72 protein-coding genes are annotated in these 90,491 nt (G+C 42.3%); 31 read left to right on the top strand and 41 right to left on the bottom strand.

Going from position 1 to position 90,491, the window contains the following annotated elements:
* The 5 genes from HWE15_RS04350 to HWE15_RS04330 form a co-directional block, all read right to left on the bottom strand.
* Positions 1-630: putative Ig domain-containing protein (locus HWE15_RS04350; RefSeq protein ID WP_290506282.1), on the bottom strand; the 630-nt coding region annotated here is incomplete at its 3' end.
* Positions 631-1,052: 422 nt separating this feature from the next.
* A complete protein-coding gene (gene rho, locus HWE15_RS04345; protein WP_290506281.1) occupies positions 1,053-2,801 on the bottom strand; it encodes a transcription termination factor Rho in 1,749 nt (582 codons plus the stop codon).
* 181 nt (positions 2,802-2,982) lie between these two features.
* Positions 2,983-3,675, bottom strand: a complete 693-nt coding sequence (recO, locus tag HWE15_RS04340) for a DNA repair protein RecO (RefSeq protein ID WP_290506280.1) — start codon at positions 3,673-3,675, stop codon at positions 2,983-2,985.
* Positions 3,672-4,259, bottom strand: a complete 588-nt coding sequence (locus tag HWE15_RS04335) for a thymidine kinase (protein WP_290506279.1) — start codon at positions 4,257-4,259, stop codon at positions 3,672-3,674. Before HWE15_RS04335 ends, recO begins: the two co-directional genes overlap by 4 nt.
* A 3-nt stretch (positions 4,260-4,262) precedes the next feature.
* Entirely contained in the window at positions 4,263-4,589 is a 327-nt protein-coding gene (locus HWE15_RS04330) for a 2Fe-2S iron-sulfur cluster-binding protein (protein ID WP_290506278.1), read from the bottom strand.
* A 31-nt stretch (positions 4,590-4,620) separates the two neighbouring features.
* On the opposite strand from HWE15_RS04330, the gene HWE15_RS04325 reads away from it, so the two are divergent.
* Positions 4,621-5,712 carry a hypothetical protein gene (locus HWE15_RS04325; RefSeq protein WP_290506277.1) on the top strand — a complete coding sequence of 364 codons (1,092 nt, stop codon included), beginning with the start codon at positions 4,621-4,623 and terminating at the stop codon, positions 5,710-5,712.
* On the opposite strand, the gene rodA is transcribed toward HWE15_RS04325, so the two are convergent.
* The 5 genes from rodA to HWE15_RS04300 are packed head-to-tail and all read right to left on the bottom strand — an operon-like array spanning position 5,709 to position 11,169.
* Entirely contained in the window at positions 5,709-6,983 is a 1,275-nt protein-coding gene (gene rodA / locus HWE15_RS04320; RefSeq protein ID WP_290506276.1) for a rod shape-determining protein RodA, read from the bottom strand. The two genes, HWE15_RS04325 and rodA, sit on opposite strands and share 4 nt — an antisense overlap.
* Complete coding sequence (mrdA, locus tag HWE15_RS04315; RefSeq protein ID WP_290506275.1) at positions 6,984-8,786, bottom strand: penicillin-binding protein 2; 1,803 nt, start codon at positions 8,784-8,786, stop codon at positions 6,984-6,986. It lies immediately after the preceding gene.
* A complete protein-coding gene (locus HWE15_RS04310; RefSeq protein ID WP_290506274.1) occupies positions 8,783-9,307 on the bottom strand; it encodes a rod shape-determining protein MreD in 525 nt (174 codons plus the stop codon). Before HWE15_RS04310 ends, mrdA begins: the two co-directional genes overlap by 4 nt.
* On the bottom strand, positions 9,297-10,133 hold the full coding sequence (gene mreC / locus HWE15_RS04305) for a rod shape-determining protein MreC (RefSeq protein WP_290506273.1): 837 nt from the start codon (positions 10,131-10,133) through the stop codon (positions 9,297-9,299). The genes HWE15_RS04310 and mreC overlap by 11 nt, the downstream gene beginning before the upstream one ends.
* A 7-nt stretch (positions 10,134-10,140) precedes the next feature.
* A complete protein-coding gene (locus HWE15_RS04300) occupies positions 10,141-11,169 on the bottom strand; it encodes a rod shape-determining protein (RefSeq protein WP_135076406.1) in 1,029 nt (342 codons plus the stop codon).
* A 329-nt stretch (positions 11,170-11,498) separates the two neighbouring features.
* Here HWE15_RS04300 and rimP point away from each other — a divergent pair, with 329 nt between their 5' ends.
* The 3 genes from rimP to infB all read left to right on the top strand — a co-directional run bounded on the left by rimP (position 11,499) and on the right by infB (position 16,043).
* Positions 11,499-11,972 (top strand): ribosome maturation factor RimP, encoded by a 474-nt coding sequence (rimP, locus tag HWE15_RS04295; RefSeq protein WP_290506272.1) that lies wholly within the window; start codon positions 11,499-11,501, stop codon positions 11,970-11,972.
* 5 nt (positions 11,973-11,977) lie between these two features.
* Entirely contained in the window at positions 11,978-13,222 is a 1,245-nt protein-coding gene (gene nusA / locus HWE15_RS04290) for a transcription termination factor NusA (protein WP_290506271.1), read from the top strand.
* Between the two features lie 61 nt (positions 13,223-13,283).
* Positions 13,284-16,043 carry a translation initiation factor IF-2 gene (gene infB, locus HWE15_RS04285; RefSeq protein ID WP_290506270.1) on the top strand — a complete coding sequence of 920 codons (2,760 nt, stop codon included), beginning with the start codon at positions 13,284-13,286 and terminating at the stop codon, positions 16,041-16,043.
* A 255-nt stretch (positions 16,044-16,298) separates the two neighbouring features.
* Here the strand turns inward: infB and HWE15_RS04280 are convergent, their stop codons facing one another.
* Positions 16,299-17,930, bottom strand: a complete 1,632-nt coding sequence (locus HWE15_RS04280) for a carbon starvation protein A (protein ID WP_290506269.1) — start codon at positions 17,928-17,930, stop codon at positions 16,299-16,301.
* A gap of 204 nt (positions 17,931-18,134) precedes the next feature.
* Here HWE15_RS04280 and accD point away from each other — a divergent pair, with 204 nt between their 5' ends.
* From accD to HWE15_RS04245, 7 genes are all read left to right on the top strand, one after another.
* On the top strand, positions 18,135-18,977 hold the full coding sequence (accD, locus tag HWE15_RS04275) for an acetyl-CoA carboxylase, carboxyltransferase subunit beta (RefSeq protein ID WP_290506268.1): 843 nt from the start codon (positions 18,135-18,137) through the stop codon (positions 18,975-18,977).
* A 139-nt stretch (positions 18,978-19,116) separates the two neighbouring features.
* Complete coding sequence (gene nqrF, locus HWE15_RS04270; protein ID WP_290506267.1) at positions 19,117-20,418, top strand: NADH:ubiquinone reductase (Na(+)-transporting) subunit F; 1,302 nt, start codon at positions 19,117-19,119, stop codon at positions 20,416-20,418.
* A 126-nt stretch (positions 20,419-20,544) separates the two neighbouring features.
* Complete coding sequence (locus HWE15_RS04265) at positions 20,545-21,699, top strand: formimidoylglutamase (protein WP_290506266.1); 1,155 nt, start codon at positions 20,545-20,547, stop codon at positions 21,697-21,699.
* Positions 21,699-21,926, top strand: coding sequence for a cytochrome b5 domain-containing protein (locus HWE15_RS04260; protein WP_290506265.1), 228 nt, complete (start codon positions 21,699-21,701; stop codon positions 21,924-21,926). Before HWE15_RS04265 ends, HWE15_RS04260 begins: the two co-directional genes overlap by 1 nt.
* 1 nt (position 21,927) lies before the next feature.
* Positions 21,928-22,770: an N-acetylglucosamine kinase gene (locus HWE15_RS04255; protein ID WP_290506264.1), complete on the top strand. Its 843-nt coding sequence runs from the start codon at positions 21,928-21,930 to the stop codon at positions 22,768-22,770.
* Between the two features lie 78 nt (positions 22,771-22,848).
* Positions 22,849-23,661, top strand: a complete 813-nt coding sequence (gene murQ / locus HWE15_RS04250) for an N-acetylmuramic acid 6-phosphate etherase (protein ID WP_290506263.1) — start codon at positions 22,849-22,851, stop codon at positions 23,659-23,661.
* 109 nt (positions 23,662-23,770) lie between these two features.
* On the top strand, positions 23,771-24,976 hold the full coding sequence (locus tag HWE15_RS04245; RefSeq protein ID WP_290506262.1) for a pseudouridine synthase: 1,206 nt from the start codon (positions 23,771-23,773) through the stop codon (positions 24,974-24,976).
* 69 nt (positions 24,977-25,045) lie between these two features.
* Here HWE15_RS04245 and trxA read toward each other — a convergent pair whose 3' ends face one another.
* From trxA to HWE15_RS04195, 10 genes are all read right to left on the bottom strand, one after another.
* A complete protein-coding gene (trxA, locus tag HWE15_RS04240; protein ID WP_290506261.1) occupies positions 25,046-25,351 on the bottom strand; it encodes a thioredoxin in 306 nt (101 codons plus the stop codon).
* A gap of 63 nt (positions 25,352-25,414) precedes the next feature.
* Positions 25,415-25,960 carry an OmpH family outer membrane protein gene (locus tag HWE15_RS04235; RefSeq protein ID WP_290506260.1) on the bottom strand — a complete coding sequence of 182 codons (546 nt, stop codon included), beginning with the start codon at positions 25,958-25,960 and terminating at the stop codon, positions 25,415-25,417.
* 11 nt (positions 25,961-25,971) lie between these two features.
* Entirely contained in the window at positions 25,972-26,502 is a 531-nt protein-coding gene (locus HWE15_RS04230; RefSeq protein WP_290506259.1) for an OmpH family outer membrane protein, read from the bottom strand.
* An 89-nt stretch (positions 26,503-26,591) separates the two neighbouring features.
* Positions 26,592-29,288, bottom strand: a complete 2,697-nt coding sequence (locus HWE15_RS04225) for a POTRA domain-containing protein (protein ID WP_290506258.1) — start codon at positions 29,286-29,288, stop codon at positions 26,592-26,594.
* Between the two features lie 6 nt (positions 29,289-29,294).
* Positions 29,295-30,032: an isoprenyl transferase gene (locus HWE15_RS04220; protein WP_290506257.1), complete on the bottom strand. Its 738-nt coding sequence runs from the start codon at positions 30,030-30,032 to the stop codon at positions 29,295-29,297.
* Between the two features lie 82 nt (positions 30,033-30,114).
* Complete coding sequence (locus HWE15_RS04215; RefSeq protein WP_290506256.1) at positions 30,115-30,864, bottom strand: DUF6089 family protein; 750 nt, start codon at positions 30,862-30,864, stop codon at positions 30,115-30,117.
* Between the two features lie 102 nt (positions 30,865-30,966).
* Positions 30,967-31,842 carry an NAD kinase gene (locus tag HWE15_RS04210; protein WP_290506255.1) on the bottom strand — a complete coding sequence of 292 codons (876 nt, stop codon included), beginning with the start codon at positions 31,840-31,842 and terminating at the stop codon, positions 30,967-30,969.
* Between the two features lie 3 nt (positions 31,843-31,845).
* Entirely contained in the window at positions 31,846-32,511 is a 666-nt protein-coding gene (locus HWE15_RS04205; protein WP_290506254.1) for a CBS domain-containing protein, read from the bottom strand.
* 81 nt (positions 32,512-32,592) lie between these two features.
* Positions 32,593-33,789: a chromate efflux transporter gene (chrA, locus tag HWE15_RS04200; RefSeq protein WP_290506253.1), complete on the bottom strand. Its 1,197-nt coding sequence runs from the start codon at positions 33,787-33,789 to the stop codon at positions 32,593-32,595.
* A 3-nt stretch (positions 33,790-33,792) separates the two neighbouring features.
* On the bottom strand, positions 33,793-34,770 hold the full coding sequence (locus HWE15_RS04195) for a 2-oxoglutarate and iron-dependent oxygenase domain-containing protein (protein ID WP_290506252.1): 978 nt from the start codon (positions 34,768-34,770) through the stop codon (positions 33,793-33,795).
* A gap of 75 nt (positions 34,771-34,845) precedes the next feature.
* On the opposite strand from HWE15_RS04195, the gene HWE15_RS04190 reads away from it, so the two are divergent.
* From HWE15_RS04190 to HWE15_RS04180, 3 genes are read left to right on the top strand one after another with little or no spacing between them, the layout of a single operon-like run.
* Positions 34,846-35,619: a hypothetical protein gene (locus HWE15_RS04190; RefSeq protein WP_290506251.1), complete on the top strand. Its 774-nt coding sequence runs from the start codon at positions 34,846-34,848 to the stop codon at positions 35,617-35,619.
* 38 nt (positions 35,620-35,657) lie between these two features.
* On the top strand, positions 35,658-36,929 hold the full coding sequence (gene serS / locus HWE15_RS04185; RefSeq protein WP_290506250.1) for a serine--tRNA ligase: 1,272 nt from the start codon (positions 35,658-35,660) through the stop codon (positions 36,927-36,929).
* Positions 36,930-36,984: 55 nt separating this feature from the next.
* Positions 36,985-37,407 carry a nuclear transport factor 2 family protein gene (locus tag HWE15_RS04180; RefSeq protein ID WP_290506249.1) on the top strand — a complete coding sequence of 141 codons (423 nt, stop codon included), beginning with the start codon at positions 36,985-36,987 and terminating at the stop codon, positions 37,405-37,407.
* Positions 37,408-37,426: 19 nt separating this feature from the next.
* Here the strand turns inward: HWE15_RS04180 and uvrA are convergent, their stop codons facing one another.
* On the bottom strand, positions 37,427-40,243 hold the full coding sequence (gene uvrA / locus HWE15_RS04175; RefSeq protein ID WP_290506248.1) for an excinuclease ABC subunit UvrA: 2,817 nt from the start codon (positions 40,241-40,243) through the stop codon (positions 37,427-37,429).
* 166 nt (positions 40,244-40,409) lie between these two features.
* Between uvrA and pnuC the strand changes: the two genes are divergently transcribed.
* From pnuC to HWE15_RS04160, 3 genes are read left to right on the top strand one after another with little or no spacing between them, the layout of a single operon-like run.
* Complete coding sequence (gene pnuC, locus HWE15_RS04170; RefSeq protein WP_290506247.1) at positions 40,410-41,027, top strand: nicotinamide riboside transporter PnuC; 618 nt, start codon at positions 40,410-40,412, stop codon at positions 41,025-41,027.
* Complete coding sequence (locus HWE15_RS04165) at positions 41,014-41,544, top strand: ATP-binding protein (RefSeq protein ID WP_290506246.1); 531 nt, start codon at positions 41,014-41,016, stop codon at positions 41,542-41,544. Before pnuC ends, HWE15_RS04165 begins: the two co-directional genes overlap by 14 nt.
* Positions 41,545-41,550: 6 nt before the next feature.
* A complete protein-coding gene (locus HWE15_RS04160; protein WP_290506245.1) occupies positions 41,551-43,098 on the top strand; it encodes an arylsulfatase in 1,548 nt (515 codons plus the stop codon).
* A 16-nt stretch (positions 43,099-43,114) separates the two neighbouring features.
* On the opposite strand, the gene HWE15_RS04155 is transcribed toward HWE15_RS04160, so the two are convergent.
* The 3 genes from HWE15_RS04155 to HWE15_RS04145 form a co-directional block, all read right to left on the bottom strand.
* On the bottom strand, positions 43,115-44,149 hold the full coding sequence (locus HWE15_RS04155) for a metallophosphoesterase (RefSeq protein WP_290506244.1): 1,035 nt from the start codon (positions 44,147-44,149) through the stop codon (positions 43,115-43,117).
* A gap of 40 nt (positions 44,150-44,189) precedes the next feature.
* Positions 44,190-45,269 (bottom strand): serine hydrolase, encoded by a 1,080-nt coding sequence (locus tag HWE15_RS04150; RefSeq protein ID WP_290506243.1) that lies wholly within the window; start codon positions 45,267-45,269, stop codon positions 44,190-44,192.
* 97 nt (positions 45,270-45,366) lie between these two features.
* Complete coding sequence (locus tag HWE15_RS04145; protein ID WP_290506242.1) at positions 45,367-47,433, bottom strand: prolyl oligopeptidase family serine peptidase; 2,067 nt, start codon at positions 47,431-47,433, stop codon at positions 45,367-45,369.
* Positions 47,434-47,570: 137 nt separating this feature from the next.
* Here HWE15_RS04145 and HWE15_RS04140 point away from each other — a divergent pair, with 137 nt between their 5' ends.
* Positions 47,571-48,908 (top strand): acetylxylan esterase, encoded by a 1,338-nt coding sequence (locus tag HWE15_RS04140; protein WP_290506241.1) that lies wholly within the window; start codon positions 47,571-47,573, stop codon positions 48,906-48,908.
* Between the two features lie 111 nt (positions 48,909-49,019).
* Complete coding sequence (locus HWE15_RS04135; protein WP_290506240.1) at positions 49,020-49,982, top strand: alkaline phosphatase family protein; 963 nt, start codon at positions 49,020-49,022, stop codon at positions 49,980-49,982.
* A 37-nt stretch (positions 49,983-50,019) separates the two neighbouring features.
* Here HWE15_RS04135 and HWE15_RS04130 read toward each other — a convergent pair whose 3' ends face one another.
* Complete coding sequence (locus HWE15_RS04130) at positions 50,020-51,564, bottom strand: M20/M25/M40 family metallo-hydrolase (protein WP_290506239.1); 1,545 nt, start codon at positions 51,562-51,564, stop codon at positions 50,020-50,022.
* A 193-nt stretch (positions 51,565-51,757) separates the two neighbouring features.
* On the opposite strand from HWE15_RS04130, the gene HWE15_RS04125 reads away from it, so the two are divergent.
* The 6 genes from HWE15_RS04125 to HWE15_RS04100 are packed head-to-tail and all read left to right on the top strand — an operon-like array spanning position 51,758 to position 58,288.
* Complete coding sequence (locus HWE15_RS04125) at positions 51,758-52,645, top strand: EboA domain-containing protein (RefSeq protein WP_290506238.1); 888 nt, start codon at positions 51,758-51,760, stop codon at positions 52,643-52,645.
* Positions 52,646-52,689: 44 nt separating this feature from the next.
* Positions 52,690-53,601 carry a TatD family hydrolase gene (locus HWE15_RS04120; RefSeq protein WP_290506237.1) on the top strand — a complete coding sequence of 304 codons (912 nt, stop codon included), beginning with the start codon at positions 52,690-52,692 and terminating at the stop codon, positions 53,599-53,601.
* Positions 53,602-53,604: 3 nt separating this feature from the next.
* A complete protein-coding gene (gene eboC / locus HWE15_RS04115) occupies positions 53,605-54,513 on the top strand; it encodes a UbiA-like protein EboC (protein WP_290506236.1) in 909 nt (302 codons plus the stop codon).
* A 49-nt stretch (positions 54,514-54,562) separates the two neighbouring features.
* Positions 54,563-55,711, top strand: a complete 1,149-nt coding sequence (locus HWE15_RS04110; RefSeq protein WP_290506235.1) for a 3-dehydroquinate synthase — start codon at positions 54,563-54,565, stop codon at positions 55,709-55,711.
* 2 nt (positions 55,712-55,713) lie between these two features.
* Entirely contained in the window at positions 55,714-56,916 is a 1,203-nt protein-coding gene (gene eboE / locus HWE15_RS04105; protein ID WP_290506234.1) for a metabolite traffic protein EboE, read from the top strand.
* A gap of 1 nt (position 56,917) precedes the next feature.
* Positions 56,918-58,288, top strand: a complete 1,371-nt coding sequence (locus HWE15_RS04100) for an alkaline phosphatase family protein (protein WP_290506233.1) — start codon at positions 56,918-56,920, stop codon at positions 58,286-58,288.
* On the opposite strand, the gene HWE15_RS04095 is transcribed toward HWE15_RS04100, so the two are convergent.
* The 7 genes from HWE15_RS04095 to HWE15_RS04065 all read right to left on the bottom strand — a co-directional run bounded on the left by HWE15_RS04095 (position 58,285) and on the right by HWE15_RS04065 (position 70,069).
* The gene (locus HWE15_RS04095; protein ID WP_290506232.1) at positions 58,285-58,869 is read right to left on the bottom strand and encodes an HD domain-containing protein; all 585 of its coding nucleotides are present in this window, start codon (positions 58,867-58,869) and stop codon (positions 58,285-58,287) included. The genes HWE15_RS04100 and HWE15_RS04095 overlap by 4 nt on opposite strands.
* Positions 58,866-59,762 (bottom strand): YitT family protein, encoded by an 897-nt coding sequence (locus tag HWE15_RS04090; protein ID WP_290506231.1) that lies wholly within the window; start codon positions 59,760-59,762, stop codon positions 58,866-58,868. Before HWE15_RS04090 ends, HWE15_RS04095 begins: the two co-directional genes overlap by 4 nt.
* A gap of 195 nt (positions 59,763-59,957) precedes the next feature.
* A complete protein-coding gene (locus HWE15_RS04085) occupies positions 59,958-63,572 on the bottom strand; it encodes an amidohydrolase family protein (RefSeq protein ID WP_290506230.1) in 3,615 nt (1,204 codons plus the stop codon).
* 22 nt (positions 63,573-63,594) lie between these two features.
* Positions 63,595-64,644 carry an adenylate/guanylate cyclase domain-containing protein gene (locus HWE15_RS04080; RefSeq protein WP_290506229.1) on the bottom strand — a complete coding sequence of 350 codons (1,050 nt, stop codon included), beginning with the start codon at positions 64,642-64,644 and terminating at the stop codon, positions 63,595-63,597.
* A 9-nt stretch (positions 64,645-64,653) separates the two neighbouring features.
* Positions 64,654-65,037, bottom strand: coding sequence for a response regulator (locus tag HWE15_RS04075; RefSeq protein ID WP_290506228.1), 384 nt, complete (start codon positions 65,035-65,037; stop codon positions 64,654-64,656).
* Positions 65,034-66,404, bottom strand: coding sequence for an ATP-binding protein (locus tag HWE15_RS04070; RefSeq protein WP_290506227.1), 1,371 nt, complete (start codon positions 66,402-66,404; stop codon positions 65,034-65,036). Before HWE15_RS04070 ends, HWE15_RS04075 begins: the two co-directional genes overlap by 4 nt.
* Positions 66,401-70,069 (bottom strand): two-component regulator propeller domain-containing protein, encoded by a 3,669-nt coding sequence (locus HWE15_RS04065; protein ID WP_290506226.1) that lies wholly within the window; start codon positions 70,067-70,069, stop codon positions 66,401-66,403. The genes HWE15_RS04070 and HWE15_RS04065 overlap by 4 nt, the downstream gene beginning before the upstream one ends.
* Before the next feature lie 369 nt (positions 70,070-70,438).
* On the opposite strand from HWE15_RS04065, the gene HWE15_RS04060 reads away from it, so the two are divergent.
* The 4 genes from HWE15_RS04060 to HWE15_RS04045 all read left to right on the top strand — a co-directional run bounded on the left by HWE15_RS04060 (position 70,439) and on the right by HWE15_RS04045 (position 76,751).
* Positions 70,439-71,641 carry an FIST signal transduction protein gene (locus tag HWE15_RS04060; RefSeq protein ID WP_290506225.1) on the top strand — a complete coding sequence of 401 codons (1,203 nt, stop codon included), beginning with the start codon at positions 70,439-70,441 and terminating at the stop codon, positions 71,639-71,641.
* A gap of 10 nt (positions 71,642-71,651) precedes the next feature.
* On the top strand, positions 71,652-72,992 hold the full coding sequence (locus HWE15_RS04055; RefSeq protein WP_290506224.1) for an adenylate/guanylate cyclase domain-containing protein: 1,341 nt from the start codon (positions 71,652-71,654) through the stop codon (positions 72,990-72,992).
* 86 nt (positions 72,993-73,078) lie between these two features.
* Entirely contained in the window at positions 73,079-75,262 is a 2,184-nt protein-coding gene (locus tag HWE15_RS04050; protein WP_290506223.1) for a hypothetical protein, read from the top strand.
* Between the two features lie 16 nt (positions 75,263-75,278).
* Positions 75,279-76,751, top strand: a complete 1,473-nt coding sequence (locus tag HWE15_RS04045) for a hypothetical protein (RefSeq protein WP_290506222.1) — start codon at positions 75,279-75,281, stop codon at positions 76,749-76,751.
* Between the two features lie 3 nt (positions 76,752-76,754).
* Here HWE15_RS04045 and HWE15_RS04040 read toward each other — a convergent pair whose 3' ends face one another.
* Positions 76,755-76,919 carry a hypothetical protein gene (locus HWE15_RS04040; RefSeq protein ID WP_290506221.1) on the bottom strand — a complete coding sequence of 55 codons (165 nt, stop codon included), beginning with the start codon at positions 76,917-76,919 and terminating at the stop codon, positions 76,755-76,757.
* A 199-nt stretch (positions 76,920-77,118) separates the two neighbouring features.
* Here HWE15_RS04040 and HWE15_RS04035 point away from each other — a divergent pair, with 199 nt between their 5' ends.
* Together HWE15_RS04035 and HWE15_RS04030 are read left to right on the top strand one after the other, a co-directional pair.
* Positions 77,119-78,045 carry a bile acid:sodium symporter family protein gene (locus tag HWE15_RS04035; protein ID WP_290506220.1) on the top strand — a complete coding sequence of 309 codons (927 nt, stop codon included), beginning with the start codon at positions 77,119-77,121 and terminating at the stop codon, positions 78,043-78,045.
* 73 nt (positions 78,046-78,118) lie between these two features.
* On the top strand, positions 78,119-81,385 hold the full coding sequence (locus tag HWE15_RS04030; RefSeq protein WP_290506219.1) for a S41 family peptidase: 3,267 nt from the start codon (positions 78,119-78,121) through the stop codon (positions 81,383-81,385).
* A gap of 106 nt (positions 81,386-81,491) precedes the next feature.
* Here the strand turns inward: HWE15_RS04030 and HWE15_RS04025 are convergent, their stop codons facing one another.
* The 7 genes from HWE15_RS04025 to HWE15_RS03995 all read right to left on the bottom strand — a co-directional run.
* Entirely contained in the window at positions 81,492-83,948 is a 2,457-nt protein-coding gene (locus HWE15_RS04025) for a CehA/McbA family metallohydrolase (RefSeq protein WP_290506218.1), read from the bottom strand.
* A 63-nt stretch (positions 83,949-84,011) separates the two neighbouring features.
* On the bottom strand, positions 84,012-84,764 hold the full coding sequence (locus HWE15_RS04020; RefSeq protein ID WP_290506217.1) for an SDR family NAD(P)-dependent oxidoreductase: 753 nt from the start codon (positions 84,762-84,764) through the stop codon (positions 84,012-84,014).
* Positions 84,765-84,775: 11 nt separating this feature from the next.
* A complete protein-coding gene (locus tag HWE15_RS04015) occupies positions 84,776-84,967 on the bottom strand; it encodes a hypothetical protein (protein WP_290506216.1) in 192 nt (63 codons plus the stop codon).
* 96 nt (positions 84,968-85,063) lie between these two features.
* Positions 85,064-85,594, bottom strand: a complete 531-nt coding sequence (locus HWE15_RS04010) for a VOC family protein (RefSeq protein WP_290506215.1) — start codon at positions 85,592-85,594, stop codon at positions 85,064-85,066.
* A gap of 159 nt (positions 85,595-85,753) precedes the next feature.
* A complete protein-coding gene (locus HWE15_RS04005) occupies positions 85,754-86,557 on the bottom strand; it encodes a DUF6090 family protein (RefSeq protein ID WP_290506214.1) in 804 nt (267 codons plus the stop codon).
* Between the two features lie 4 nt (positions 86,558-86,561).
* On the bottom strand, positions 86,562-90,233 hold the full coding sequence (locus HWE15_RS04000; RefSeq protein ID WP_290506213.1) for an ATP-binding protein: 3,672 nt from the start codon (positions 90,231-90,233) through the stop codon (positions 86,562-86,564).
* Positions 90,234-90,244: 11 nt separating this feature from the next.
* A partial coding sequence (locus tag HWE15_RS03995) for a sensor histidine kinase (protein ID WP_290506212.1) occupies positions 90,245-90,491 on the bottom strand: 247 nt, incomplete at its 5' end.

Raw genomic sequence — 90,491 nt, 5'->3', positions numbered from 1 at the left:
GTTAATGATGTTGTAGTCGGTTCCAGGTGTTCCGGAGAAGGTCCACTGGTAGTTTGAGAATCCGCCTTGGGTTTCATAGGTTACCTGTTCGAGTTCACAGGTTGAGGCATCGGGCTGTGCGGTGAACGTCGGAGTTGGGAGTGAGTTTACATTAATGTTGCCTGTTTCCGTTTGCGTTCCTACGCAACTTCCATTGGTGGCTTCAATCAAGTATGAATAATTCCCATTGCTACCACTACCTGGTGTACCGCTGATTGTAAGGGTATTTCCTGACATTGAAAAGGAAATACCAGATGGTAAATTAGTAACGTCTACGTCTGGCGCACCAGTTATTTCATAAGTTATTGGTATAATTCCTACTCCTTCACATACTGTTTGATTATCTGTTCCACCAGGGGAGGTCAGGCTAATGGTACACGCAAAAACCTCCTCAATCCTAAAATTCTCTTGATTTTCAATTTCTTTTTGGGGTTCCGCGACCGGTGTAATTTCTTCCTCTTCTTCCGGTTCGAAAAGCCGAACAAAAGGTTGGAGTTCACTTAGTTTGATGCCTTTGGTTTGGGCATAGAAATTCCAGCTGAGAAAAATCAGTCCTATAAAAAGTAATACGCTGAGTAATGATCTACTCATAGGCCCTTGTTAAGCATTTAAATGCATTTTATCGGGTAAAAAATGCATTACAAATATAAGATATTTCTTTCGTAAGCCCTAATTTATTCGCTTGATTTTTTAGGTCTTACTACTTGATTATCAGTTAGCTTATAAAATATATCCCCTTTATATATATTTTATAAAACATGACTATATACTTTTTGAAATTCAATTAATATATAATCAAGTACATTATTTTGTTAACACACAAATTATATTTTAAATTTTACAGACAAAGGGATTCAAATCTATTGAAAATTTTGTTTTCTCCAAAAAATCAAGAAAATATTTGTAGCTGTATAGAAAAAGCAATATGGATGAGGGTATTCAAATTCAAAAGAAATGAAAAGACCCTGAAAGGAATACCAATCAGGGTCTAGTTCAATTTATTATTAATAGAATTATCCGTTCATGCTGATCAAGAACTCTGCATTGTCGCGGGTTCCTTTCATACGTTGAAGCAAGAATTCCATGGATTCTTGAGAAGTCATGTCGCTCATCAATTTTCGAAGGATCCAAACACGCTGCATCTCTTCCTTGTCCATCAACAAGTCCTCTCGTCGAGTACCTGAACTCAAGACATCGATGGCAGGGTAGATTCGGCGGTTGGCTAACTTTCTGTCCAAGGCCAATTCCATGTTACCGGTTCCCTTGAATTCTTCAAAGATCACCTCGTCCATTTTGGAACCTGTTTCCACCAAAGCGGTAGCAATGATGGTCAAGGAGCCTCCATTTTCTACATTTCGAGCGGCACCGAAGAATCGTTTTGGCTTATGCAATGCATTCGCATCCACACCACCGGAAAGGATTTTTCCAGAGCTAGGCACAACGGTATTGTGTGCACGGGCAAGTCTAGTGATAGAGTCCAATAGAATCACCACATCATGGCCTACCTCTACCATTCGCTTGGCTTTTTCCAAAACGATATTGGCCACCTTGACGTGGCGTTCGGCTTGCTCATCAAAAGTTGATGAAATCACCTCGCCTCGTACAGATCGCGCCATATCGGTTACTTCTTCTGGACGTTCGTCGATCAGCAAAATCATCAAATGAACTTCCGGATGATTTTGGGCAATGGCATTGGCAATTTGCTGCAAAAGGACCGTTTTACCTGTTTTTGGCTGGGCTACGATCATCCCACGCTGCCCTTTTCCGATAGGGGAGAAGAGATCCAAAATCCGTGTGGAATATCCATCAGGCTTAGTGGAAAGATTTAATCGCTCTTCAGGGAATAAAGGCGTTAGGTATTCGAATGGAACCCGATCCCGGATTTCATCGGTAGTTTTTCCGTTGACTGTTCCGATTTTTAGGAGGGCAAAGTATTTTTCTCCTTCTTTAGGTGGTCGGATAGACCCCTTAATATGATCTCCGGTTTTCAATCCAAAAAGTTTGATTTGACTTGGAGATACATAAATATCGTCCGGAGAGGCTAGGTAGTTGTAATCTAAGGACCGAAGGAACCCATATCCTTCTTGCATAATTTCCAAGACGCCCTCATTTTCGATGACTCCGTCAAATTCCCGCGGACTTACATAAGGTTTCTTTTTGTTGCCGGGAACAGTTTCTGCAGCAGGTGCTAAAACCTCATCTTGGGATTTGAAATTCTTTCGCTTCGGAAGTTCTACTTCTGGCTCAGCCTTTTGCTCAGCCGTTGGTTCCGGTTTGGTAGTTTCTTCTTCTTGTGAAGCCTTTTCTACATTGACCTCTTCAAATACTCGCTTTCGAGGACGGAATGTTTTTGGAGCATCCTCTGCTGCTTCAGCTGGTTTCTTTTCAGCTTTGTGTTTCGGCTTCTCAGCCTTTTCCTCGCGTTTAGGGCTCGGTTTTTCCTCGGAAGAAGGAGCCTCTGAAGGAGCTTCGGTCACATTTTGACGCTTGAATTTTGGTTTGTATTCAGCTTCCTCTTGAGGTTTTTCAGCCGACTTTTGGGCTGGTTTGGATTCTGGTTCTGGAGCTGGTTTTTCTTGGATCTCAGCTAAAGCGGGCTTTTTCTTGGGAAGGGCTTTCTCGGGGGTGATGGCTTGCTGGTCGAGAATAGCATAAACGAGTTCGTCTTTTTTCAAGGATTTGAAGTTTTTGACGCCCAACTCCTCAGCGATTTCCTTCAGCTCAGATAATAATCTGATTCTGAGTTCTTCTATGTTGTACATAAAGAGATGATGATAAATAAATAATGTGTGCTAAAATGCTAATTAGGAATCGTAAATGTTTTCGAAGCAAAAAAGAACTGCTGGAAAGTTTCAGACCAAAGTGGGCTGGCCTGTTCATTTACGGTATTGATGCAATATTACAGTTATATCATTGATTTAACAAATATTTATTTTTTACTTTTTATTCCTCCATAATTTGCCGTAAGACAGGAATAGATTTCCAGGGATGGTTCTGGTCCAATTGCTCCGAAAAGAAATCCAATAGGTAGTCTAGGAGTTTTCTCCGAATCACATGCGGTACTTTTGTCTTACATGTGAAGGCCTGTTCCATCAAATCATGCAGATAATCTGAAACCAGGGGGATTTCTTCGTGTGAAAATGGTAATGTCTTACTCTCTTCCAGAAAAATCGAAACCTCCTCTGGCCCAAAGCCCAAAAATTTTGCCAATTGAATCAAAAAAGCATGAGGATAATGCCGGAGCTCTATATCCGGTAAGTCTAAATAAAGCAAGGACTGCTTGATCCAATCAAACAACCATTCATTTTGGTAATTTTCATAAATGGATTTTCCGATACCTTCTGCTAAAAAAAGCGCAATGCCTGTTTTTCGAAAATCAAAAGGAATGTGCTGGTAGGGATTGCTGATTTTTGCTTCTGAAATGCGTTGTAATCCGGCTCCTTCTTTTTCGTAGACCACCAGATCTAAAAGCGTCATGGGTTGATAGAGGCCTATTTTTGATTTGTTTCCGGCTTTTCGAACCCCGTTGATGATATAGGATTTGAGGCCTAATTCGCGAGTGAAAATTTTTACGATCACGCTGGTTTCCCTATAACGGATGCAGCTGATGACGATTCCTTCGGTCTTTCGAATCATGGGCGCTTATCTTCCAAAAAGCATCTTCTGCATCGGGCTTCGTAGGTTTCTTTTTCACCCAGGACCACCTTTTGTCTAGAATCTGAAAGACGGAGGGAAAATGCTGCCAAATCCCCGCATTTCACGCAAATGGCGTGTACCTTGGTTACGTATTCTGCAGTTGCCATCAATTTGGGCATAGGTTCAAAAGGCTGCCCTTCGAAATCCATATCCAATCCAGCTAGAATCACCCGCTTACCCTGATTGGCCAATTGATTGACCACGTTGACGATACGGTCATCGAAAAATTGCACCTCATCAATCCCAACCACATCACAATCCCCAGCCAATAGCAAAATATCTTCGGCAAAATTGACAGGGGTTGATCGAATGGAGGTTTCATTGTGGGAGACGACTTCTTCCTCATGATAGCGGGTATCAATTTTCGGTTTGAAAATCTCCACTTTCAATTTGGCGATCTTTGCACGGTTTAATCGACGAATTAGTTCCTCTGTTTTTCCGGAAAACATGGATCCACAGATGACTTCAATCTGTCCTTTTCGCTCCGTATTTTTTGCTCCTCTGGGGGATCGTTCTACAAACATACCTCAGTCACTATACGCTAAATGGGGAAATTTATTGATTTCTGCCACCCGGATATGTAATTCTCCAGCTGGGAGTTCAGCCTGACAACAAAGGCGTTCATTGACTTTCAAGCGACCTTGATTTCTGAAAAAAAGCTCCCGGTCATTTGGAGGACTCAGGTTTTCCATTCCAGAAACTACAATCATTTTGCAACTGGTACAACGCCCTTTTTTACCGCAAGCATGCATCCAATCAATACCATTTTCATGAATTAATTCAATAACTTTACCCGAAGATTTCTCCGAATCTATGGTACGATTGTAGAGGTTTTCTATCACAATTCGGGGCATTTGTTCGTTGACTTTTGTAAATCACCAGCTAATGACAACTCAAATTAACAGCAATTATTTAGAAAAATACGCCAAAGATTACGCAGAGATCGTTTGTGATCGGTTTTATCAAAACCGCCAATTCAGTACAGGCCAGGATATCATTGGCTTAACTGCCTCAGTTCAAGTTAATTTTTTTGTGATCAAACGCTTGTTTGAACTCTGGCAGCAAGAGCTTCAGAAATTAAAAAGCAATCCCTATTTCGATTATCGGGATGTGGCCGTACATGAAGCGCTTACTCAATTTATGAATGTCCTTTCTCGCCGGATTAAAGTTGAGCGAACCCACCTACAGCCTTTGTTGGAATTTGCCGTTAAAAAATCCATCGAATTAGCGACCAATCCAGTGGCTTTTTACCAAGGAGAAATCGATCAGGCTCCTTCGCAAAAAATCAATGAGTTTTTGGTTGAAAATAAAAAGTATTACAAATGGCATCCTCAAGTCATTACTTTTTTGATTGATAAGACAGGTTTTGGACAAGATCCGCTTGCTTACAAAAAGGCGATAGCTGCTAATTACCAGGTGATCAAAGATCAATTAGAGTCGGTAAATCTTCTTTTGGCTACTCTGGGTGAAATCAAAGCCTTTAATTTGGATGCCTATCTCGAAGTAGCAAATGAACCTACTGCAGATTCCGAGAAAAAAGAGGAAGAAACCGAAAGTAATTCGTTTTTTGACGAAGTAGCTGAAGAGACAGCGCCAACTGAAACTGAGGTAGAAAAAGAGGAAGTACAATCTTCACCAATTCTGGAGACACCTCCAGTTGCACATTCTGGCGGGAAGTTGGATGCTGGAAGAATCAAATCCCGTTTTGCTGCAGAGAGCTATAAGGGAATGAAAGGACTGATCGGAGAATTGTCTGAAAGTCTTGCGATAAATCAGCGTTTCATGTTCCGTAAAGAACTTTTTGAAGGTAATGATGATCTTCTGACCCATGCATTGAAAACCCTAGATACTTGTCAATCTTTCGATGAAGCAATTGAGGTCATCAATGTTCGCTATTTAACTGAACTAGGCTGGGATGAAAATTCAGAACCTGTTGAGGAATTCCTTCACGTGGTGTATCGGCGTTTTACCGATTAATTGATCCGGCCGAGTTGCTGTGATCTGGAAGCATCCAGTTTGACAAAGATGAAAAGCAACATGGTGAATGACCAAAGAGAGGAACCTCCATAGCTAAAAAAGGGAAGGGGAATTCCAACTACTGGGAAAAGACCAATGGTCATGGAAATATTAATCATGAAGTGAAAAAAGAGAATTGAAATTACGGAATACCCATAAATCCGGGAAAAGCGGGTTTTCTGTCGCTCTGCCATGATGACCAATCGGTAAAGCAAGGCCACAAATAAGCCAATCACAATAAAGCTCCCTAACCAACCAAATTCTTCACCTAGGGTACAGAAAATAAAGTCAGTGTGCTGTTCCGGCACAAAGTCAAATTTGGTTTGCGTGCCTTGCAAATATCCTTTCCCCAAGAATCCTCCCGAGCCAATGGCTATTTTGGATTGGGTCACATTCCAGCCCACACCCAGGGGATCGATATCTGGGTTAAAAAGCACCATGATCCGGTTTTGCTGGTGTGGAGGTAATTTCGAAACCACCCAATCTATACTATAGGTATACCCGATCATCATCAGGGCAATTGCTCCAAATGCAAGACTCCGCTTCCAAGAACGCTTTCCTATAGACATCAGGATCAGGGCTAGAATTGCAATTGCAGCGACGAGGTATAAGTTGTTTTCAAAGCCCAAGGCCAAAAGAGTCAAGGCAATAAAACCTATGCCCAACACATAATACCATTGTGGTAATCCCTCCCGATAAAACATGATCAAAAGGGAAAAGTAAACCATGGCCGTCCCGGTATCAGGCTGAAGTAAAATAAGAAGTACGGGGAGCAACAAGACCCCAAAAGCAATCATTTGGTTCTTGCTTTTGGTCAAATCGAAGGTCGGCCTTTCCATGACTTTTGCCAGGGCAAGTGCCGTGGCAAATTTTGCGAATTCCCCAGGTTGAATTCGAAACGAACCTACTCCGATGGATAAAACCTGCCCGTTAACTTCTTTTCCAAAAACAGGGGTCAGAATTAATATCCCTAAAAAAACCAGATAGATGGGTAATGCGAGATTTTCAAATAACCGATGGTCTGCAGCCAGGATCAAGATGATCAAAACCACGGAGATCCCAATTCGCACAAGCTGTTGTCCGGAATTGATGGACATGTCAAACATGCTTTGAGGGGCTTGACTGTCATAGACCGCGGCATAAATATTAAACCAGCCGATAATCACCAAGGCAAAATAGATGACTACTACCAGCCAGTCTACGCGATTAATAGGGATATCGGGTTCTCTCATTTAATATATAAAGTTTCCTGCCAACACATATTCTTCCAAGGCTGGTCGGGTGATTTGTCCTTTGATATATTTTTCGATCATCAAAGAAGCTGTACTTGCGGCCGCTCTTCCTCCCCATCCTGCGTTCTCCACATATACTGCAATGGCGATTTTAGGATCATCTTTTGGCGCAAAAGCCACAAATACAGAATGGTCCTCTCCATGTGGGTTTTGAGCAGTACCTGTCTTTCCTGCGATCACCAAATCTTCAATAATGGCTCGGTTGGCTGTTCCGTAAAGGGCTTCTGCCATCGCATCCTGAATTAGATCGAAGTGCCTTGCATCTACGCCCACTTCGTGTTTGGTTGTGAATTTAGCCGGGATACGAGTGGCGTCTCCATCTACCGCTTTGATTAGATGAGGTGTGTAATAATAACCTTTGTTGGCAAAAATGGCAGCTAGGTTTGCCATTTGAAGAGGGGTAACCAATAATTCGCCTTGGCCAATCGATAAGGAATAAATCGTGGAATATTTCCATCGCCCTTCGCCGTAAACTCTGTCATAAAGTTTACTTGAGGGGACATCGCCTCCATATTCACCAAGCATGTCTACCCCAAGTCTTCCTCCCAATCCAAATTTCAATACTTTTTCCCGCCAAGCGTCAAGACCAATTTCGGTATCCTTGAATGTATTGGTAGATATCTCACGATTGATCATTCTGCGGAACGCCTGATGGTAATAGGGGTTGCAGGAGTTTCGGATTGCTCCAAACAAATTGACAGGAGAAGGGTGATTATGGCAAGCCACCAAGGATTTATTGCAAGCATAGGTGGTTTCTGGCGTAAGAATACCTTCCTGTAGTCCAATTAAACTCTGAACTATTTTGAACGTAGAGCCTGGAGGATAACGAGCCATGATCGGACGATTCAGAAAAGGCTTGCTATTCAAAGAATTTAAGATAGAGTAATTTTTACCGAAATCTGCTCCAGTTAGTTCATTGGGATCATAATAAGGCGCAGAAATAAAAGCCAGAATTTCCCCGGTTTTTGGTTCTATGGCCACCACGGATCCTGTTTTTCCCTGCATCAGGTATTCTCCATATAATTGAAGATCCCGATCAAGGGTACTGGTCAAGTTTATCCCTGCCACGGAAGCTGTATCATAGGCCCCGTTTTTAAAAGGTCCTTTGTCTACACCACGAACATTGACCATTTTGTATTTCACTCCTTTTTTCCCGCGAAGCTCGTCTTCATAGAAACGCTCCATCCCGCTGAGCCCTACATAATCGCCTTGCTCATAGTAATCGGTTGTGTCTCTTTCAAGTTGTTGAGCATTGATTTCGCCAATGTATCCCAAGGCATGTGCAGCAATTGGGGTGGGATAGGAACGGACTGATCGGGTGGTGATAAACAAGCCAGGATAATCGATTAGAAAATCCTGAATTTTTGCAAAATCAGTCGTGGAAATCTGCTTAATCAAAGGGGAAGGTTTTACCCAAGAATATTTTCTAGCCGCATTGTAAGCAGTAATCAATTGCTCTTTTTCGATTCCGAAAATATTCAGAAATCGAGCCGTGTCTTTTACGGTAAACTCTTTCGGGACGACCATTAAATCAAAAATCGGATTGTTGTAAACCAACAATTCTCCATTTCGATCATAGATAAGACCCCTGTAGGGATGATCGATTACACGTTGAATCGCATTTCGCTCTGCTTTTCGCGAAAAACTATCATCGACAACCTGAATCATAAAGAGTTTGGTTAAGAGTACCAAACCCACCAAGAAAATGATAATAATAATGACAAACGGCCTTTGGTCGTTCATAGAATTCCCCTCCTTCTTTTAAAGAACAACGCCTGTACAAGTATAGCCAAAAGCGCCGTCAAAATCGAAGAAAAGAAGCTTTTGTTTAGAATATTAAACAAGCCCATTGTGCCCCATTGATCAACGGTGAAAAAAAGAAGAGAAAACAAAAAGGTCATCGGTAGAATATAGGTCAGGTACCATCCTGTTCCCATTTCTTGTAGTGTAGGTTCCGTACCCTCATCATAACCACCCGTTGGGCTGATGGCCCGCAGCCATAAGGGGCGAATAAAGCCTATCAAGGTCGTTCCCGCTGCATGAATGCCTCCCGTATCATAAAAGATATCCACAACTAAACCCAATCCAAAACTAAGTAGGATTAAGGAAATAGGGGGCATATTTACAGGCATGTGGAGAATGAGGATTAGGTAAAGGAAACATAATCCTACGCCAAAAAGTGCAAGGTTTTTGAAAAAGAAAACTTGAAGTACCAAAAGAACAATTCCCCAAGCCAAGTAAGAAAATAACTTTCTAATATTCATCGCTGATTTCGGCTTTTTGGTACAAAGAATCCAGTTCGCTTAGTTGGGTGTTTTCAACCAGATATACATGATTGAGTTTACTAAAATCAGCACTTAATCGTACACTAATGTCGAGATAGTTTTGATCGTCGGCAGGGGAAACATTACTGATTGTTCCGATTAAAATTCCTTCTGGGAAGATGGCATTATAGCCGGAGGTGACGACTGTATCTCCGGGGCTGGCTGATACATGGCGTGGCACGTAAAGCATTTTGGCCTCTTGAGGATTGGCTCCATCCCAATTAATCGAAGCAAAAACGTCACTGGATTTTATTTTTGAAGAAACTAAAAGTCCAGTATTCAATAAGGAAATTCCTACCGAATAATTTTTAGAAACGGCTTTTACTCTGCCTACGACTCCTTCATTACTAAAAATCCCCATTCCCTCTTTGACGCCTTGATTGCTTCCTTTATTGATAGTTAGGTGATTTTGGGTAAGACGAAGTGTTTGGCCTACAATACGAGCGCTTTGAACTGTGTAAGTAGCACGAAATGCAGAATCCAAGCCTTCCTCCGAAATAGAGTCAGCAGGAGTCAAAAAAGCAATTTTCTCGAGTAACTCTGCATTTTGTGAAGCCAAGTCCTGATTTTCATCTGCCAAATTGAAAAAGCCAACCAGGTCGGATTGCGTCTTCAATAAGCTTCCGGTAATTGCCATGGAACTATTAAAAAATGCTGCCCCTTGAGGCGAGTTGTTGCGGACAACCATCCAAATGGCAATGATCTCCAAAAAAACAAACAATAAAAAGGCCCTTAATCGATAAAGGAATTCTAAAATGCGTAGCATTCAGGCTTTAAGTCATCAATACAGTTCGGAAATTTTGTAGGTTTTTCAAGGCAGTACCTGTTCCTCTAACCACTGCGCGAAGTGGGTCTTCAGCAATGTGGATAGGAAGTTTGGTTTTTTGATGAAGTCGCTTATCAAGTCCTTTTAAAAGTGCTCCCCCACCTGTAAGGTGAATGCCATTGTCATAGATGTCTGCCGACAATTCAGGTGGAGCAATTTCCAAGGCTTTCAATACTGCTTCCTCAATTTTGGATACAGATTTATCCAATGCAAAAGCAATCTCAGAATAGGAGACCTTGATGACTTTCGGAATACCTGTCATCAAGTCTCTACCTCGAATTTCATAATCTTCAGGAGCTTCGTCCAATTCAGTCAAGGCAGAACCAATGGCGATTTTGACTTTTTCAGCAGATCGCTCACCAATCAATAAATTATGCTGTCTGCGCATGTAGTCAAGAATGTCCTTGGTGAAGGTGTCACCTGCTACGCGAATGGATTGATCAGCAACAATTCCTGACAGAGCGATCAAGGCAATTTCAGTAGTACCCCCACCGATATCCACGATCATGGATCCCATCGGTTTTTCAATATCGATCCCGATACCAATCGCAGCGGCGATTGGTTCAAAAATCATATAAACTTCCTTTGCACCTGCATGCTCGGCAGAGTCGCGCACAGCTCTTTTTTCCACTTCTGTAATACCGGAAGGAATGCAGATTACCATTCGGTGTGATTGTGGAAACATTCCTTTTTTCTGACCAGGGATCATTTTGATTAACCCACGAATCATTTGTTCTGCAGCATAAAAGTCTGCAATCACACCGTCCTTTAGCGGACGAATTGTTTTGATGTTTTCGTGTGTTTTTTCATGCATGTTCATCGCCTCCCTACCTACGGCAAGAACCCGGTTATTGGTCTTATCAATAGCAATGATGGAAGGTTCGTCGACCACGATTTTATCCTTATGGATGATCAGCGTATTGGCTGTTCCGAGATCTATGGCGATGTCACTTGAAAAAAAATCAAATAATCCCATGTTTAAGCTTGGTGTTTTTTAATGGTATGCAGTTTGGAAAGTCTAACAACGGTAACAAGTTACGCATTTATTAAACGGAGGTCGGCAAAATTATTATCTTCTTGCCATAAAATTGAATCATTGGGGATATTTTTTGACTGAAAATAAAGAATAAGGGAGCTTGCTACCATAAATCCTGAAAATTGACCTTAAATCTTTCAAAATCATTCTTCTTTACAATTTTCATACGGGGTAGAAAATTGTTTTTCGATTAAAATTATTTTACCTTTGTGCCGTATTCGAAAGTTTCTAGAGGGGACCACATGTCCCCTCTTTCATTATCGATTCTTATGGAGGATTTAAAAAGAAAATTGACAGAGCTAGTTGAGCGGAATCTCCCCGACGAGGAGCATTTTCTGGTAGATCTTCAATTGACCCCCAAAAAGGATCAATTAAACTTGAATATTTTGATCGATGCAGATCAGGGCTTGACTATCGATTCCTGTGCCAAGGTAAGTCGATTGGTTTCCCAGGAAATCGAGGCTTTGGATTTGATCGATTCCGCTTACCGAATTGAGGTTTCCTCTCCAGGTGTGGATTTTCCGCTGTCAAGCCTCCGACAGTATCGAAAAAATGTTGGGAGGGAGTTAAAGGTGCTGACCACAGACGGAAAAGAGCAAAAGGGGAAGTTGCTAGAAGCGAATGAGGATGGCATTTTGCTTGCTGTCAAAGTAAAAGAAAAAGGGAAGAAGGCAGTGGAACAAGAACTGCCAATTGCCTATGGTGATATAAAAAAATCAGTTGTACAAGTGTCTTTTAAATAAATCAAATGGATGCCAAAGTTTTAATCGAATCCTTCGCGGAATTTGCGAGATCTAAAAATGTGGATCGCCCTACGATGATCCGTATTCTTGAGGATGTGTTCAGAGCCATGATCCGGAAAAAATTTGAAACGGATGAAAACTTTGACGTAACCATCAATGCTGATAAGGGGGATTTGGAGATTTTCCGGATTCGGGAGATTGTAGATGACAACTCAGAAGATATTTGGGATTTTGATAAAATCAGCTTTTCCGAAGCTCGAAAAATCGAACCGGATTTTGAAATCGGAGAAGAGGTTTATGAAAAAATTGAACTTGAAGAATTTGGAAGAAGAGCTGTACAGATGGCTCGTCAGACTTTGATCCAAAAGATTAAAGATTTAGAGAAAGATATCCTGTTCAACAAGTATGAAGAACTCGTAGGGGAAATAGTCACTGCGGAAGTCTATCAGATTTTGAGCAGGGAGGTGTTGTTGATTGATGGTGAAGGCAACGAATTGATTTTACCTAAAGGAGAGCAAATTCCTAAAGATAGATTTAGAAAAGGGGACACCGTGAAGGCGATTGTGCATAAGGTGGACATGATGAACGGGAACCCTAAGATCATTTTATCCAGAACTTCCCCGGTCTTTTTGGAAAGACTCTTTGAAAATGAAGTTCCTGAAGTATATGATGGATTGATTACCATTGTGAAAATCGTGAGAGAGCCAGGAGAGCGAGCTAAGGTAGCAGTGGAATCCTATGATGATCGAATTGATCCTGTAGGAGCTTGCGTAGGGATGAAAGGATCTCGAATTCATGCGATTGTGCGTGAATTGCAGAACGAAAATATTGATGTGATCAATTATACAGAAAACTTGGAGCTGTATGTATCCAGAGCTTTGAGTCCTGCTAAAGTTTCTTCAATTTCTGTAAACGAGGAGACCAAGCGAATTTCTGTGTTTTTGAAGCCAGACCAAGTGTCCCTTGCTATTGGAAAGGGTGGTTACAATATCAAATTGGCCAGCAAATTGGTAGGATATGAAATTGACGTCTTCAGAGAACTTAATGAGAATGAAGAAGAAGATGTGGATTTGGTTGAATTTGCAGATGAAATTGATGCTTGGATCATCGATGAATTGAAAAAGACTGGTTTGGATACAGCTAAATCGGTATTGGCATTGACCAAAGAAGATTTGGTACGTCGTACGGAATTGGAAGAAGAAACTATTGAGGAAATCTTCCGAATCCTACGTCAAGAGTTTGAACAATAAAAGACTGAAAGTCTACCTATTACCCAATATTTAAAATAGATTTCGAAAGCGGTTTTTGCGTATGTCAGAAGAAAAAATGATGAGATTAGGCGCTTTAGCTAGGAAGCTCAATGTGGGTACTGCTACCCTTGTTGAGACATTGGCAAAAAAGGGCCATGAGGTGCAGGATAATCCCAATTCCAAAATCAGCATGGAGCAAGTGGAGTTGCTGAATAAGGAATTTAGATCCTCAGCTCAAGAAAAAGAGGAAGCTTCACATTTATCCATTGGGAAGCGTCACGAGACAGTTACGCTCGAACCAGAACCTCAACCGGAACCTGCTCCCGCTCCAGCTCCAGCACCTGCTCCAAAAGAAGAGCCAACTCCACCTGCGCCTCCGGTTCAAGAGCAACCAAAAGTAGAACAGCCTGCACCGAAAGAAGTAGAATCTGAAAAAGTATCTACAGATGCTCCAAAATTAGAGGGCATCAAGGTATTGGGTAAGATTGATCTCCCTCCTAAAGGGGAGCCCAAAAAACATAGAAAAGATCAGCGCTTTGAGAAGAAGTCTGAGGCTAAACAAGCTCCAGCGGCTCCTAAAGAACAGGAAAAGCCAAAGGCTGCCGAAAAACCGGTCCAAAAGCCAACTCCACCTGCTTCTGAAAAACCAGTTGAAAAAGCTCCGAAGCAACCTGAGCCGAAAGAGGAAGTAATTGCAGCGAAAGCTGATAACCTCAAGGGCTTGACAGTTTTGGGTAAAATCGAATTGCCTGCCGAGAAAAAGAAGAAGGGTGGCCCAGTCGCTTCATCGGATGAACGTGCTCGTGATAAAAAGCGACCTCGAAAGCGTATTGACAAAGGCAATAAGAATAGAGGCCAAGGTCAACAAGGCCAAGGAGATGGTCAGAAGGGTGGCAGAAAGGGACAGCCTACCAGAAACCAAAAGGTAGAGCCTACCCAAAAGGAAATCCAAGACCAAATCAAACAAACCCTTGCTAGACTTCAGGGTGGAAAATCCGGGGGTAAGAAAAGTCGACGTGATAAAAAAGCTGAACGGGAGAAGGATACTTCCGAAATGGCACAGGAAGGAAGCAAGATCTTAAAGGTTACCGAATTTATTTCGGCGAATGATTTGGCATCACTTCTTGATGTTTCAGTGAATGAAATTATTTCCACCTGTATGTCTTTGGGAATGTTTGTTTCCATCAACCAACGTCTCGATGCGGAAGCAATAACCATTATCGCAGACGAATTTGGATACGAAGTGGAATTCACCAAGGATATTGAAGAGGAAATCGTAGAAGAGGAGGAGGATAAGCCAGAAGATATGGTGGAACGAGCGCCTATCGTTACCATCATGGGTCACGTTGACCATGGTAAAACATCCCTTTTGGACTACATCAGACGATCAAAAGTTACAGCAGCTGAAGCGGGTGGGATTACCCAGCACATTGGTGCATACGATGTGCGTACCAAGGATGGACACAAGATTGCCTTCTTGGATACGCCGGGTCACGAAGCCTTTACCGCGATGCGTGCACGGGGTGCCAAAATTACGGACGTGGCAATTATTGTGATTGCTGCCGATGATAGCATCATGCCTCAAACAAAAGAAGCGATCAACCACGCACAGGTTGCAGGTGTTCCGATGATCTTTGCGATCAATAAAGTGGATAAGCCAAATGCAAATCCTAATAAGATCAAGGAGGAATTGGCGAATATGAACCTCTTGGTAGAAGAATGGGGTGGTAAATACCAGTCTCAAGATATTTCTGCGAAGACTGGTCAAGGTGTAGATGAGCTATTGGAAAAAGTCCTTTTGGAAGCTGAAATTCTTGAATTGAAAGCCAATCCAAATAAGAATGCTGTAGGTACCGTAATCGAAGCTTCTTTGGATAAAGGACGAGGATACGTTGCAACTGTGATGATCCAAGCCGGAACCTTGCATGTTGGGGATGTAATGGTAGCAGGCTCTCACTACGGGCGTGTGAAGGCCATGTTTGATCATACTGGTAAAAAACTGAAAGAGGCAGGACCTTCTACTCCAATACAGATATTAGGATTAAGTGGAGCACCTCAAGCCGGTGATTCCTTGAAGGTTTATGATAATGAGCGAGAAGCTCGTGAAATTGCCAATTCCAGAGAGCAAATTCAACGAGAGCAAAGTCTTCGTACCAAGAAGCATATTACTTTGGATGAAATCGGAAGACGATTGGCGATCGGGAACTTCAAAGAACTTAACATCATCATCAAGGGTGATGTGGATGGTTCTGTGGAAGCTCTCTCTGATTCCTTGCTGAAACTTTCTACAGATGAGGTAAAGGTGAGTATCATTCACAAAGGTGTAGGCCAGATTTCAGAATCCGATGTATTGCTTGCCTCTGCATCTGACGCGATTATTTTAGGATTCCAGGTTCGACCTTCTGCTAATGCAAAAAGACTTGCCGAGCAAGAAGAGATTGAAATCCGTCACTACTCCATCATCTATGATGCGATCAATCAAATCAAGGATGCGATCGAAGGGATGTTGGAGCCGGAATTCGAAGAAGTTATCACCGGAAATATCCAAGTTCGGGAAGTCTTCAAAATTTCCAAAGTGGGAACAGTCGCTGGTTCTTATGTGACCGATGGATACATTACCAGAAAGAACAAAATCCGTGTTATCCGTGATGGTATCGTAATCCATGATGGAGAAATCGATCAATTGAAGCGATTCAAGGATGATGTAGCGGAAGTGAAAGCTGGATACGAATGTGGTATTTCCATCAAAAACTTCAACAACATCCAAGTGGATGATACGATTGAAGGATATGAAATGCGAGAAATAAAGCGCAAGCTTTAATCAACATAAATTCAATTGAAAAGGAGTGGGGAGACCTGCTCCTTTTTTTCGTTAATCAAAATGCTGTTTGCACTTCAATTTTTATTCAAGGCGCTTTCTATTCTGAGTTTGCTATGCCTTTTATTGGGATTGATTCGTCCGGTATGGGTGCTTTGGTTTTTGGATCGGATGAATAGGTTGAAAGTCATCCAAGTTTATGGACTCTCTTTTCTTTTATTCAGTTTACTTTTTGCTATTCTAAGGATGATTTAATCCTTATGCCTTTGCAGGTTCTTTGACCTTACTTTTAATACTTTTTGTAGCTAATATCATCAGTGATATCGCCAATACAAATAGTAAGGCAGCCATAATGGAAAGCACATACACTTGATCTTGGAAGTTTTTCCAAGCAAATAATCCCAAAGAGGCTAATGTTACGGTAAACATGAAAAACATGGGGATGGTGACAAAAAGAGCATTTTTCTTTTTATGAATCATCCAGACGGCAATGGTCAACAAAGCCAGTGCTGCAAGTAGCTGATTGGCCGACCCAAAGATGGGCCACAACACAGCGAATTCTCCTGAAGCCAAAAGAAGAGCTGAGAAAATCACTACCAATCCCGTTGAAATAAATCGGTTTTGAGAAAGCGTTTTTCCAGCAGGGGTTTGGACATCTTCAAAATATTCTTGAACCGTGAACCGCGCCAATCTCGTGCAGGTATCCAATGTAGTTAGGGCGAAGGCAGAAACGGTTAAAGCAACAAAACTCACTGCAAAGGCTTCTGAAATTCCTAATGTGGAAATCATTCCTCCCAAACCCGTAGAAAAAAGGGCGACAGGACCTTCCTCACCTAATCGGCTTAGATATTCGCCTTTTTCTAAAATGACCACCGCCCCAACAGACAAGATTGCGAGAAAGGACTCGATCAACATCCCTCCAAAACCCACGATTTTGGCATCGCTCTCTTTATCCAATTGCTTCGAAGTGGTTCCTGATGCTACTAAGGAATGAAAGCCACTGATCGCACCACAGGCAATGGTGACAAATAAAACCGGAAAAATATAACCTAGATTTTCAGTAGCAAGTGTGATTTCATTACTCATCTTGATACTAGGATTTGCAAAAAACACTCCTAAGATGGCTGCTATCATCATCCCGTACAGCAAAAAGCTATTTAAGTAATCCCTAGGCTGAAGCAGAAGACTGACAGGCGTGACGGATGCCACAAAGGCATAAGCTAGTAGCAGGAAAACCCAAGCTTTATAATCCAATGCAAAGGGGATCAACATCCCTAAGTAAACTGAAAAATACATCAGTACCACTCCAATGACTGAGATGATAAGAAATGTTTTTTTTCGATTTCCAATAAGCCGATTCACAAAACCAAAAGCTACCGCAAGCAAAATGAATAAGAAGGATGCTGAAGCTACACTTGGGTTGGAGATAAATGTCTTTGCGATAATGTCTGCAAAAACCCCAATAACTAGAATCAAGGTTGAGAAGCTAAAAATCACGAAAAGCTGTTTCCCTTGGAGTCCAATTTGATTCCGGATAATTACACCGATGGATTTTCCTTCTGTACGGAGCGAAGCGGCCATGCTTCCCAAATCATGCACGGCTCCAAAAAATATTCCCCCAACCAAAATCCAAATAACGGCAGGAATCCACCCAAATGTTACAGCAATGATGGGGCCCACAATCGGTCCTGCTCCTGCAATAGAGGCAAAGTGATGACCTAAAACTACGATGGGTTTGCTAGGTTCATAATCCACACCATCCCGAAGCGTATGCGCTGGAGATGGATTTTTATCATTTAACCCAAACTTCCGATATACGAAGTTTCCATAAAATCGGTACGCCAGAATCAGGATGATTGCCGAAAAGACAAGAATAATAGTGTAGCTCATGGGCTAGGTGATTTTGGGTCTTGGCGAAGGCTGCCAGAATGCCTGAAATTAAGAAAATATTTAGGATTTTGTCGGCAAAAACCTCTGGATTAGAGGCTGGATTGAATTACATAAAGAGTCTTCACTAAATAAGTTCTGTTTTCATTTCATGGATTTAAGGTCTAAATTTGTTTCTTTAACTTTTCTAACCTAGAAAAAACGAATATGGCGTGGTTTAAACGAACGGATAAAGGGATTAAAACCTCAACCGCTGAGAAAAAGGATGCTCCTGATGGGCTTTGGTTTAAAACCCCAAAAGGAAATATCATTCATACGCGGGAGCTTAAGAATAATTCCTATGTGTGCCCCGATGATGATTATCACGTAAAAATCGGTTCTGCCGAATATTTTGAAATCCTTTTTGATGATAACAAATTCACCGAATTGGACGCGAATATGACGTCAGGGGATCCCCTGAAATTTACCGACACCAAACCATATCCTGTCCGAATCAAAAGCAGTATTGAAAAAACTCAATTAAAAGACGCTGTTCGAACCGCTCATGGGAAAATGAATGGATTGAACATTGTCATTGCTTGTATGGACTTTAATTTCATCGGTGGATCCATGGGTTCTGTAGTGGGAGAAAAAATTGCCCGGGCTATAGATTATTCCCTCAAGCATAAAATTCCCTTCCTCATGATTTCCAAATCGGGTGGTGCTCGAATGATGGAAGCAGGCTTTTCCCTAATGCAAATGGCAAAAACCTCTTCTAAATTGGCCTTATTGGATCAGGCAGGGATTCCTTACATCTCGCTATTAACCGACCCAACGACTGGGGGAGTGACCGCCTCCTACGCCATGTTAGGAGATTTTAATATTGCAGAGCCGGGTGCTTTGATTGGTTTTGCAGGGCCTCGTGTAATTCGTGAAACGATCGGTAAAGATCTGCCCAAAGGTTTCCAAAGTTCTGAGTTTGTATTAGAACACGGGTTTTTGGATTTCATTGTCGATAGACGGCAGTTGAAAAACAGACTGAGCACTTTGCTAAACCTCTTGAACAATTAATCAGTTATAAGCTTATAAAAAAGTAGGTCCGCTCTTCAAATTTACGGGTTGGGTTGACCGCTTTTGATGATTAATAAATATATTTGTGCGCCTGTAAAAAAGGCATTTAAATCCATACGAATAGAAAAACCAAAATTTCATGGGTTCAGTAATTATCACGTCAATTGTAGCATTTACCCTGATCATCCTGTTGCTGGTTTTTATTCTCCTCTTTGCACAGTCCAAACTGGTCAATTCCGGAGATGTGAAAATCGTCATCAATGGAGATGAAAGTAGTCCAATTGTCACATCTGCGGGCACGAGCTTACTTTCAACACTGGGTAATCAAAAGATTTTTCTCCCCTCAGCTTGTGGTGGTGGAGGTACTTGCGCGATGTGCAAGTGCGTAGTTGAAGAAGGAGGCGGTGAAGTCCTTCCTACAGAAGTTGGCCACTTGAGCCGAGCCGAGCAGCAGGGAAATGTGCGATTGGCTTGTCAGGTTAAAGTGAAGCAGGACATGAAGATTCGTGTCCCTGAGGAGATTTTCGGAATTAAGAAATGGGAGTGTGAGGTTATCTCCAACTACAACGTTTCGACCTTTATCAAAGAATTCAAGGTGAAACTTCCTGAAGGAGAAACGCTCGACTTCGAATCTGGAGGATATATTCAAATTGATGTACCACCAATTACCGTGAACTTCAAAGATATAGATATCACTCCACATCCAGAATTGGGACACCCCGGGGATGTGTACAAAAGTGATTGGGATAAATTCGGTTTGTGGGATTTGGTTATGAAAAATGACGAAGAGCTTTTCCGAGCATATTCGATGGCTAACCACCCAGCTGAAGGTAACATTATTATGTTGACCATCCGTATTGCTACTCCACCTTGGGATAGAGCAAATAACAAGTGGATGGATGTCAATCCAGGGGTTTGTTCTTCTTATGTCTTCTCTAGAAAGCCAGGGGACAAAGTGACTATCTCCGGTCCTTATGGTGAGTTCCATATCAACCCTACCCAGCGTGAAATGATCTACATTGGTGGTGGTGCGGGTATGGCTCCATTGAGATCACATATCTTCCATTTGTTCCATACTGAGAAAACAAACCGAAAGGTTTCCTACTGGTACGGTGGACGTTCTAAGAAGGAATTGTTCTACGTGCCTCACTTCAGAGAAATTGAAAAAGACTTCCCGAACTTTAAGTTCTTCATTGGTCTTTCAGAACCACTTCCTGAAGATAATTGGAAGATCAAGGAATCTCTGGATGGTGAAGGAGATGGCTATGTAGGATTTATTCATCAGGTATTGTATGATAACTATCTGAAAAATCATCCTGAGCCAGATGAGATTGAATATTACCTTTGCGGTCCTCCTTTGATGAATGCGGCCGTTCTTAAGATGCTCGAAGATCTTGGAATTCCGGATGAAAATATCCGATTCGATGACTTCGGAGGATAAAATACCAAGTCTGCTTCTGATGAGGCAGACTTTTTTTATTCTCATTAAGTGAAGTTTAGACCTTTTCAGGTTACTCCTTTAGGAGGATGCTTCTTTTTGATTATTTTTAAATTCTAACACACCCGTATGAGTATTCAGTCTTTTTTTGAACCTGTTGCCGAATTTCTTTGGCAAAAAAAATATCCAGACAATTCCTTCTTCAAGCAGATCCATTGGTATGGAGAAGAGTTCCCTGACCTGAAGGGAATTCAGATTGCATTGGTTGGTCTTAAGGAAACGAGAGGTGTTCAACATGCTAAAAGTGCCGAAAGAGGAGCTTCCGAAATTCGTGAAAAACTTTATTCTCTGAAGCGGGGGATCGGCCCTTACAGGGTTGCTGATTTGGGTGATTTACTTCCGGGAAAAACCCTTCAAGAAACCTATGAGCGAATCCAAAAAGTGGGGGATTTCTTGATGAAGAAGCAAATTCTTCCCATTTATTTTGGAGGAACACATGACTTGGATTTCGGGCAATATCTGTCCTATGAGAAAATGAAAAAATTGGTCAGTCTTCTGACGGTAGACGCCAAATTTGACATGGAGGAAGAGGGTACTATGGCGGAGAAGCATACCCAGGAAATCATTCTTCACCAACCTAATTTTTTGTTTACTTATGCGCATTTAGCTTACCAAAGTTATTTGGTCGATCCTTCGCTGATCAATGTGATCGAGAAACTTTATTTTGATCATATGCGATTGGGATTGGTTCGTAAAGAGTTTAAAGAAATAGAACCTGTGGTACGGAATGCGGACTTGGTAAGTTTTGATCTTTCTGCGATTCAATCTTCAGATGCTCCGGGTGTTTTGGAGGCTAACCCTTTTGGTTTGACTGCAGAAGAAGCCTGTCAAATTTCATGGTTTGCAGGCATGAATGAAAAGCTGAGCTCCTTTGGATTATACGGATATGAACCTTACTACGATGATGCCCAAAACAAAACGGCTATGGTAGCAGCTGTGATGATTTGGTACTTTATAGAAGGGTTTTATTCTCGTAAAGACAGTTTATCTTTTAAAAGTAGCGACTACATCAAGTATACCGTTTCCTTGGACACCAAGCCAAATACCTTGGTTTTTTACAAAAGTAAGCGAAGTGGAAAGTGGTGGATGGAGATTCCCCATGGAGACAATGATCATTTTGAAAGGGGGAGTTCCACAGTTCCTTGTAGCTATTCAGATTACCAAACTGCTCAAAAAGGAGAAATTCCGGAACGCTGGGTTAATGCTCAGATCAAATTGCTTTAATGAAAACCTACACCCGACAGCAACTTGCTCTTCGGAATGGTCAAGACAAGCCTGAAGTTTGGATTGCATTTGAGGGGATTATCTATGATGTGAGCGAGTCCAGATTGTGGAAAGGCGGAAAGCATTACGAGCACTGGGCTGGACAAGACCTTACGGATGAATTGAAGGATGCGCCGCATACACAGAAAGTTTTCGAGCGCTTCAAACCTATTGGAACCTTGATTTGAAATGATATTAATAGCAGATAGTGGGTCAAGTAAGACAGACTGGAGAGTAATCCATGCTGATGGTCGGATTTCCCAATTTCGAGGGGTAGGATTTAATCCTTATTACCAGACGGTTGAGGAAATGATCGTAGGTATGACCCAAGAATTTTTGTTGAATTTGAAAGATGAAATTGAGCAGATTTTCTTTTATGGCGCAGGTTGTTCTACTCCGGACCGTAAATCGGATGTCACCAAGGCTCTAAAATCTATTTTTCCTACTGCATTGATCGAAGTGGATCATGACCTATCTGCTGCTGCGAAAGCAACCTGTGGCCATCAGGCAGGGATTGCCTGTATACTTGGAACTGGGTCAAATAGCTGTGACTTTGATGGAGAAAAAATAATCGATAATCGGCCTGCACCCGGCTATATTCTAGGCGATGAAGGTGGAGGAGGCTACATTGGCCGGAAACTCCTTCAAGATTTCATTTATGATGACCTGCCTCAGGAAATCCGTGAAATCTTTCAAAGTCGTTTTCAGTTAACACAAGCAATCATTCAAGACCATGTATATCGGCAGCCGTTTCCCAATCGTTATATGGCCAGCTTTTGCCGTTTTATAACTGAGCACTCAAATTATCCCTATTGTTATCGACTGTATTACGATTCCTTCATGGAGTTTTTCAATCGCCATGTTTGTCGATATAAGGATTATAAAAATAAACCAGTGAACTTTGTAGGATCGATTGCCTATTACAATAGCACGATTCTTCGAAAAGCTGCTCAAGATAAAGGGATTCAGGTTAAATTAATTTTGGAAAACCCGATTGCCGGTCTTACACTATACCATCAAGAAATGCTTTGAGCGTGAGCTTATTGCAAAATCCCTTCAAAGGTGAAGTTTGCAAAGTAGTTGGTCGGAAGCGATAATTAATACGATAAAATGAAAGTAACAGAAAGTAGCTCGCTATATGACAATTTGGAGCATATGTCCATTGAAGATTTGCTTCAAAACATCAATCGAGAAGATCATAAAGTTCCTGAGGCGGTCAAACTTGTGATCCCTGAGATTACAGATTTGATCGAAAAGCTCGTCCCTAGAATGAAAGAGGGCGGCCGACTTTTTTACATTGGAGCGGGTACATCGGGAAGATTGGGGATTTTGGATGCTTCAGAATGTCCGCCAACCTATGGAGTTCCTGACGATTGGGTGATTGGCTTAATTGCGGGGGGTGATTCTGCTATCCGGAAAGCTGTTGAGAATGCCGAAGATGATTCAAATCAAGCATGGAAAGATATTCAGGAATATGGGTTTAATGAGTTAGATACTGTCATTGGGATTGCTGCTTCTGGAACAACACCTTATGTAATAGGTGGTGTAAAAGCTGCCAGAGAAAAGGGTTTGCTTACAGCTTGTATTACCTGTAATCCAAATTCGCCCTTGAGTAAGGAAGTTGCTCATCCCATTGAAGTTGTTGTAGGTCCTGAGTTTGTCACTGGGAGCACCCGGATGAAGGCTGGAACTGCTCAAAAGCTGGTTTTGAATATGATTTCGACAACCACCATGATCAAGCTGGGAAGAGTAAAAGGCAATAAAATGGTGGATATGCAACTTTCCAATGCCAAGTTGGTGGAACGCGGTACAAGAATGATTATGGAGGCTACCGGGTTGGATTTTCAAACAGCAAATGAGTTGCTACTGAAAGAGGGCTCGGTAAGGAAAGCTACTCAAGCCTTTTACCAAGGAAAGAAATAAATCATATCAAGTGTATTTCATAAAAAGCCCGTATCTTTGCAGGCTATTTAAGCAATTGAGATTCAATCGCTTATTTTAATTTAAAATCCAGCAGTGATGCTGCATACTTATGAGAAAAAATAATTCAAGAAAGCCGTTTTTTAGTCAAGATAAGCAAGCTAAAAAAGGAGAAGATTCGAACGAATCGAAAGGGTTTGAGTCCAAGAAAAAATCTTTTGGATCCTTTGACAAAAAGGGAAAAGATACCCGAGGAAAATTTGAAAAGGAGGAAGGAAAAGCACCTTTTAAAAAACGTTTTGAAGAAGGAGAAAGACCAAAGTTTGAAAAGGGCGCAAAAAGATCAGAAAAGCGTTTCTTTGGTGAGGGGGAAAAAGAGTTTGAAAAAAATCAATCCAAAGATTTCAAATCATCCAAGCGCGTCTATCTCGGAAGAGGTAAAGATCAAAAGCCCATTTATGGGGAAAGAACAGCTGATTTTTCTGAGAAAAAATCCGTAAAAAGGGGATTTGGTAAAAACAGACCTTCCAGAATTCAAAACAGTGAAGTAGTCAGACCTGAATATGAGTTTGATAACCTCCCCAAAGGGAAAAAGAAGAATTCGGGAGACGACTTGATTCGGTTGAATAAATACATCGCCAATTCCGGAATTTGTTCCCGACGGGAAGCCGATGAGTTAATTGCCCAAGGTTTGGTTTCTGTTAATGGTCAGGTGGTGACGGAATTAGGAATGAAAGTCCAACGAAATGACCGGGTTGTTTACAACGGAAAGCGAATTAATCCCGAGAAACCGGTTTACATTTTACTTAACAAGCCGAAGGATTTCATCACCACCACAGAAGACCCTATGGAGCGAAAAACGGTGATGAAGTTGGTAGAAAATGCCTGTGAAGAACGGATTTTCCCAGTTGGAAGACTGGATAGAAATACAACAGGACTGCTACTATTTACCAATGATGGAGAATTAGCGGCCAAACTATCTCATCCCTCGAATGAGATTAAGAAGATTTACCAAGTGACTTTGGATAAGCCCCTGACAAAAAATGATGAAGAAGCAATTCGGGAAGGATTGACCTTGGAGGATGGTCCTGCAGCTGTCGATGATTTGCAAGTGCTTTCTTTGGATCGGAAGATATTAGGACTTGAAATCCATATTGGAAGAAACCGAATTGTTCGAAGGATATTTGCCCATTTAGGATATGATGTGGTTGCTTTGGATCGGGTATTGTATGCCGGTCTGGATAAAAAGGATCTAAAAAGAGGGAACTATCGATTCCTTACAGAAAAAGAAGTGATGCGATTGAAATTCTTCTCCTGAACAAAAAAGCTCCTTTTTACAGGAGCTTTTTTTATGAATTGGGTCTTGTTTTTATGATAGTAAAAAACCTTAGCAAAACCCCTTGAGTGCTTGTATCAACTCTTTTTTGGTCATGATTCCTCCTTTCCTCCAAAGGATTTTCCCTCTTTTGAAAAGCATATAATGGGGAATGGATCGGATCCCAAATTGTTGGCTTAGTTGGGGGTGTTGATCGACATTAAGTTTGAGTAATTTAATTTTTCCGCCCAATTCATCAAGGGCTGCTTCCAATACGGGATTCATCGTCTGACAGGGACCACACCAGTTGGCATAAAAATCTACCAGTAAAGTCTCAGGACTTTTTTGAATTAGTTCTTTTGGGTTTTTCTTGGCCATATCTCAAATAAAAAAGCCGACCCTTGAAAAACAAGAGTCGGCTTCAATTAAGTTTCAATTTTCTTAGTTTCCAGCTGGAGGAGTTGGCAATTGAAGTCCCAACTTAGCCAAAACCAATTCAGTGAACTTGTCTTCTTCTTTGGTATAAAGCAAAATAGGAGCTTGGCCAGCAGTTTCTGCAAACACGTGTGTGTAATTATTTTCAGCAGCTACTGCGTTGATTGCATTGATTACTTTCGTCTGTACCGGCTCAAGCAATTCTTGCAATTTTCGCTGATAAGAAATCTGAGCATCTTGCTCATATTGCTGAAGATCTTGTTGCAATTTGGTCAATTCAGCCTCTTTTGCAGCACGGGCATCATCAGTCATGGTAGGAGCAGCCTGCTGATAAGACTGAACCTGACGCTGGAAATCTGCAGCTTTAGTCTGAATATTAGTCTGAAGCTGAGTTTGATAGTCCTGAAGGTCAGCACCGATTTGCTCCATTTCTGGCATCAAATCCATGATAAACTCCACATTGGTATACCCAATTTTCAATTCTTGCGCCTGAGCGACAAATCCTACGCAGAACAAAGCGATCGCAGAAAGGATAACTTTTACTTTCATCATTTGTGTTTTAATTAATTGTTTTCTTCAATTCCAAGTTCGTCCAGGACAAATTCTGAGTAATCATGTCGTGGATCTGTATAAATAATTCCCGAAGGTACGGAAGCTTTATCAAATAATACAGCCAAGTTGTTTTTTCGGGAAACCCGCTCGATGGCATCGTATATTTTCGATTGCAAAGGCTGCAGAAGTTCGGCCTGTTTTTGGAAATACTGACCATTGATTCCGAATATTCGGCTGTTGAATTCCTGAGCAAATTTTTCTTTTTGCCGGATTTCATTGAATCGTTTTTGATACATTTCTTCGGTCAGGAGGACTTCTTCCGCCTTTAGCTGCACATACATTTCTTTTATCTCAGCGTCCAAATCCTGTGCCTCTTTCTTCCACAAGTTGCTTAGCTTTTCGAGCTCTTGTTGTACGATTTTATAGTCAGGATGTTTATTCAGAATGTATTCCGAATCTATGTATCCGAATTTTTGAGCCATTAACTGGCTGGAAACCAGTGTAAAAGCAAATAATAAAGTGATATGCAGGAATTTTTTCATAATTCGGTCAGTTTCTGGAGACATTGGATTAACGAATCAAAGACTCCTAAAATTTTGACATAAATTAACCATTACACTGCATATTTCTATTATCTGAACTGCTGTCCAATTGTGAAGTGGAACTGTGGTCCGCTTCTTCTGGACTGTCCAGGGATTGCATCGAAACCATATCCCCAGTCAACACCTAACAAACCGAAAGCTGGCATGAAGATTCTAGCACCAAATCCAGCTGATTTTTTCAAATCGTATGGATTGAATTCTTTATAGGATCCCCAGTTGTTTCCAGCTTCAGCAAATCCAAGAACGAAAATGGTAGCAGAAGGATTTGGAGAAACCAAGAATCTCAATTCCATTACATATTTATTGTAGACAATACCACCGTATGGATCAGGGTTTTCAGTTCCTCGGGTATCTCTACCTGGAGTAATAGATTGGTTTTCGTAACCTCTCAAACCGATGATTTCTTGCCCAAGAGCAAAGTTGTTGAAGGTCATACCGTCACCACCCATTACAAAGCGTTCCAATGGAATAATTCCAATTCGGTCTCCGTAGGAGCCTAAGAATCCCATGTGTGCCCGTGCACTTGCTACGAGTTTGGTTGATCCAAACAATGGAGTATAGATACTGGCATCAAACATCCATTTATGATATTCCAACCACTTGTATTTTTCCTCATCCGGAGACTCCGCATCGATATTCTTATTCAATGAAGTATAAGGAGGTGTCAAAGCTGTAGACAGCATAATGTTGGATCCGAATCTAGGATAGATCGGGTTGTCTACGTTGTTTCGAGCAATGGTATTGTTAAATGTGATACTATTGGAACGACCTGTTGGGTAGCTAAGTCCAAAGGATGTTCCGAATCGATCGAATTCATAAACTTGGAATTGAAGTGAATTCGAAATGCTAAAATAGTCATCAGGCCAGGTAACCCTTCGAGCCAATCCAATGGTTGCACCTGTGATTTTGAAGAATCCAAGTTCATTCCCAAAATTGGCGGAATTGAAGAAATCTACTTGTCGCTGTACAGAGTGGTTAAAGCTGAGGCTAAGTGCATTCGGCTTTTTTCCACCAAACCAAGGCTCGGTCAAGGAAACAGAATAGTTCTGGAAGGTTCGTCCATTCGCCTGAACACGCAATGAAAGTTTTTGGCCATCTCCCACTGGAAGCGGATCCCACTTATCAAAATTGCCAATGTTTTTGATCGAGAAGTTGTTGAAAACCAACCCGACTGTACCTACAAAGCCGTAGAATCCACCCCAACCTCCGGAAAGTTCGATTTGATCATTCGGCCGTTCTTCCAGTTCAAAGGTAATATCAACAGTAGCGGCTTCGAAATTAGGACGTAGGTCTGGATTGATTTTTTCAGGGTCGAAATATCCCAACTGAGAAAGTTCTCGGATCGTCCGTACCAACAAGGCCCGATTAAATTTCTGTCCTGGAAGGATACGGATTTCCCGCATTACTACGTGGTCTGAGGTTCGCTCATTCCCTTTGATGTTCACAGAATTTACAGTCACCTGTGGTCCTTCGAAGATTCGCATTTCGAGATCAATGGAATCACCTACAACGTTGACTTCGATAGGTTGAATATTGAAAAATAAGTACCCGTCATCCTGATAGAGGGAGCTGACATCGTCTCCCTTTTGAGGATCATAATTTAGACGTTTATCCAGTCGTTCTTTATCGTAGACATCCCCTTTCTGAATACCCAATTTGGCTCTTAGGACTTCATCTGGATGGATAAAGTTTCCGGTAAACTCGATATTTCTGTAATAATATTTCCTTCCTTCTTCGAGCTCTAAATCAATGTTGATTTCATCCTTTCCAAAGGCGTAAACGGAATCAGCTATAATTTTTGCATCACGGAACCCTTTGGTTTGGTAGAAGTTAATGACATTCTCTTTGTCATTTCGATACTCCTTAGGAATGTATTTCGATCCAGCAAAGAAATTCAACTTGAAATTTTTGTTGATATAGGTTTTTACATCTTCTCTGGAAGCTGAGTCAGTATACCGGATGCTATTGGCAATATCAGATGCCGAGGCGGCTGTCATTCTGGAGTAGACATCGCGAAATACACTTACACGAGCATGCTCTTTTGTCTTTTTCAATTTCCCCTTCACTTTGGAATCAGGAATTTCCTCATTTCCAAATACCCGGATTTCATTGATTTTAACCTTGCTTTTTGGATCTACATCGAATCGAAGAAGCACACTATTGGGTAAGGTGGTATCTCGAACTTGACTTACCCTTACATCGGTATTCAAGAAGCCTTTATCTACAAAATATTTCTGAATATTGCGCTCGGCGGTGTTCAATACATCTTCCCGGACCACTCGCCCTCGGATGTTGACCTTATCTCGAAGTTCACTCTCCTGCGTTTTATTAATCCCGGTAAATTCCACTCGGGAGAATCGCGGTCGTTCTGTCAATTCAAGAAGCAGGTAAATATCTTCACCTTCAATTTTGGTAACCAAAATTTTCACATCACCGATGATCCCTTGGTTCCAAAGTCTTTTCAAAGCATCGGAGATTACGTCTCCAGGAACCTCAATTCGGTCATCTACCTTGATGCCCGATAAGGAAATAATTGCATTTTCATCTAAGGTAGAAAGTCCCACCGCCTTGATTTCTGCAACTCTAAAAGTCTGGGGCTTGGAATAATTTAATTCCAAAATATTTACCGGTTTGGCTGTAGCATAACGGGATTGTCCCAGTCGAATCTGCGACATTGCCGTACTTGCCCAAATCAGACAAAACAGAATCAGTAAACTTCTTCTCATCAAAACTTAAGATTTAATCTGCTCCCCGGTTTTACCAAATCTTCGCTCTCGTTTCTGATAGTCAAGAATGGCTGCGACCAGGTGTTCTCTTCTGAAATCCGGCCATAACACGGGCGTAAAATGAAGTTCCGTGTAGGCCAATTGCCATAGCAGAAAATTGCTTATTCGATACTCCCCACTGGTCCGAATCATCAATTCCGGATCCGGAATGCCGGCAGTTTCTAAATGGTCGGCTACCAACTGTTGATTGATATCTTCCACTTTCAATTTTCCTTCAGAGATTTTTTGAGCAATGCGTTTGGTCGCTTGGGTAATTTCCCACTGTCCGCTGTAGCTTAAAGCGAGGATAACCGTCAATCCATCGTTTTGACAGGTTATTTTTTTTGCCTCCATCAGTTTATCGTAGGCGGTTGGAGGAAGACTGTCCAGATCCCCGATGCTTTCCAAACGGATATTGTTTTTCATCATCATTGGGACTTCATCGGTAATCGTTTTTACCAATAGCTCCATCAATCCATTGATTTCCTCTTGAGGGCGAGACCAGTTTTCCGTTGAAAAAGAAAAGAGGGTTAGGTATTTAACACCTAAATTTTCAGCACCTTCAATGGCATCTTTTACTGCTTGGATGGCATTACGGTGACCAAAGATCCGCATGGCGCCTTTTTTTCTGGCCCAGCGGCCGTTGCCGTCCATGATGATTGCAATATGTTTTGGGATTCGATCTAGGTCTAAAACTTCCTTCATTACTTCCGGTCCGGGTGCCTATGATTTTGGAGGTACAAAAATGCTATTTCTTTTCCAATTATTTAGCCTAAGGATCAAATAATTAATAGGCGTAGCATTTTGTGCTCTGTATCGTGTAACTCAGACTGACCCCTAAAAAATAGTACCAGTCCTTATCATAGGGGTTACCAAAGTTAATCCCAAAGGGAATATCTGGATTGGCAGGATCTTCAAATCGGGGTATGGGAGGTGAGCTTCCATCGATTTTATCGATGTAATCGGTAAAGGTCGCCCGAACTCCCGCTTCAACTATCAAGGTCCAGCGATCGTTCATTCTATATTTTATTCCACCACCAAAAGGGATCACTACAGAACCTAGGTTGTAGCGTTCAGATTGATTGTAAGCAAAGGTATTTCCCTTCATAAAGAAATGGGAATACCCAATGCCGAAGAAGGCATAGGGAGACCAGAAGAATTCGGAATCATTTCTCAAATAGTCGAGGAAATTGAATTCCATAACCGCAGAACCTTCAAGAACTCCACCTCTAAAGCGGGCATCTCTTCGTTCTGCAGGTAAATCCAGAGGTCGAACACTGTCCGTAGCCCGAAGCGTACCAGCAGTGATTCCTACCCGAAGTGACCAAACATTGTCAAAATTTCTCTTGCCAAACAACGTGCCGTGAAGACCTAAATGGTCCAGGTCAATTTTTCTCAAGATATCCCCCGTATAAGCGGTGGTACCCAAACCCCCTCCGATTTCATATTTCTGAGCTAGCGCTTGGGTGGTTCCCAAAAGTCCTAGCAACCAAAATAAAATCAGGAAGGAAGAAATCTGAAAATTTACCTTTTTCAAGACGATGCAAGTTATGAAGTACCTAACGTTTAAAAAACGTCGCTTGGTATCTGACGGGTTAATCTTTGTTAAGCAATTTTTCAATTAAAATCAGCTGGAAGATCAGTTTCGCATATCAAATCCCCAGTTCAATTTATGCCTTAAGGTATCAAAAAAATCGTAATTAGGCAGCTTGACGAGTTTAGCGAAAAACTTTTCCTTTTTGATTTTAAATTTCATTTCCGAAGAAACAGAGGTAGAACGAGAATCAAGTGAAATCAAAAATCGTTCTGCTCTTCCCTCAATTTCAAAGCTGATTTCGCTGTCATCCGAGACAATGATTGGGCGAACATTTAAATTATGAGGACTTACAGGTGTAATTACAAAGTTTTTGGCCGTTGGAGATATCAAGGGGCCGCCACAACTCAAAGAATAGCCCGTTGAACCGGTAGGGGTGGCCACAATTAAGCCATCCGCCCAATAGCTATTCAAATAGCGTCCATCGATATAGGTATGAACCGTGATCATTGAAGATGTATCCCGCTTGTGAATAGTGAATTCATTCAAACCGAAATTTAAACCCTCAAACAACCTTCTTTTGGTCTTAAGAGAAACCAAACTACGGTTTTCTATCTGGAAATTTTCAGTGGCTAAATGCTCCACTGCCTCCTCGATTTTGTCAGTAGAAACGGTAGCCAAAAATCCCAGCCGCCCTGTATTCAGACCAAGAATTGGCGTTTCAAAGGAGCCTACTTGACAAACAGAATCCAATAACGTACCATCTCCTCCAATCGAAATCAGAAAGTCCATCGCTTCCATTTCTTTTGGATTTTCCAAGACTTGAAATTTCAAGCCAGTCTTTCCATGCATGCGGAGATTTCTGTCAAATTGCTGAGTGACAAAAATTTCGAAGCCATGATTTTCCAATGATTTAAAGAGGGCCCGGACATCTTTTAAGAATTCATGCTTTAAGGTCAGGCCATGCAGCGCGATTTTCATACGCTAAATATCTAAAAATCTCAGCAAGTTACCGATTCGGTCTTCCTCACTGCTTATTTTTTGTTCTTCCTGATAATGATCCAAAATCTTATAGCCAAATCGTTCAAGCGTAGCTTTAATATACCGCAATTCAGGTTTATCCAGCTTGAGCGTTAATTTGATTTTGTTTTCATCCAGAGGATCACTGCTGATAAAGGAACTCAAGATTTTGGTGTTTTCGGATTCGGCTAATCGCGCAATTTCTGCCAAACTGTAATCCGTCATATTCATGGATAGCACCAAAACCGAACCTTGGGACTGAATAGAAAGGCTGTCCGCAATTGCGGCAATAGCATCTTCCATAGTGACTACCCCCAGATAGGCCATTTCCCGGTCCAAAACTGCTACAATATTTGAATCCTGCTCTGAGCTTACCCGGAGAACATCATAGATATGCTGATCGGAGTAAACCCAACATGCTGATTTTTCTAAAGTAATTTCTTCAACAATTGCTTCTGGATTGTTCAAATCAAAAATGGTTTCTTCACTTAGAAAGCCCAGAAACTGCCCCTTATCAACTACAGGTAAAAAGTTGGTACGAATTTCCTGCATCCAGCTCAAAGCCATCTTTGACTGATCGTTCAGCTTAAGAGGAGGGATGAGATTATTGATGAATTCGTAGGCCTGCATGAATGAAAGATAGGAAATGATTCGAAATGTTAAAACGTCTCTGAGCTTAATCTTGTTTCCTAGACCGAAGTCTTGAGTTGATTAAAACAGCAAATTCGAAATAATTCCTAGCAAAATTCCGCCCAAAATGATCCAAGGAGAAGAGATTTTAGTGAATTGTAAGAGGGAATAGGCACCAAGGATCATGAAAATGTTTATAAAGTTGGCTTCTAAAGGCTCGAAAAGCAAATAGGCAGCAGCGATGAGCATTCCACAGGAAACTGCATTGATTCCTTCCAAAGCCGCTCGAATCGGCCGATATACTTTCAATTGATCCCAAAATCGGATCACAAAGAAAATCAAGAAAATCCCGGGAAGAAAAATACCTGCTGCAGCGATTAGTCCACCTGAAAGGAACCCCAGAAGTCCATATTCCCGCATGGAAAGCGCCCCTACAAAGGATGAAATACTAAAGGTGGGGCCGGGAATTCCCTGGGAAATGGCATACCCCGTCAAGAATTCCTCCGAGGATAGGAAGTTTTTGAAATCCACAAACTCGGTGTAGAGGTAAGGAACAAGTACTTGACCTCCTCCGAAAATCAGACTTCCATTTCGATAGAAATTCTCAAAAAGAATCACGGGTTGGTATTTGGTCAAGGCTCCAAGAATCGCTGCAAATACCAAAACCCCTCCCCAGAGGTAGAAATTAGCCCATTGAATTCGAAGAGGAGCATCTTGCTCCATTTTGGGTTGTTTTTTATACTTGATGGAGGTACTTAAACCACCGATAATCAACAGAACAGGAAAGACAAAGGGGGAGCTGTAGAAAAATGCAATAAAGGTCGAAATCAGCACCAAGACCATCGCCTCAGTGGTTTGAACCATTTTGCTGATTGTTTTTTGGGCGGCGAATATGATAAATCCAATCGCCATGGGCTGGATAAATCGAGCGAAATTGAGGGCTCCGGGTGTGTTTTCCTGTAAAAAATAAATCAAAGCAGCTGCGGCTGTCATGATTAAAGTGGCGGGAATGATCCAAACGAGCAAAGCCAAATAGGCTAAATTGGGGCCACCTACGCGAAATCCAATCGCTGAAACTAATTGAGTGGAAGAGGGTCCCGGTAGCATATTGCAAAGGGCATTTAGCTCCCAGAGTTCATCTTCCGTAATATAGGCTCGGTCCTTGACCATTCGCTCCAGGAGCATGGCCAAAAATGCCTGAGGTCCACCAAAAGCAGTAAGAGAAAGGGCCAGAATGTCCTTCAGAAACAAGTAATATCTGACCCTTTTTACTGACATCTCTTATTTTCTCAATCCTAATTCACGAAGTCGCTCCTCCAGAAACTCACCAGCTGTTGCATCGGTAAACTGCTTTGGATTTTCGGCACTGATGCAGCTTTCCAGGCAGGTGAGATCCATTTCTGAGCGCGGATGCATAAAGAAAGGGATCGAAAAACGACTGGTGTTCATTAATTCACGTGGGGGATTGACTACCCGGTGAATCGTAGATTTCAGTTTTTTATTGGTCAATCGCTCCAACATATCTCCCACATTGACCACTAATTGATCAGGAAGTGCGGTAATTGGAATCCATTTTCCGTCTTTCCGAAGGACCTGCAATCCATCGGCACTAGCACCCATCAATAAGGTGATCAAATTGATGTCACCGTGCTCCGCAGCCCGAACAGCATCCTCTGGGACTTCCTCTGGGTTTTCGATAGGGAAGTAGTGGATTTGGCGAAGAATGGAATTTCCATAGGCCACTTTATCCTCAAAATAATCCTCGGGCAAATCCAGACTGATCGCAATGGCCTGCAACATGGCTTTTCCGGCTTTTTCTAGCGTTTGAAAGGCCTCAATTGCTACTTCTTTGAATTCAGGTACTTCTTCTGGCCAAACATTGGCTGGATATTCCTTTTTCACAGGATCTTCATCAGGAATAAAGGAAAGCTCTTGACCCACATGGTAGAATTCCTTCAAGTCACCTGTATTTCTTCCTTTCGCATGTTCTTTGCCTTTTCCGGTATAGCCTCTCTGATAGCCGATTTCGGGCCGCTCATACTTCGCTTTTACCTCATCAGGAAGAGTAAAATACTTCTTAATAGCAGCATAAAGTCGATCCTGCAAGTCTTGGCTTAAGCCGTGGTTTTTGATTGCAACAAAACCAATGTTTTCGTAAGCTTCGCTCAATTTCTTGACGAAAGCCGCTTTCTGTTCGGAAGTACCCGATAAGAAATCCGCTAAGTCTAGGCTTGGGATTTCATCGAAAAGGATGGACATATTTTAGTTGATTTAGATACTAATGAGCATAAATTCTGCCCTAAAAATAATACCTTTAGTTTCAAATCCTTCACTATGAATAAAAACCTGTTCGCACTGATCCTTTTGGGAATAATGGTTTTTTCCTGTTCCGAAAACCGCAAGAAGATCAATGAGCAAGTCGTCGGACCGGCCCAAATTGATTCAGCAACGGTAGTCAGCACCCGGCCAAACGTAGCCTTTTTTCAATATGAAGAGCTGCCGGATTATCCGGATGCTATTTTGGAATTGTATACCCCCCTTGGCAATCAGGTTTTCAAGCCTGGCAAAGTTCCTTTTGAATTCAATATCAAAAATTATCCTTACGAAGAAGAAGCCTCGAATCGGTTTAAGCTCTTCATGGTCTTAAATAATAATGATCCTATCGGCTATCGAAGTCCGATTTTCCAGCAGGAATTGGAAGAGGGGACTTATCGGGTCGTTGCCTTTCTCGTAGATGAATCGGGATTTGCCTTGAAGAATTTCGGAAATTATGTGGATCGGGATTTTCAGGTTGGGGATTCTAGGCCTTTTCCCTATTCTGCAGAGCCATACTTAGCAGTCAATTTCCCCAGAAATCAGCAGATCGTTGAAGAAGAGGATGAGCTGGTAATAGATTTTTTGGTGTTAGGAGGGGATATGAAACTTGACGACCTGATGGTAAAAATCGAAGTGGGAGATTATCATTATGAAATTGATCACATGGCACCTGTCCGGGTGGATAACCTTCCTTCCGGAGAATATCAGGTAAAAATCTCTCTTTTGAGAAAAGATGGAACCGAGTTGGAAGGACCATTCTCTTCGGTATCCAAGACGGTCTTTGTCCGATAAGTCCTTATCTTTGTGCCTCAAAATTTCCAAACGTATTCATGCTATTAGTAAATCATATTCGTGATCAATTTGATGTGGTTTTGGCTGGCTTGCAAAAGCGGAATTTCCCAGATGCCTTGTCATTTTTAAATCAGGTGCTTGCACTCGATGATCAGCGAAAGACTACCCAAACCCAACGAGATCAGCTTCAGGCCGAATCCAATAGCATTTCCAAAGAAATTGGAATGCTTATGAAGTCAGGAAAGCGGGAAGAAGCCGAACAGATTAAGGCTCGAACCGCTCAACTTAAGCAAGAGATCAAAGAACTGGATGAGCAAAATTCCAAGGCTGAAGAGGAATTAAAAGCACTGCTTTATACCATTCCAAATATCCCTCATTCCTCTGTTCCGGCTGGTAAATCCGCAGAAGACAATGAAGTGGTTTTGGAGCATGGTTCCATCCCAGCACTGGGTGAGTACAAGCTTCCTCATTGGGAGTTGATCAAAAAGTATGACATCATTGATTTTGATCTAGGCGTGAAAATCACCGGGGCGGGTTTCCCTGTTTACAAAGGAAAAGGTGCCCGATTACAGCGTGCCTTGATCAATTTCTTCTTGGATGAAGCCTTGAATGCTGGATTTTTGGAAGTGCAACCGCCGATTTTGGTCAATGAAGACTCCGGCTATGGAACAGGGCAACTTCCTGATAAGGAAGGGCAGATGTATCATGCAACCGCTGATAATTTGTACCTGATTCCTACTGCCGAAGTACCCATCACCAATTTGTATCGGGATGTGATCCTTTCTGAAGAGGATTTGCCGATTCGAAACGTAGGTTATACACCTTGTTTCCGACGTGAAGCCGGAAGCTGGGGTGCACATGTAAGAGGCCTCAACAGACTGCATCAATTTGATAAAGTCGAAATAGTACAAATTACGCATCCAGATAAATCCTATGAGGCTTTGGAAGAGATGAGTTCCTATGTTCAGGGGCTTTTGCAAAAGCTAGAACTTCCCTACCGGGTACTTCGACTCTGTGGAGGAGATATGGGCTTTACTTCTGCCCTGACCTATGATATGGAAGTCTTTTCAGCGGCTCAGGAACGCTGGTTGGAGGTGAGTTCTGTTTCCAACTTTGAAACGTATCAGACCAACCGTCTGAAGTTACGATTCCGAGGTGAAGACAAGAAAACGCAATTGGCTCATTCCCTAAACGGATCTGCATTGGCTCTTCCACGAATCGTAGCTGCGATTTTGGAAAATAACCAAGGACCAGATGGTATTCAGATGCCTAAAGTCTTGCAGCCTTATTTGGGATTTGATAGAATCTAATAAATACAAACCGCTTGAATTTCGAGCGGTTTTTTTCATTTAAATCTTCCAAACAATGAAAAATATCCTTGTTCTCATTTTTCTAATTCTTATCTCAAGGAGTGTTTTCGCTCAAGAGAAATCAGACCGTGAATTGATTCAGGCGACTGTTCAAAATTACTTTGATGGGATGATTGAGCGAGATCGATCGAAGCTCGAAGCGGCATTTTTGCCAGAGGCTAGACTGATTGGTTATCGGGGAGAAAATCTGACCATCACGGATTTTGAAACTTGGGCCTTGGGAACGACCAAAGGAGAACCACGGGATCCTGCTGCCTATAAAAATGAAATCGTATCTATTCGAGTACAAGGGAATACGGCTTCGGTGGAAACCGAATTGTATTGGCCGGGGATCTATTATTATGATTTTCTAACCTTGATTAAAGTGGAAGGGACATGGAAAATTGTGCACAAAAGCTGGTATGAGCGAAAGCTTTAAGCGTTGGCTTGCAAGTGGATCAAGCAAAACTCTCCCTCAAATACTTCGCGGTATAATTGCCTTCTTCCTTAGCCAAATCCTCAGGAGTACCTGCAAAAGTCAAATGTCCGCCTTTATTTCCGCCTTCTGGACCTAGATCTATTACCCAATCGGCAGAACGGATTACTTCGGTATTGTGCTCGATGATGATGACTGAATGCCCCTGATCAATCAAGGCATTGATGCTGTGGAGGAGCTTGCTGATATCATGGAAATGCAATCCAGTCGTCGGTTCGTCAAAAATAAAGAGGACATGATCTCCGGATTTGGTGCCTCCTTTGCCCAAGAATGAGGCCAATTTAACTCGCTGCGCTTCCCCTCCTGAAAGGGTGTTCGAACTTTGCCCCATGCCGATATAGCCTAATCCTACTTCCTGTAAAGGTTGGAGTCGGTTGATAATTTGGGTTTTTCCCTGAAAGAATTCCATCGCTTCATCAATGGTCATTCCCAAAACTTCGGAGATATCCTTGTCCTTGTATTTCACATCGAGGATTTCATTCTTGAATCGCTTCCCTTTGCATGACTCACAGGTCAGGTGGATATCTGCCATAAACTGCATCTCCACGGTGATGGTGCCTTCTCCCTGACAGGCTTCACATCGTCCTCCATCTACGTTGAAGGAGAAAAAGGCAGGTTTGTAGCCTCTTTGCTTGGAAATGGGTTGATCAGCAAAAAGCGTCCGAATAGCATCATAGGCTTTTACATAAGTCACCGGATTGGAGCGGGAGGATTTTCCGATAGGGTTTTGATCAACAAATTCTACCTGTGTGATGCGCTTGTAGTCTCCTTCGAGCTTATCGTATTTTCCGGATTCGTCAATGACTGTTCCGAGCATTTTTCCCAATGCTGGATAAAGTACCTTTTTGATAAGCGTAGATTTTCCAGAGCCAGAAACACCTGTCACGACGGTTAATGTGTTGAGTGGAAATTGTACGGTCAGATTTTTAAGGTTGTTCTCACGGGCACCTTTGACGATGATGGAGTCCTTCCACTTTCGGTTTCCATTTTTTTTCCAGATATGCTCCTCTCCCCGAAGATAGCGGGCTGTATGCGTTTGGGCAGTTGCCATCAAGTCTTGAATCGGACCTTGGAACAATAACTCCCCTCCATGCACGCCGGCATCCGGTCCGATATCGATGATTTGATCGGCTGCTTTCATGACTTTTTCTTCATGTTCGACCACAATGACCGTATTGCCCATATCGCGGAGAGACTTGAGTACCCCGACCAATCGATCGGTGTCTCGAGGATGCAAGCCGATGCTCGGTTCGTCCAAAATATACATGGACCCCACTAGCGCAGAACCCAAAGAAGTGGCCAATTTAATCCGTTGGTATTCTCCACCGGAAAGGGTAGAAGTCAGTCGGTTGAGTGTCAAATATCCCAAACCTACCTGATCCATAAATTCCAGGCGACTGACAATTTCTTTTAAAAGGCGATTGGCTACTTTGGCTTCATGCGGAGCTAATTCCAATTGATTGAAAAATGCCAAAGCCTCGTCAATTGGCATCAACACCAAATCCGTAATGGATTTCCCGCTGATTTTGACATAGGAAGCATCTTTTCGAAGACGGGTTCCTCGACACTCGGGACAGGTAGTTCGTCCTCTAAATCGGGAAAGCATCACCCGGTATTGGATTTTATGGGTTTTGGTTTCCAGTTCCTTGAAAAAGTCATTCAAGCCCCTGAAATACTTGTTTCCTGTCCAGAGCAATTCCTGCTCTTTTTGTGTCAGCTCGTTGTAAGATCTGTGAATAGGGAAATCGAATTCGATTCCTTTCTTCAAAAGAGGTTCCACCCAAGAACGGGAGGTTTCTCCTCGCCAAGGGGCAATCGCGCCTTCATACACGGAAAGTTCCTTGTCTGGAATAACCAAGTCCGGATCGATTCCCAGGACATTGCCAAAACCTTCGCAGCGCTTGCAGGCGCCGTATGGATTGTTGAAAGAGAAAAAGTTCACAGAAGGCAACTCGAAGCTCATTCCGTCCAATTCGAATCGATCTGAAAATTCTCGAGTTTCTTGGTCAGGAATGGTGATTTTACAATCGCCATGTCCTTCGAACAGGGCTGTCTGAACCGAGTCAGCAATTCGGAATTGATTGTCCTCGTCATCTTTTCTTACAGATGCTCGGTCAATCAGGATTTCATAATTTCCCTTTGGGATTTTTTTCTCTTCCAAAAGATCTTCCACAAAATAGGCCTCACCATCGATGAGTATCCGGGTATAGCCTTTTTGAAGAAGTAATTCCAATTCCTGTTCGATTTTCCGCCCTTTTGCTACCTGGAGCGGACAAGAAATCATCACTTTGGACCCTTCCTCAAAAGACAAAATGTAATCGACAATATCTGTGACCGTATGGTGCTTAACTTCATTCCCGGAAATAGGAGAGAAGGTTTTTCCCACACGGGCAAAAAGTAATTTCAGGTAATCGTAGATTTCAGTTGTGGTACCCACTGTAGAACGTGGGTTTTTTGTAGTGACTTTTTGTTGGATGGCAATCGCCGGCGCTACTCCCTTGATATATTCGACCTCGGGTTTTTCCATTCGGCCTAGAAACTGACGCGCATAGGAACTCAAGCTTTCCACATACATACGTTGCCCTTCGGCAAATAGGGTGTCAAAGGCCAATGAAGATTTACCAGATCCAGAAAGCCCCGTAATCACCACAAATTGGTTTCTCGGAATCGCTACGCTTAGGTTTTTCAGGTTGTTAACCCGGGCGTTTTTGATAATGATAAACTGCTTGGGATCGAGAGATTCGAGGTCTTTTGTATCGGTCAAGGTACTCAAAGTCATAGCTGGCAAAGTTAATCATCTTAACCTTAGAAGTCATATTAAAGTTTGAGGTATTACTGGTCGTTTCCCCTCACTGCGAGCCCGTCTGCAGACAAGGCAGGAAGCAACTTGATTTCAGTCCCTCGCAATGACGGGCATTTACCAAAAATATCCCTTTCTTCGCATCATGGATTTTCAATTTCTGCTTGATGGATTGGCTGAAGGGCTGAAAGCCATGACTTGGCTTGAGGGGATCGCGGTATTTTTTGGGATTGCTTCCGTCTTCTACTCCATGCGAGAGCATATCTGGGTCTATCCTACAGGGATCATTTCCACCTTGATCTACGTATGGATTTGTCTCCAATACAAGCTTTATGCGGATATGGGAATCAATGCCTATTATTTCAGCATGTCCATTTATGGCTGGTATGTGTGGACTCATCCTAAAGAAAATCAACAAGTCCTGCCTGTCACCTGGCTCAAACCTTCAGGATGGGTTTCTTCAGCCTTGATTTTTGTTGCTTCCTATGGAATCCTTTCCTTCGTGCTCAGCAATTTTACCGATTCAGATGTGCCTTATTGGGATTCCTTTACCACTTCTTCAGCCTTTGTGGGAATGTGGCTGATGGCGAGAAAGAAAGTGGAAAACTGGATATTTTGGATCATCACCGATTTGGTATCCATCCCGCTTTATTTCCATAAAGGATTGATTTTAACCTCTTTTCAGTTTTTATTTTTTACCGTTTTGGCATTTATGGGCTTATTTGCCTGGATCAAATCAGCTAAACACTATGCCGAATCCTAAGCGAATCCTCATTTTGGGACCGGAATCTACAGGCAAAAGTACTTTGGCCTCTGATCTTGCTGTCCATTATGACGAGCCATGGGTGCCGGAGTTTGCCCGCGAATACCTCGATATGCTGGACCGGGAATATGATTATGAAGATCTCTTAAGAATCGGAAAAGGACAAATGGACTTGGAAGATAAAAAAGCTAAAACTGCCCAAAAGGTACTTTTTTGTGACACAGATTTGAGGGTTATCCAAATTTGGTCAAGGCATAAATTTGGTGAGGTTCATCCTTGGATTTTGGAGGAGTTGGATAAACGGGTTTATGATCTGATTTTGTTGACAGATATTGATTTGCCTTGGCAACCCGACCCTTTGCGGGAGCATCCGGAACCTGAAATGCGAGCTTATTTTTTAGACCAGTATGCTGATTTGGCAGTGAAAAGTGGCTTTCCTTGGGAAAAAATCAGCGGTTCCCGTAGCCAACGCCTCGAAAAATCCATAGATTTAATCCAAACCCACCTCTTCAATTAATTCACTATGACCGCACGATTTCTTCTCGCGTTTTTGTTTGTAGGACTCCTTGCTTGCGAAAAAGCGGAACAAAAACCTCAAAAACCCAATATTGTCCTCATTCTTGCAGATGATTTAGGGTATGGGGAAGTAGGATTCAACGGTCAAAAACTGATCAAAACTCCAAACATGGATGCTTTGGCCGTAAGTGGAAAGATTTTCACAAATCATTATACCGCCGCACCGGTTTGTGCTCCTGCTCGAGGGATGATTTTGACAGGTCTACACAGTGGACATGCCTACATTCGAGGGAATGATGAATGGCGTGAGCGAGGAGAAGTTTGGGATTATGCTAAAGCAGCAGCAGACCCTAATTTGGAAGGGCAGCGTCCCCTACCTGCAGAGACTTTAACTATTGCCAAAGTGCTTCAGCAAAATGGCTATAAAACGGGGATTATTGGAAAATGGGGCTTGGGAGCTCCTCTAAGTGAAGGAATTCCCAACAATTTAGGGTTTGACTATTTCTTCGGATACAATTGCCAGCGGCAGGCGCATAATCTCTATCCACCTCATTTATGGGAGAATGAAACGAAGGTTCCATTAAACAATGAAATTGTCGTGCCCGGAACCAAATTGGATGAAGGGGCAGACCCCATGGATCTAGCTTCCTATTCCCGATACCAGCAGAAGGATTATGCTCCTCAAGTCATGCATGAAAAGGCTTTGGCTTTTTTGGAAGAAAATTCAGATCAGCCTTTTTTCCTCTATTATGCCTCTCCCTTACCGCATTTGCCTTTGCAAGCTCCACAGAATTTGGTGGAGGAATATGTGGAGGTTTTTGGGGAAGAAGAGCCCTATGATGGTTCAAAAGGCTATTTCCCAACCCGCTATCCTCGGGCAACCTATGCGGCCATGATTACTCTACTTGATCAGCAAATCGGCGAACTTCGCCAAAAAGTGGAGGAAATGGGACAGCTTGAAAATACCATCTTTATCCTGACTAGTGACAATGGTCCTACCTATACGGGAGGAGTGGATTTTGACTTTTTTGAAAGTTCTCAGCCATTCAGCAATGGCTATGGTAGAACCAAGGGTTTTGTCTATGAAGGAGGAATCCGGGTTCCTATGGTAGTGAATTGGCCGGGGAAAGTTCAGGAAGGATCCCGATCTGAGCATATTTCCGCGTTTTATGATCTTTTCCCTACGCTCTGCGATTTGATTGGTGTGGATGCTCCAGCCGGATTGGATGGGATGAGCTTTTTACCTTCAATTTTAGGAGAAGAACAAAAACCAAATGACTACTTGTATTGGGAATTTCCAGAGTATGGCGGGCAACAAGCGGTTCGAATGGGTAATTGGAAAGTGGTTCGTCAAAAGCTGAAGGAGGGAATTGTCAGAACAGAATTGTATGACCTATCCAATGATCCTTTGGAGGAAAAGGATCTTGCAGAAACTTATCCTGAGATAGTTGCTCAGCTAGAAGAAATCATGGCTAAGGAGCATCGGGAGTCCTCCATTGATCGTTTTAAATTAGAAGTTTTAGGTGATCAATTGTCTGCTAATTCAGGAAATTAAAGTCTACAGCCGGGCTTTACTTTTTCTCAAAGACCAGCGTATCTCCTTCCAATGGAATGTGGCCGCTTTTATCCAAAATTCCTTCCATCAATAAGTTGGCAATGGAAACACCTTTGGCATCTACAGTTACCCAGAGGAAATGATCCATGGATCTCCCCATGGAATTGTTCTGTACTCCTCCTGTTGTAGCAAGATTAATGTAGTCCATACCATTTCGTTCCAGGAAACGGAACGTATGGGTATGCCCATTGAAAACGGTGTAGTTTCTTCCTTTCAATGCCTCTTCCAACTTGAAAAAGCGTTCGTTTTCAGGGTTTTCCCACATGGGTTTATGCATCATTAAAAATGTCCACTTCACCTCCGGATTTTTTTGAAGCACTCCCAAAAAGTAATTCAACTGCTCCTCACTGATATTTCCAAAGCTTCTTTCCGGTAGGTTGGCGTATTCGGTTTGGGAATAAGCTTCTCGACCTTGTTCATCCAAAACCCGAATCCCCTCATTTCTGATCTTTTCAATTTCATCGTTTCGTTCCTTCCCATGATCTTCACTATCCAGAATTAGAAACAGGGTGTTCTTATAGATGAAATGGTAATAATTTTTTCCATAGCGTTCCTTCCAAATTCCTTGGGCAAAATTCCCCGTGAGGTCATGATTTCCTCCGGTGTAAAAAACGGGGGCTTTGGCAGCCTCGGTTCGGGAATCAAAAGAATCCCATTGTTGAGTCCAACTGGCAGAATCCGGAGCTCCCCCTTCAATCAAATCTCCAACATTTACGATCAACTCAGGCCTCATAAGATTCAATTGAGCAACGGCTACCTCATAAATTCGCGGTCTTTCTCCACCGGTCAGGTCACTATGAATGGCAAAAGAGAATTTTTCTGAATCATTGTCAAAAGCCTCTTTCGTCCATGGTGTTTTACCTGCATTGATGTCATGGGTGAAAATTGGGGAAGGAGTTTTTTCTTTTTCCGTACAGGAGAAAAATGGATTTAGGCCAAGTGTCAGTAAGAGGAGGAAAATGGGGCCGAAATTGGGGAATGACTTTTTCATAAAGAGAATTGGATGACGGAGTGAGTTTGGAAAATTAGGATTACCATTTGTAGAGGGCGAGGGTAGCGGCTTCTACCAATTTCATTTGGTCTGGATGATAGTTGTTGTTGAGTACAATAATGGTCTTGTTTTCTTCAATGAAGCGAACAATCATGGTTTTGTACCCGGGATTGTCCCCGGTATGCATGACCATTTTTCCAAAGGGGCTTTTGGGTTCTATATCCCAACCAAAACCATAATAGCTTCTCGTTCCATCATTGAGTCGAAAAGGCTTAAAGGCTTCTTCAAGCGTTTTTTGACTGACCAGTTTTTCTGTGTAAAGTGCCTGATCCCAAATCAACAGATCTTGAGCTGTACTACTGACCCTTCCTGGACCTTTTCGGTTTCCAAGCCAGACAGTATAGTCTGAAGAATGGAAGCGATTGGCATTGATGTAATTCCCACTTTCATCTTTTAAATGTCCAGCTGCGAAATTTGGGACCTTTGCCTTTTCCTCCAAACTTCGAATACTCGTACTTTTCATCCCAAGCGGTTCAAAAATCCATTCCTTCGAAAGCTCCACAAAGTCTTTTCCAGTAGCTTTTTCCACAATGCTTCCCAAAATCACATAGCCTGTATTGCTGTATTGGTACCTTTCTCCGGGCTCAAAAAGTTTGGGTGGAGCGTAGGATCGCAGGTAATCCAAAATTTCAGGATTTCCTGCCACTTTACTCTTGTCCCAATGTTCATCCATAATGGCCTGGTAATCGGGCAATCCAGAGGTGTGTGTCAATAAATGCCGTATGCTAATCCCTTTGTAAGGGATATCGACGTATTTTTCAACTGGATCATAGAAATCCAACAAGCCTTTTTCCTTGCAAAGCATGATCATCATGGCAGTAAATTGCTTGGATACCGAGGCCATTTCAAATATATCGTCAGGCTTTAAAGGAATATTTTTTTCATAGCTTCGCATTCCTGTTGCTTTTTCGAATAGGATTTCACCATTTTCTGCAACGAGTACGATTCCAGAAAATCCATCTGCCGAAGCCCGTTCGAAAGCTTCTTCGAGGAGTTTCTTTTGGGCAAAAAGGGAGACGGCCGAAAAAAAGGCCAGGATAAATAATAACTGCTTTTTCATCTGTTTATATGTTGACTTGTATTGGTCAGATGGAATCTTTGACGATTAAAATAATCATTTCGGTTTGTGTTTAATGATTATTTTAATCGTGTCGATTTCATGGTTGGATTTGTCTTTGGATAAATTCAATCGCGGCTTCGTAGGCCTTCACCCAATTGCGATGGAGGATAAAGGAGTGAACCTCGTCCGGGAAAACCAACTGCTCTACAGAGACCCCTTGTTTTCGAAGGATTTCTGCTAATTCCACGGATTCGGAGAAAAGGACATTTCGATCATCATCCCCGTGAATCAATAAGACAGGGTCCTCCCAATTTTCCACATAGGCCATGGATGAGGATTGAAATGCCAATGCTGCCATTTCGGGGAATTTTTCTGGCTCATACCAAGGAGCAAAAACGGGGATTTCTTGATTCCAATTATGCACTCCATGAATATCCACTCCTGCGAGGAATTTCTCCGGTGCCTGAGCCAATCCATGTGCTGTCAAGAAACCTCCATAGCTCCCACCCCAAGGAATGATTTTTTCATCATCCACATCTGGTCTAGCCGCAAGGTAATCTGCTGCCGCAAGCAAATCCAAAACTTCACTTGCCCCTCCTGCGCCATAATTTTCTTCTTCCCGAAAATCCAATCCATAGCCAATTCCACTTCGATAATTTAGCGTCAAAGCGATAAATCCATTAGCTGCGAAATATTGTTGCAGGGCATAGGCATTACTGTAATACTGAGAATAATTGAATCCCAACAACATCTGTCTACGGCTTCCTCCATGGAGAAAAATAACAGCAGGATATTGCTTGTTGGGGTCGTGATTAGGTGGCAGAAAAAGCTGGGCCCTGCTCTTGAATCCATCCGAGGCTTGAATATCAAGTCCAATGGGTGTCACCAGATTCTTTGGAAAATTCTCTGGGAATAGATCTTCTGCCAGTAGTTTTTCTTGGTTATAATATCGAATCATTGGCCAAGCAGGTCGGGTCCCAGTAGAAGAGAGAAAGACGAACCCGTTTTCGATTCGAACGGGAGTCCAATTGATGTTTCCTTTTTCTGAAAGATCTTCGAGTTCAAAAGAATTCAAGTCCAATCGATAGATTTTTCTTCGTTCGATGTCACCGATGTTACTTGTAAGTAAGAGTTCATTTCCCAAATAGGAGGTATTGACTTTTTCCACAAAACCTTGGCCTTTTGTCAGGTGTTGGATTTGACCGTTTGTTGGATTGAAAGCGTATAATTGAACCCAGCCATTTTTTTCCCAAGGGAAAACCAAGGATCCATTCGGTGTCCACCAGATTCGATCGGATTCTGCCGGGATATCTCGGACAACAACGGATCCTTTGCCAGGGTCCGCAAGCCAAACTTCGGCTGCTTTCATGGTGTCCATATTCAATACACGTATACTCCAAGGATTCGCTTCCTTGTGAGAGGTGAATGGGAGCTTGTTGTTTACGTTGGGGATACGAAGGTAGGCCAGCTTAGTCCCGTCAGGGCTCCATGCTGGATAGCGGTCATGGTCCAAACTGGTTTCTGGATAATGGAGGCTTTGTTTTTCCCTATTCCAAAGACCAATAAAAGAATGATCTCCGCGATTGGAGACAAAGGAAATCCATTTGCCATCTGGTGAAAAGGCATAGGAACCAATCGAGCCTCTGGCTTGGAAGATTTTTGAAGAAGGTTCGTTAGAATTTAAGTCTAATTGGTGAAGATCACGACCTTTTCTAAAAATCAACATCCTTGAATCCGGAGAAAATACGGGGCCGCTTCCCTCAGACAATAGTCGTTCATCCCCGCTTTCCAAGTCTATCAAATGGATTTTAAAATCCGTGTTTTCCTGAAGTTGGGCGGGATTGGCAGCCTCTCCGGCCGAGTTTTTTGAATTTCCCCGTACATAGACCAAGCTTTTTCCATCTGGAGAAAAGGTTAGCGAACCAATACCGACACCATTGTCCCCTATGTAAGTCGTGAGGGGTCTTGCTTCAAAGTCTGGTGCTTTTGCAAAAAAGATATTTCGTTCCCCTTCTGAATTGAAAACCCAGGCTACAGATTTTCCATCCGGGCTTGCTGTGAGGTCTGTGGGAAATGGGGTGGCGAGGTATTCGGAGATGTTTTGTGATTTTCCTATGAATGCTAGAAAAAGGAAAGTCCATGCAAGGAAAAAGATTTTCTTCATAGTGGTTGGGGTTTCAGACAATTTAGTAATCTGTGGAGGGCTTTCAAAGTCCAATTGATTCAGATACTTCCGCTGATCAAATCTTTTATGTTTTCTAAGTCAAAAAATGTAGATTCCTTGATCTAAACCCGAATACCATGAACAGATTTATCTTGATTTTTTTCCTTTATGTAGGGATTCCTTCTTTGGGTTTTGGTCAGTTTTCCCAATCAAGTCGAGATTCAATTCAAAAGCTTAGTCAAGCGGATCATCGGCTTATGATGAAAATGCTTGGAATTGATCAATTGAGGCCAGGGCCCTCAGGAGACCCTACTGCTCCTAATGCCGCAAACTCGGATGAAAGCAAGGCCAAAACCTACGAATCCGTGCCCGATCCTCTAGTTTTTGAAAATGGGAAGCCGGTTCAATCCATCCAGGATTGGGAAAAGCGAAGAGAAGAATTGTTTGAACTTTTTGATCGGGAAATGTATGGACGAACTCCTGAGAATTTGCCTTCGGTTTCGTGGGAGTTAGTTTCTGAAAAAGATTCCCTGATTGGGGATGTGGAAGTAAATTATTTGGTTCTTAAGGGCTTGGTGGACAATTCTGTCTATCCCTCCCTGTCGGTTTCCATAGATTTTGAATATGCCCTTCCAAAAAATAGTGTTGGGCCAGTTCCTCTTATCATGGAGTTTGGTTGGAGGTGGCCACCCGGAATGCGCAGACTCCCGGCGCCTCCAGGACCCAGTTGGCAAGAACAGGTGCTGAAGGAAGGTTGGGGTTTTGGAATCATTATTCCAACGAGCTATCAGGCTGATAATGGAGCAGGGTTGAGAGCGGGAATAATTGGTTTGGTAAATGAGGGGAATTCTCGCCAATTGGATGATTGGGGGACGCTCAAAGCTTGGGGCTGGGGAGCAAGTAGGGCACTAGATTATTTGGAAACGGATCCAAAGGTGAATTCAAGAAAAGTGGTCATTGAGGGACTTTCCCGCTATGGAAAAGCTGCCCTGGTGACGATGGCTTATGATTCGAGGTTTGCTGTTGGTTTGATAGGATCTTCGGGGGCAGGGGGTGCAAAGTTGCTTCGCAGGACATTTGGCGAGCAGGTTGAAAACCTGGCAAGCTCAGGAGAGTACCATTGGTTTGCTCCCAATTTTATCAAATATGCAGACCCTTTAACCCCCAATGATTTACCGGTAGATGCCCATGAATTAATTGCCCTTTGTGCCCCTAGACCGGTATTTATCTCAGTTGGTTCCCCTGAGGTTGAAGGGCAATGGATTGATGCGAAAGGGATGTTTGAGGCGGCGGTATTAGCAGGTCCAGTTTATGAATTGCTTGGTAAAAATTCTCTACCAACTGATGAGTTTCCACCCGTTCAAACCTTCTTGAAGGAGGGGGATTTGGCTTTTCGACAACATGAAGGTGGGCACACGGTGGGCCCTAATTGGCCGTATTTTATCGAATGGGCCAGGGAATATTTAGAAAAATAGATTTGAGAATCGAGATACAAGTTGTTAGACATTAGTATCAAGTAACAAGTAACAAGTATCAAGAAGTTTGAAGTATTGTGAGTTGATTTTAAAACCTACCATTTTAAATATATGATTCGTCGGGCCTGTTTTCTTCTTCTGATTTTTCTCTTACCACTTCTAGGTCTCTCGCAGGAAAAAAAAGTCGTTTTTATCATTTTGGATGGAATTCCTACTAGTGAATTGGAAAGGGTACCCACTCCAAACTTGGATCAAATTGCCAAAAGGGGAGGCTATACGAGAGCCTTCACAGGAGGGGAAAGGGGAGGGGAGTCTGAGACACCAACTATTTCTGCTGTAGGGTACAACTCGCTGCTAACCGGAACTTGGGCCAATAAGCACAATGTCTGGGATAATGACATCACTGCTCCAAATTATGATTATTGGTCAATTTTTAGGCTCATGCGAGCGGCTCGACCTGAATCAAAATTGGCGATTTTTTCTACATGGGAAGATAATCGAACTAAGTTGCTTGGTGAGGGAAGGGAAGAGACAGGCTACTTAAAGTTGGATATAGTATTTGATGGGTTTGAGAAGGATACTTCGCGTTTTCCCCATGATTTTGAAAAAGAGTATCTCCAAAAAATTGATAATCTGGTATCCTGCGAGGCTGCCTATTCCATCAAAACTCAAGCCCCCGACCTTTCTTGGGTTTATTTAGAATTTACAGATGCAGTGGGGCATCGCTTTGGTAAAAGTCCACAACTAACTTCCGCAATAGAATTAGCCGATAAACAAGTTGGGCGAATCTGGGAAGCCATCAAAATCCGTGAAGAAAAATATGGAGAAGAGTGGTTGATTTGGATTACTACCGATCATGGCAGAAAAGCTCCTGAATTTAAAGAACATGGTGGGCAAAGTGATTCCGAAAGGGAGATATGGATGGTAACAAATGCGCAGAATTTGAATAATAGGTTTAATTCTGGCCAAGCTTCTATGGTGGATATTTTGCCTTCACTCGTTGATTTTTTAGAAATTCCTATTCCAGATAATCAACAGAAAAATTGGGATGGAACTACTTTACTCTTAAAATGATAAAGGCTTGGGAAGCATTCCCAAGCCTTTGGTTTTCTTAATCCATTCCTCCCTTTCGAGTTGGGGACCGCTGAGTTGGCCAACTGGTTGGATTTCCGTCTCTTCCAATTGGAATTCTTTGCTCTCGAGAAACCATTTCAGGTTCTTCGCTCGCCATATAGACCATGATTGCTGCAAGGATCACATTGTTTTGAACATCGTCAAAAACGATTTTATCAAAGGTGTCCAAGTTGGTATGCCAAGTATAGTTGAAGTAAGACCAGCTGAGGGAACTAAGAGAAAAAGCTGGTACGCCTGCCGCTACAAAGGAAGCATAGTCAGAACCGCCACTGCCTGGATTTCCAGGGAAGTTTGTCTCAATTTCACGGGTGATTTCTCGCGGGACTTTGGACATCCATCTTCCTAAATACTCGTAACTATCTACGAATCCCTGACCTGAGATATTCGCAACTCTTCCAGTACCATTGTCCTGATTGAACAGGGCTTGGATTTTATCTATCATTTCAGGATGATCTTCTACAAAGGCACGTGAACCATTTAGCCCTTGTTCTTCAGAACCCCAATGCCCCACTAAAATGGTTCGCTTCGGATTAGGATAAACTTCTTTCAAAATTCGCATCACCTCCATCATCATGATGGTTCCGGTTCCGTTATCAGTTGCACCTGTTCCCCCGTCCCAAGAGTCAAAGTGAGCAGAAAGCATGACATACTCGTCCGGCTTTTCCGTTCCTTTGATTTCAGCGATGGTATTGAAGGTAGGTTGTACCCCGGTTTCTTTGGATTGGGCATTCAAATGAATCATTGGTTTCTTTCCGCTGTCGGCAAGTCGGTAAAGCATCCCGTAGTCTTCGAGCGATAGATCGACAGTTGGGACTTTTTTGGTATAAGCAGAAAAAATCTTATTGGCTCCGAAACCTCTGGACCAGTAGCTAGTCAGGATTCCCAAAGCTCCGGCATCTTCCAAAGCTTGAGGTAGTTCACGTCGGCCTAACCCTGTTTTTTGGATTCTAGCCTGCCAAGCACGCTCAAAGATTGACCGCTCTGCTTTCATTTTTTCGAAAGATTCTTCCGTAGCCCACTCTTCCCAATTGTAGTCTGGACGACCGGTAAGCTGAGGAGCAGATATCATCACATATTTTCCCTTGACATTGGGAATCCATGCTTGGAAAGCGGCTGAATCCTGAAGGTCCGGAAGGATGATCACTTCCCCCCTTACACCACCTTCTGGGGAAGCAGGAGACCATGCGAGTTGCATTCCGGAAAGTGATCGAACCCATGGTTCTACCATGTCAATATGGGTGATGCCACGGTCCCAACCTCGCCATTCACCCCACTGCTCATTTCGTGCATCAATTCCCCAAGATTGGTATTTTTCAACCGCCCAATCGTGGGCTTCTTGCATCTGGGGAGAACCCACTAATCGAGGACCAATACCATCCATCAGCTCATGGGCAATTTCCTTCAACTGGGAATTTTCCCGAGCTTCCTGAATGATTTTTTCAATGACTTCATCTTGTTGGGCTTGTGCCTGCATGCCAAAAAGCAACATGAGCCCCATTCCAAAAAGGTAGCGTTTTTTCATAGTTCAAGTAGTTTAGAATCTAAAATTATAGGAAGTGCCTGAAAATTATTAAACCACTGGTGGAAATGCATTCAAGATCGAGTTTTTATGATTTTTTTCAGAAAGTCTCTTTTTAGCCTTCCTTTCCTTGAAAATGAGGAGGATTTTTTGTTGGGATTGAGTTTATTTACCTATTCGGATAAACGAAGAAATAATGAACCCAAAATCAGAGCTTTTTGCCTATTTGAAGGAAATACTTCAAAATAATGCGAATGAGAAGTCCTTAAATTGGTTGGACGAAAAGTCTAAGAAAATTCAGGATTCAGGTTCCAAAAATGCCTTCTATTTAGCTTTTTCCCAGGCTTCACGGTTTTTTTCAAAAGAAAACCTGAATCTAGATCAAGAGGCCAAGCGAAAAGCACATTCACTTATATCAGGGTTTCAACCTGAGTTTTGGAATATTCTTCAAACTGCCAGAACGTATCTTCTACTTCATTTTTCTATTGAAAAAGAAGAATGGCTGGCAGCGATTAAGCAGCTTTTCGAAACGGGAGATTTGTATGAACAGCAGGCGCTTTATGCGTCTTTGTCCTTGATGCCTTATCCAGAAGAGATGATTCCACGTTCCATTGAAGGCTGTCGGACAAATATGACGTTGGTTTTTGATGCAATTTCCTTAAATAATCCGTATCCGACTATCTATTTTCCTGAGCTCAACTGGAATCAGATGGTCCTGAAGGCTGTGTTTATGCAACGACCGCTCTACCGAATACAACAGTTAGACCATCGAAGAAACCCTGCCTTGGCAGAAATCGCCTCGGATTTTGCACATGAACGTTGGGCAGCTGGTCGTAATGTGATGCCAGAGCTTTGGAGATTAGTTTCTCCCTTCATAAATGAAAAGTTTATGAAAGATCTGGAAAAAGTGATGAATTCTGAGGATTTGTTGGAGCAAAAAGGAGGTGCCTTGGCCCTTTATCATTCAGATTTCCCTGCTGCAAAAGCATTATTGAATGCCCATCCTGAGTTGATTCAGGCGATTGAAAAAGGAATAATTTCTTGGGAAAAAATTGGACAGGAATTCCAAGAAACTCGAGTCTAAAGTAGGATCTTTAAAATAATTTTGAACCAAAACGAATTAGCAATATGCCCATGTATATAGACCCTCATATCCATTTAGTTTCCCGAACAACGGACGACTATGAAGCCATGCACAAGGCTGGAATTGTGGCCACCATCGAACCGGCCTTTTGGTTGGGGCAGCCCCGAACGGAAGTTGGAAGTTTTAAAGACTATTTCAGCACCTTGGTTGGTTGGGAGCGTTTCAGAGCCAGTCAGTTTGGGATCGTCCATTATTGTACCATGGGCTTAAACAGTAAGGAGGCAAACAATATTCCTTTGGCAGAGCAGGTCATGGAACTGCTACCTCTTTATGTAGGAAAAGAAGGGGTCGTTGCGATCGGTGAAATTGGCTATGATGATCAAACCGAAGCTGAAGATCGCTTTTATCGTGAGCAATTGGAATTAGCCAAAGAGGTTGATTTACCGGTATTGATCCATACTCCGCACCGAGATAAAAAACGAGGAACCACGCGCTCCATGGATGTAGCAGAGGAACATGGAATGGATCCTGGATGGATTATCGTGGACCACAACAATGAGGAAACCGTGAAGGAGGTATTGGACCGGGGATATTGGGCAGGGTTTACAATTTATCCGCATACTAAAATGGGCTCGGAGCGAATGGTAGAAATCGTCAAGCAATATGGGCCTGAGCGAATTATTGTCAATTCTGCGGCAGATTGGGGAATTTCAGATCCATTGGCTGTTCCAAAAACAGCCGATTTAATGCGGAAAATGGGGATTCCTGAAGAGCATGTTCAAATGGTGACCTACAAAAATGCTCTGGCTGCTTTTTCACTTTCCGGTCAAATGCATGAGGATGACTGGTTGAAAGCTCCACCAATCGACCAAACAAAAAAAATGAGTGGGAATTCGGTACTTCGTGGAGGTCAGGTTCCACGAGTCGAAGGGCCATCCGATCGGGTAGAAAATTAATCCATGAAGGGGAAACTCTTTGCTTATTTACAAATAACCCGTCCTGCAAATGTGGTAACTGCTGTGGCTGATGTCTGGGCAGGATTTGCCATTGCCGGTGGGTGGAGCTATTTAATTGCAACTTGGGAAGAAGGATCTGGTTTTTGGCTTAATCTTCTCTGGCTTTCCTTAAGTACCATTGGTCTTTATGGTGGCGGGGTTGCTTTCAATGATATCGCAGATGCTGAATTGGATGCAGTAGAACGTCCCGAACGTCCCATACCAAGTGGTCGAGCAAGAAAAAACATAGCCATTTTAGTAGCTAGCCTTCTTTTGGTTCTTGGGATTTTGGCAGCTTTTCAGGTTAATCAACTTGCTGGAATTTTAGCTATAGCGATTAGCCTTTGCGCCCTATCTTATGATTACTGGGGAAAGCATCAAAACATCTTCGGACCTATCAATATGGGGCTTTGCCGTGCAGGTAATCTATTGCTAGGTGTGGCAGTAGCTCCTGAGGTGCTTGAAAAAGTTTGGCCGATTGGAATTCTTCCTTTGATTTATGTGGCTGCGATTACCATGGTCAGTCGGGGAGAAGTGCATGGGAAAAACAGAAAAGCATTATTTGCAGGGTTGGGAATGTATGCTGTGATTGTGATCAGTATTTTGATTCTAGGAATTTTTCAAGGTCCCAATTCTTGGCAAGTAATCCCCTTTTTGGTCTTACTTTCTTACATGATTTTTCCACCGCTTATCCGAGCAATTCAAACGGAATCCCCACAATTGATCGGAAAATCCGTCAAAGCTGCCGTTATTTCTTTAATTATTGTGAATGCTTCCCTAGCCGCAGCCTTTGAGAGTTGGGTAATTGGATTGGTGGTTTTGGCCTTATTACCCCTATCTTTGAGTCTGGCTAAAGCCTTTGCTGTCACCTAGAAATCAACGTAAAAAGAAACTTTCACGGCTCAAGACTTCTTATTTCTATATGGATACCATCCTCCAGCAGTCCTTTTCGGTTTCGTTTAACTATCCAGTATGTTTTACAGAAAACCTTTTTTCTGCTGATAACCCAATATTTATAAATGCTTTAGAAAAAGGAAAAAGGGTAAAAACCTTTTTTGTACTTGATAGTGGAGTGGCTCATGCTTTTCCAGGCTTAGTAGAGGAAATAAAGAATTATGCTTCCCTACACGAAGACCGATTCTATTTATGCACTGAGCCGCTGGTAGTCCCTGGAGGAGAGGCTTGTAAAAATGACCCAGCCATTTATCAACGGGTAGTTCAGGCAACCAATGATTTTGGAATTGATCGGCACTCTTATATCGTAGCAATTGGTGGAGGAGCTGTATTGGATATGGTTGGTTTTGCAGCAGCTATTTCGCATCGTGGGATTCGCCTTATTCGGATTCCTACGACTGTTTTATCTCAAAACGATTCAGGAGTTGGTGTCAAAAACAGCATCAATTACTTCGGGAAGAAAAACTATTTAGGCACGTTCACAACACCTGTTGCCGTGCTTAATGACTTTAATTTCCTCCAAACCCTCGATGATCGGGATTGGCGATCCGGGATTTCAGAAGCTTTGAAAGTAGCCCTGATCAAGGATTTCAGCTTTTTTGAATGGTTGGAAACTCATGCAGCTGCAATGGCAAATCGGGAAATGGAACCGATGAAAACTCAGATTATCCGATGTGCTCAAATGCATCTAGACCATATCGCTGGGAAAGATCCTTTTGAATTCGGTTCCTCCCGACCATTGGATTTTGGACATTGGGCAGCTCATAAGTTGGAAAAGCTAACAGATTTTAGGGTTCGACATGGAGAAGCGGTCGCCATCGGCATCGCGCTCGATTCGACCTATTCTTATCTTTTGGGATGGATTTCTCTTGAGGATTTGAATCGGATTTTAGGAGTGATTCAGACCTTGGGATTTTCACTTTATGAACCGGAGCTTTCAGGTGAGAACTTGATTAAGGGCCTTCGAGAATTTCAGGAACATTTGGGAGGAGAACTCACGATTATGCTTCTTCAGGGTTTGGGAAAAGGAGTGGAGGTTCATGAAATGGATGAGGCATTAATAAAAAAAGCAATTGGATTCCTAGCGGAAAAAAGCCAGTCACCCAAGCTGATATAATCATGCAAGTCGGAAATTTTCAATTCAGTTATTGCAGTAATATTCATCCCGGCGAAAGTTGGGAGGCTACTTTTCAAAATTTAAAATTATACATCCCTCGAATTCGTCAAAAGCTTCAATGGGAAGGACCTTTTGGGATTGGATTGCGTCTTTCCAATGAAGCAAGCTTGGACTTGGAGGAGGAAGAAAAATTGCATGCATTTCAAGCTTGGCTGAAGGAGGAAAATGCCTATGTGTTCACCTTAAATGGGTTCCCTTATGGAGACTTTCACCATACCCGGGTGAAGGATCAGGTTCATGCTCCAGATTGGACAACAGCAGAACGTACAAATTACACCATTCGATCTTTCCAGATCCTTGCCCAATTACTTCCGGACGGGATGAATGGAGGGATTTCTACCTCGCCCATTTCCTATAGACATTGGTTCAAAAACCAAGAAGAAAAAGCCCAAGCGATGGAACAAGCCACCAGCAACTTGATGGAAGTTGTGACAGCGTTGGCAAAGATTCATTCTGAAAAGGGGAAATTTCTGCATTTAGATATTGAGCCCGAACCGGATGGGATTCTCGAAAATTCGGATGAGGTTCTTTGGTTATTTGATTCTTGGCTGATTCCTGAGGGAGCGCCGGAGCTTTCTAAAAAATTAGCTATTTCACTTCCCGAAGCCGAAAAATTGATTCGGGATCATATCCAAGTCTGTTACGACATTTGCCATTTTGCGATTGTTTATGAACATCCGGCAAATACTTTTACCAAATTCAAAAATGCAGGGATTAAAATCGGGAAGATTCAGATTTCTGCAGCTTTGAAGTTGAATTTGGATGAAAATCGATCTGAATTACATCAAAAATTGCTCCCTTTTGCGGAGTCAACCTACCTACATCAAGTAGTAGGTCGGAGATTAGATGGGAGCTTGATTTCCTATCCAGATTTGCCACAGGCCCTTGAACACATCCAAGAAGCAGATGAAAAGGAGTGGCGGATTCATTTTCATGTTCCTCTTTTTGTTGAGTCCTATGGGACGTTTTTTTCGACTCAAAGCAGTATCTTAAATGTCCTGAGTGAATTGAAGAATCATCCTGAAATAACGGAGCATTTGGAAGTAGAAACCTACACTTGGGAGGTTTTGCCAGACGCGATGCGATTGGAATTAGGAGAGTCCATCAGTCGAGAGCTTGAATGGGTTCTTCAGCGATTAGCTTAATATGAAGAAAACTGTTGTCCTCAATATTGTTGCCTTATCCTCTCGAGTAATCGGAGAGCACACTCCATTTCTCAGTCAATGGATTTCAAAGCAGAAAAAAGCCATTGTTGAACCCGTTTTGCCTGCTGTTACCTGTTCGGCTCAATCAGTTTATTTGACTGGCAAAATGCCATCTGAAAATGGAATTGTGGGGAACGGCTGGTATTTCCGGGATGAGTGTGAAATTAAATTTTGGAGGCAGTCCAATCGACTGGTTCGGGCACCAAAAATCTGGGATAAGTTAAAAACTGAAAATCCAGACTTCACCTGCGCCAATATGTTTTGGTGGTACAACATGTATTCTTCAGTAGATATTGCGGTAACGCCTCGCCCACTTTATCCTTCCGATGGGCGAAAATTACCTGATTGTCATTCTCAACCCATGGAATTGCGAGACAGGCTTCAGAAAGAATTGGGACAGTTTCCTCTTTTTTCTTTCTGGGGTCCTAATGCCAATATTTCTTCCACTCAATGGATAGCTGAAGCTACCAAGAAGGTGGATCAATGGTTTGATCCAATACTCAATTTGGTTTATCTGCCTCATTTGGATTATGGGCTACAGAAGTATGGCCTTGATTTCTTGAAAATCGGGAAGCTTCTGGAAGAAGTGGATGAAGTGGCCAAGGACCTGATTACCTATTTCGAAAATCAGGGGACTCAAGTTCTTTTGCTTTCTGAATATGGGATTACCAATGTTTCCCAGCCTATCCATATCAATCGCTTATTACGTTCGGCAGGGTGGATTCAAGTGAAGGACGAATTAGGACTGGAAACCTTAGATGCAGGAACTTCGAAAGCATTTGCTATTGCCGATCATCAAATTGCTCATGTTCACATCCAAGATCCAAGTGTTTTTGAACAGGTAAAAAGCCTTTTGGAAAATACTCCAGGAATTCAACTCGTACTGGATAAGAAATCCCAGGCTAATTATGGTCTGGATCATCCTCGCTCAGGAGATTTGGTGGTCGTGGCAGATCAAGATTCTTGGTTTACGTATTATTTTTGGTTGGATGATCAAAAAGCACCTGATTATGCCCGTTGCGTAGATATTCATCGAAAACCAGGTTATGATCCGGTTGAGCTATTTTTGGACCCAGAGATTAAAATTCCTGTGTTGAAAGTTGGGTCAAAGGTGCTGAAGAAAAAATTGGGCTTTCGATACCTGATGGATGTGATTTCATTAGACGCTTCATTGGTAAAAGGCTCTCACGGAAGAATCCCGGAAGAGGATGCTGATAAGCCAATTTTTGTAGGAAATAGCGAAGTGTTGAAATCAGAAAAAATTCAACCAACAGAAGTGTTCGATCTGATTTATGAAGCTGTTAAAGGTTAAAGAACTTTTAATTTTTCTTTTACAGACTCAATATTTTCCTGCTTTTTAGGTTCTCTATTTTTTTTGCAGTAATCGGTATGGTATTGATGTTTTTCCAAGAAAGTCAACTGAAGTTCATTCCAGGCTTGCTCGGAAAAGGAGGGGTTGAAATGTTTCAATTCTTCAAATAAAGCATTTCCCTGCCGTTCGAAGTCATCTGTCCCCAAGTATTCCAAATCAGCATCTGCGATAATCCGCTCTAATTGGTTGGTTGGGGATTGAGGGATTTTGGTAGCCATGATCATCCCATGAATTTTTTTCAAATCATCTTCTGAAACATGGTTTTTTAGATAATTGGTTGCTATTCCGCATCCAATTTCCTCATGGTTTTTTGGGTTTTCAATGAATCCTGTATCGTGAAAAAGAGCTGCGAGCCTCAGCAGTTCTATGTCAGCTTCACTGATTTGCTCGATACCTGCCAAAAAAAGTGCTTTTTCCGTCACATATTGAGTATGAGCCAGGTTATGATATGTCAGGTACTCCGGAAGTTGTTCCAGAATATCCTTATAGACGCGGTCTTTTATTTTTTGATACTCTATCATACGTGCTTTTTCCCCACTTTTTTAATGACACCACCCTTAACTTCCTTGATGGTTTGGACGTAGAAGAAAGCTTTTGGGTCTATTTCTTGAATGGCTAATTTCAGACGGTGGACTTCCAAACGGGTTACCACAGTCATGATGATGTCCACAGGATGATGGATATGAAAGGTATCTGGAAGATAGCCTCTCTCACCCTTATACACAGAAATTGCCTTCTTAAAATCTTTTACTATCAATTCTTTGACCAATTCGTGTTCTTTTGAAATAATTGTTAAAGCTGTGTACTCTTCAAAGCCTTCAACAACATAGTCAGTAGTCTTAATTGCTGTAAAATACGTTAAAATTGAATACATCGCAGGCTCAATACCAAAAACAAAGGCTGCAGAGAGCATAATCAAGGAATTGAGGAAGACAGTGATCTCGCTCGCAGTCAATGCTGAGTTCTTATGAAAATACTCAGTGATGACCTCAAAACCATCGATTAATCCCCCTCCTCTAATAATCAGTCCGATGCCTGTTCCCATCAAAAAACCTCCAAATACCGCAATCAAAACCTTGTCTTCAGTAACAGTGGGGACTTCTAAAAAGTGTAGGACAATAGTCAAAAGAAAAATGGACATCCCACTTTGAATAGCAAAGGTGCGACCGATCATCCGCCATGCCATAAACAAAAATGGAAGATTCAACAGCACCAAAAGTAGGTTTAATTCTATCCCAAATCCTAAATTGATCAAGATGGCAATACCCGTCACGCCTCCATCCAAAAAGCTATTGGGGAGCATGAATGCCTCCAAGGCGATGGCTGCTAAGGCAACCCCTACAATGGTATAGGCAAGCGAGTGAGGTGAAAGGATGGCTTTCCAATCGATAGGTTGTTTCGAATGTTTTGTCATCCTTCAATTAGTTGATAAAAACCTCACGGATATTTGAATAAATCCTTTTCAAAAGGGTGGTTTTCAATAAGGTAGATTTAAGAAAATAATAATTTAGTAGTTTACCAAGAAAGAATTCAAATATTTTAGGGAAATACTTAAAATCTTGGATAGAATAGGATCAGCCATCCTGATATTCAGGATGGCTGATCTATTTTAATGCTCAAGAGTAGTTGTGACTTTTGGAGCTTCTTTGGTCCAAGAACTTACATCAAGCTTACGAGGAGTAGGTAGGATTTCATCTAGGGTATTTCCATCGTAAATCCGGCCGTCTTTCACCACATGGGTGATGGTATTGGTATTTCGGATGTTCTCCAATGGATTTTCTTCTAGGATAACTAAGTCAGCCAATTTTCCACTTTCAATACTACCTAGCTCTTTGTCCAAGCCCAAGGCTTCAGCTCCCAAAATGGTTGCTGTGCGCAAAGCATTCATGTTGCTCATGCCTCCGCTCGCGACAGACCAGAGCTCCCAATGATAGCCTAGTCCCTGTAACTGTCCGTGAGAGCCTACGCCTGCCAATCCTCCTTGTAAGACAATGTCATTGATGCCTCTTCCATGGTCTTCAAATACATGGTCTTCAGGGGCAAACCAACCGCCCAAACTTCCTACACGTCTACGCGCTTTTGAATTCATCTCATTGTATGGAGTGAATCGGTTAAGCTTCGGATCATGAAGCGGACTTTCTGTAGTGTAGAAATAATTCTCAGCCCAAGGACCTCCATAGGATACCAAAAGCGTCGGAGTTACCGCCATTTTACTTTCAGCGATGGTTCGGGTTACATCGGAGTAAAGTGGATAGATCGGAATCGCATGCTCATGTCCCGGATAGCCATCAAAAAGCTGGGTCATATTTAATTTGAAATCCAATCCACCTTCAGTAGTAGGCATCAATTTTTGCTCCTTAGCAGCCATGATGACCCATTGCCTATGCTGTCTGTTGCCCACCAAATACATTTTGATGTACTGCGTATTGTAATACTTGGAATATTGCTTCAGCACATTTTTGGTTTGCTCCAATGATTTAAGGTTGTACATCCAGAATCCTACTCCTGGTCCTGTGGAATAAACACGCGGTCCTGGAATCATACCTGCTTCAACCATATCCGCATAGGTCAATACATCGGTAGTTGCCGTCTGAGGATCACGGGTAGTTGTAACGCCATAAGCAAGATTGGCAGCATAAATCCAGACCGTGTTTTTATGAAGATTCCAGGTCGGCCACATGTGAGCATGGGTGTCTACAAATCCTGGGGTTACTGTTTTACCCGAAAGGTCAACTACCTCCGCTCCGGATGTGTCAAGACTTCCGGTTATGCCTACGGCTTTGATTCGGTTATTTTCGATTAAAATATCTCCGTTTTCAATGACCTCATCCTCCTTCATGGTGATGATTCGAGCATTTTGAAGGAGGATTTTTCCAGTAGGAATATCTTTGGCGAAGTAAACCTTTACCTGATGCTCTTCAGGGCTATAGCTTTCTTTTTCTTTTTGTTGTGCTTTGTAAATACTGTCAGCTTTGGCTAATTCCTTATCTGCTTTGAACAAGGAATCGATGCGTTGTTTTTCGGCTTTTGCTAGCGAATCTGCCAGTTTAACTGCTGCTTCACCCTGGGCTTTTAGGGCTGCCACACTATCAGCATCGGCAAGCATTTTTGCCTTTTTAGCACTTGTAACAGAATCTTCCACAAATTCAGCTCGAGCGATATCATAGACCCAATGTCCATTTCCGAGTGACCAATGGACTTTCTCTCCATTTGCTTCCCAAGCAGGCCATTCGCCCCCAATTTCAGTCAGTTGTCTTGAAGGGAAGCTGCTGGACTTAGGGTCTCCGACGTTGATGCTTGGAGTCTTGCCGACCTGAGGGATGGTGACTACATAGACGTTATTATTCACCTGAGCCAAGGCCTTGTTTCCTTTTGGAGCCATGTAAATGGTACTCGCACTTGCTGGGCTCATTTGAGGTTCTTGGGCTGAAGCTCCCTCCGGAAGCATGCAATAATTTAGGGCTCCGGCATTAGAAAAAGGTTTGCCCATGACGTAACGATAATCCGCTATGGTTTCATGGTCATGATTTTCGTGTGGATCCAAAACTGAACCAAATGGCGTGATTCCCGTGATTTTTGCATGGGTTTTCTCATCTGTTCCATCCCATTGGATACTAAGAAGCGTACCACCTGGTCCGTTTAAATAAATTCTCGAAGTATCCTGTGTAAAGTGGGCATTACCGATCCCTCGTGCATCTCGAATTTCCCGAAGTGATCCACCTGAAGCGGGGATCCAAGCCAAAATCGATTCGGCTCCGCTGATTCCAGGTCCTTCTGAATCTTCCATCAATCGTTTGTCTCCTTTGAAAACCAAAATTTTTCCATTTGGACCCCAAACAGGCCCCATGTATAGCGCGCTTTCCTGAGTCAATCGGCTAACGGCAGTGGATCTTCCGAAACTAGCTTTGTAAAGATGACCTCCTTCTTTTTCATCCCATGTAGCAAAAACCAACTGAGTTCCATCAGGACTCCAAGATGGCATGGCCTCCGTAAAATCATGATTGCTGACCCGCTTGGGTTCCCCATTTGGGAAGTCCATTACATAAAGTCGGTTTAATGCCGTAAATGCTAGTTTTTTTCCATCAGGAGAGGGCACTGCATCCCGAATTTGAGTAGTCAATTTTGCAGTGGTATCCTTGACTTCGTAATTGAAATACAATCGTGGACCCATGGCAAGCTTTACATCTGCTTCGAAAGGGATTTCTACTGCAGGACTTCCATCTACAGGGATTCTCCAGATTTTCCCACCGTAGGAGGCGATTACATTTTTGCTATCTGGCGTAAAAGCCATCGCAGGTAATACTCCTTGGGGAGCGATAGATTCCTGCTCATCACGTTGTACAGGATAAGCAAGCCATTTTTCCTCGCCTGATTTCAAGTCACGAATTACTAGGCCTGTTTTATCATCCCATCTTGATCCATAGACCAACCAATTGCCATCATTTGAAAGAGTAGGCGTAAAGGCTGATCCATAACGAGAGGTAATGCTGGTGATTTTTCCGTCCTCCAAATCATACGTTCCGACCTGATATTGTGGAAGGAGGGCATTGTAATTCCAAGAACCGGTTCGGTGTGAGAAGTATACTTTTTTCCCATCGGGGCTTACAAAAGGATCGATGGTTTTCATGGAGCTTGGATCTGGATTCAGCTGGATACCTCCTCCACCATCTTTGTGATACATCCAAAGTTTTACAATTCGACGACCTTTAGCTACCACGATGTAGTCTCCATCTGGAGTCCAATCAGCTCCAGGGACATCGCCATTTTTGTCTTTGGTGATTTGGACGGTGTCTTTTTTGACAAGATCGATGTACCAAAGATTATCGCTTCCAGCCCGGTCTGAGGTAAAGAGGATTTTCTCAGCATCCGGTGAAAAGCGCGGATGGGTTTCGTATGCTATCCCCGTTGTGATTGGAGTAGCTTTTCCACCTTCAATAGGGATTGTATAAATATCGCCCATCAAATCAAAGGCAATGGTTTTTCCGTCTGGGCTTACATCCAAACTCATCCAGGTACCTTCCTTGGTAGTGAATTTTACTTCACGCTCGGGCTTTAAGGGAAGATCCTTGAATTTGGGATAGTCCAGAGAGTCTTTAGCCGTACTGTCTGTTAAAGAAAAGGAAGGGGGATTTGATAAGGATTTTGATGTTCCAGTGGCGTAGGTCCTTACGCCTATTCCAAGGATTAGTGCCAAAAGCAAGGCTTTTGAGAGTATGTTTTTCATGGAAAATTTGGGTGAATTATTTTTAAATTATTTCAGAGATTACCTCTAATACCTTTACAGGATGAGCTTTATTTTTAAGCTTTAGTTCTCCGATTTCCTGAAATGAAAATTCGGTCATAACCGAATTGGCGTTTTTCTCAAGAATTAAAATTTGTCCTGGATTAGCAGCCGACTGAAGTCGTGCGGCAACGTTTACCGCATCTCCGATGACAGTATAGTCTAATCTTTTGAGTGATTTCGAACCAATATTTCCAGAGACCATCTCCCCTGAATTGATTCCTATAGATACTTCAGGTTTGAATTTGTTGTCTTTTGAAAAAGCCGGCATTTCTTCCATTTTTTTGCGAATGGCAAGAGTGGCTCGGATGGCTCGGGCAAAATGGTTTTCTCCTTGGAAAACGGCCATGACAGCATCTCCGATAAACTTATCTACGCTGCCTTGTTCTTCGATGATTTCTTTGACCATGAGATCGAAGTAGTCGTTCAAAAGGCCCACTACGATATTTGGTTCTTCATTTTCGGAGATCTTGGTGAAAGCCACCAAGTCAATAAATGCCACCGATGCTTCGATCACTTCATTTTCCATCAAGCTAGACTCTAGCTCTTTATTTCCCATGAAATTAAGAACCGTCTCATCGACATACATTTTGAGGATGTTGTTTTCCCGAAGTGCCTTGAGGGTGGATTTAATCTGATTTCGGTATTGAATGGTCTTGTCAAGGGTGATTTCAAGATCTCTGAAATCCACCGGCTTGGTAATAAAATCGAAGGCACCCAAATTCATGGCCGTTCGAATGTTTTCCATATCTCCATAGGCAGAGATGATGACGGTTTTCAACAAGGAGTTTTTCTCTTTCACTTTGGAAAGAAGGGTTAGCCCGTCCATTTCAGGCATATTGATATCACTGAGGATCAAGTCCACATCAGGATTTTCCTCGATCACCTCCAAAGCGATTCTTCCATTGAGCGCAAATAGAAATTCTAGTTCCCCACCTTTTATTCGCTTTCGGAACTTCTGTTTGATTAGGATCTCTAAATCCGCCTCATCATCAACTACCAAGATTTTAACCATTACACTTCTCTATTTTTGGCTTTCAATCAATTTATTCACCTCTACTTTTAAAGATTCAAAATCGATCGGTTTGGTGAAAAATTCTTTGGCTCCAGACTGCATGGCTTTCTCATAATTTTGAGAATCTCCATAAGCTGAAATCATACTGACTTGTATCTCCGGAAATTGATTTTTGACCTGGTTCAGTAATTCGAGGCCACTCATTCCAGGCATATTGATGTCAGAAAAGACATAAATCACCTTAGGTGGATGTTCAGAATCCAACACTTTCAGGGCTTCTTCCCCAGAAAAAGCAAAGGCCAATTCCAATACCCCGCTTTTTACTTCTTTTCTGAATTTTTGTCGAAAAAGTAGTTCCACATCTTTTTCATCGTCTACAATTAAAATTTTCATGATTCTGTCGTTTGGGGAATAATAATTTCAAATTCTGTAAATTCTCCGGCCTGACTAGTTACTTTAAGATCTCCTCCATGTCCGTTCGTGATGATATCATAACTCATGGATAGACCAAGCCCGGTTCCTTTACCTGTGGGTTTGGTTGTGAAAAAAGGTTGAAAGATTTTGGATTGAATATCCTTTGGGATTCCTTTTCCATTATCTCGAACGGTGATTTTTACACCATTTTTGATTTTTTGGGTTTTGACCCAGACTATAGGCATAAAGTCTTTTATGCCTTCTTTTTCCAATTCTTTCTTCTTTTCATCTGCCGCATAAAAGCCGTTATTGATCAAATTCAATAAGACTCTACCGATTTCTCCCGGAATAATTTCAATTGGCTCGATGCCTTCATCAAGTTCAATTTTAAAGTCCGCCGTAAAGCTCTTGTCTTTTGCTCTTAGTCCGTGGTAGGAAAGCCGGAGGTACTCGTCTGTAAGGGCATTAATGTCTGTTTTTTCTTTTTGTCCCGAATTACTTCTACTATGAAGGAGCATTCCTTTTACAATAGAGTCCGCTCTTTTCCCATGATGAAGTATTTTTTGAAGGTTGGCTTTCAAATCTTCAAGGATTTCCTTGGCATCTTCCTGATTGCCAGTATCCAGTTCCTCTTTCGCTTCATCAATTAATTCAGAACTAACCTCTGAGAAGTTATTTACAAAGTTGAGTGGGTTCTGAATTTCATGGGCAATTCCTGCAGTTAGCTCACCTAAAGAAGCCATTTTTTCAGAATGAATCAGTTGGTTTTGTGCGGCTTTGAGCTCCTTAAGGGCTTTTTCCAACTCGTTCTTTTTCTGGGTAATTTCTTTGGTACGTTCTTGAACTTGTTTTTCTAATTGGGCTTTTAGTGCTTCGGTTACCTTATATTCCTTTTCTTTCTGGAGAACTTTTAAACGTTCTTGTTCGAGTGCTTTTCGCTGTTTCGTATTGTTGATCCACATCACGATGGCCCAGATGATGGCGAAGAATGTCGCCGTACCTAGGTACACTTCGATGGATTCGAAAAAGGATGGGCTGATTAGTTTCACTATCTCCTCGATGACCATCAATGCCATAATCGGCATCCAGGCATAAATCATCCCTTTTCTATGTTGTAATTCAGGATTGCGAAGGGTGATGTAGACAATTAAAGCACCCAAACCAAAGTTTAGAAAAAGGGCTATTTGGGAAATAATTAGGATACCAGAATTCGCCAATGCCCAAAGTATACCCGCCGCGATCATCCCTCCATTGATAATCCGCTTCCACTCTGCGGAAACCTCAATCGGTCCCATCGGACGACGGAGATAGAATAATAAAATCAGCAAAATAAAGCCCAAATTCATAGTGCTTCAGGGTTTTGGGTTGAGTTTAAGGGTAGGAATATAGTAAATGTGGTATAAGAATCCGACCCCGTCTTGCTTTCAGCTGTTAATTCCCCTTGATAGGACTTGATCGTATCATAGCTTAAGGAAAGCCCCAGCCCTGTACCAAACCCGGTAGGTTTGGTCGTAAAGAAAGGCTGGAAAATCTTTCCGATAATGTCTGAGGGAATCCCCGTACCATTATCGGTGATCTTGATTTCAATTCCTTTTTTAGTTTTATGGGTACTGATTTTTACCTGCGGAATGTAATTTGGATCTGTTGTTTCCTTCGCCTTTTCTTGGACTGCATAGAAAGCATTGTTGCAGATATTGATCAAGATTCTTCCAATTTCCTTACGGATTACTTCCGGTTCAGGAAGGTTGGGTTCTAATTCTTTTAGGTATTCAGCTTTAAAATCAGGTTCCTTTGCACGTACACCATGATAACTAAGACGAATGCATTCGTCAGCGAGCGCATTGATATCCGTTGCTTCCTTGTTACCTACACTTGCTTTCGAGTGCTGCAGCATTGCTTTGACAATGGCATCAGCCCGCTGGCTATGAAGAGTGATTCGGTCCAGATTATCTTGAATTTCCTGTGCCAACGTCTTGGCTTCTTCATAATCCCCGCTTTGAATTTCTTCATTCATTTCATCCATCAGTTCATGGCTGACTTCTGAGAAGTTTTTGACAAAGTTGAGTGGGTTCTGAATTTCATGAGCGATTCCTGCTGTAAGCTCACCCAATGAGGCCATCTTTTCAGCCTGAATCAGTTGGGATTGGGTCGCTTTAAGGTTTTCGTGGGTTTGGTTCAGCTCTTTGTAGGCTTTCTCGATTTCTTTCGCGTGTGCCAATTCCCGCTCTTTTGTTTTTTCCCGTTCGGCTTTCAAAAGCCGGTTTCGTTGGAAAAGATGCAAAGGATAAATCAGCGATAAAAAGAGAATCCCATACAGGGTGTAGGCCCACCAGCTTCGGTACCAAGGAGGAAGTACAGTAAAGGAAAAGGTGGCTATCTCACTCCATTCAGAAGGTTGGTCAAAGTTATTTCCTGCATAGCGAGCACGGAGTCGGAACGTATAGTCGCCTTCTTGAATATTGCCGAAAGTAGCTGAGGTTCGACGTAAAATCGGACTCCAATCAGCCTCGTATCCCTCCAAAATGTGCTGGTATTCTACCAAAAAGGGTTTGGCTAATTCATTGGTGCTAAATTCAATATTGATCTGATTATTCCGATAGGGAAGTTCCAAGTTTACCGGGATGGGGATAAATGGACTAACTCCGTCCATTTTTACACTTTCAAATTTTTCTTTTATGGCTTGCTTTTCAGCTGCAGTGAGTCTTTTTCCAAGCGTTATAAGTTGATCTGTAATACTGGAGAAAGTCTCGGACCCTTCACTTTCGGCCAATAAATGCCATGGAATAACTTCCTCGTTCAATCTAATTTGTTTGATTTGAACGATAGGAGGCGTAGAATCCGGGAAAATTCGGTCGGGATTCATCTTGACCAATCCTGTTTTTACACTTCCGGTACCAGCCCAAATCAGCCCTTTGGAATCCAACAACATCCCATTTTGGCCATCCGTAAGGTCTTTGACTGGGAAGCCGGTTTCAGAATTAAAAATTTCAAAATTCTGGAGTTGTGGTTTCTCATTGGGTAGATATTCCAGTCGGGTAATACCTTGGTTGGTTCCCAAGGCGATGGAATTTCCTGGTAAATCGATAATCTGAAGAATGAAGTTATCCGGTAAGCCATCCTCTGTGCTGAAATTTTCAAAAGGATTAGGAGGAAGGGCTTCTCCGGACTCCAGGCTCGATTGAATTTTTCTCGGCAGAATGCTTAATCCGTGTGTTGTTCCAATCCAAAGGTTTTCAGATTCGTCCATTTCCAAACGGACCACGGTAGGGTCAATCAATCCCTGGTCTAATCCAAAATTGGTGAAACTAATCCCGTCATAGCGACTGATCCCTCCATCGAGAGTTCCAAACCAAAGAATGCCGTTTTTGTCTTCTTCGATGCTGGTAATAATATCACCGATTAATCCTTGCTCTTTGGTAAAATGCTGAAAGACCTTTCCATCAAAACGACTTACGCCATGATCCGTCCCAATCCAAACATCACCGGATTTACTTTCAAAAAGAGAATAAATTTCATCGGAAAGTAGGCCTTCTTTTGTGCTATACTGTAAAACCAGATCTCCATCGAGAATGCTCAAACCATCTCCAGAGGTTCCAAACCAGATTCGCTTAGCTTGGTCTTCCATCAAAGAGTAAACAATATCCCCAGAAAGCCCCTGAGAGGAGGAATATGTTGTGAAAGATCTACCGTCAAATTTACTAACTCCCCATCCGTTGGTTCCAAACCAGAGATTTCCGAGGTGATCTTCCATGCTTGTTAAAACAATATTACCCGCCAAGCCTTGTTGATTGGTAAAGCTGGTGAAACCAAGGCCATCCAAACGGCTTACGCCACCTCCATCGGTACAAAACCAAAGCTTTCCGCGTTGATCTTTGGCAATGTCCAAAATACTATTACCGGCCAATCCCTGCGCGGTCGTATAGCTAATAATTTGATCACCCTCTATGCGACTAACCCCGGTTTCAGTTGCTGCCCATATCCAACCCTCTTTATCCTCTTCGATCGAGCGGACTACATTTCCTGCCAGGCCTTCATTTTGGGTAAAGCAGGTGAATTTTTGCCCATCAAATCTGCATATACCTCCGCCAAGGGTACCGATCCAAAGTGTATTTTCATCATCGGCGTATAGTGCACGAATTCGATTAGAAGGTAGTCCATCCCCTTGATGGAATGAGTTTAAGTTTTGTCCATCATACCTAAAAAGTCCAGCACCATTTGTTCCAATCCAAAGGATTCCGTTTTTATCGGTAGTGAGACTAATAATTGCCGTTTCTCCCAATTCTTCATTGAATGGAGCGGGAGAAAAACTCTCTCCGTCATAGTTGATAAGACCTGCGCCGTCAGTTCCCATCCACACATTTCCTTCCTTATCTTCGGTCAGGGCGTACACGATTTCATCACCCAGCTGTTCATAGCCAAAATTTTGGAAAACCGTTCCGTCGAATTTGCTGACTCCTCCTTCTACTGTTCCAAACCAAAGATTACCTTGAGAATCTTCCAATATATCCCGAACCGTATTCCCTCCAAGGCCTTGACTTTCTGTGTAATTGAAAAATTCCAATCCATCAAATCGGCTTGCTCCTCCACCGGCTGTTCCAAACCAGATATGTCCTCTGCTATCTACCAAGGCGCAATTGATCCCATCTATAGGAAGTCCTTCGTCTGAGGTATATTTTTTGAATTGGGCAATTCCGCCCTCGCCTAAAATAAAAGCTTTGCCTGTAGAGTCTACTAAAACGCTTCCATCCTCCTTCCTCAACAGTTGGAGATTATTTTGAATGGGAGGCTCCACTACTCCATTTGAATAATTAGCAACCCGGACTCGTCTGGGAGCGGGAAGTTCTGAAATCGGAATTTCTTGAGGTTTCTGATCGATTTCTAGGTCAGCTATATTAATCCTTGTGGGAGGGGCTGTTCGTAGAGTTGGGTTTTCAGGAGAAGATTCTTCTTGACCTGCACAAGCCACAAAAAAGGCCAGATGGATTAAACAGAGGTAATTCCTAAATCTCATCGCTCAAAAAATGGACTGATGGGATGCTTTTTTTCATAGAAACAGGAGACAAAAAATCTCTGGTTTGGTACATAGGTCCTTTGTTTAAATAAAAATCCGGAGGGGTTGAAAAAACAAAATCCTCCAATTTCTATTGGGAAAATACAAAAAGTATTTCAATTCCGGGAAAATCGTAGAAATAAGTTACCTTGAGTCCTATTTAGTTTAAATTGTTGTGCATCTGGTTTTTCAAGTTTTAGACCGTAGATAAGATGTTATTATTAATTAAATAAGATTTGGTCAATTTTTCGGGTCTTATTCTTATATTGACACAGGCCTATATAGGCAAAATCATATTTTGAATCTTAGTTTATCATCAATTTTTAACCCATGGAAACAAAAATTGGCGTAGGAGCCAGCAACCAAACCAATTCCTTTGCAGCCGGAAAAGAGGCTGCATCTCAAGCTATGAAAAATGGAAAAATCGAACGTCCCGATTTTGCCTTGATTTTTTGTGGCGGAAAACATGACCCCAGAGAATTTTTGAATGGAGTCAATGAAATAATTCCCGACACCCCCAAAACTGGCGGATCCTCATTCGGAATTATCACCGGAGAATTTATCGGTTACGATGGATTTGAAGTTGGAGTAACCATTTTTAGTTCAGATAAAATCCGTTTTGAGGTTTTTGCAGAAGGAGATCTCAATAAGGACGAATACCAAGCTGGGATGAAACTTGGTCAGAAACTACAGTCTGCCATTAAGGATGATGCTTGTGGTTTGTGGGTATTCTATGATTCATCCAAGCAACAGAATCCTCCTATGTTGAATTTTGCCACTCCTTTATTTGCAGCTATTGAGCAATTCATTCCTGAAGAGCTTTCGGTAGCTGGAGGAGGGTTTTTGACGGATATGATGCTGAGTACCTGCTACCAATTTGTCAACAATGAAATTTATTCTCAGCATGTGGTCGGAATTTTGATTTCTGGCGCTTGCAAAATGGATACCGTCATTCTTCATGGATGCCAACCATGTAGTGATTATATCACGATTACCAAAGTTCAGGGACCGGTCGTTTTAGAAATTGAAAATAAACCAGCCCTAGAAGTCATTGACGAATTGCTGGGGCCAGATCATGGTATCAGCGTCAAGGATTTTGCTATGAATGTAACTCTTGGAGTCAATAGAGGAGATAAATTCGGGGATTTTCAGGAGAAAGATTATGCCAATCGATTGACTTTGGCGGTGGATGAGCCTAATAAGGCCTTGGTGATGTTTGAGCCTGACTTGAAGGATGGTGCAGAAGTACAATTGATGCGAAGAAATCTGGAACCGGATTATGTGGAGGAAGTCATTAATGATTTAAAAGAGCAAGCTCGTGACTCGAAACCTGTGTTTTCTTTTTATATAAATTGCGGAGGTAGAGCGAAACCTTTTTCGGGAGTAAATTTTGAAGATGCCGAAGAAGTCCAAAAAGCCCTTAAGGGTATTCCATTGTCTGGATTTTATTCTGGAGTGGAGGCAGCCCGTGTGGGGTCCAATATTCAGCCATTGGACTGGACTGGGGTTTTATGCCTGATTTCCGAAGACTGATTTTTAGTTAATGAGCTCCAACGAAAACAACGACAGCGCACAGCGGGAAATTAATTATTACAAGGAAAGACTCAAGAAGCTTACCAGCTCCTATATGAGTCTGGAATATCGTAATGCTGATCTCTCAAAGGATGTGCTTCAAATGAGTGAGGGGCTCAAAGTAATTGCAGAACTTCAAAATCAAAAGGCGGAGAGCAATATGGATGAATTGCTCGATAGCCTGACCGAACAAATCAATATCCGTCTTAAAATGGATGTGACATTGGTTTTGATGCCTGATCAAAAGGGTTCCTTTATCCATCATCCTAAATTTATAAAGGCCTTTGCTGGGTATCCAGTTCAAAAAGTAAAGTCACTTTCTATTGCTATACCTCCTGATTTCTATGATTCCAGGAGGTATATTATTTGCAATAAAGGTGGGGAGGATGAATTTACACTAAGTCTTATTCGCGATTTAGATATTCATCAATTTGTTCTTTCTCCCATCATCCATAATCAACAGGTATTTGGATATTTTTTCGCAGGAAGGCGATCGCAGCTCTTGCAGTCTGGTACAGGGATTTTACCCTACCATCAAAATATTTTAGATGCCATGGGCGGGGTGATTTCTGCTGTCCAGAATCAGATTGATCGAAATGTCATTCTAGAAGAGTTGGTTGAGGAGCGGACGAAAGAATTGAAGAAAGAGAAGGAATTGACCGAAGAACTTTTGTTGAATATCCTTCCCTATGAGACTACTCAAGAGCTCAAGGCTACGGGTTATGCCAAGGCTAAGGATTACAATGTGGTGACTGTTTTGTTTACGGATTTCAAAAACTTCACCCAGTTCAGTGCCGGGATGCCATCGCACGAACTCGTTGCGGAAATTGATTTTTATTATCGAGCCTTCGACCAAATCACGGCTAAACATAGCATCGAGAAAATCAAAACGATTGGAGATAGCTACATGTGCGCATCCGGCTTACCTGTGGTGAAGGAGCGGCATGCACAGGACGCGATCGATGCAGCTTTGGAGATTCGGGATTTTGTTAATCAAGTCAAAGAAGAGCGAATCGCAATGGGGCGACCTTACTTTGAAATTAGAATCGGTTTGCACAGTGGACCTGTGATCGCAGGAATCGTGGGTATCAAAAAGTTTGCATACGATATCTGGGGTGATACTGTAAATGTTGCCTCCCGAATGGAGTCTTGCAGTGAGGCTGGAAAAGTCAATATCAGTAATGTGACCTATGAGCTAGTCAAGGATGAATACGAATTTGACTACCGAGGTAAAATAGAAGCGAAAAATAAGGGGGTCATTGACATGTACTTTGTAGAAAGGAAGAAAAATCCTTCCATTCAGACCAGTTAATTGTTCCCAATCATCATAATTAACCCATTTTAATTCCCAGATTTTATTCGGGGACTAGTCTTTTTTTAATCAATAAAATCCAACGTATGAGTCAATTTGATTTTCCGAGGATCAATTTTCATGGATCTGTGCTCCTCGATGTCCCGACAGGTAATAACGGGAAATTTTCACCTTTAAAAATTTATAACCAGGAGGAAGCGCTTCCCTATCGTCCTCCAAGGGTAAACATTTCTCCTGATTTAGTCTCGAAAATTCAGTCCTTGAAATACAACGTTCAGACGGATGCTTCAGGTCAGAGCTATGTGGTGATAGACTCCGTTACAGACGAGGTTTATGATAAGTGGGCCGTTTGTTTGTTAGGTACATCTGGTTACGATGATGGGTTTGTTGATCTATATAAGAATGTCCCGCTAGATGGACCCGGAGATCAACCTTCTCTTTATGATGGATTGGTGCAACCTGGCTATTGGAATTACTTTGGAGATCTCAGTGTCTATGCTGAGGATATTCGAATTACAGGGATCCAAATCCCAGATGGGCAAGGGCATGTGACTACTTATACTCCAGATAATAAAGATGGATGTCCTGCAGGTTTAGCCCAGCTTTTGGGTCAATCCTTTTCCTTCCACCAGCAATTCTTCGAAAAAAACAGCAAGACCACAGCCATGTTTTGCGATGTCGATAGTATAGGTGATTCCTGCACGCAGCTGTTTATTTCCCTAGCCGGAATTTACGGTAAACCTAATGGAGAGGAAAAGACTTTTTTATCTGGAGTTCCTTGTAAGTCTGCCTTTTCCTGGTTGTCTCTTTGCAAGGTTTTGAACTATAATAATGGCCTGCTTATGCCGATGAGTGGTGGGACTTATTTTGAATCGACCATTCAGCTGAATCCAAGCCATACAGATTCAGCTGTTCAGCAGGACTTGAATCAATATGCAGGATTTCAGGTTGATGCCCTCTCCATGAAAATCCTCCTTCATCAGGTCTACGAGGTGAGAAATCCTGTTTATTCCAAAATGCCCACTGCTCCGCTTGGAAACAATCAAACTTCGGTTCATAAGAACCCTGCAAGGGTGGCATTTTCTGGCTCACTTTGTCCATTTGTGGAAAGAGTGGATATGAAAACCCATAATGTGGGTCGAATTTTAAAAAATGAAATTGCCAATAATCCGACTATTAACTATGCTGGATCCAATCCGCGAATAGTTGCCCCTACGCCGATGGGTGCTAATCAAACACCATTGACTCTTCCTGAAAAGGTGCAGTTACCTCCAGCTTTTGTCAGAGTTAACCCAAAAGAAAATCTGATCAGTTTGGATGTAATCAACACAATCTGTGAATATGGTGTCGGTTTTGAAGAGGAGTATAGCAAGTATGGAGGAGATACCTCGATTAAGAAATTTCTGGGTTGGGAGAATTATAACTTCGGTGAATTGACTCTAAAATTTGTACCTGATGATCAAACGGCACCTACAACCATTGGAAGCTTTAACCATGATCAGGATTATAACATGAATACCTTCCTTGCCCGAGGAGGTGTGATGGATTTTCCGCTTCCAAGTGGAATTTCTGATTTTTCCGCAGGAAGATTTGCTATTTATACCAGTTCGGACCAAGAATTATTGATGGAAGATGATTACTTAATCATGTCTGACCAACAAGGCTCCTATGCAGAGCAGGGACAGCTAGCTTCTGAGGGGTATAAGTTTGATGGACCTGGCAGAGGTCCGGTTATTTTAAGGTGTTTTTACAGAGGGGCTCCCGTAACAACTCCAGTTTTGGGGAAAATCCGAAATGGTAATACGAATAAGTTCCAGGACTTCTATTTTTCAGATGGTGTTCCATTTGAATATTGCACAAATGAAGCAGGTTGCGTCCAATACATATTGGGTATTACTCCTGAGCAATACAATACTCCTACTTCTCAGGCTGAGAGGCTTTATTTTGCTGCCAATGGGTATTTTGTAGCTACTCGGGTGCTTGCGGCAGATAAAGACCTAGAGGTCTATCTCAATGGGGAAAAAACACTGACCTTCCAAGTGTTGTATGACAATATTCTTTCGAATTACAACAATGTACTTCCGATTATGAATGCCATTCTTCCATTTGAGGAATCCGTATGGAGTGAGCCCTATACCATGCGTCGCATGCTGATGCTTACCGATGAGAAAAACTGGGGTGGCTATATGTATATGCCGGTTACTCGGGAGCTTTCAAAAAATCAGCAAGCCTTGCTTCAAATGTGGGCGAAACTCAAAATCAATCCTTAGTCTCAAATTTTGTAAAATGAAAAATTCAATCTTACGAGTAGCGGGACTCTTTTTGCTGCTACTTATCAATCAATATTGTTCTCAGCCAACTGAAAATCAAGCTACTAACGAGACAATGGAAATGGCTGAATCTCCATTATATGGTAGAATTCAACAGCTATTTGAATCGGATAGTACGGTTTCGGATTTCATTCAGGTAAGTCTAGAAGAGGCAGATCCCGGATTTTGGATGCCGGAATTACAAAGCCCCGTCTATGCCACGATAGATGACCAGTGGGTTTTATTTGGGGGGAGAAAATCCGGATTACATAATATGGCTAAAGATCCTCCTGCTTTTCCAAACTTAATGGCTAATGATTCCATTTGGGTGGTGGATTTTGCAAATAAAAAATCGATAGGAGTTCCTATTCCTGAACCCTATTTCCATCAACTTTCTGGAAGTAGTATGCTGCATTATCAAGAGGGTGAAACCCTCTATGCTTCAGGTGGATATACTAATGATGGAACCGATAGTGTCAGCAATTGGACTTCCGATTACTTTTTCGAGATTAATGTTCCAAATCTCATTCAGTATGTGCTTTCCGGAGGTACTAGTCCAGCCTTGGATCAGATTTTCACCAAGGTAATTCAAGACCCATTTTTACAAGTAACTGGTGGGGAAATGATGGTGGCAAACGGAAACTTCTATCTCGTTGGAGGACAGAATTATAAGGGTTCATATCTTCCTGGTAATACAGGAGAGTATACTTCAGCTCTACGGAAGTTTAGACTGGTGCAGGAAGGAAGCGATTGGGCAATTACTGATACCCTGTCGGTTATTGATTCAAAAAAGCTGCATCGAAGGGATTACACCCTTGCGGAAGTGATCACCCCAGGACCGGATTCCTTAGGAGCGGTGATCTACGGTGGAGTTTTCAATAAATACGGTCTTGGGTATCCATCTCCTGTCTATCTTAATGACTTGGGTTCTGGAGATCCGGAAGTCACCTTAGATACTGTGACTTCACAAAAGGTTAATTTTTATTCTGCGGCTCAAGTAGATGCGGTGATGGCATTTGGAGACTATCGGGTAAGCAGAGTTAGTATTTTGGGAGGAATTACTTACATGGTTTATGATGCTGAATCTGGGAAATTGGTCGTGCCAGATACTATTCCTTTGCCATTCTCCAATTTGATTTCGACCTATTATACCAATGGGGAAGATGAAACCATTGAGTTGGTTCAGACTCCTCCTCAGGCACAGATGCCAGGTTATCTAGGAGCAAATGCCGTCTTTTTCCCACTTCCTGAATTGCTATATGGAGAGGCGGCATCCATTATTGACTTGAATAAGGTGTTTTCAGGTGAGCAGACAGGGCCGGTACTTGTGGGATATATGTATGGAGGTATCAAATCGCCGGTCCCCAATCCCATGTCAGGGATGCAGAATTACAATACAAGCGTAAACTCCAAGCTTTATGGGGTTTATATGACGCTAGTTATTCCTTAAAAATCAGAAGTTTCGGATGGTGAATTCCCAAATTTGGGGATTCATTATCTGACTTAAAGCATGTGTCAGTGTTAGAAGGCATAGCCCTATCAAACTGATCATACTTATTTCAATAATGCCTTTGCAGAGATTTAATTCGGCTTTTCGGGAATCAGTATTCGATTTCATAGGCTGAAAAGTTTAAATGGATACAGGTAGAAAAATAATGTTGGCTATTGAAGCTATAGAAAATATTCAAAAAATCAAAGAAAAGTTATATTATATTTTAATTTTCTTCTTATTCGCAAACTTTTATGTCTCTTAAAATGTAAAAATGTTACATTTTGAACGGTTTTAAAAAATGAACGAAATCTGATTACTCCTTTGTATGAAGTCATTTATTTTCCCGGTTTTGGTGGTATTTATCGTCTTGTTTGCGATGCTATTTCCAGAATTTTTAGTGTCATGGGGTAGTTTTGAGACTTCTTTACTAATCATTCCATTACTTCAGCTAATCATGTTTGGTGTAGGGACTGAAATGAGCTTGAAGGATTTTTTGGGAGTTGTAAAGATGCCCAAAGGGGTACTTATTGGGATGGTTTGTCAATTTACAATTATGCCATTTTTGGGTTTTTCCTTGGCGAAATTTTTTTCTTTCCCCTCTGAAATCGCTGCAGGATTGATATTGGTAGGAGCTTCCCCTTCGGGTTTGGCTTCGAATGTCATGTCTTATTTATCCAAAGCTAATCTGGCGCTCTCTGTGACGATGACCGCATTTGCTACAGCTTTGGCGCCCATTATGACCCCATTTCTAATGAGTTGGTTGGGAGGTTCCTATGTTCCGGTCGACTTTTTTGCTATGATGTGGAGTATTTTTCAGATAGTCATCATTCCGGTGGTCTTGGGTTTGATTTTCAATCATTTTATGCGGGGTAAATTAAGTTGGTTAGACCAAATCCTACCCGTAGTTTCCATGGGAGGAATTATCCTGATCATTGGAATCATCACAGCAAATGGTAGGGATAGTCTTTTAGATATTGGTCTTTTGTTGATTTTCGCCTGCTTCTTACATAATTCACTGGGCTACTTGTTAGGCTATGGAAGTGCTAAAGCTTTTGGATTGGATGAAAAGTCTGCTCGAACGGTAGCTTTTGAAGTGGGAATGCAAAATTCTGGTTTGGCCTCTGGGATTGCCGTTCAAATGGGGAAAATAGGAACACTGGGTTTGGCTCCCGCCGTATTTGGACCTTTGATGAATTTTACCGGGTCACTACTAGCTTCCTATTGGCGGAAAAAATCAATTGCTAGCCAATAATCAAATTATTCTTTTTTCTGCTTTCAGAAGTAATTAGCTTTTATCTGTTTTTTATCGAAAATCCATAAATCACATGAATAAGAAACTGCTTTGCGCACTGATGTTCGGCTTGGGAATAAGCGGGATGTCATTTTCTCAAGATGGACCCGGGTACTTTATGCATCCGGATGTTCACGATAACACCCTGGTTTTTGTCGCTGAGGGAGATGTTTGGATGGCTTCCGTTCAAGGAGGGATGGCTACTCGTCTGACGACTCACCCCGGAGACGAGTCCAATCCAAAAATTTCACCGGATGGAAAATGGGTAGCTTATGCGGCTAGTTATGAAGGCCCCACTGAAGTTTATGTCATGCCCATTACGGGCGGATTACCCCGACGGGTAACCTATGAGCCTTCCGCCTCCATCCCAACAGCTTGGCGTTCATCGACGGAGGTAGCCTATGTCACCAACCAATATTCAACCTTGCCGAGACTCCGAACTATTGTTTTTGATCTGAATTCAGGAGAAAAAGAGATATTGCCCTTGGAAATGGCTGCGGAGGGGAGCTTTGATGAGGCAGGTCAGACCTATTTCTTTGTGAGGCCTACCTATCATAATAATGTGACCAAACGGTACAAAGGAGGGACAGCCCGGCAGGTTTGGAAATACGGAACCGGTGAGGCAGAAGCAGTCAAACTGACTCAAAACTACGAAGGAGAAGACCATCACCCGACCTTTCATAGCGGTCGTGTCTATTTTCTTTCCTCTCGGGATGGAATACAGAATGTTTGGTCTATGAATCCCGATGGCTCCGATATACGGCAGCATACCAAGGAAGAATCTTATGATGTACGGGAATTTTCCCTTTCTGGAAATACCCTGGTCTATCGAGCTGGGGCAGACCTCTATCAGATGGATTTGAATGGGGATAGTCCCTCTCGAATTGCCATCCGACTGGTTTCGGATTTTGATCAGTTGCGTGAAAAATGGGTGGACAACCCTGCTTCTTACATCACTAATATTTCGGTTTCCAATGATGGGGAAAAAGTCGCCTTGACTGCCCGTGGGCGAGTTTTCGTTTTTCCTGCCAAAGAAGGTAGAATGGTTCGTTTAAGCCGAAAAGATGGCGTGCGGTATCGGGATGCAGTTTTCACTACCGACTCCAAAGATATTTTGACTTTCTCGGATGAAAGCGGTGAGTTTGAAATTCACCAATATTCTGGCTTGGGATTGGATCAGGGAAAGCAGTTGACGGAAAACGGAACTACCCTGAGATTTAACCTGACTCCCTCACCTGACGGCAAATGGTTGGCTTGGACAGATTTGAATAATGACCTCTGGATCCGAAATCTATCTAACGGAAAGGCAGTAAAAGCCAATCTCACGGATGAAGATCTACATGGAAGCATGTCCTGGTCTCCGGATAGTCAGTGGTTGGCCTATGGACAGGCTGCTTCCAATACCTTCATGCAATTATTTGTATTCAACCCGACTACAGGAAAGCGGGTGACCTTAACTTCTGACCGTACCAATAGCCTTAATCCTCAATGGAGCTCTGATGGCAAGTGGATTTTCTTCCTTTCTGACAGGAACTTCGAAACAAAGGTGGGAAGCCCTTGGGGGCAGCGACAGCCGGAGCCATTCTGGGAAAAGCAGATGAAAATCTACCACATTCCCCTGCAAAAAGGCTTGATTTCTCCTTTCACTCCCAAAAACGAACTGAAGGAAGAAGAGAAGAAATCAGAAGGGCCGGTAACAGTGGTGATTGATGAAGATGGATTGATGGAGCGGGTACAAGAAGTGCCTGTTCCGGCTGGCAATTACAAAAACCTGATTGTGACGGAGAAGGCTTTGTACTATCATCGGGTAGGCCCGGGTCCGGGTGTTTATTACGGAGGAGGAGCTTCCAATGCTGATGAGCCTGCGCTGATGATGACTCCGATTTCGGATAAGGCAGAACAGAAAGTTTTTGCAGACAAGATCAATAGCTATGCGGTTTCTGCCAATAACAAATACGCCTTGCTCCGACAAGGCTCCAACCATTTCTTGGTAGAATTGGGAACTTCACCTGTTTCTGATTTATCCAAAAATAGATTGGATCTGAGTGGCTGGAAATTTAGCATTGATCCCCGGGAAGACTGGAAACAGATCTACACGGATGCTTGGCGAATGGAGCGGGATTACTTCTACGATGCAGGCATGCACGGGGTAGATTGGGACAAAATGCATGAAAAGTATCTGCCTTTGGTGGATCGGGTGACTACCCGAAATGAGCTATCGGATGTGATCGGAGAGCTAATCGGTGAATTGTCTGTCTTGCATACCTCTGTGCGTGGAGGTGATATCAGAGACGGAGATGATAATATTCAGTTTGGGATGCTGGGAGGTCTTTTCTCCAAAACCGATCAAGGCTATCAGGTCGACTATATCTTCCAAAGCGACCCGGACTATCCGGATGAGAAATCACCTTTGAGTCATCCTGCCTTTGGAATCCAAGAAGGGGATGTCATTACGCATATTGATGGAACTTCTGTGTTGGAAGTGGCAGATATGCAGGTGCTTTTGCGAGATAAAGCCGGAAAGCAGGTTCGGATCGCAGTACTAGGAAAAGGAGACTTCATCCTGAAGCCGATGAGCTCGGGTCAAGAAAGCAACCTGCGCTACAACGATTGGGAATATACCCGAAGATTGGAGACAGAAGCTAAATCCGACGGAGAAATTGGCTATGTGCACTTACGAGCTATGACATCTGGGGATATTGGGCAATGGTATCGGGATTTTTATCCGCAGTTCAATAAGAAAGGCTTGGTCATCGATGTACGACACAATCGTGGAGGAAATATTGATTCCTTTATTTTAGAAAAGTTGATGAGGGAAGCCTTCTTCTATTGGAAAAGTAGAACTGGAGAACCTTACTGGAATATGAATTATGCTTTCAGAGGTCATTTGGTTTTGTTGGTGGATGAGTTCACCGCTTCAGACGGAGAAGCTTTTGCTGAAGGCTTCCGAAGATTGGGTTTGGGTAAAGCAATCGGTGCCAGAACCTGGGGAGGGGAAGTTTGGCTTTCCGGAGTGAATACCCTTTCGGATAATGGGATTGCTCGGGCGCCGATGAATGGGGTGTACGGAGTCGTTGGTGGAGACACCAACGACGGCAGTGAGGTAGAATGGCTGATCGAGGGAGTTGGGTTTATTCCGGATATTGAGGTAATCAATATGCCGAAGGCAACCTTTGAGGGAAAAGATGCTCAGCTGGATGCAGCGATTGAGCACTTAAAGGAGCTGATCAAAAAGGACCCTAGAGAAGTTCCAGCTCCTCCGGCCTATCCGGATCTGAGTTTTAAGAATGGGAAGAACTAATCGGTAGCATTAGCTTTTTATTCTAAAAGTTTAAAAATCAAAAAGACCAGCTAATCGCTTCAGTTTTGAAGGGTTGCTGGTCTTCTTGATTTTAAATGGGGCTATTTTATTCCAAAAAGCCTCTAAGAACTTTCCTTGCTTCCTCAAATCGATTCATCATTCGATTCATCTCGATTTCACCGTAAGCTTGTCTAGCTATTTTTTCTGAGGCGTCAATAGCCCTAATAAGATCTGCAGCTGCAGCTTTCTTTGATTTAGTATCTGTACTGCCAATGGATTCTATCCAGATTGGAGAACTGTGCGCAAAAGGTCTCGCATGCATGCTCGGCCAGGAGTCTTCTCTTTGTTCGCTCGCATAGGCACGGATTGCTACCCAGCCACCTTTGGGAAGTGTCACTTTTCCTTGATAATTTTTGGTTTCACCAGCTTTGACTCCGTCTAGCTTTTCCACGACCTCCCCGTTTACGATCAACTCAACCACATCAATATCATTGGTGCTAGCCAAGGAAGCGAACCATTCTTGTTTGCCACTGGAAATTACATCGCCTGGTTTTGCATTTTCACCCACTTGAAAAAGCAAGGCAGGGCCTGTAGTTACAAATCCTTTTCCGGACATTGCTGCATCTAAAACGGCTTCTGAACTCATTGCTTTTCCTTCTAGACGAACATAATTTCGGCCAGTTCCTACAGCCATCGTCCTGTGAAAATCCACCCACATATCTGTACCTGACATGGCAGCTACAGGACGGCCGATATTGAGCAGGCGATACCAAACATGACTATTTCCCAGCGGACTGGTCCAGGCACAGACCATTTCGAAACCTATTCGCTCAGCCAATACGGCATCGGAGATCAGTTCAATCGGAATGGGACCTTCTTCGAGCTGCTCAAAAGGATCGGAGTCAATCTCTATGGGGTGGACATAAGTAGTGAAAGCATTATTTTGATCAGCAAAATCAACGACCTCCCCGTTGCTTCGATCGGGATCTCCGAGTTTGGGATTGGTGGGTCCCCAAAACCAAGGGGCATAAGCTTTATTTGTTCCCATTAAGCTGACATGCCCATGAAAGTGAGAGCGTACCTCCTGCCCTTGAGTGACAATTCGTCCATTCTTTTCGGTTTCCTTTCCAATCATGGAGGCGTCAATTCTCCGCTCCCAACGATTCCAGGACATGGGTGCAAGTAGGTCGAGATCTTCTCCCTCTAAAGCTTGGAGCGCATCCTGATGAGTCGCCCGATAATGGCCGTCTCCATTCAGGTGAACGTGGTGATCTGCCGATGCATATCCTGCAGCCTTGGCATCCCAAATCGGGTTAATGGTTAGCGTGACTTCAGCGGATTGCCCTTCCCGAACTAGAACACTTGATTGAGCCATGGGTGTCATTGGACCTCGAACAGCGGAAATCTGATAATTTCCGGTTGGTAGTGAAAAACTTGATTTTCCTTGCAGATAAAAATAGTGTCGACCTGTTTGTGGGTCTACATAAGTGGCATTTTCATGCGAAGCTATCGGTAAGCCATCTTCTCGCAATATGGAAACTCGTGCTGTGATCGGCTGCCCGGAACCATCGACAACTTTCACATTCAGCAGTCCGCTTGCTTCTCCCAATTCCCAGTTCTGAATTTTCACCTCCTTGGCTTCTCCTCCATAGGTAGGGATTTGCATTAGGCGAAATTGTCGTTTTTCATCCAATTCCACGAAATAAATCATTTCACCATCAGCGCTAAAGGCTGGAGTCAGGGCGAAAGGATTTCCATCTGTCAATCGGTGTTTCACCCGAGGATCATCCAAATCCATGGTCCAAAGGTGATAGTCATTATCAAAAGGTGCACTGTAAACGATCAGGCGTTGAGAGGGATGGGCATCTGCAGTCAAATGGTAGGTGAGGGTTTGCGCGAGTGCAATAGAGTCGGTGTTATTTTGAAAGTTTCTTATTCGCAGTACCCGGTGGGCTCCACTCCCATGAAGGTACATGAGACTTTTTCCATCGTTTAGCCTTCGGGAATTTCGTTCTACTTGGCGAAGATCAGTCAGTGGCTCATCCGTGCCAGAAGAAAGGTGATATCGCCGGAGATTGAGCGAACCGGTTTTGCCTGATGTATAATAAATCCATTCGCCATCCGCGGAAAATTCAGGATCCAGTTCAATGGTTTCAGTATCAATTCTTTTTTCTTCTCCACTTGCCAAATCCCGAACAATGATGGCTGTATTTTTTCCCTCATCTCTTACAAAAGTCAGTTTTTTCCCATCTGGCGACCATCTCGGCCGGGAGTCGATACCCGAGCCTTTCGTTAATCGAATAGCTGTTCCAGTTTGCACATTTAGATTCCATATCCAGCCTCTGGCAGCAAAAGCTACATGTATTCCATCGGGTGCAGGAGCTGGGTCTGTTGGACCGTACGCGAGGATGGGAAGCTCATGCTGTTCTAGGTAAACATGATGTCCAAAGTCATTAAGTTTGGCGTAGCGGTTTACCCATTGTGCTGATGCTGAACCTGTAAAAAGGAGTAGGGCAAAAACTGAAATTGCCAGGAGGGAAAGGATATTTCTTTTGTTTCTCATTTTCTATTGGGATTGCTTGTTTGAAGGGAATCTTGCATGCAAGTTAAGGCGGAAGTGGTGGTGCTAACCCTTTGCCATAATTCCTCCGTCAATGTTATAGACACTTCCGGTTATCCAAGAAGCTTCATCGGAAGCAAGAAAAAGCACGAGATTGGCAATGTCTTCAGGTGTTCCCAATCGTTGGATCAAGGTATTTTTTCCTGCATTTTCTACCGCTTTGGCAGGATCAGGGAAGGCAGCGGCTGACTCATGAATCAGCGGTGTGTCGACTGGTCCGGGGCAGATACAATTAATTCGAACAGTAGGGCCATAGTCCACCGCAGCTTGCTTGGAAAGAGCAACCAAACCTGCTTTGGATGCACAATAGGCGGGATGATTGGGGAAGGATTTGAAAGCTGCAATCGAGGAATTTATGATGACTGATGCGCTTGGGCGTTTTTGTAATTCAGGAAGAGCTGCTTTAAGCAGATAGAAAACTGAATTCAAATTGACGTTTATGGTTTGAAGCCAGGTCTCGATGCTCAAAGAAGTGATAGCCCCAAGCCCTAAGGTTCCCGCATTTGCAGAAATACCATCTAATTGACCAAATTTTTCAATTGCCAATTCCACCAGCTTTTGATTGTAGGAGGGATCACTCACATCTCCCTTTAGAAAGAAAGATTTGGATCCAATTTTACTTTCTAATTCGGCTCCAGCTTTTTCATTTCTTCCACTCAAAATCAGATTAGCCCCTTCTCTTCCGAAGGCTAAGGCAATGGCTTTCCCCATTCCACTTGTGGCTCCTGTTACGATGAAGGTTTTATTTTGAAATTTCATGCTAGGTTATCTTATCCAATCTTTCCATCTCCATCGAGATCCTTTCCGCTATGTTCTTCCAGTATTTGAAGGGTTTTGATCAGTAATTCCTGAGTCTTTCGCAATTCATGCTCTAGTTGAGCCACTCGAGCTTCCAAAGAAGCTGCCCGCGAACTGTGCTCAGAGATTTGACTTTGTTGAATTAGATTCCAGAATAGTCCCATGGATTGTTTTTTAATTGGTAATAATTAAAGAAAAGAATTTTGAAGGTGAATTGCTAAAAGTCTTGGTCTTTAGAAATGGTAATACCTTCTCAGCTTTTAAAGCTTTCCCTTGACAAACTCCATCAACTCGATCAATTCTCCGTCAGGTCCAGAAATAAAGGTATTTTTTACAATGAGAGACTGACTTTTGATTGTTCGAACTTCTCGGACCTTTTTTGCACCTACTAGTTCTGCTTTTGCTAGGGCCTCGTCTAAATTTTTTACAGTAACTCCCAAGTGTTGATAGTAGATGTCATTTTCTATGGAGTCTGGATAGCTTTGCTCAGGGAGCTCTAAAACAAAATTACTTTCGGGGAATTTCATCATCACGAGATCGAAGTATGCTGTTTCTGTTTCGCCCTTTTCAGATGTGATTTGTACCTCTCCGATACGTTTATGGACCTTCATCCCCAAGGCCTGCTCATAGAAATTTACAGTTTTTTCCATATCCGATACATAGAGCATCACATGGTTAAAATCTTCTATTGGTTCTTTCTCGGAGAGATTGACACAAAAAGTACAAGTGAACAAGAGGACTAAGAGGAAAAAATGGCTAATGGTGTTTTTGGTTGAATGAAAAATTCTCATGGTTTTGGTTTTTAATGGGGTTATTTCTTTATCGAAAAATTCCTAAAGCCCTGTTCTATGTTTTCTTTATACTTCTGAATCCTTGAATCACCATCTTTTGAAATCCTAAGGCTTTGGAGGATCTTCAGCAAGAAATTAGGGTTTCTATGGTTTAAGGATCTATTTGTCAAATTCTTCGAGGGATTGATCTATAAGCGACTCAATTTGACCAATTAGTTGAAGTACATCATTTGCTGATACGGATGCATCTTCCAGCAATACATTTTTGATTACGATCCGATTGGCCAATTCTCTTCCCCATAGAGCTTTTTCATCCGATTCAAAACGCTGAATAATAGGAGTCTTATCATATCCTGTGGAAAGAGGGATTCCTGGGAAGTTCCACTGTACGTCTGATTCAGCACCATAGATTTTGCTGACATTCAGTCTTTGAATAAAGAACTCCGTTACTTGATTGGCCCATTGCTGTGCGGCTTTTTCAGCATAGCTGTTGGCCAAAGCATTGGTAACCTCGAATTGGGTTAGGGCTCTTCGGAGTTCTTCACTTTGAAGGATACCTAGTTTTCCGGAGTTAAGAAGGTCTGTGTAGGAGGTCACTTGGACTCCAAATGGAACATCAATAAAGGATTTTCGAAGCATGCCTACCAAGCTATCAGTAGAGATATTTTTCTCTGTACCTGCAATAATGGTGAGAAACTGCTCATTGTGGTCGAGCTGCTCTTCAACAGCACCAAGAATTACTGAAAAAGACTGCTTAGCAGTTTCAAAATCAGTTCTAAGTGCATAAAGGTATTTTCGTTCTTCTTCTTGCTGCTTTCTAGTTTCATTCCAATTATTGATGCTCAAGGCAATCAGTATCCCGATCACGACCAAAATAATTTCTCCCACTGCATATGCCAAATAGCTACTTATCCGATTTTGTTGAAGAAATTTTTGACGGATTTTTCGGAATATTTTTAGCATGCTCCTAGCCTTGAAGGGTAATGGTAAAAACCGTTTTTCCCGGTTGGGACTCCACTTTCAATTCCCCTCCATGAGCCTTGATAATGTCATAGCTAAGACTCAAACCTAATCCCGTTCCCGATCCAGCAGGTTTTGTGGTGAAAAAGGGTTGAAAGATTTTGTCTTTGACGGACTCTGGTATCCCTTTTCCATTATCCTGAACCGATATTTCGATACCATTTTCAGTCTTCTTGGTACTGACAATTACTTCAGGTTTGTATCCTTCTAAGTGGCTATCTGAACCGGATTTGGCTTTTTCATCTACTACATAAAAAGCATTGTTGATGAGGTTGAGTAGGACTCGACCAATGTCTTGACCTACAACCTTTACCTTAGGGAGGCCTGGGTCTAATTCAAGTTTAAAATTAGCATTAAAGGATTTGTCCTTGGCTCGAAGTCCATGGTAACTCAACCGAATGTATTCATCTGCTAAAGCATTTATATCAGTCAGGGTTTTCTCTCCTGAATTGGAACGGCTGTGTTCCAGCATGCCCTTGACAATTGCTCCAGCCCGTTTTCCATGATGGTTAATTTTAGAGAGATTTTCTTTCAAATCCTCAGCAATCTCCACGGCCTCATTGGTATGACCGGCAGCCAATTCCTCCTTCATTTCATCAATTAATTCATTGCTGATTTCTGAGAAGTTATTGACAAAGTTCAAGGGGTTCTGAATCTCATGAGCAATTCCAGCAGTCAATTCTCCAAGTGAGGCCATTTTCTCAGATTGGATCAATTGTTCCTGAGTAGCTTTCAAATCCTCGATGGACTTTTTTAATTGGGCAGTTCGGTGCTGGACACGCTCTTCCAAGATTCTGTTTTCTTTTTTGAGGTAATAGGATCTGACTTGGACTATCGTGTATATGAGCAAACCTAACAGGGCAGCATAGATCAGGAAAGCCCACCAAGTAAACCACCAAGGAGGATTGATTCTGAAGGTATACTTGCTTGGTTCACTCCAAATACCATTAAATCCTTTTGTTATTACTTTAAAGCTATAATTACCAGGCAAGAGATTAAAATATGTTTTGGAAACTGGTGCCTTGGTGATTTCCGACCATTCTTCATCTGCCCCTTCTAGAACGTAACGGTATTCGATTTCATCTCTACTTTTTACAGCCGGATTGGAAAAGGTGAATGTGAGTGAATTCTGGTTGTAGGGTAGCACCAAACCCAATGGAATCTTTGAATTTCTATCCAAACTATTCCATTTGATATTATTTTTCTCGATATAACTCCTTGCGCTTTCCAAGTCCTTAGGGAGACTGTCAAACCTTGAAAGAAATAAACTGGACTCATATTTGGCAAATAGTTGGGAGGCTTGATCCATGATCCGAACCCCTGTAATGTCAATGGTAGGAGTTGTCTCATTTTCAAATTTCGGATCATTCAGATTGACCGTTAGGACAGGAGCTGCCCCCCACCAAACCTTCCCATCGCTGGTTACCTTGGCAGTCATCTGATTGTAGTCAGTGTAAGGAAAACCTTCAGCCCGTCCAAAATTCATAAATCGCCAGGCTTGATTGGGATTTTCTTGGGAAGGTCTTTCAATAATCACGATTCCATTGGACGTTCCGAGTTGAATTCTTCCCTGAGACTCAACCATATCATACAGTGATTCTGGTTGGAGTCCATGATCACCATTCACATTTATTATCTGGTTTCGCTCTTTGTTAATAATGGAGATTCCTCGTGCACCTCCAATAATCATTTCATCCTTTGAACTTCTAAAAACAACCGATTGATCAGCTGTGGATAAGCCCTCCATAGCCCCTAAAAAAGCAACAGTATTTTTCTCAGGATCGATGAAATTAATCCCAGTATCTGTTACGAGCCAGAATTTGCCGAGATGATCCTTTTCGACCCCCCATACTATATTCGAGGCCAAGCCCGTAAATCCATCAATCTTTTTCATGGTGCCATTATTTTGGTCAAATACTAATAGACCATCGTTGGTACCCATCCACATACTTCCATCTTCGTGTAATCTTGCGCGCCAAAAGAACCGAGCTGTTTCTGCACTTCCTTGATAAGATGTGATTGTACTCTCTTTCAGGTTTAATAAGCTAAATCCACCTGCAGAACCAATAAAAAAGATGTCCTCCGAAATCTCCGAAATACCCCGATGATCATTAGCTCCATTTTGCCGAGGAATTTCCAAATATTTGATAGTCTTGGTGGAGGGGTCGTAAATGTTGAGTCCACCATAAGTGGCAAGCCAAACTCGGTGTTCTTTGTCTTCTTCAATTCCCCAAACATCATCACTTATCAGGCCATCATTAGAAGAAAGATGTCTGGAATCCATTCCTAAGGGATCGTATAGCTGCATCCCCAATGAATAAGTGCCTTCCCAATAAACCTCATTTTTCTTGTCAAATATGGACATAGCGGGTGCCCCCGAGCCAATCTTTGCAGAGTTGGTTTCAATTGTTTTTAGGGTGGATTTGGATGGATTGTAAATCGCAAATCCATTATTATATCCAAACCATACCTGACCCCCTGAATCAATGTTTACATTTAGTGAACCGCCAGAATATCCTTGTTCTTCCCCTAAGATGGAAATGATTCCTTTTTCCAAAGAAACATTGGTGGCACCCTTCTCAAAAGTAGTAAGCCAAACAGAACCATCAGGAGTTTCGGTTATATCGAAAAAATCACCTTCCAAGCCTTCGTTAATGCCTAATAGTTTTACGCTTGTTCGTTCTGGATTGACAATGGCAATTTCACTGCTCATTTGGATCCAAAGGTTGTTTTTCGAATCTAAGCTTAACGTGCTGAAGATTAAGCGTTGTTCTGAGTCAAAAACTAAGGATGAAAGGGTGCGATTTTTTAAATCTATAAATTTAGGACTATCTCCAATCCGGCCGCCCCAATAATTTCCATCCTGATCGACTGCTCCTCTTGTGAATCCTAAAGGGATTTGAAAATTTTCAACCAATTCAGTCTCAGGATCCAGGATCATAATCCCATTTTCCAGAGTAGTAATAACCAATCTTCCCTGAGGGTCATAATCAAGATCAACGATGATATTGGTAACCCCTGAGGAAAATTCAGTAAACACGATTTCATATAAGTGAAACTCACTTCCAGTAAATTTCACCAATCCAAGCTCGGTACCGATCCAATGGGTTCCATCGGGTCCTATGATTTGGGCTTTAACGCTTTTACCGGGAAGGCCTTGTGCTTCGGTTAAACCTAAAATTCCGGCCTTTGTACGATCAGATTTTTCCATCGTTGTAACCTGTGAAATAACCGGCTCTGGCAGAGGGAAAATGGTGCTTTTTAAAGAGTCCATTTCCAGTTCTAAAGTCAAAGGCACTTCTTTTAGATCTTCAAAGGAAAAAGAGATTTCGGTTAGCGGTTTTTGAAGGGGGACTTCTTCCTCGAGTGAAAATGGTTTTGAGGGTAATTGATCCCAATTAAACCGCATGGTTCTTCCAACAGGAACGTTCTCTTGTGGAATAATTTTCCACTCAATTGGCTTTCCATCAGGAATTTTAAAAGGGCTTGCGACAGGAGTTTTAAAACCAGAAGGATTTTCTGGGACGGGTATTTCTTCTTCTGATTGGCATGAAATTGTAAATCCTACAGAGATTAAAAAAAGTAAACGGTAACCAAACAATTGCATCAGCTTTTCCATGTCTAATTAATTTACGGTTGAAGTATTATCGTGAATGTGGTCCCTTTTCCTTCCTCTGAATGAACCAGAAGTTCTCCTCCATGCGCTTTCACAATATCATAAGATAGTGATAATCCTAGACCAGTTCCCGATCCGGTTGGCTTGGTAGTGAAAAATGGCTGAAAGATTTTGTCCTTAACTGAGTCTGGGATTCCGTTACCATTGTCCTTTACCGAAATTTCAATTCCAGTTTCTGTCTTTTTTGAGGAAACAATTACC

The sequence above is a fragment of the Algoriphagus sp. genome, from assembly GCF_013373065.1.
GTDB lineage: Bacteria > Bacteroidota > Bacteroidia > Cytophagales > Cyclobacteriaceae > Algoriphagus.
The sequence above is the reverse complement of the archived record's forward strand: the minus strand, read 5'-3'. Positions and strand labels throughout refer to the sequence as shown.

Coding starts and splice junctions, on each gene's coding strand:
- recO (WP_290506280.1), bottom strand. CDS start 3,675: ATGATTCGAAAGACCGAAGGAATCGTCATCAGCTGCATCCGTTATAGG.
- HWE15_RS04195 (WP_290506252.1), bottom strand. CDS start 34,770: ATGTCCATCCTTTTCGATGAAATCCCAAGCCTAGACTTAGCGGATTTC.
- HWE15_RS04110 (WP_290506235.1), top strand. CDS start 54,563: ATGGATACCATCCTCCAGCAGTCCTTTTCGGTTTCGTTTAACTATCCA.
- murQ (WP_290506263.1), top strand. CDS start 22,849: ATGAAAGTAACAGAAAGTAGCTCGCTATATGACAATTTGGAGCATATG.
- HWE15_RS04095 (WP_290506232.1), bottom strand. CDS start 58,869: ATGATAGAGTATCAAAAAATAAAAGACCGCGTCTATAAGGATATTCTG.
- HWE15_RS04055 (WP_290506224.1), top strand. CDS start 71,652: ATGAGCTCCAACGAAAACAACGACAGCGCACAGCGGGAAATTAATTAT.
- nusA (WP_290506271.1), top strand. CDS start 11,978: ATGGATGCCAAAGTTTTAATCGAATCCTTCGCGGAATTTGCGAGATCT.
- HWE15_RS04225 (WP_290506258.1), bottom strand. CDS start 29,288: ATGAGAAGAAGTTTACTGATTCTGTTTTGTCTGATTTGGGCAAGTACG.
- HWE15_RS04230 (WP_290506259.1), bottom strand. CDS start 26,502: ATGAAAAAATTCCTGCATATCACTTTATTATTTGCTTTTACACTGGTT.
- HWE15_RS04165 (WP_290506246.1), top strand. CDS start 41,014: ATGCCGAATCCTAAGCGAATCCTCATTTTGGGACCGGAATCTACAGGC.
- chrA (WP_290506253.1), bottom strand. CDS start 33,789: ATGTCAGTAAAAAGGGTCAGATATTACTTGTTTCTGAAGGACATTCTG.
- HWE15_RS04135 (WP_290506240.1), top strand. CDS start 49,020: ATGATTCGTCGGGCCTGTTTTCTTCTTCTGATTTTTCTCTTACCACTT.
- HWE15_RS04000 (WP_290506213.1), bottom strand. CDS start 90,233: ATGGAAAAGCTGATGCAATTGTTTGGTTACCGTTTACTTTTTTTAATC.
- HWE15_RS04020 (WP_290506217.1), bottom strand. CDS start 84,764: ATGAAATTTCAAAATAAAACCTTCATCGTAACAGGAGCCACAAGTGGA.
- HWE15_RS04180 (WP_290506249.1), top strand. CDS start 36,985: ATGAAAAATATCCTTGTTCTCATTTTTCTAATTCTTATCTCAAGGAGT.
- HWE15_RS04150 (WP_290506243.1), bottom strand. CDS start 45,269: ATGAAAAAGCAGTTATTATTTATCCTGGCCTTTTTTTCGGCCGTCTCC.
- rho (WP_290506281.1), bottom strand. CDS start 2,801: ATGTACAACATAGAAGAACTCAGAATCAGATTATTATCTGAGCTGAAG.
- uvrA (WP_290506248.1), bottom strand. CDS start 40,243: ATGACTTTGAGTACCTTGACCGATACAAAAGACCTCGAATCTCTCGAT.
- HWE15_RS04010 (WP_290506215.1), bottom strand. CDS start 85,594: ATGAGAATTTTTCATTCAACCAAAAACACCATTAGCCATTTTTTCCTC.
- HWE15_RS04090 (WP_290506231.1), bottom strand. CDS start 59,762: ATGACAAAACATTCGAAACAACCTATCGATTGGAAAGCCATCCTTTCA.
- HWE15_RS04070 (WP_290506227.1), bottom strand. CDS start 66,404: ATGAATTTGGGCTTTATTTTGCTGATTTTATTATTCTATCTCCGTCGT.
- HWE15_RS04235 (WP_290506260.1), bottom strand. CDS start 25,960: ATGATGAAAGTAAAAGTTATCCTTTCTGCGATCGCTTTGTTCTGCGTA.
- rodA (WP_290506276.1), bottom strand. CDS start 6,983: ATGAGAGAACCCGATATCCCTATTAATCGCGTAGACTGGCTGGTAGTA.
- HWE15_RS04125 (WP_290506238.1), top strand. CDS start 51,758: ATGAACCCAAAATCAGAGCTTTTTGCCTATTTGAAGGAAATACTTCAA.
- eboE (WP_290506234.1), top strand. CDS start 55,714: ATGCAAGTCGGAAATTTTCAATTCAGTTATTGCAGTAATATTCATCCC.
- HWE15_RS04155 (WP_290506244.1), bottom strand. CDS start 44,149: ATGAAAAAGTCATTCCCCAATTTCGGCCCCATTTTCCTCCTCTTACTG.
- mreC (WP_290506273.1), bottom strand. CDS start 10,133: ATGCTACGCATTTTAGAATTCCTTTATCGATTAAGGGCCTTTTTATTG.
- HWE15_RS04210 (WP_290506255.1), bottom strand. CDS start 31,842: ATGAAAATCGCGCTGCATGGCCTGACCTTAAAGCATGAATTCTTAAAA.
- trxA (WP_290506261.1), bottom strand. CDS start 25,351: ATGGCCAAGAAAAACCCAAAAGAACTAATTCAAAAAAGTCCTGAGACT.
- rimP (WP_290506272.1), top strand. CDS start 11,499: ATGGAGGATTTAAAAAGAAAATTGACAGAGCTAGTTGAGCGGAATCTC.
- HWE15_RS04065 (WP_290506226.1), bottom strand. CDS start 70,069: ATGAGATTTAGGAATTACCTCTGTTTAATCCATCTGGCCTTTTTTGTG.
- HWE15_RS04190 (WP_290506251.1), top strand. CDS start 34,846: ATGAATAAAAACCTGTTCGCACTGATCCTTTTGGGAATAATGGTTTTT.
- HWE15_RS04140 (WP_290506241.1), top strand. CDS start 47,571: ATGAACAGATTTATCTTGATTTTTTTCCTTTATGTAGGGATTCCTTCT.
- HWE15_RS04025 (WP_290506218.1), bottom strand. CDS start 83,948: ATGAGAAACAAAAGAAATATCCTTTCCCTCCTGGCAATTTCAGTTTTT.
- infB (WP_290506270.1), top strand. CDS start 13,284: ATGTCAGAAGAAAAAATGATGAGATTAGGCGCTTTAGCTAGGAAGCTC.
- HWE15_RS04310 (WP_290506274.1), bottom strand. CDS start 9,307: ATGAATATTAGAAAGTTATTTTCTTACTTGGCTTGGGGAATTGTTCTT.
- HWE15_RS04085 (WP_290506230.1), bottom strand. CDS start 63,572: ATGAAAAACATACTCTCAAAAGCCTTGCTTTTGGCACTAATCCTTGGA.
- HWE15_RS04300 (WP_135076406.1), bottom strand. CDS start 11,169: ATGGGATTATTTGATTTTTTTTCAAGTGACATCGCCATAGATCTCGGA.
- HWE15_RS04220 (WP_290506257.1), bottom strand. CDS start 30,032: ATGAAGGAAGTTTTAGACCTAGATCGAATCCCAAAACATATTGCAATC.
- HWE15_RS04130 (WP_290506239.1), bottom strand. CDS start 51,564: ATGAAAAAACGCTACCTTTTTGGAATGGGGCTCATGTTGCTTTTTGGC.
- HWE15_RS04045 (WP_290506222.1), top strand. CDS start 75,279: ATGAAAAATTCAATCTTACGAGTAGCGGGACTCTTTTTGCTGCTACTT.
- HWE15_RS04255 (WP_290506264.1), top strand. CDS start 21,928: ATGATATTAATAGCAGATAGTGGGTCAAGTAAGACAGACTGGAGAGTA.
- mrdA (WP_290506275.1), bottom strand. CDS start 8,786: ATGAACGACCAAAGGCCGTTTGTCATTATTATTATCATTTTCTTGGTG.
- HWE15_RS04120 (WP_290506237.1), top strand. CDS start 52,690: ATGCCCATGTATATAGACCCTCATATCCATTTAGTTTCCCGAACAACG.
- HWE15_RS04145 (WP_290506242.1), bottom strand. CDS start 47,433: ATGAAGAAAATCTTTTTCCTTGCATGGACTTTCCTTTTTCTAGCATTC.
- accD (WP_290506268.1), top strand. CDS start 18,135: ATGGCGTGGTTTAAACGAACGGATAAAGGGATTAAAACCTCAACCGCT.
- HWE15_RS04060 (WP_290506225.1), top strand. CDS start 70,439: ATGGAAACAAAAATTGGCGTAGGAGCCAGCAACCAAACCAATTCCTTT.
- HWE15_RS04035 (WP_290506220.1), top strand. CDS start 77,119: ATGAAGTCATTTATTTTCCCGGTTTTGGTGGTATTTATCGTCTTGTTT.
- HWE15_RS04075 (WP_290506228.1), bottom strand. CDS start 65,037: ATGAAAATTTTAATTGTAGACGATGAAAAAGATGTGGAACTACTTTTT.
- HWE15_RS04160 (WP_290506245.1), top strand. CDS start 41,551: ATGACCGCACGATTTCTTCTCGCGTTTTTGTTTGTAGGACTCCTTGCT.
- HWE15_RS04030 (WP_290506219.1), top strand. CDS start 78,119: ATGAATAAGAAACTGCTTTGCGCACTGATGTTCGGCTTGGGAATAAGC.
- HWE15_RS04100 (WP_290506233.1), top strand. CDS start 56,918: ATGAAGAAAACTGTTGTCCTCAATATTGTTGCCTTATCCTCTCGAGTA.
- HWE15_RS04080 (WP_290506229.1), bottom strand. CDS start 64,644: ATGGTTAAAATCTTGGTAGTTGATGATGAGGCGGATTTAGAGATCCTA.
- HWE15_RS04040 (WP_290506221.1), bottom strand. CDS start 76,919: ATGAAATCGAATACTGATTCCCGAAAAGCCGAATTAAATCTCTGCAAA.
- HWE15_RS04245 (WP_290506262.1), top strand. CDS start 23,771: ATGAGAAAAAATAATTCAAGAAAGCCGTTTTTTAGTCAAGATAAGCAA.
- HWE15_RS04005 (WP_290506214.1), bottom strand. CDS start 86,557: ATGCTAAAAATATTCCGAAAAATCCGTCAAAAATTTCTTCAACAAAAT.
- HWE15_RS04260 (WP_290506265.1), top strand. CDS start 21,699: ATGAAAACCTACACCCGACAGCAACTTGCTCTTCGGAATGGTCAAGAC.
- HWE15_RS04265 (WP_290506266.1), top strand. CDS start 20,545: ATGAGTATTCAGTCTTTTTTTGAACCTGTTGCCGAATTTCTTTGGCAA.
- pnuC (WP_290506247.1), top strand. CDS start 40,410: ATGGATTTTCAATTTCTGCTTGATGGATTGGCTGAAGGGCTGAAAGCC.
- nqrF (WP_290506267.1), top strand. CDS start 19,117: ATGGGTTCAGTAATTATCACGTCAATTGTAGCATTTACCCTGATCATC.
- eboC (WP_290506236.1), top strand. CDS start 53,605: ATGAAGGGGAAACTCTTTGCTTATTTACAAATAACCCGTCCTGCAAAT.
- HWE15_RS04330 (WP_290506278.1), bottom strand. CDS start 4,589: ATGCCCCGAATTGTGATAGAAAACCTCTACAATCGTACCATAGATTCG.
- HWE15_RS04205 (WP_290506254.1), bottom strand. CDS start 32,511: ATGCAGGCCTACGAATTCATCAATAATCTCATCCCTCCTCTTAAGCTG.
- HWE15_RS04050 (WP_290506223.1), top strand. CDS start 73,079: ATGAGTCAATTTGATTTTCCGAGGATCAATTTTCATGGATCTGTGCTC.
- HWE15_RS04015 (WP_290506216.1), bottom strand. CDS start 84,967: ATGGGACTATTCTGGAATCTAATTCAACAAAGTCAAATCTCTGAGCAC.
- serS (WP_290506250.1), top strand. CDS start 35,658: ATGCTATTAGTAAATCATATTCGTGATCAATTTGATGTGGTTTTGGCT.
- HWE15_RS04280 (WP_290506269.1), bottom strand. CDS start 17,930: ATGAGCTACACTATTATTCTTGTCTTTTCGGCAATCATCCTGATTCTG.
- HWE15_RS04335 (WP_290506279.1), bottom strand. CDS start 4,259: ATGTTTGTAGAACGATCCCCCAGAGGAGCAAAAAATACGGAGCGAAAA.
- HWE15_RS04325 (WP_290506277.1), top strand. CDS start 4,621: ATGACAACTCAAATTAACAGCAATTATTTAGAAAAATACGCCAAAGAT.